The organism is Mycobacterium sp. (assembly GCF_035623875.1).
Taxonomy (GTDB): Bacteria; Actinomycetota; Actinomycetes; order Mycobacteriales; family Mycobacteriaceae; genus Mycobacterium.
In genome coordinates, this window is sequence record NZ_DASPSP010000193.1 from 1 (window position 1) to 84604 (window position 84604).

The 84604-nt window shown below is 65.8% G+C and carries 79 protein-coding genes, 3 pseudogenes and 2 riboswitches; of the genes and pseudogenes, 46 read left to right on the plus strand and 36 right to left on the minus strand.

Annotation, left to right across the window (positions count from 1 at the left end):
• From VEI45_RS15885 to VEI45_RS15910, 6 genes are all read left to right on the plus strand, one after another.
• Positions 1 to 228: WXG100 family type VII secretion target (locus VEI45_RS15885; protein WP_324854840.1), on the plus strand; the 228-nt coding region annotated here is incomplete at its 5' end.
• 33 nt (positions 229 to 261) lie between these two features.
• On the plus strand, positions 262 to 546 hold the full coding sequence (locus tag VEI45_RS15890) for a WXG100 family type VII secretion target (protein ID WP_324854842.1): 285 nt from the start codon (positions 262 to 264) through the stop codon (positions 544 to 546).
• A gap of 81 nt (positions 547 to 627) precedes the next feature.
• The gene (locus tag VEI45_RS15895; protein WP_324854844.1) at positions 628 to 1356 is read left to right on the plus strand and encodes an MgtC/SapB family protein; all 729 of its coding nucleotides are present in this window, start codon (positions 628 to 630) and stop codon (positions 1354 to 1356) included.
• Between the two features lie 91 nt (positions 1357 to 1447).
• Entirely contained in the window at positions 1448 to 2377 is a 930-nt protein-coding gene (locus VEI45_RS15900; RefSeq protein ID WP_414687502.1) for a sterol desaturase family protein, read from the plus strand.
• Positions 2378 to 2519: 142 nt separating this feature from the next.
• Entirely contained in the window at positions 2520 to 3101 is a 582-nt protein-coding gene (locus tag VEI45_RS15905; protein WP_324854848.1) for a LysM peptidoglycan-binding domain-containing protein, read from the plus strand.
• Between the two features lie 226 nt (positions 3102 to 3327).
• A complete protein-coding gene (locus VEI45_RS15910) occupies positions 3328 to 3939 on the plus strand; it encodes a hypothetical protein (protein WP_414687503.1) in 612 nt (203 codons plus the stop codon).
• Positions 3940 to 3943: 4 nt separating this feature from the next.
• Here the strand turns inward: VEI45_RS15910 and VEI45_RS15915 are convergent, their stop codons facing one another.
• Positions 3944 to 4390 (minus strand): nitroreductase/quinone reductase family protein, encoded by a 447-nt coding sequence (locus tag VEI45_RS15915; protein ID WP_324854853.1) that lies wholly within the window; start codon positions 4388 to 4390, stop codon positions 3944 to 3946.
• A gap of 114 nt (positions 4391 to 4504) precedes the next feature.
• On the opposite strand from VEI45_RS15915, the gene VEI45_RS15920 reads away from it, so the two are divergent.
• The 3 genes from VEI45_RS15920 (at position 4505) to VEI45_RS15930 (ending at position 7395) form a co-directional block, all read left to right on the plus strand.
• Complete coding sequence (locus VEI45_RS15920; protein ID WP_324854855.1) at positions 4505 to 5227, plus strand: TetR/AcrR family transcriptional regulator; 723 nt, start codon at positions 4505 to 4507, stop codon at positions 5225 to 5227.
• A gap of 91 nt (positions 5228 to 5318) precedes the next feature.
• Complete coding sequence (locus VEI45_RS15925; RefSeq protein WP_324854857.1) at positions 5319 to 5819, plus strand: VOC family protein; 501 nt, start codon at positions 5319 to 5321, stop codon at positions 5817 to 5819.
• Positions 5820 to 5901: 82 nt separating this feature from the next.
• Positions 5902 to 7395 (plus strand): FAD-binding protein, encoded by a 1494-nt coding sequence (locus tag VEI45_RS15930; RefSeq protein ID WP_324854859.1) that lies wholly within the window; start codon positions 5902 to 5904, stop codon positions 7393 to 7395.
• A gap of 37 nt (positions 7396 to 7432) precedes the next feature.
• On the opposite strand, the gene VEI45_RS15935 is transcribed toward VEI45_RS15930, so the two are convergent.
• Complete coding sequence (locus VEI45_RS15935; RefSeq protein ID WP_324854861.1) at positions 7433 to 9343, minus strand: ABC transporter ATP-binding protein/permease; 1911 nt, start codon at positions 9341 to 9343, stop codon at positions 7433 to 7435.
• A gap of 154 nt (positions 9344 to 9497) precedes the next feature.
• On the opposite strand from VEI45_RS15935, the gene VEI45_RS15940 reads away from it, so the two are divergent.
• From VEI45_RS15940 to gcvP, 12 genes are all read left to right on the plus strand, one after another.
• Positions 9498 to 11144 (plus strand): acetolactate synthase, encoded by a 1647-nt coding sequence (locus VEI45_RS15940; protein WP_324854863.1) that lies wholly within the window; start codon positions 9498 to 9500, stop codon positions 11142 to 11144.
• A 76-nt stretch (positions 11145 to 11220) separates the two neighbouring features.
• A complete protein-coding gene (gene secA2 / locus VEI45_RS15945) occupies positions 11221 to 13545 on the plus strand; it encodes an accessory Sec system translocase SecA2 (protein ID WP_324854865.1) in 2325 nt (774 codons plus the stop codon).
• An 80-nt stretch (positions 13546 to 13625) separates the two neighbouring features.
• Positions 13626 to 14255, plus strand: coding sequence for a CDP-alcohol phosphatidyltransferase family protein (locus VEI45_RS15950; RefSeq protein ID WP_324854867.1), 630 nt, complete (start codon positions 13626 to 13628; stop codon positions 14253 to 14255).
• Positions 14248 to 15165, plus strand: a complete 918-nt coding sequence (locus tag VEI45_RS15955) for a DUF881 domain-containing protein (RefSeq protein WP_324854869.1) — start codon at positions 14248 to 14250, stop codon at positions 15163 to 15165. Before VEI45_RS15950 ends, VEI45_RS15955 begins: the two co-directional genes overlap by 8 nt.
• A 63-nt stretch (positions 15166 to 15228) precedes the next feature.
• The gene (locus tag VEI45_RS15960; RefSeq protein ID WP_085195546.1) at positions 15229 to 15561 is read left to right on the plus strand and encodes a small basic family protein; all 333 of its coding nucleotides are present in this window, start codon (positions 15229 to 15231) and stop codon (positions 15559 to 15561) included.
• A 16-nt stretch (positions 15562 to 15577) separates the two neighbouring features.
• A complete protein-coding gene (locus VEI45_RS15965) occupies positions 15578 to 16459 on the plus strand; it encodes a DUF881 domain-containing protein (RefSeq protein WP_324854872.1) in 882 nt (293 codons plus the stop codon).
• A 25-nt stretch (positions 16460 to 16484) separates the two neighbouring features.
• Positions 16485 to 16883: a glycine cleavage system protein GcvH gene (gene gcvH, locus VEI45_RS15970; RefSeq protein ID WP_324854874.1), complete on the plus strand. Its 399-nt coding sequence runs from the start codon at positions 16485 to 16487 to the stop codon at positions 16881 to 16883.
• A gap of 189 nt (positions 16884 to 17072) precedes the next feature.
• Entirely contained in the window at positions 17073 to 17546 is a 474-nt protein-coding gene (gene garA, locus VEI45_RS15975) for a glycogen accumulation regulator GarA (protein WP_324854987.1), read from the plus strand.
• Positions 17546 to 18289: a MerR family transcriptional regulator gene (locus VEI45_RS15980; RefSeq protein WP_324854876.1), complete on the plus strand. Its 744-nt coding sequence runs from the start codon at positions 17546 to 17548 to the stop codon at positions 18287 to 18289. Before garA ends, VEI45_RS15980 begins: the two co-directional genes overlap by 1 nt.
• 107 nt (positions 18290 to 18396) lie before the next feature.
• Complete coding sequence (locus VEI45_RS15985; RefSeq protein ID WP_324854878.1) at positions 18397 to 18891, plus strand: bifunctional nuclease family protein; 495 nt, start codon at positions 18397 to 18399, stop codon at positions 18889 to 18891.
• A gap of 306 nt (positions 18892 to 19197) precedes the next feature.
• Positions 19198 to 19842 (plus strand): MerR family transcriptional regulator, encoded by a 645-nt coding sequence (locus tag VEI45_RS15990; protein WP_414687498.1) that lies wholly within the window; start codon positions 19198 to 19200, stop codon positions 19840 to 19842.
• 48 nt (positions 19843 to 19890) lie between these two features.
• Positions 19891 to 19988: riboswitch (glycine riboswitch) on the plus strand.
• Positions 19989 to 20110: riboswitch (glycine riboswitch) on the plus strand.
• Between the two features lie 37 nt (positions 20111 to 20147).
• Positions 20148 to 22994, plus strand: a complete 2847-nt coding sequence (gene gcvP / locus VEI45_RS15995) for an aminomethyl-transferring glycine dehydrogenase (protein WP_324854879.1) — start codon at positions 20148 to 20150, stop codon at positions 22992 to 22994.
• A gap of 139 nt (positions 22995 to 23133) precedes the next feature.
• On the opposite strand, the gene VEI45_RS16000 is transcribed toward gcvP, so the two are convergent.
• The 9 genes from VEI45_RS16000 to VEI45_RS16040 form a co-directional block, all read right to left on the minus strand.
• Complete coding sequence (locus VEI45_RS16000; RefSeq protein ID WP_324854881.1) at positions 23134 to 25236, minus strand: substrate-binding domain-containing protein; 2103 nt, start codon at positions 25234 to 25236, stop codon at positions 23134 to 23136.
• Between the two features lie 120 nt (positions 25237 to 25356).
• Positions 25357 to 27561 carry a malate synthase G gene (locus VEI45_RS16005; RefSeq protein ID WP_324854883.1) on the minus strand — a complete coding sequence of 735 codons (2205 nt, stop codon included), beginning with the start codon at positions 27559 to 27561 and terminating at the stop codon, positions 25357 to 25359.
• Positions 27562 to 27602: 41 nt separating this feature from the next.
• Entirely contained in the window at positions 27603 to 28526 is a 924-nt protein-coding gene (locus VEI45_RS16010) for a 3-methyladenine DNA glycosylase (RefSeq protein ID WP_414687499.1), read from the minus strand.
• Positions 28507 to 29574 (minus strand): hemolysin family protein, encoded by a 1068-nt coding sequence (locus VEI45_RS16015; protein ID WP_324854887.1) that lies wholly within the window; start codon positions 29572 to 29574, stop codon positions 28507 to 28509. Before VEI45_RS16015 ends, VEI45_RS16010 begins: the two co-directional genes overlap by 20 nt.
• Positions 29574 to 30941, minus strand: coding sequence for a hemolysin family protein (locus VEI45_RS16020; protein WP_324854889.1), 1368 nt, complete (start codon positions 30939 to 30941; stop codon positions 29574 to 29576). Before VEI45_RS16020 ends, VEI45_RS16015 begins: the two co-directional genes overlap by 1 nt.
• A 213-nt stretch (positions 30942 to 31154) precedes the next feature.
• Entirely contained in the window at positions 31155 to 32591 is a 1437-nt protein-coding gene (locus tag VEI45_RS16025; RefSeq protein WP_324854892.1) for a GuaB1 family IMP dehydrogenase-related protein, read from the minus strand.
• A gap of 30 nt (positions 32592 to 32621) precedes the next feature.
• Entirely contained in the window at positions 32622 to 34079 is a 1458-nt protein-coding gene (gene gndA, locus VEI45_RS16030; RefSeq protein ID WP_324854894.1) for an NADP-dependent phosphogluconate dehydrogenase, read from the minus strand.
• Positions 34080 to 34198: 119 nt separating this feature from the next.
• The gene (locus tag VEI45_RS16035; protein WP_324854896.1) at positions 34199 to 35152 is read right to left on the minus strand and encodes a M56 family metallopeptidase; all 954 of its coding nucleotides are present in this window, start codon (positions 35150 to 35152) and stop codon (positions 34199 to 34201) included.
• A gap of 14 nt (positions 35153 to 35166) precedes the next feature.
• On the minus strand, positions 35167 to 35583 hold the full coding sequence (locus VEI45_RS16040; protein WP_324854898.1) for a BlaI/MecI/CopY family transcriptional regulator: 417 nt from the start codon (positions 35581 to 35583) through the stop codon (positions 35167 to 35169).
• A gap of 195 nt (positions 35584 to 35778) precedes the next feature.
• On the opposite strand from VEI45_RS16040, the gene VEI45_RS16045 reads away from it, so the two are divergent.
• The gene (locus VEI45_RS16045; RefSeq protein WP_324854900.1) at positions 35779 to 36588 is read left to right on the plus strand and encodes an iron reductase; all 810 of its coding nucleotides are present in this window, start codon (positions 35779 to 35781) and stop codon (positions 36586 to 36588) included.
• 132 nt (positions 36589 to 36720) lie between these two features.
• Positions 36721 to 37143 carry a PaaI family thioesterase gene (locus VEI45_RS16050; RefSeq protein ID WP_324854902.1) on the plus strand — a complete coding sequence of 141 codons (423 nt, stop codon included), beginning with the start codon at positions 36721 to 36723 and terminating at the stop codon, positions 37141 to 37143.
• Here the strand turns inward: VEI45_RS16050 and VEI45_RS16055 are convergent.
• The 3 genes from VEI45_RS16055 to VEI45_RS16065 form a co-directional block, all read right to left on the minus strand.
• Positions 37140 to 38525 carry an NAD(P)/FAD-dependent oxidoreductase gene (locus tag VEI45_RS16055; protein ID WP_324854904.1) on the minus strand — a complete coding sequence of 462 codons (1386 nt, stop codon included), beginning with the start codon at positions 38523 to 38525 and terminating at the stop codon, positions 37140 to 37142. The genes VEI45_RS16050 and VEI45_RS16055 overlap by 4 nt on opposite strands.
• A gap of 141 nt (positions 38526 to 38666) precedes the next feature.
• A complete protein-coding gene (locus tag VEI45_RS16060; RefSeq protein ID WP_324854906.1) occupies positions 38667 to 39584 on the minus strand; it encodes an LLM class F420-dependent oxidoreductase in 918 nt (305 codons plus the stop codon).
• Positions 39585 to 39700: 116 nt separating this feature from the next.
• Positions 39701 to 40378 carry an SDR family oxidoreductase gene (locus tag VEI45_RS16065; RefSeq protein WP_324854908.1) on the minus strand — a complete coding sequence of 226 codons (678 nt, stop codon included), beginning with the start codon at positions 40376 to 40378 and terminating at the stop codon, positions 39701 to 39703.
• 259 nt (positions 40379 to 40637) lie between these two features.
• On the opposite strand from VEI45_RS16065, the gene modA reads away from it, so the two are divergent.
• The 4 genes from modA (at position 40638) to VEI45_RS16085 (ending at position 44209) form a co-directional block, all read left to right on the plus strand.
• Positions 40638 to 41462 carry a molybdate ABC transporter substrate-binding protein gene (modA, locus tag VEI45_RS16070; RefSeq protein WP_414687500.1) on the plus strand — a complete coding sequence of 275 codons (825 nt, stop codon included), beginning with the start codon at positions 40638 to 40640 and terminating at the stop codon, positions 41460 to 41462.
• A gap of 179 nt (positions 41463 to 41641) precedes the next feature.
• The gene (locus tag VEI45_RS16075; RefSeq protein ID WP_324854910.1) at positions 41642 to 42697 is read left to right on the plus strand and encodes an APA family fibronectin-binding glycoprotein; all 1056 of its coding nucleotides are present in this window, start codon (positions 41642 to 41644) and stop codon (positions 42695 to 42697) included.
• Positions 42698 to 42833: 136 nt separating this feature from the next.
• Positions 42834 to 43142: a GlsB/YeaQ/YmgE family stress response membrane protein gene (locus tag VEI45_RS16080; protein WP_324854912.1), complete on the plus strand. Its 309-nt coding sequence runs from the start codon at positions 42834 to 42836 to the stop codon at positions 43140 to 43142.
• Positions 43143 to 43177: 35 nt separating this feature from the next.
• On the plus strand, positions 43178 to 44209 hold the full coding sequence (locus tag VEI45_RS16085) for a zinc-binding alcohol dehydrogenase family protein (protein WP_414687501.1): 1032 nt from the start codon (positions 43178 to 43180) through the stop codon (positions 44207 to 44209).
• Positions 44210 to 44214: 5 nt separating this feature from the next.
• Here the strand turns inward: VEI45_RS16085 and VEI45_RS16090 are convergent, their stop codons facing one another.
• The 3 genes from VEI45_RS16090 to VEI45_RS16100 form a co-directional block, all read right to left on the minus strand.
• Complete coding sequence (locus tag VEI45_RS16090) at positions 44215 to 44940, minus strand: CPBP family intramembrane glutamic endopeptidase (RefSeq protein ID WP_324854993.1); 726 nt, start codon at positions 44938 to 44940, stop codon at positions 44215 to 44217.
• A 71-nt stretch (positions 44941 to 45011) separates the two neighbouring features.
• Positions 45012 to 45698 carry an MOSC domain-containing protein gene (locus VEI45_RS16095; RefSeq protein WP_324854916.1) on the minus strand — a complete coding sequence of 229 codons (687 nt, stop codon included), beginning with the start codon at positions 45696 to 45698 and terminating at the stop codon, positions 45012 to 45014.
• 33 nt (positions 45699 to 45731) lie between these two features.
• Positions 45732 to 48119 (minus strand): phosphoketolase family protein, encoded by a 2388-nt coding sequence (locus tag VEI45_RS16100; RefSeq protein ID WP_324854918.1) that lies wholly within the window; start codon positions 48117 to 48119, stop codon positions 45732 to 45734.
• A gap of 92 nt (positions 48120 to 48211) precedes the next feature.
• On the opposite strand from VEI45_RS16100, the gene VEI45_RS16105 reads away from it, so the two are divergent.
• The 3 genes from VEI45_RS16105 (at position 48212) to VEI45_RS16115 (ending at position 54337) form a co-directional block, all read left to right on the plus strand.
• Positions 48212 to 50629, plus strand: coding sequence for a CaiB/BaiF CoA transferase family protein (locus tag VEI45_RS16105; RefSeq protein ID WP_414687504.1), 2418 nt, complete (start codon positions 48212 to 48214; stop codon positions 50627 to 50629).
• 37 nt (positions 50630 to 50666) lie between these two features.
• On the plus strand, positions 50667 to 52154 hold the full coding sequence (locus VEI45_RS16110; protein WP_324854921.1) for an acetyl-CoA acetyltransferase: 1488 nt from the start codon (positions 50667 to 50669) through the stop codon (positions 52152 to 52154).
• An 89-nt stretch (positions 52155 to 52243) separates the two neighbouring features.
• Entirely contained in the window at positions 52244 to 54337 is a 2094-nt protein-coding gene (locus tag VEI45_RS16115; protein ID WP_324854923.1) for an NAD-dependent epimerase/dehydratase family protein, read from the plus strand.
• Here VEI45_RS16115 and VEI45_RS16120 read toward each other — a convergent pair.
• From VEI45_RS16120 to VEI45_RS16140, 5 genes are all read right to left on the minus strand, one after another.
• On the minus strand, positions 54311 to 54976 hold the full coding sequence (locus tag VEI45_RS16120; RefSeq protein ID WP_324854925.1) for an endonuclease: 666 nt from the start codon (positions 54974 to 54976) through the stop codon (positions 54311 to 54313). The two genes, VEI45_RS16115 and VEI45_RS16120, sit on opposite strands and share 27 nt — an antisense overlap.
• Positions 54977 to 55017: 41 nt before the next feature.
• Positions 55018 to 55350, minus strand: coding sequence for a TfoX/Sxy family protein (locus VEI45_RS16125; RefSeq protein WP_324854927.1), 333 nt, complete (start codon positions 55348 to 55350; stop codon positions 55018 to 55020).
• A gap of 34 nt (positions 55351 to 55384) precedes the next feature.
• Positions 55385 to 55774 (minus strand): nitroreductase/quinone reductase family protein, encoded by a 390-nt coding sequence (locus VEI45_RS16130; RefSeq protein ID WP_324854928.1) that lies wholly within the window; start codon positions 55772 to 55774, stop codon positions 55385 to 55387.
• Positions 55775 to 56063: 289 nt separating this feature from the next.
• Complete coding sequence (gene lon / locus VEI45_RS16135) at positions 56064 to 58385, minus strand: endopeptidase La (RefSeq protein WP_324854930.1); 2322 nt, start codon at positions 58383 to 58385, stop codon at positions 56064 to 56066.
• A 72-nt stretch (positions 58386 to 58457) separates the two neighbouring features.
• A complete protein-coding gene (locus VEI45_RS16140; RefSeq protein WP_324854932.1) occupies positions 58458 to 59006 on the minus strand; it encodes a CGNR zinc finger domain-containing protein in 549 nt (182 codons plus the stop codon).
• A 238-nt stretch (positions 59007 to 59244) separates the two neighbouring features.
• Here VEI45_RS16140 and VEI45_RS16145 point away from each other — a divergent pair, with 238 nt between their 5' ends.
• The 3 genes from VEI45_RS16145 to VEI45_RS16155 all read left to right on the plus strand — a co-directional run bounded on the left by VEI45_RS16145 (position 59245) and on the right by VEI45_RS16155 (position 61856).
• The gene (locus VEI45_RS16145) at positions 59245 to 59895 is read left to right on the plus strand and encodes a hypothetical protein (protein ID WP_324854934.1); all 651 of its coding nucleotides are present in this window, start codon (positions 59245 to 59247) and stop codon (positions 59893 to 59895) included.
• A 179-nt stretch (positions 59896 to 60074) separates the two neighbouring features.
• Positions 60075 to 61352, plus strand: coding sequence for an ATP-binding protein (locus VEI45_RS16150; RefSeq protein WP_324854937.1), 1278 nt, complete (start codon positions 60075 to 60077; stop codon positions 61350 to 61352).
• A 54-nt stretch (positions 61353 to 61406) separates the two neighbouring features.
• Complete coding sequence (locus VEI45_RS16155) at positions 61407 to 61856, plus strand: hypothetical protein (RefSeq protein WP_324854939.1); 450 nt, start codon at positions 61407 to 61409, stop codon at positions 61854 to 61856.
• Here the strand turns inward: VEI45_RS16155 and VEI45_RS16160 are convergent.
• The gene (locus tag VEI45_RS16160; RefSeq protein ID WP_324854941.1) at positions 61828 to 63090 is read right to left on the minus strand and encodes an alpha-hydroxy acid oxidase; all 1263 of its coding nucleotides are present in this window, start codon (positions 63088 to 63090) and stop codon (positions 61828 to 61830) included. The genes VEI45_RS16155 and VEI45_RS16160 overlap by 29 nt on opposite strands.
• Between VEI45_RS16160 and VEI45_RS16165 the strand changes: the two genes are divergently transcribed.
• Positions 63091 to 63522 (plus strand): DUF1810 domain-containing protein, encoded by a 432-nt coding sequence (locus tag VEI45_RS16165; protein ID WP_324854943.1) that lies wholly within the window; start codon positions 63091 to 63093, stop codon positions 63520 to 63522. It begins immediately after the preceding gene.
• Between the two features lie 13 nt (positions 63523 to 63535).
• On the opposite strand, the gene VEI45_RS16170 is transcribed toward VEI45_RS16165, so the two are convergent.
• The 4 genes from VEI45_RS16170 to VEI45_RS16185 are packed head-to-tail and all read right to left on the minus strand — an operon-like array spanning position 63536 to position 66468.
• On the minus strand, positions 63536 to 64843 hold the full coding sequence (locus tag VEI45_RS16170; protein ID WP_324854945.1) for an alpha-amylase family glycosyl hydrolase: 1308 nt from the start codon (positions 64841 to 64843) through the stop codon (positions 63536 to 63538).
• Positions 64840 to 65319 carry a nucleoside deaminase gene (locus VEI45_RS16175; RefSeq protein ID WP_324854947.1) on the minus strand — a complete coding sequence of 160 codons (480 nt, stop codon included), beginning with the start codon at positions 65317 to 65319 and terminating at the stop codon, positions 64840 to 64842. The genes VEI45_RS16170 and VEI45_RS16175 overlap by 4 nt, the downstream gene beginning before the upstream one ends.
• Before the next feature lie 25 nt (positions 65320 to 65344).
• Positions 65345 to 65881: an alkyl hydroperoxide reductase gene (locus tag VEI45_RS16180; protein ID WP_324854949.1), complete on the minus strand. Its 537-nt coding sequence runs from the start codon at positions 65879 to 65881 to the stop codon at positions 65345 to 65347.
• On the minus strand, positions 65881 to 66468 hold the full coding sequence (locus VEI45_RS16185; protein ID WP_324854951.1) for a peroxiredoxin: 588 nt from the start codon (positions 66466 to 66468) through the stop codon (positions 65881 to 65883). Before VEI45_RS16185 ends, VEI45_RS16180 begins: the two co-directional genes overlap by 1 nt.
• 104 nt (positions 66469 to 66572) lie before the next feature.
• Between VEI45_RS16185 and VEI45_RS16190 the strand changes: the two genes are divergently transcribed.
• The 4 genes and pseudogenes from VEI45_RS16190 (at position 66573) to VEI45_RS16205 (ending at position 69398) form a co-directional block, all read left to right on the plus strand.
• Positions 66573 to 67508 (plus strand): hydrogen peroxide-inducible genes activator, encoded by a 936-nt coding sequence (locus VEI45_RS16190; protein ID WP_324854953.1) that lies wholly within the window; start codon positions 66573 to 66575, stop codon positions 67506 to 67508.
• Between the two features lie 34 nt (positions 67509 to 67542).
• Positions 67543 to 67921: pseudogene (locus tag VEI45_RS16195) on the plus strand (hypothetical protein).
• A gap of 9 nt (positions 67922 to 67930) precedes the next feature.
• Entirely contained in the window at positions 67931 to 68629 is a 699-nt protein-coding gene (locus VEI45_RS16200; protein ID WP_324854956.1) for a hypothetical protein, read from the plus strand.
• Positions 68630 to 68639: 10 nt separating this feature from the next.
• The gene (locus VEI45_RS16205; RefSeq protein ID WP_324854958.1) at positions 68640 to 69398 is read left to right on the plus strand and encodes an enoyl-CoA hydratase/isomerase family protein; all 759 of its coding nucleotides are present in this window, start codon (positions 68640 to 68642) and stop codon (positions 69396 to 69398) included.
• Positions 69399 to 69413: 15 nt separating this feature from the next.
• Here the strand turns inward: VEI45_RS16205 and VEI45_RS16210 are convergent, their stop codons facing one another.
• Positions 69414 to 69599 carry a (2Fe-2S)-binding protein gene (locus VEI45_RS16210; protein WP_324854960.1) on the minus strand — a complete coding sequence of 62 codons (186 nt, stop codon included), beginning with the start codon at positions 69597 to 69599 and terminating at the stop codon, positions 69414 to 69416.
• A 240-nt stretch (positions 69600 to 69839) separates the two neighbouring features.
• On the opposite strand from VEI45_RS16210, the gene bfr reads away from it, so the two are divergent.
• The 4 genes from bfr (at position 69840) to VEI45_RS16230 (ending at position 73463) form a co-directional block, all read left to right on the plus strand.
• The gene (gene bfr, locus VEI45_RS16215; protein ID WP_324854962.1) at positions 69840 to 70337 is read left to right on the plus strand and encodes a bacterioferritin; all 498 of its coding nucleotides are present in this window, start codon (positions 69840 to 69842) and stop codon (positions 70335 to 70337) included.
• Positions 70338 to 70458: 121 nt separating this feature from the next.
• A complete protein-coding gene (locus tag VEI45_RS16220; protein WP_324854964.1) occupies positions 70459 to 70953 on the plus strand; it encodes a carboxymuconolactone decarboxylase family protein in 495 nt (164 codons plus the stop codon).
• Between the two features lie 21 nt (positions 70954 to 70974).
• Positions 70975 to 72327 carry a glutamine synthetase family protein gene (locus tag VEI45_RS16225; protein ID WP_324854966.1) on the plus strand — a complete coding sequence of 451 codons (1353 nt, stop codon included), beginning with the start codon at positions 70975 to 70977 and terminating at the stop codon, positions 72325 to 72327.
• The gene (locus tag VEI45_RS16230) at positions 72324 to 73463 is read left to right on the plus strand and encodes an amidohydrolase family protein (protein WP_324854968.1); all 1140 of its coding nucleotides are present in this window, start codon (positions 72324 to 72326) and stop codon (positions 73461 to 73463) included. Before VEI45_RS16225 ends, VEI45_RS16230 begins: the two co-directional genes overlap by 4 nt.
• Here the strand turns inward: VEI45_RS16230 and VEI45_RS16235 are convergent.
• Positions 73446 to 73574: pseudogene (locus tag VEI45_RS16235) on the minus strand (IS481 family transposase); the annotation flags it as partial. The gene VEI45_RS16230 and the pseudogene VEI45_RS16235 overlap by 18 nt on opposite strands.
• Before the next feature lie 565 nt (positions 73575 to 74139).
• Here VEI45_RS16235 and VEI45_RS16240 point away from each other — a divergent pair.
• A complete protein-coding gene (locus tag VEI45_RS16240; protein WP_324854970.1) occupies positions 74140 to 76011 on the plus strand; it encodes a propionyl-CoA synthetase in 1872 nt (623 codons plus the stop codon).
• Here the strand turns inward: VEI45_RS16240 and VEI45_RS16245 are convergent.
• Together VEI45_RS16245 and VEI45_RS16250 are read right to left on the minus strand one after the other, a co-directional pair.
• Positions 75985 to 76131: pseudogene (locus tag VEI45_RS16245) on the minus strand (hypothetical protein); the annotation flags it as partial. The gene VEI45_RS16240 and the pseudogene VEI45_RS16245 overlap by 27 nt on opposite strands.
• A 64-nt stretch (positions 76132 to 76195) precedes the next feature.
• Positions 76196 to 76348: a hypothetical protein gene (locus tag VEI45_RS16250; protein ID WP_324854972.1), complete on the minus strand. Its 153-nt coding sequence runs from the start codon at positions 76346 to 76348 to the stop codon at positions 76196 to 76198.
• Between the two features lie 389 nt (positions 76349 to 76737).
• Here VEI45_RS16250 and VEI45_RS16255 point away from each other — a divergent pair, with 389 nt between their 5' ends.
• A complete protein-coding gene (locus tag VEI45_RS16255; RefSeq protein WP_324854975.1) occupies positions 76738 to 77790 on the plus strand; it encodes a class I SAM-dependent methyltransferase in 1053 nt (350 codons plus the stop codon).
• 265 nt (positions 77791 to 78055) lie between these two features.
• On the opposite strand, the gene VEI45_RS16260 is transcribed toward VEI45_RS16255, so the two are convergent.
• Complete coding sequence (locus VEI45_RS16260) at positions 78056 to 78499, minus strand: nuclear transport factor 2 family protein (RefSeq protein WP_324854977.1); 444 nt, start codon at positions 78497 to 78499, stop codon at positions 78056 to 78058.
• Between the two features lie 164 nt (positions 78500 to 78663).
• On the opposite strand from VEI45_RS16260, the gene VEI45_RS16265 reads away from it, so the two are divergent.
• Positions 78664 to 80457 carry a CocE/NonD family hydrolase gene (locus VEI45_RS16265; RefSeq protein ID WP_324854995.1) on the plus strand — a complete coding sequence of 598 codons (1794 nt, stop codon included), beginning with the start codon at positions 78664 to 78666 and terminating at the stop codon, positions 80455 to 80457.
• A gap of 56 nt (positions 80458 to 80513) precedes the next feature.
• Entirely contained in the window at positions 80514 to 81410 is an 897-nt protein-coding gene (locus tag VEI45_RS16270; protein WP_324854979.1) for a dienelactone hydrolase family protein, read from the plus strand.
• A gap of 94 nt (positions 81411 to 81504) precedes the next feature.
• On the opposite strand, the gene VEI45_RS16275 is transcribed toward VEI45_RS16270, so the two are convergent.
• From VEI45_RS16275 to VEI45_RS16290, 4 genes are all read right to left on the minus strand, one after another.
• The gene (locus tag VEI45_RS16275) at positions 81505 to 82821 is read right to left on the minus strand and encodes a cytochrome P450 (RefSeq protein WP_324854997.1); all 1317 of its coding nucleotides are present in this window, start codon (positions 82819 to 82821) and stop codon (positions 81505 to 81507) included.
• 77 nt (positions 82822 to 82898) lie between these two features.
• The gene (locus VEI45_RS16280; RefSeq protein ID WP_324854981.1) at positions 82899 to 83402 is read right to left on the minus strand and encodes a nuclear transport factor 2 family protein; all 504 of its coding nucleotides are present in this window, start codon (positions 83400 to 83402) and stop codon (positions 82899 to 82901) included.
• A 33-nt stretch (positions 83403 to 83435) separates the two neighbouring features.
• Complete coding sequence (locus tag VEI45_RS16285) at positions 83436 to 83891, minus strand: SRPBCC family protein (protein ID WP_324854983.1); 456 nt, start codon at positions 83889 to 83891, stop codon at positions 83436 to 83438.
• A gap of 84 nt (positions 83892 to 83975) precedes the next feature.
• Positions 83976 to 84392 (minus strand): DUF6188 family protein, encoded by a 417-nt coding sequence (locus VEI45_RS16290; RefSeq protein ID WP_324854985.1) that lies wholly within the window; start codon positions 84390 to 84392, stop codon positions 83976 to 83978.
• Positions 84393 to 84604: the final 212 nt, after the last annotated feature.

Below are 84604 nucleotides of genomic sequence, written 5' to 3' on the forward strand. Positions count from 1 at the left end.
CAGACGGTGGAGGACGAGGCCCGCAAGATGTGGGCATCGAGCCAAAACATCGCCGGTGCCGGCTGGAGTGGTACGGCGCAGATGACGTCTTATGACACCATGGGCCAGATGAATCAGGCGTTTCGCAACATCGTCAACATGCTGCACGGGGTGCGCGACGGTTTGATCCGCGACGCCAACAACTACGAGCAGCAAGAGCAGGCCTCCCAGCAGATCCTGTCCAGCTAGCCCAAACCGCGACACGAGTTTTAGGAGAACGCTATGTCGATCAGTTACCAGTTCGGCGACGTGGACGCTCACGGCGCGTTGATTCGCTCCCAGGCCGCCTCGTTGGAAGCCGAGCACCAGTCCATCGTGCGCGATGTGCTGGCCGCCGGTGACTTCTGGGGCGGCTCGGGTTCGGTGGCCTGCCAGGAGTTCATCACCCAGTTGGGCCGCAACTTCCAGGTCATCTACCAACAAGCCAACGCTCATGGCTCCAAGGTGCAAACCGCCGGCAACAACATGAACACCACCGACAGCGCCGTCGGCTCCAGCTGGGCGTAAAAGTCACCCAGTGCAGCCCAAACTCACGGGACTCGTCCAAACTGGTACTCAGGTCTGCACAGAGAAAAGGAGAGCCGCGTCATGCAGACGCTGAGTATCGCCGAGTTCTTGCTGCGTCTGGGCGTCGGGGTCGGCTGCGGTGCCCTCATCGGGATTGAGCGGCAGTGGCAGGCGCGGCGGGCTGGACTACGCACCAATGCCCTGGTGGCCACGGGTGCGACGTTGTTCGTGCTCTATGCGGTCGTCACCTACGACACCAGCGCTACCCGGATGGCGTCGTACGTGGTGTCCGGGGTCGGCTTCCTCGGCGGTGGGGTGATCCTGCGCGAGGGGTTCAACGTGCACGGACTCAACACCGCCGCAACCCTGTGGTGCTCGGCCGCGGTCGGTGTGCTCGCGGCCGGTGGGCATCTGCTGTACGCCCTGATTGCCACCGGCACCATCGTCGGGATTCACCTGCTGGGACGGCCGCTGGGCCGCCTGATCGACCGCGGCAACGTGGTGCAAGAGGACGAGGATGACCAGCCGTACCAACTACAAGTGATGTGTCGACCCAAGCAAGAAAAACACGTACGCGCCCAGATTGTTCAGCACACCAGCGGCGGCGACTTCGTGCTGCGCGGGGTTCATACCGGGCATGCGGGCGACGATAGTATCGCCTTGACCGCCTACCTGCTCAGCGGCAGGCACGCGCCGGCCCGCTTGGAGCAGCTCGTCGCAGACCTGTCCCTGCAGCCAGGCGTTCAGGCGGTGCACTGGTATGCCGGCGACCAGGACGACCCGATGCCCCGCGCGCCGCGGGCGAACTAGTCCAGGTCAGCCTTTAAGCCCAGGTCGCCGACGTCGTAGGGTATGAGATGTGAACGCGATCGGGGATTTCTTATCCGTGCTGCCCGACCAGATGCGGGACCCGGTGCTATTCGCGATTCCGTTTTTCCTCCTGCTGTTGATTTTGGAGTGGACGGCCGCCCGCAAACTGCAACATCTTGAGCGGGAATCCAACGCGAAAGCCGCCACCGACGCTCAGCGTTCCGCCCGTCCGGGGTCGGGCGCCTACCTGACCGCCGATTCCTGGGCAAGCATCACGATGGGGCTGGTTTCAGTGGCCACCACGGCGGGCTGGAAATTCATCGCCCTGCTTGGCTACGCCGCGATCTACGCCTACCTGGCTCCATGGCACTTGTCCGCGACGCGCTGGTACACCTGGGTGATCGCGATCCTCGGCGTGGATCTGCTGTATTACTGCTATCACCGCATCGCGCATCGGGTTCGGCTGATCTGGGCGACCCACCAGGCCCACCACTCCAGCCAGTACTTCAATTTCGCCACCGCGCTGCGCCAGAAATGGAACAACAGTGGCGAGATTCTGATGTGGATTCCGTTGCCGCTGTTGGGAATTCCGCCCTGGATGGTTTTCGTCAGCTTCTCGATCAACCTGATCTACCAGTTCTGGGTGCACACGGAGCGGATCGGCAGAATGTGGGCGCCGTTCGAGTTCGTCTTCAATACGCCGTCACATCACCGGGTGCACCACGGCATGGATCCCGAGTATCTCGACAAGAATTACGGCGGGATTTTCATCGTCTGGGACCGACTGTTCGGCACGTTCCGCCAAGAGACCTTCCGTCCGCACTACGGGTTGACCAAACAAGTCGACACCTTCAACGTCTGGAAGCTGCAGACGCACGAATATCTGGCTATCGCCCGTGATTTCCGGTCGGCCACACGGCTGAGCGACCGGTTGGGTTACGTCTTCGGTCCTCCGGGCTGGCAGCCCCGCACGCCTGTCGGGCCCGAGGTAGCCGTCAGCGGTCGCCGGGTCGGCGGTTAGCAGTCGTTCATCAATCGTTTTTATTACTGCGAGCCGAAAGCGCCCATCGCAGAGCCGAGATCAGTAAGCTCCGCCTCGTCGTACAGTGGTAACGACGCCCGGCCGGTACCCGTCCGGGGCGCGATGATGAGGAGGGAATGCTGTGGCAGACACGCTCACCGGCGGACAAAAACTTGTCAAGGGTGAATCGCTTACCTCAAGCAACGGGGCCTACACCCTGACGTTGCAAGACGACGGCAACCTGGTGTTGGCATCGCGCGGCCACGCGATCTGGGCCTCGGGGACCAACGGCCAAGACGTGGTCCGCGCCGAGGTCCAGAACGACGGCAACTTCGTCCTTTACACCGCCGACAAGCCGGTGTGGCACACCGACACCAAGGGCAAGAAGAATGTCAGGCTCGTCCTGCAGGACGACCGCAACCTGGTGCTCTACGCCGCCGACGGCGCGGCGTGGTCAACGAAGACCGAGACCGATGCTCCGCCACCGCCGGAGCCGGCAGCCGAAGCGGCCCCGGCGGCCGAGGGGGCGCACGCAGAGGAGGTCGCCGCGACGCCCGAGCCTGAGCCCGCCGCCCGGACCTACACTGTCGAATCCGGCGACACCTTGTGGGCCATCTCCGAGCGGTTCTACGGCGACGGCAGCAAGTACCAGATCATCGCCGACGCCAGCGGCATCGCCAACCCCGATCTGATCCAGCCGGGACAGGTGCTGACGATTCCCTGATCGGGATGGGGAGCGCGACGGCCCATAGCCGGCACCGGACCGGGCCGGCGCGCTCCCAACCGATCGGCTCTCCGGCATTACCGCAGGCAGTCTTCGGTCGGTAACCTGATAGCCGGCCGGTGCCGCGCCGGCTCCTGACGGATCGGAGTCGACGGTGGGCAGTCCGGTAGTCCGCGTATTCGCCGCGACGGTTTCCGGCGGGATACTGGCCGCCTGTTTTCCGATAATGGCCGCCGCTGACCCCGTGCTCGTCTTTCCCGGCATGGAAATCCACCAGGGCGGCCTTTCGTGCACCTTGGGTTACGTCGACCCGGCTCTGCACGTGGCGTTCGCCGCTGGGCATTGCCGCGGCGCTGGACCGGTGACCGACAAGGACAACCACGTCATCGGCAACCTGGCGACGTTCCGGGACAACATACCTAATGGCGCGATCGTGGGCACCGAGCAGCAGATCAGCGACTACGAGTCGATTATGCTGACCGATGCCGTCACGGCGAACAACATCCTGCCCGGCGGACGCGTGCTGCAATCGGACCCGGGCCTTGTCGTTACGCCCGGTGAACCCGTCTGTCATTTCGGTTTCGCCACCGGCGAGACCTGCGGAACGGTCCAGGATGTCAACAACGGCTGGTTCACCATGGGCAACGGCGTCATCAGCCAGAAAGGCGATTCCGGCGGACCGGTGTACATCATCAACCCGATCGGGCAGGCCATGATCGTCGGAATACTCAACAGCGTCTGGGGCAATTCCCCGGCGGCGGTGTCGTGGCAGGCCACCTCGCAGCAGATCCGCGATGATGTGAGCGTATCCAACGGCCCCGCCGCCCCGGCCGCTTAGCAAATCAGCCCGAACTTGCCAGCGCGAAAACGGGGATAGACGGCGCCGCAGCGCGCAACTCGTCATCGCCGGAGTCGGGAGTCAGCCCGGCGATATGGCCTTTGACCTCCCAATACCACCTGTCCAGGTATCGCCTCAGCAGCTCTGCCTTCGCCGAGTCGGACACCTCAGTGGTGTGGAGTCGGCGACGATGCCACCGCGGCCCCACGTCGACGACACCGGCGGCGCGGACATTGCGGACCCACTGCGTGGTGCCGCGTGGAGACACGAGATAGTCGACACCGTCCACGGTCAGCACGTTCACCACGACGCCGCGCGATTTGCCGGTTTTGCGGCCGCGCACGCGAAGCGCCCTGGTGCCGGCGATGCTGATGCCCAACTCGGCCAGCCAACCGATCAGCGCGTTGGCGGCCCGGGCCGCTCGATTGGGTTCGTCGTAGCGCACTGACATGACACATCTCCCTTGACTCAGCCGTTAGAGAGCGGTGCTCTCGGTGGATATGACAGTGCCACACCTGCGGCGGAAGTTCAAGAGCACCGATCTCTTTTGTGCCAGAATGGGTCGATGGGCAAGCGGCGCGACTCGCGTGAGCGCATCGAGGCGCAGATCATCGAGCTCGGCCGGCGCCACCTGGTAGAACACGGCGCGGCCGGGCTGTCGCTGCGTGCCATCGCCCGCGACCTCGGCATGGTGTCCTCCGCGGTGTATCGATATGTGTCCAGCCGTGACGAGCTGCTGACGTTGTTGCTCGTCGACGCCTATTCCGACCTTGCCGACGCAGTGGATCGCGCCCGCGACGCGGTACCCGACCTGTGGAGCGACGACGTCATCGCGATCGCGCACGCCGCCCGTAGCTGGGCCATCGCGCACCCGGCCAGCTGGGCGCTGCTGTACGGCAGCCCGGTGCCCGGCTACCACGCACCGGCCGAGCGGACGGTCGGGCCCGGAACGCGGGTGGTCAGCGCCTTGTTCGACGCCGTCGCCGCCGGCATTGCGACCGGCGACATCATGCTGACCAATTCCCCTGCGCCACAACCGATATCGTCAGACTTTGAACGGCTTCGCCAGGAATTCGGTTTCCCCGGCGACGACCCCGTCATTGCCAAATGTTTCGCGGTCTGGGCCGGCGTGGTGGGTGCAATCAGCCTGGAGGTGTTCGGGCAATACGGTACCGACACGCTCAGCGACCCCGAGGCGGTGTTCGACACCCAGGTTCGGCTGCTGGTCGGTGTGCTGACCCAGCCTGACGTCGGCGCGATGCCGTACCGGGCATCGTCGCCGGATTAGAACGTGTTCAACTCCTGCCTGCGGTGACTGAAAGAGCTGGTGGTGGCAACGTCTTTCTGCCGGGGAGAACGCTGGGATATCCTGCGAGGCGATGAGCCTTTCCGTCGGGTCGCCGGTCCAGATCGCCTGGGTGACTCACGACCTCGACGCCACTGAAACGGCCCTCACCGGCCTGTTAGGCGTCAAAAAATGGGTGAGGTTGCCCGATGTGCACTTCGCGCCGGACACCTGCAGCTACCTCGGCAGACCAGCCGACTTCGTCGCCAGCATTTCACTGAGCTATCTCGGCGACATGCAGTTGGAGCTGATCGCACCGGTCCGCGGCCCTAATATCTATAGCGACTTTCTGCGAGACAGCGGGCCGGGTTTGCACCACATCTGCGTCGAGGCCGACAGCCCCGAGCAGTTCGCAGAAACCTTGGCCGCCGCAAGCGAGCACGGTGCGTCGGTGGTTCAGCAGGGCGTGATGCCCGGCGGTCTGCGGTTCGCTTATTTGTCTGCCCCGCAGGCCGGGGTGCCGTTCGTGGAGGTCGCGCATTTCTCTGCCGAGATGCGGCAGTTCTTCGATTACATCAAGCAGGAGCAGCGGTGAGCTGCGCCGGCGATGATGCAGTGGGGGCACCCCCAGCCGCGCAGCGGCGAGGGGGATGTAGCGATGACGTGGAGCGGCGCCAGTGAGCACTGAAATACCAGCAACTTTCAGCGCTGACGACGTGTCGTCGTGGTCGGACGACGTCGACGTGGTGGTGATCGGTTTCGGTATCGGGGGTGGCTGCGCAGCGGTGAGCGCGGCCGCCGCCGGCGCGCGGGTTCTGGTGCTGGAACGCGCCGCCGCGGCCGGCGGCACCACCGCGCTCGCCGGAGGGCACTTCTACCTCGGCGGCGGCACCGCGGTCCAGCAGGCGACCGGGCATCCCGACTCGCCCGAGGAGATGTACAAGTATCTCGTCGCGGTATCGCGCCAACCCGACCACGAGAAGATCCGCGCCTATTGCGACGGCAGCGTCGAGCACTTCAACTGGTTGGAGGACTTGGGCTTTCAGTTCGAGCGCAGCTACTTCCCGGGAAAAGTGGTCGTCCCGCCGGGTACCGAAGGCTTGAGCTATACCGGCAACGAAAAGGTGTGGCCCTTCTGCGAGCAGGCCAAACCCTCGCCGCGCGGGCACTCCGTGCCGGTGCCCGGCGAACTTGGCGGCGCGGCCATGGTGATCGACCTGTTGGTCAAACGCGCCGACGACTTGGGGGTGCAGATCCGATACGAAACCGGGGCAACGAATCTGATCCTGGACGCCGACGGCGCCGTGGTCGGCGTCGCCTGGAAACACTTCACCGAGACCGGCGCGGTCATGGCCAAAGCGGTCGTCATCGCCGCCGGCGGTTTCGCGATGAACCCGGAGATGGTCGCGGAATACACTCCCGCGCTGGGCCAGCCGCGGCGCACCAAACACCACGGGCTCGTGGCACCCTACATCCTGGGCAACCCCAACGACGACGGACTGGGCGTGCGGATGGGCGTCTCGGCCGGGGGCGCCGTCGAGAACATGAGCGAAATGTTCATCACCGCGGCTGCCTATCCGCCGGAAGTTCTGCTAACGGGTCTGATTGTGAATAAGGAGGGCAAGCGCTTCGTCGCCGAGGACTCCTACCACTCGCGCACATCGGCTTTCGTGCTGGAGCAGCCAGACCAGACCGCGTACCTGATTGTCGACGAGGCCCATAGCGAGATGCCCGCGATGCCGTTGATTCGGTTCCTCGACGGCTACGAAACGGTCGCCGAATTGGAGACGGCGCTCGGCATACCTGCAGGCAACTTCGCGGCGACGCTGAACCGCTACAACGAGTTTGCCGCTGAGGGTGAGGATCCAGATTTCCACAAGCAACCGGAATATGTTGCGCCGCAAGATAATGGGCCCTGGGCGGTGTTCGATCTGTCACTCGGGCGGGCGATGTACTCCGGATTCACAATGGGCGGCCTGAACGTCACAGTCGACGGCGAGGTGCAACGCCCCGATGACAGCGTAATCCCGGGCCTTTATGCGGTCGGCGCGTGCGCATCCAATATCGCCCAGGACGGCAAGGGGTACGCCAGCGGCACGCAGCTCGGCGAGGGATCGTTCTTCGGCCGCCGCGCCGGAACGCACGCGGCCCGCGGGGCCGGGCGCGCCTAGGCGCGCTAAAACTCAGCGCCGGAACGCACGCGGCGGGCTAGACCCGGGCGGGCTCGCCTTCCAGCGGGCCCAGCCGCCATTGGCCTGCGCCGAGCAGCTCGAGCCGCTGATTGTGGTGGTGTTCGACCGTGCTGCGGTGACTGACGCTGACCAGGATGGTGTCCGGCAACTCGCTGCGTAGGAGCCGGTACATCGCCAACTCCAGCCCCTCATCCATCGCTGACGTGGCTTCGTCGAGAAATACTGCCTTGGGTTTGGTCAACAGGACCCGAGCGAACGCGACCCGCTGCTGCTCTCCGGGTGACAAAACCTTCACCCAGTCCTGAATCTCGTCGAGCTGGTCGACCAGATGCCCCAACACAACCTTGTTCAGCACGTCGCGAAGTTGGTCGTCAGACACGTCGCCCTCGGCCGCCGGATAAGACACCACTGCCCGCAGATCACCCAGCGGCACGTAGGGAAGCTGCGAGAGGAACATGGTGGCGGGGCCGTCGGGTCGGCGCAGTGTTCCGGTCGCGTACGGCCACAGCTGAGCGAGGCTGCGCAGCAGCGTCGTCTTGCCGCTGCCGGACGGGCCGGTGATTACCAGTGCGTCGCCGGTGGTCAAGTGCACGTCCAGTGGGTCGATGAGCTGGTCGCCGTCCGGGGTGCGGACCTCTACGCTCTCGATGTCGACTTCGCCGTCGAGGCTTGATTTGACCAGCAGCTCGGGCAGCTCGCGGGCCTTCTCGTCGGCCTCCACCAGGCCGTTGAGCCGGATGATCGCCGCGCGATAGCTCGCGAACTGGTCGTAGGCGTTACGGAAGAAGGACAGCCCGTCGCTGATGCTGCCGAACGCGACCGCGGTCTGCGTGACGTCGCCGAACCGGATCTGGCCGGCGAACAGCCGCGGCGCCTGGATCACCCAGGGCAGCGGGACGATCGCCTGGCTCACCGACAGGTTGAAGCCGAACCAGCCGACGGTCCGGTTCACAAACCGCAGATAGTTGTCGATGATCGGGCGGAACCGGCCGTTCAGCTGCGCGCGTTCGGCCCGCTCGCCCCGGTAGAAGCCCACTGCCTCAGCGGCGTCGCGCACGCGCACCAGCGCATAACGGAAGGCGGCGTTGGTCAGCTCGTTGCGGAAGCTGAGCCAGATCAGCGGCCGTCCGATCCGGAAGCCGACGATCGTGGCGAACAACACGTAGACGATGACGATCCAGAACATCGCTTTGGGCAGGCTGACACCGAACAAGTTGAGTGGTCCGGACAGATTCCACAGAATCGCCGTGAACGAGACCACCGACAACATCGCATTGACCGCACCGAACAACAGCACGCTGCTGGTGCCGTTGGACGGCACGTTGGGGGTGGCTCCCACGTTGGCGGTCAAAACGTCGATGTCTTGCTGAATACGCTGGTCGGGGTTGTCGATGGTGCTGTCGATGAACCTGCCGCGGTAATACGCCCGCCCCTCCAGCCAGTCGCCGGTGAGCCGCTCGGTGAGCCAAACCCGCCACGCCACGACGAAGCGCTGCATGAGATAGATGTCGAGCATGAAGCGAGCGATATGCAGTACCGCCATGATGCTGAAGATCAAAATCGACATCCAAAAGCCATGTACACCCGACTGTTTCACGGCCTTGTCGTGAATGGCCATGCCCTGCACGGCGGTCTGGACGGACGAGCTCAGATCGTTGGCCTGATAGCTGAACAGCACATTGAGGCGCACAGCAACGACGACCGACAACAGCAGCGTCCCGAGCATCAGCCACACCCGGAAGCTGTGCCGACCGATGAAGTAATCGCCGGTGATCCGCCAGAATTGGTGACCCCACGGCGTGAGCGCTCGCAGTAGCGCCAGCACGGCGACCACGCACACCGCGCTGATCAGCCATGCCAGCGCCACCCAGGACAATGAATCGGCCAGCGCGTGACCCCAGTTGATGGATGGCTTGAACAGCTCCACGGTGCGCCTGCTCCTCTGGTTTTGGGCTAGCGGTACTAGGTGTGCGTCGAACGCTCGCCAGACGGACTTGCTCGCGAAGCTACCGCAGGGGGGTGGTCAACGCGTTGGCGAGGCGGGCAGCTTCGCCGCCGAAGCCCGGTCGTACGCTCGGCGGATGGACACCGACGCGGAGAACACCTTCCACGCGGGCCGGCTGGTCGCGCGCCGGCTGAAGGCCAGCGGGATCGACACGGTTTTCACCTTGTCGGGTGGCCATCTGTTTTCGATATATGACGGCTGCAAGCATGAGGGTATCCGGCTGATCGACACCCGGCACGAGCAGACCGCCGCCTTCGCGGCCGAAGGCTGGTCGAAGGTGACGCGCCAGCCGGGTGTCGCCGCGCTGACCGCCGGTCCGGGCGTGACCAACGGGATGAGCGCGATGGCCGCCGCGCAGCAGAACTCCTCGCCGCTATTGGTTCTCGGAGGTCGGGCGCCGGCGCAGCGCTGGGGGATGGGATCGCTGCAGGAGATCGACCACGTTCCGTTCGTGGCACCGCTGACCCGCTTCGCTGCCACCGCGCCGTCGGCCGAGGCCGTCAGCGGGCTTGTCGACGAGGCGCTGCGGGCCACCGTCGGCGCGCCGTCGGGTGTCGCGTTCGTCGACTTCCCGATGGACCATGTCTTTTCCGTGGCCGCCGACGACGGGCACCCCGGTGCGCTGACCGACACGCCGGCACCACCTCTGGCCGACGGCGACACACTCGACCGCGCGGCTGGTTTGCTGGCCGCCGCGCGGCGTCCGGTGATCATGGCGGGCACCAACGTGTGGTGGGGGCACGCGGAAGCGGCGCTGCTACGCCTGGCCGAGCAGCGACGGATACCGGTGCTGATGAACGGCATGGCCCGCGGCACCGTGCCCGCAGACCATCCGCTGGCCTTTTCACGGGCACGGTCAAAAGCGTTGGCGGAGGCTGACGTTGCGGTCGTCGTGGGGGTGCCAATGGATTTCCGGCTGGGCTTCGGCGGGGTGTTCGGAGCAGAAACCCAACTGATCGTGGCTGATCGCGCCCGACCCGACCGTGACCATCCACGGCCGATCGCCGCCGGTCTCTACGGTGACCTGTCGGCCACCTTGACCGCGCTGGGTGAAACGATCGCCGCCGGCGCGGCCGGTCACGGTGACTGGCTCGCCGGGTTGCGGGCGGCCGAGACGACGGCTCGAGACCGCGAACGGGCCGATCTGGCTGACGACCGCAGCCCGCTGCATCCGATGCGGGTCTACGCCGAACTGGCGCCACTGCTGGACCGCAACGCGATCATCGTCGTCGACGCCGGTGATTTCGGGTCCTACGCGGGCCGGGTCATCGACAGCTATGTGCCGGGCGCGTGGCTCGACAGCGGCCCGTTCGGCTGCCTCGGTTCGGGCCCGGGCTACGCGCTGGCCGCCAAACTGGCCCGGCCTGATCGACAGGTGGTCTTGCTGCAAGGCGACGGCGCTTTCGGATTCAGCGGCATGGAATGGGACACGCTGGCCCGGCACAACGTGCCGGTGGTGTCGCTGATCGGCAACAACGGGATCTGGGCCCTCGAAAAGCACCCGATGGAAGCGTTGTACGGCTATTCGGTGGTGGCCGAACTGCGCCCCGAGACCCGCTATGACGAGGTGGTGCGTGCGCTGGGTGGACACGGCGAGCTGGTGTCGACGCCCGCCGAGCTTCGACCCGCGCTGTTACGCGCCTTCGGCAGCGGCCTACCCGCCGTCGTCAACGTGCTGACCGACCCCGCAGTCGCTTATCCACGCCGATCCAATCTGGCGTGATGCGGCTTCGGCCCAATGGCCGACTCCTTCTCAGGGCGTCCCGCCCTGCATCGTCGCCGGCCGGTACCGTTGATCTGTGCCAAAGACCACCAGCGCGCTGTCGGGCCGCATGAGTAGCCGATTCTGGCGGCTGCTGGGCGCCAGCGCGGAGAAGAATCAAAGCCATTCGCTTGCCCAGGCCAGCGCCTCCTCGGAGTATGACGAGAAGGCCGCCGGCCTCGACGACGAGCAATTACGTAAAGCCGCCGGCCTGCTCGACCTTGACGACCTCGCCGAATCCGACGACATTCCACAGTTCCTCGCCATCGCGCGGGAAGCGGCCGAACGCTCCACCGGGCTACGGCCGTTCGATGTGCAACTCCTCGGCGCGCTGCGCATGCTGGCCGGCGACGTGATCGAAATGGCAACCGGCGAGGGCAAAACCCTGGCCGGAGCGATCGCCGCCGCCGGGTATGCGTTGGGCGGCCGGCACGTTCACGTCGTCACCATCAACGACTATCTGGCCCACCGTGACGCCGAGTGGATGGGTCCGCTGCTGGAGGCGCTGGGTCTGACGGTCGGCTGGGTCACCGCGGAGTCGACGGCGAAGGAGCGTCGCGCGGCCTACCAGTGCAACGTCACCTATGCCTCGGTCAATGAGATCGGGTTCGATGTACTGCGCGATCAGCTGGTCACCGACGTCGCCGACCTGGTGTCGCCGAACCCGGACGTCGCGCTGATCGACGAGGCCGACTCGGTGCTGGTCGACGAGGCGCTTGTCCCGTTGGTGCTGGCCGGAACCACCCACCGCGAGACGCCGCGGCTGGAGATCATTCGGCTGGTCGGTGAATTGCAGGCCGGTGAGGATTACGACACCGACTCCGACAGCCGCAACGTCCACCTGACCGAGGCCGGGGCTCACAAAGTCGAAAAGGAACTCGGCGGAATCGATTTGTACTCCGAAGAGCATGTCGGCACCACACTCACCGAGGTCAACGTTGCGCTGCACGCGCATGTCCTGCTGCACCGCGACGTGCACTACATCGTGCGGGACGAGGCGGTGCACCTGATCAACGCCTCCCGCGGCCGTATCGCCCAGCTGCAACGCTGGCCCGACGGTCTGCAGGCAGCAGTCGAGGCCAAGGAAGGCATCGAGACCACCGAGACCGGTGAGGTGCTGGACACCATCACGGTGCAGGCACTGATCAACCGGTATCCGACGGTCTGCGGCATGACCGGCACCGCACTGGCCGCCGGTGAGCAGCTGCGGCAGTTCTACAAACTCGGTGTTTCCCCGATACCGCCGAACACGCCGAACATCCGCGAGGACGAGACCGACCGGGTGTTTATCACGGCTGCGGCGAAAAACGACGCGATCGTCGCCCACATCATCGAGGTGCACGAAACCGGACAGCCGGTGCTGGTCGGCACCCACGACGTGGCCGAATCCGAAGAGCTGCACGAGCGGCTGCAACGTCGCGGTGTGCCGGCGGTGGTGCTCAACGCCAAGAACGACGCCGAAGAGGCCCGGGTGATCGCCGAGGCTGGCAAGCTGGGCGCGGTCACCGTGTCGACCCAGATGGCTGGCCGCGGCACCGACATCCGGCTCGGCGGCTCCGACGAGGCCGATCACGACAAGGTGGTCGAGCTGGGTGGGCTGCACGTGGTCGGGACCGGTCGGCACAACACCGAGCGGTTGGACAACCAGCTCCGCGGACGCGCCGGCCGCCAGGGCGATCCGGGTTCATCGGTGTTCTTCTCCAGCTGGGAGGACGATGTTGCCGCGGCCAACCTCGAACCCAACAAGCTGCCGACGAGGACCGACGAGGACGGCCGCATCGTCAGCAACAAAGTGGCCGGACTGCTGGAGCATGCCCAGCGGGTCGCCGAGGGCCGGCTGCTCGACGTGCACGCGAACACCTGGCGCTACAACCAGTTGATCGCTCAGCAGCGCGCCATCATCGTCGAGCGGCGCAACACCCTGCTGAGCACCGCCGCCGCCCGCAAGGAGCTGGCCGAGCTGGCGCCCGAGCGGTATGAGGAGCTCTCCGAGAGCATGTCGGAAGACCGCCTGGAAACGATCTGCCGGCTGATCATGCTGTATCACCTCGACCGCGGCTGGGCCGACCACCTGGCCTACCTGGCCGACATCCGGGAAAGCATCCATTTGCGCGCCCTTGGTCGGCAGAACCCGCTGGACGAGTTTCACCGGATGGCCGTGGACGCTTTCGCGTCCCTGGCGGCCGACGCGATCGAAGCCGCCCAGCAGACGTTCGAAACCTCTCCAACGATCGAGGAGGAGCCGGGTGTGGACCTGTCCAAGCTGGCCCGCCCGACGTCGACGTGGACGTACATGGTGCACGACAACCCGTTGGCCGACGATTCGCTTTCCGCGCTGAGCCTGCCCGGTATCTTCCGCTGAGGCTGAAGCGAGCTAAGGTCACGCGTCATGGAGCGCGCCGACGACGATGCAGAGTGCTGCGATAGGCAGGAGCGGCGCTGATGAACCAGGGGCCCGCACACGACCGGCTCCTGACGGTGCCCAATGTGCTCAGCGCGATCCGGTTGATGTTGATCCCGGTCTTCGTCTACTTGCTGCTGGTTGACCATGCGAATGCCTGGGCGGTGGCCATCTTGATGTTCAGCGGCGCATCCGACTGGGCGGACGGGAAGATCGCCCGACTGCTGAACCAGTCGTCGAAATTGGGGGAGTTGCTGGATCCGGCGGTCGACCGGCTTTACATGGTGACCGTTCCGGTCGCGTTGGGGCTGCGCGGCGTCGTGCCGTGGTGGATCATCGCTGTCCTGCTGGCCCGCGATGTGCTGCTGGCCGCGGAACTGCCGCTGCTGCGCACCCGCGGGTTCACCGCGCTACCCGTGATCTATATCGGCAAGGCCGCGACTTTCGCTCTGATGTCGGCCTTTCCGCTTATTTTGCTTGGCCATTACGACACCACGTGGAGTCGTGTCATCTTGGCCTGCGGCTGGGCCTTTTTGATCTGGGGCACGTACTTCTACCTGTGGTCGTTCGTGTTGTACACGGTGCAGGTGGTGTTGGTGATGCGGCGGCTGCCCCCGGTGCGGGCCGGCCGCGCAAAGCCGCTGCCGAGCAGGGCAGACGCAGATGGCTGACCAGGCGCTCGGCGGCTACGACCCCGACGCGGGCCTCAGCGCGCACGAAGCGGGACGACCGCAGTTGATACCGGTGCCGTCGTTGCTGCGTGCCTTGCTTTCCGAGCATCTGGATCCCGGTTACGCGGCGGCGGCGGCCAAGCGGGGCCGCTCCGGCGAGCCACGGACCGGTCGGGCCCGCGTTCAGAACTGGGTCTGGCAAGGGTTGGCAGCGTTGCTGGTAGCGACGGTGTTCGCCGCCGCCGTTGCTCAGGCTCGGCTGGTCGCGCCGGGGGTGAGCGCGGCCCAACGGGTGCTGGCGGGCAGCGTTCGCTCGGAGGAGGCGGCGACAAGCGACTTAGCGGGACGCCGGAATGCGCTTACGGCGCAACGTGATGACGTTCAGCGGCGGGCGTTGGCCGACGACGCGCAGGGCCAGCGGCTGCTCGCCAATCTCGACAGGCTCAGCCTGGCCGCGGCGAGCACGCCTGTCACCGGTCCGGGTCTGAGTGTGACGGTGACCGACCCCGGCCTCGGCCCGAATCTTTCCGACGTGTCCAAGCAGCGGGTGGCCGGCAGTCGGCAGATCATCCTTGACCGGGATCTGCAACTGGTGGTCAATTCATTGTGGGCCAGCGGCGCTGAAGCGATCTCTGTCGGCGGCGTCCGCATCGGGCCGAACGTGACCATCCGGCAGGCAGGCGGCGCGATTCTGGTTGACAATAATCCGATCAGCAGCCCCTATACGGTCCTTGCGGTCGGACCCCCGCACTCGATGCAGGATGTCTTCAACGGCAGCCCCGGCCTGCGGCGACTACGGCTCTTGGAGGCGTCTTACGGCGTCGGTGTCAACGTCAGCGCCCGCGACGACCTCACGCTGCCCGCGGGGGCGGTCCGAGATGTCAAGTTCGCCAAAAAGATTGGGCCTTAATGTTGAAATTCCTAGTGGCAGGACGAGCAGCGTCGAAACGGCCGGTGAGGGGGTAGGGCGCCGATGATCGGTATTGCGGCGTTGGTCGTCGGGATCGTGCTGGGCTTGGTATTTCATCCCAGCGTGCCGGAAGTCGTCCAGCCGTACTTGCCGATCGCGGTAGTTGCCGCGCTCGATGCGGTGTTCGGCGGGCTACGGGCTTATCTGGAGCGGATTTTCGACCCGAAAGTTTTCGTGGTGTCGTTCGTCTTCAACGTTCTGGTCGCCGCGCTGATCGTCTACGTCGGCGACCAGTTGGGCGTCGGCACACAATTGTCGACAGCGATCATCGTCGTGCTCGGCATCCGGATCTTCGGTAACGCCGCGGCACTGCGGCGCCGGCTATTCGGGGCGTAACAGGCATGAGGCCGACATGAGCGACCCCAATTCCGAAGGCGCACCGCAGGGCAACGAGTCCGGGGCTAAAGCCGAGGAGACTACGGCGCAGCAGCACCAACATGCCGCCGACGACGCCGCGCAGCACGGCCGCCATGAACTGCAGCCGCACCAGCCGCGGCCCGAGATCGGGGAGCTGCAGCCACGTGGATTTCTCGGCATGCTGGGACAGGGCCGCAGGGTCTTCGGCACGCTGGCGGTGATGCTGTGCCTGCTGCTTGGTCTCGCCATCGCGACCCAGGTCCGGCAGAACAATTCCGGTGACTCGTTGGACACCGCCCGTCCGGCGGATCTGCTGGTGCTACTGGACTCCCTACATCAGCGGGAGGCGACGCTGAGCACCGAAGTCGCTGAGCTGCAGCGCACGTTATCCGCGCTGCAGGCGTCGGGCAGCAGCGACCAGGCCGCCATCCAAAATGCGCAGGATCGACTGGCCGCGCTGTCGATCCTGATCGGAACCGTCGGGGCCACCGGTCCGGGCGTCACCGTGCGGATCGAAGACCCCGGACCAGGTCTGGCACCCGAGGCGATGCTCGACGTGATCAACGAGCTACGGGCGGCCGGTGCGGAGGCGATCCAGATCGGCGACGGCCACCAGGTGGTGCGAGCAGGTGTCGACACCTGGATCGCCGGGGCGCCCGGCGCGCTGACCGTCGACGGCAAAACGCTCATGCCACCGTATTCGGTTCTGGCCATTGGTGATCCACCGACACTCGCTGCGGCGATGAACATTCCCGGCGGCGCGGCGGACAGCGTCAAACGCGTCGGTGGCACCATGTCGGTCCAACAGAGCGACAAAGTGGACATCACCGCCTTGCGACAACCAAAACCGCGCCAATACGCTCAGCCAGTCAAGTGAGCAACCAAGGAGGAACAGGAACACCGTGAGCGAAATTCCGCCTGATTTGCACTACACCGCCGAACACGAGTGGATTCGTCGTACCGGGGACAACACCGTTCGGGTAGGGATCACGGACTTCGCGCAGTCGGCGCTCGGCGACGTCGTGTTTGTCCAGCTGCCCGATGTGGGTACCGAGTTGACAGCGGGCGAGTCCTTCGGCGAGGTCGAGTCGACCAAGTCGGTGTCGGATTTGTTCGCCCCCGTTTCGGCGAAAGTCGTTGCGGTGAACAGCGATCTGGATGGCAACTCGCAGCTGGTGAATTCCGATCCCTACGGTGCCGGTTGGCTGATCGACCTCGAAGTCGACGACGGAGAGTCATTCGAGCAGGACTTCACGGCGCTGCTGGACGCCGATGCCTACCGCGCCACACTGGCCGAATGACCCTTGTTATCGCTCCCCGCGCCGGCGACGATGCGCTGCGGTGGGGAGACGCGTTGGCCGATCCGGCGGGGGAGGGCACATTGGGGTCCCATGCGCGGTACGGTCGACACATCGACGGTCAAGGCGGGTGGGAAGCCGGTCGAGCGGGCCCAACCAGACAACGCAGCAGCGGCCAGTGAGGAGTACCGGGTGACGGAGAAGGACAACGACCAGACCTCTGACGAAGTCACCGTGGAGACGACATCCGTCTTCCGCGCCGACTTCCTCAATGAACTGGACGCTCCCGCGCAAGCGGGGACTGAGAGCGCGGTCTCCGGCGTCGAGGGACTGCCGGTCGGTTCGGCGTTGCTGGTTGTCAAACGGGGACCCAACGCCGGGTCCCGCTTCCTACTCGACCAGCCGACGACCTCGGCGGGTCGCCATCCCGACAGCGACATCTTCCTCGATGACGTCACCGTCAGCCGCCGGCACGCGGAATTCCGGTTGGAATCCGATGAGTTTCAGGTCGTGGACGTCGGCAGCCTCAACGGCACCTACGTCAACCGGGAGCCGGTTGATTCGGCCGTCCTGGCAAACGGCGACGAGGTTCAGATCGGAAAGTTCCGCCTGGTGTTCCTGACGGGACCCAAGGTCGGCGACGACAACGGAGGGCCCGGAAGCTAGTGACCGCGCCCGAGACCCCCGGGCTGGCCGGGATGTCGATCGGAGCGGTCCTCGACCTGCTACGGCCAGACTTTCCGGACGTCACGATCTCCAAGATCCGCTTCTTGGAGGCCGAGGGTCTCGTCGCGCCACAGCGCGCGGCATCGGGTTATCGCCGGTTCACCGCTTATGACTGCGCACGACTGCGCTTCATCCTGACTGCCCAGCGGGATCAGTACCTGCCGCTCAAGGTGATCAAAGCGCAGCTAGACGCCCAGCCGGATGGCGAGTTGCCGCTCGCCGGATCGCCTTATGGTGTACCGCGATTGGTGTCGGTCGGCAACGGGGAGTCGGGTCAATCGGGCTCGGACCCCGCAGCGGTGGCGCCCACCCGCATCCGGCTGAGCCGCGAGGATTTGCTTGAGGGCTCGGGGGTGGACGCCGAGCTGTTGACCGCGCTACTCAAGGCGGGGGTGATCACCACCGGGCCGGGGGGTTTCTTCGACGAGCATGCGGTGGTGATCTTGCAGTGCGCCCGCGCGCTTGCCGAGTACGGCGTCGAACCCCGTCACCTGAGGGCATTCCGTTCGGCGGCTGATCGGCAATCCGATCTGATCGCCCAAATTGCCGGGCCTCTTGTCAAGGCCGGCAAGACCGGGGCTCGTGACCGCGCCGATGACCTGGCACGGGAAGTCGCCGCGCTGGCAATCACGTTACACACGTCGTTGATCAAGTCGGCAGTGCGCGACGTTCTGCACCGTTGAAGGACTAGACTTCGGACGACAGCTTGTGTTCGGCGGCTTGGTCTTCCACCGCGGCGTCGAGGCAGGTCTGGTACGGACACGGCAGCACGTGCGGAGGGCAGACACAGATGGGTGAAGTTCGCGTCGTCGGCATTCGCGTCGAGCAGCCGCAGAACCAGCCGGTCCTGTTGCTGCGCGAGGCCAACGGTGACCGGTACCTGCCGATCTGGATCGGCCAATCCGAGGCTGCGGCGATCGCCCTTGAACAGCAGGGAGTCGAGCCGCCACGCCCGTTGACACATGACCTGATCCGGGATCTCATTGCCGCGCTTGGTCATTCGCTCAAAGAGGTGCGGATCGTCGACTTGCAAGAGGGCACGTTCTATGCCGACCTGGTCTTCGACCGCAATATCACCGTCTCGGCGCGGCCATCGGACTCGGTTGCCATTGCCTTGCGGGTCGGCGTGCCGATTTACGTCGAGGAGGCGGTTCTGGCCGAGGCGGGGCTACTGATTCCCGACGAGAGCGACGACGAGCCTTCCAGCGCCGTCCGAGAGGACGAGGTGGAGAAGTTCAAGGAGTTTTTGGACAGCGTGTCGCCCGACGATTTCAAAGCCACCTGACCCGACGACGGCGGGCTGATCGCGCCGACGATGCACGTCAGCACCGTTGTCGGCGTGCTCGGGTTCCGTTCTGCCGACGGCGGCAACATCACGGATCCGTCTCATCTGCGAGTTCGGCCCCGACACGCCCTTTCGATAGCGTGGAGTCATCGCTGAGAGCGCCATACTCTGATCGCGACCTGATTAGTACGCGATTAGTTCTAGAAACACCACAGCGTGTCGAAAAGCGTATGCTCACAAGCACTCGGCTGAGCAAACGCGGCTACCGGCAGCCCGTAACGAGCGTGATCGGCGAGAGGAAGCACCGTGGGAGACCAACCACGTCACGACCAATTGGACCTCGAGTCCGTCACCGCGATCGACGACAACGCAGCAACGCACCCCGACCAGGCCGTCCGCACCCCTAGCGAACCTGTGCAAGCCGGCTTGTTCCCCGACGACTCGGTGCCCGACGAGCTGGTCGGCTACCGGGGTCCGAGTGCGTGCCAAATCGCCGGCATCACCTACCGCCAACTGGACTACTGGGCACGCACGTCGCTTGTGGTGCCGTCGATTCGCAGCGCGGCGGGATCGGGCAGCCAGCGGCTGTATTCGTTCAAGGACATCCTGGTCCTCAAGATCGTCAAGCGACTGCTGGACACCGGTATCTCGCTGCACAACATCCGCGTCGCCGTCGACCATCTGCGCCAGCGCGGTGTGCAGGACCTGGCCAACATCACGCTGTTCTCCGACGGCACCACGGTCTACGAGTGCACCTCGGCCGAAGAGGTCGTTGACCTGCTGCAGGGCGGGCAGGGCGTCTTCGGAATCGCCGTCTCCGGAGCGATGCGGGAGCTGACCGGCGCTATCGCCGACTTCCCCGGCGAACGCGCAGACGGCGGCGAGTCGATTGCCGCCCCGGAAGACGAGCTGGCCTCTCGGCGGAAGCATCGCGACCTCAAAATCGGCTGACCCGCGCAGTGTCGTGAGGGCGGCAAGTCGGTAAAATCGGTACCGCATCGCCCTTGCGCGGGAGAGTTCCGTGACTGCCAGCCACGGACGCCGAAGGAGCAACACCTCTCCGTCAACCTCTCAGGCACCCGGACCGCGCCAGACCCCGATGCCTCTGGAAAGCGGTGGCCCTGCATTCGGGTCACCCGCCCATGGGGAAAGACGTCGCGCCGCCGCGGACGTCGAATCTCTCAGGCGCCCGGTGCGGGTAGACGACAGAGGGAGAGGAACACGTAGCGGTTCCGCCTCACGTCAGGAGTCCCAGAGTGTCCGACCACACCAACCCGCTTTTCGCCGACCGGCACATTGGACCGGACAGCGACGCCATCGCGGCCATGCTTGAGGTCGTCGGCGTTGACTCCCTGGAAGAGTTGGCGCGTCGTGCGGTGCCCGCCGGCATTCTCGACAAGCTCACCGAAAACGGTGCGGCGCTGGGCCGTGCGGCGCCGGGCCTGGAAAAGCTGCCCCCGCCGGCCAGTGAAGACCAGGCACTGGCCGAGCTGCGGGCACTGGCCGACGCCAATACGGTCGCGGTGTCGATGATCGGGCACGGTTACTACGACACGCTCACGCCGCCGGTGCTGCTACGCAACATCATGGAGAACCCGGCCTGGTACACCGCCTACACCCCCTATCAGCCGGAGATCAGCCAGGGCCGGCTAGAGGCGCTGCTGAACTTCCAGACCATGGTGGCCGATCTGACCGGTCTCGAAGTGGCCAACTCGTCGATGCTCGACGAAGGCACCGCCGCTGCCGAGGCGATGACGCTGATGCACCGCGCAGTCAAGGGCAGCGCCAACCGGCTGGCAGTCGACGTCGACGTGTTCGCTCAGACCGCTGCGGTGCTGGCCACCCGCGCCGAGCCGCTGGGCATCGAGATCGTCACCGCTGACTTGCGTGACGGCCTGCCGGACGGCGAGTTCTTCGGTGTCATCGCGCAGCTGCCCGGCGCCAGCGGCCGGATCACCGACTGGTCTGCGCTGGTATCGGAGGCGCACGACCGCGGTGCATTGGTGGCCATCGGCGCGGACCTGTTAGCGCTGACGTTGATCACCCCGCCGGGGGAGATCGGCGCCGACGTAGTGTTCGGCAACACCCAACGCTTCGGCGTGCCAATGGGATTCGGCGGTCCACATGCCGGTTACCTGGTGGTGCACACCAAGCATGCCCGTCAGCTGCCTGGCCGGCTGGTCGGTGTATCCCGTGATGCGGATGGGTCGCCGGCCTTCCGCCTGGCGCTGCAGACCCGCGAACAGCACATCCGTCGGGACAAGGCGACCAGCAACATTTGCACCGCCCAGGTGCTGTTGGCGGTGATGGCCGCGATGTATGCCAGCTACCACGGCGCCGACGGGCTGGCCGGGATCGCCCAGCGGGTGCACGCCCACGCCGAGACGATCGCCGCCGCACTCGGTGACGCGGTGGTGCACGACACGTACTTCGATACCGTGCTGGCTCGGGTACCCGGGCGCGCCGACAACGTGATCGCCGCCGCTAAGGCCAACGGCATCAACGTCTGGCGCGTCGACGACGACCACGTCTCAGTGGCTTGCGACGAAGCCACCACCGACGAGCACGTCGCGGCGGTAGTCAAGGCCTTCGGGGTGTCGCCCGCCGAATCGGCCGGCGCCAACATCGCGACCCGCACGTCGGAGTTCCTGACCCATCCGGCGTTCACGGGCTACCGGACGGAGACGTCGATGATGCGGTACCTGCGTGCGCTTGCCGACAAGGATCTTGCCTTGGACCGCAGCATGATTCCGCTCGGCTCCTGCACGATGAAACTCAACGCGGCCGCCGAGATGGAGTCGATCACCTGGCCGGAGTTCGCCCGTCTGCATCCGTTCGCGCCGACCTCTGACACGGCGGGGGTGCGTCGGCTCATCGACCAACTGGGCACCTGGCTGGTGCAGATGACCGGCTACGACGCAGTCTCGCTGCAACCCAACGCGGGATCGCAGGGCGAGTACGGGGGCCTGCTGGCGATTCACGCCTACCATGCCAGCCGCGGCGAACCGCAGCGCGACGTCTGCCTGATCCCGTCCAGCGCGCACGGCACCAACGCCGCGTCCGCGGCATTGGCGGGCATGCGGGTAGTCGTGGTGGCCTGCCGCGACAACGGCGACGTCGACCTCGACGACCTACGCGCCAAAATCAGCGAGCACACCGACCGGCTGTCGACGCTGATGATCACCTACCCGTCGACGCACGGCGTGTACGAGCACGACATCGCCGAGATCTGCGCAGCGGTGCACGACGCCGGCGGTCAGGTGTATGTCGACGGCGCCAACCTCAACGCGTTGGTGGGCCTGGCTCGGCCAGGGCAGTTCGGCGGCGACGTCAGTCACTTGAATCTGCACAAGACGTTCTGCATCCCACATGGTGGCGGCGGCCCGGGCGTCGGGCCGGTGGTGGCGCGCTCGCATCTGGCGCCGTTCCTGCCCGGGCATCCGCTGGCTGCCGACCTGCCGCAGGGTCCGCCGGTGTCGTCGGCGCCGTACGGGTCGGCGTCGATCCTGCCGATCACCTGGGCCTACATCCGGATGATGGGCGCGGACGGCTTGCGGAGAGCGTCGTTGACGGCGATCACGTCGGCCAACTACATCGCCCGCCGGCTCGACGAGTACTACCCGGTGCTCTACACCGGCGAGAACGGCATGGTCGCCCACGAGTGCATCCTGGATCTGCGGCCGATCACCAAGTCGACCGGCGTGAGCGTCGACGATGTCGCAAAGCGCTTGGCGGACTACGGTTTCCATGCCCCGACCATGAGCTTCCCGGTGGCCGGCACGCTGATGGTGGAGCCCACCGAGAGCGAGAGTCTGGCCGAGATCGACGCGTTCTGCGACGCGATGATCGCCATCCGCGCCGAGATCGACAAAGTGGCGGCCGGGCTGTGGTCTGTTGAAGACAACCCATTGCGCGGCGCGCCGCATACCGCCGAGTGCCTGGTGGTGGACAAGTGGGAGCACCCCTACACCCGCGAAGTGGCCGCCTACCCGCTCGGAAAAGCGTTCCGGCCCAAGGTGTGGCCGCCGGTGCGCCGCATCGACGGCGCCTACGGCGACCGCAACCTGGTGTGCTCGTGCCCGCCGGTCGAGGCCTACGCCTGAGCGACGTGGCCGCCTAGGGACCCGTGCTGGGGCGAACGCGGCGCCAGTGCTAGGCCCGGCAAGCCGCCATTGCATCGGGTTATCGCGACAAGTTGAGAGGAACGACATCAGCGACACATGAGGTTGGCGTCAACACCGGTCAGCTCAAGAAGTTGGACACCGCGGTGGCCAGTTCTGGCGAAGCCGACGTCGCCAGGTTGTGGTAATTGCCACCGGACAGCTTCGCGACCGCCTCCCAGGTCTCCCGGTCAGGGTCGGAACCGAAGTCGATGACATTAACGGCCACCGGCTTGGCCGGGTCGGCGCTCTCTTTGATGAAGTCCTGCAAGCCTCGGGCACCGAGGGTCTGGTCGGTGTGCGGTCCCGCCGTGATCACCAACACCGAATTGTTTTGCCCGGCATGGTAATTGGCAACCGCATCTTTATAGATCAGGCGCAGCGTGGTGAATGACACAGCGCCACCGGACGACGCGTGCTGCCTATCCAGTGCGGCCGTCAGCGCGGCCGACCGGGGCTGGCCGTCGACATTGTCGGCCAGCGGACCCGCAGGCACCTCCGACCGACCTTCTTTGCCGTCGAACGTCCAGAGTCCGATCACGGAGTTGGGCGGCAGCGCCTTGATCCGATCGTCAAGCGCGGCAACCACATTGCCCAGCCGAGTCTTGCCGCCTTCATCGGTGGTCATTGACTGCTCGAGCATGATGATCGCCGCCGGTCCGCTCGACGGTGTGGTTACGGTGTTCGCCAGCGTGGCGCGCATCGCGTCGTCACCGACCGACAGCGTCGACGGTAGGGCCGCGAAATTGGTGACGTCGCTGCTGGGCGGCTTGACCCCTTCGACGCGGAAGCCGGCTTTGGCCAGCTCGGCGAGTTGGTGGGACTTGTTCATGAACCGGGCGAACCCGCTGGCCGCCGTCACTTGGTCCTGCGACAGCCACGATCCGCTGAGCTGCACAGTGGGATAGTCGGCGACCGCGGCCGGCCCCGGCGGCAGCCAGGAACTCAGCGTGCTGCCGGCATCGGGCAGCGATTCGCCACGCTGGAACAGTTGCTGTTCGGTCGTGACCACCGCGTGCACCGGCGCAGTCGCGGGATCACCGGGCCGCAGCAGCGCATTCATCGCCTCGGCCAAGGAGTTGTCGGCGAGCTTGGGCTGACCGGCGATCAGCGTGCGCACCGCGCCGCTGCCATCGGTCGGCGGTGCGCCGGGCGGCGCGGAGTCGGCCGCCACCGCCTCGCCGGCCAGATATGCGGCGTCGCTGTTGCCGCCGAGCGGCAGCGCCAATCGCAGCGACCCCCACGTCGGCAGCTTCAATCCGGCCAACGCATCGGGTTTGGTCTGCAGGCCGGGCAGCGTCGCCCATTTCTGGGCGCCTAGCTCACGTTGAAGCTCGGGCCGTACCGCGAGCACCACCGGCGAGGTGACCAGCGAACGGCTTTCAGTGACGGTTCCCTTACCCGCGGCGGCGATCAGCCGCGCGGCCGACACGGAACTGGCCGGAATCCACAGCGCAGGTCGTTGGCCCAGGTCGGCCGGCCAGTTTCCGATGAAACCGCCGACGACGGCATCCGAGCCCGCAGACTTGACGCTGACCTCGACACAGTGGTCGCCGATCGGTCCGGCCGACCCGTTGTAGCGTTCCGCGAACTGCTGCACGTGATCGGAGATGGACAGATCGGCAATGACGGCGACCGTCTCCTTGCTGCCGCTGCACGCGGCGGCGTTGTGCGAGCGATTGGACAACGCATCACCAAAGAATCGCCACAGGATCACCCCGGCGACCACGACGACAACCGTGACCAACGCCGCGATCACACCGATGCTGACGCCGCGTCGCCCGCCGTCGCTGCGGTGACCGCCCCGCCAGTCGCTGAGGCCCCGATGGCCGCCGGTCGCCGGCGGCGGCGGCACAGGAGGCGCGGGCCCGCGCCGCGCGAAGTCGGGGAAGTCATCTGGCGTGTCAACGTCGGCGGGGTGCTGCTCCTCGCCGTGCTCGCCGTGATCGGAGTAGTCACCGTAGTCGAAATACCCCGAGTCGTCGGGTAACTCGTCCGGATAGTCGCCGGCTGGGTGATCGCCGTAGCGCGGACCGATGATGCCACCGGTCTCCGGAGGTGCGGCGGCCGAGAAATCGTCCGATTCCCGATGGCCGCGGACCTCGCCGAAATCGTGCGGTACGGAATAGTCGTCCGACTGTTCGCCGGTGGGCTCGTCCGGATCCGGAGCTCTGTGCCTACCCATGCTGATGCTCTCCCGCGCGCCAGAAGTACTCCCCCGCAAGCGGGTGGGGATACCTCCCTTTGGGGGCGTGCCCCCAGCAGTGTCTAATCATTGGGATAGTCAGTGCGACCCGCGCCGAAATCACTCACTCTGGCGGGCCTTGAACTCACGACGGCGCCGATGCAGGATCGGCTCGGTGTAGCCGTTGGGTTGTTGGGTTCCGGTCAGAATCAAGTCCTGGGCGGCCAGGAAGGCGATGCTGTCGTCGAAGTTGGGCGCCATCGGCCGATACGCGGAGTCGCCGGCGTTCTGCCGGTCGACCATCGGAGCCATCCGCTCCAGGCTGGCCCGCACATCCTCTTCGGTGATCACACCGTGGCGCAGCCAGTTGGCCAGCAGCTGGCTCGAGATCCGCAGTGTGGCACGGTCTTCCATCAATGCAACGTTATGGATGTCGGGCACCTTCGAGCAGCCGACACCTTGGTCGATCCACCGAACGACATAGCCGAGGATGGACTGACAGTTGTTGTCGACTTCCTCGCGGATCTCCTCAGGAGCCCAGGCCAGTTCCTTGGCCAGCGGAATGGTCAACAACTCGTCGATGGTGGTCCGCTTCTTGCCCTCGAGCTCGGCCTGTACTGCGCCCACGTCCACGTAGTGGTAGTGCATCGCGTGCAGGGTGGCCGCGGTCGGCGAGGGCACCCACGCAGTGGTGGCGCCCGCCTTGGGCTGGCCGATCTTCTGCTCGACCATGTCGGCCATCAGCTCGGTCATCGCCCACATGCCCTTGCCGATCTGTGCCTTGCCCTTGAAGCCGGCCGCCAGGCCGGTGTCGACGTTGGCGTCCTCGTAAGCCTTGATCCACGTGGTGTTCTTCATCGCACCCTTGCGGATCATCGGGCCGGCCTCCATCGAGGTGTGGATCTCGTCGCCGGTGCGGTCCAGGAAGCCGGTGTTGATGAACACCACCCGGTCGGCGGCGGCTTTGATGCAGGCCTTGAGGTTGACGGTGGTGCGGCGTTCCTCGTCCATGATGCCGACCTTCAAGGTTCCTTGGGGCAGGCCGAGGACGTCTTCGACGCGGCTGAACAGCTCACAGGTGAACGCCACCTCGTCGGGTCCGTGCATCTTGGGCTTGACGATGTAGATGGAACCCGTGCGGCTGTTTGACAGTGGCCCACTGGCGTCGCCGGTTTTCAGGCCGTGAATCGCGGTCACACCGGTGAACAGGGCATCCATGATGCCTTCGAACACCTCTTTTTCCTCGCCGTCGCCTCCGTCCACGAGGATTGCGTCGTTGGTCATCAAGTGGCCGACGTTGCGGACGAACAACAGGCTGCGACCGGGCAGGGTCAGCTCGCCGCTGTCGGGTGTTTTGTAGGTGCGGTCCTGGTTGAGCACCCGGGTGAACACCCTGCCGTCTTTGCTGACCTCTTCGGCCAGATCACCCTTGTTCAGCCCGAGCCAGTTGCGGTAGCCGAGCACCTTGTCGTCGGCGTCGACGGCGGCCACCGAGTCCTCGAAGTCCATGATCGTGGTGATCGCCGATTCCAGGATCACGTCCTTGATCCCGGCGGCGTCGGTCTTGCCGATCGGCGACTCCGGGTCGATCAGGATCTCGATGTGCAGGCCGTGGTTGACCAACAGCACCGACCAGTCGGGGGAGCCGAGCTCGCCGGTGTAGCCGACGAACTGGCCGGGGTTGGCCAGCCCACGGGACAACTCGTCACCTTCCAAGCTGACCAGCAGTCGGCCGTCGTTGACGGTGAAACCGGTGGCGTCGGCCCACGAGCCGGACGACAGCGGTACCGCGTCATCGAGAAACTTGCGCGCATAGGCGATTACCTTGTCGCCGCGGACTTTGTTGTAGCTGGTGCCCTTCTCGGCCCCGTCGCTTTCCGGTATAACGTCCGTGCCGTACAGCGCGTCGTACAGGGAGCCCCAGCGGGCGTTCGCGGCGTTGAGGGCGAACCGCGCATTGAGCACCGGCACCACCAACTGCGGGCCGGCCGTCTTGGTGATCTCGTCGTCGACACCCGCCGTGGTGATGGTGAAATCGGCGGGTTCCGGTAACAGATAGCCGATTTCGGTGAGGAATTGGCGGTACGTCTCGGGATCTATCGGCTCGATGACGTGGTGCCGGTGCCACTTGTCGACCTGCGCCTGCAATTGGTCACGACGCGCCAGCAGATCCTGGTTCTGTGGCTGCAGGTCGGTGACGACCTTGTCGACGCCCGCCCAGAAGCTGTCGGAGTCGATGTCGGTGCCAGGCAACGCCTCGGTGTTGATGAAGTCATAGAGCACCCGGGCGACGCGCAGGTTCCCAACCGGCACGCGGTCTGTCATCGTTCTCCTCCGCTTTGGCCCCTATAAATGCTGCGTCCAGCCTACCGGCCAGTAGCCCGACCACCCGCCCCGGCGCGCTGCAGTAGCAGGTCACACCGGGCCAGCAGCGCTGCCCGCAGCGGCGCAGCACGTGACGCGATGGCCTGCTGACAACGCACGTACTCGGCGCGGCCGGCAGCCTGCTCAACGGCGATCGGTGTGTACCCGTAGCCCCGCAGGTCGTACGGGCTGGCCCGCATGTCGATTTCCCGCGCCGACCCGGCCAGCTCCAGGCAGTCCAGCAGCAGCTCGGATTCGATCAGCGGACTCAACTTGTACGACCATTTGTACAGGTCCATGTTGGCGTGCAAGCAACCGGGCTGCTCCCAATCCTGTTGAGTGGCGCGGCTGGGCGAGCCTGCGTTTCGGGGCGCTGCGTCCGCGCTGAAGAAGCGGAACGCATCGAAGTGGCTGCACCGCAACGGCCCGGCGACCTCAGCCTCGACCACGGTGTCGGTGCCCGCGGCGCCCAACCGCAGCGGGACACGCTCGTGGCGCACGGCGCCCTCGTGGTAGACCATCGCCCATTCGTGCAATCCGAAGCAGTTCAGCCGCGCCGGGCGCTGCGTCGTTGCCTTCAGCAGGCGGGCCACGAACGCAATGGTGTCCAGCCGGCTGCGCAGGTAGGCATCGCTGACCGTGACACCGGCGTCATGAGCAATGTAGCCACGGCGGCCGCCGTAGCGACGGATCGCTTCGCCGCCCGTCAGTAGCACCCCGTAACCGGGGTGCCAGCAGCGCAGCTGCCCCGGCCGCAGGCTGTAGTAGCTGAAGAGGAAGTCCCACACCGGATGCGGCTCGCCGGCCCGGGCCCGCTCGAGGTGTGGGGCGACGAACGTCTGTGCGCGTTCGGCGTACGCGTCGGCGCGGGCCGTCCAATGCTCAGGGCCCAGCCGGATGGGGGCCTCAGACACGCTGCATCCCATCGCTTACGAAGCCGACCAGATCCCGCACCAGATCTTCCAGTGCCACCATTGCGACCACGGTCCCGTCCTGCCCGGTAACCAGGGCCAGATGGCTCTTGCTGCGACGCATCCGCGACAACGCTTCGGGCACCGACAACGATTCGGGAATCTGCGGTAGCGGCCGAACCCTCCCCAGGTCGACGACGGCTTGGGGGTTATCGCCCAGCGACAGCACATCTTTGATGTGCAGGTAGCCGATGAATCGGCGGTCGACGTCGACCACCGGGAACCGGGAGTAGCCGGTTGTGGCCAGCGCCTTTTCGATGGCCTCGACCGTGGGCCCGGAGCCGGGGGCGGCCACCGGCACCGCACGGATCTGGCTGACCGGCACAGCCACGTCGGCGACCATCCGGTTACGGATCTGCAGTGCCCGGGTGAGTCTGGTGTGCTCCTCGGGATCAATCAGACCCTCCGACACCGATTCGGCGATCATCTCGCTGAGTTCGACGGTGGAGACCGTGACGTCGAGCTCGTCTCGCGGCCGCACCCGCAGTGCCCGCAGGGTGGCGTTGGTGCAGCGGTTGTAGAACGCGATGATCGGCCGAACCGTCCGCACATACACCAGATAGGCCGGGATCAGCAGCATCGCCGCCTTCTCCGGGCCGGCGATGGCGATGTTCTTCGGGACCATCTCGCCGAGCAGCACATGCAACGTCACCACAATCCCCAGCGCAACCGCGAACGAAACGGTGTGCAGCAGCGCGGGGGAGACGCCGCCGACGACATCGAACGGCCGTCGCAGCAAGTCGGCGACCGCGGGCTCACCGAGCCGGCCGAGCAGGATCGACGACACGGTGATACCCAGTTGGGCCCCCGCGAACATCAGCGGCAGCTGTTCTCCGGCCCGAATCGCGGTGAGCGCGCTTGATCTGCCCTGCTCGGCCAATGCTTCCAGCCGGTCTCGACGCGCCGAGATCAGCGAGAATTCCGCACCCACGAAAAACGCGTTGGTCGCGATCAGCAGAATGGTCGCCAACAATCCCAGCAGGTCGCGCAGCCCACCCGCCATCAACGGCCCCTACCTTCGCCGGAATCATTGCGACCATGAACTTGGGTCAGGTCGAGCAGGTCGATACGGCGGCCATCCATCCGGATCACCCGGGCCTGCCAGCGGGCCGGGCCTTCCGGTATGCCGTCGGTTTCATATCCGCTTAGCTGCACCGTGTCCCCGCTGACCGGAATGCGGCCAAGCTCCTGGAGCACCAGCCCGCCGATCGTCTCGTATTCACCCTCGGGTGCGTGATAGCCGGTGGCGGCCGCCACCTCGTCGATGCGCAGCAGACCTGATACCCGCCAACCGTTGCCGGACGCCATCACATCGGGTGTGGTGTCGTCATGCTCGTCGCGGACATCGCCGACGATTTCTTCGATCAGATCCTCAACGGTCACCATGCCCGCGACGCCGCCGTACTCGTCGACGACCATGGCGGTCTGCAGGCCGTTGGCGCGGATCTCGCCCATCAGCGCGTCGCCGTCCAGTGTGGACGGCACCACCGCGACCGGCTGCGCGACGGCGGTCAGCAGGGTGTGCCCCCGCTCGGCGGGCGGAACTTGGAAGACCTGTTTGACGTGCACGATGCCCACCGTCTCGTCGAGGTCGCCTTCGACGATCGGGAACCGGGAGAACCCGCTCTCGGTGGCTGTCGCGACCAAGTCCGCGACAGTGTTATCCGTTTGCAGCGCAACAATTTTCGATCGCGGCGTCATCAGCTCCTCGGCGGTCAGCGTGCCGAACTGCAGTGAGCGGTGCAGCAGCGCAGCGGTGGCGGGGTCCAGCGAGCCGCCGCGAGCAGATGTGCGTACCAGCGAAACCAGTTCCCGTGGCGAGCGGGCTGACCGCAGCTCCTGAGCGGGCTCGATGCCCAGCTTGCGCAGGATCCGGTTCGCCGCACCGTTTGTCAGCCGGATCGCGAAGGTCATCAGGAACGAGAACAGCAGCTGCGGGCCGGCGACGGCGCGGGCGGTCGGCAGCGGCCGGGCAACGGCCAGATTCTTCGGCACCAGTTCACCGAAGACCATCGACACCGATGTCACGATTACCAACGTCAGGAATGCGATGACTGTCTCGGCGACCCGGTCGGGCACCCCGAGCGCGTCCATGGCCGGGTGTGGCAGCTTCGCCACCAACGGCTCGGTGAGGTATCCGGTGACCAGCGTGGTGATCGAGATGCCCAGCTGCGCACCGGACAGCTGGAACGAAAGCGTGTGATGGGCGCGGCGCACGTAGCGGTCGCGACGGCCACCGTGGCGCGCGTTGGCCTCGACGGTGCTGCGCTCGAGAGTGGTCAGTGAGAACTCGGCGGCGGTGAACAGCGCGTTGCCCGCGATGAGCAGCACGATCGCCAACAGGCTGAGCAGGGTGACGACGAGATTCATCGGTGCCGCCGCTGTTGCGGGCCATCACGCCATGCACGCCGCGGCGACCGTTCGGCCCTGAGGCCAACGGCCGCGCCGGGTGCCTGCGGCACGGCGTCTCTTTCCCTCGATGTGTCCATGGCTACGTGAGATTCCTATGGTAACGAAGGCGTAACCCGCCCCAGTCTTGGTTGCGGCGACGACACGCCTCCAACCGGTCTGGATCTACCAGATCTACCAGCCGAACGGCAGCGGATGACCTTCGGCGAAGCCCGCTGCGGATTGGATCCCGATCACCGCGCGCTGATGCAACTCGGCCAGCGTCGAGGCGCCGACATAGGTGCACGTGCTGCGCACACCGGAGGTGATGTGGTCGAGCAGATCTTCGACACCGCCGCGGTTGGGATCCAGCCCCATCCGCGAGGTCGAGATACCTTCCTCGAACAACGCTTTGCGGGCGCGCTCGAAGGCGCTGTCGGCCGTGCTGCGGGCTACCACCGCCCGTTTGGACGCCATCCCGTAGCTCTCTTTGTACGGCTGGTCGTCGCGGTCACGCATCAGGTCGCCGGGGGATTCGTAGGTGCCGGCGAACCACGATCCGATCATCACGTTGGACGCGCCGGCCGCCAACGCCAAGGCCACGTCGCGCGGGTGGCGCACCCCGCCGTCTGCCCACACGTGTGCGCCGAGTTGCTCTGCCGCCGAGGCGCATTCGAGCACAGCAGAGAACTGGGGCCGGCCGACCCCGGTCATCATCCGGGTGGTGCACATCGCGCCCGGGCCGACACCGACCTTGACGATCGATGCCCCGGCGCCGATCAGGTCGCGGGTGCCGTCCGCCGACACCACGTTGCCTGCGACCAGTGGCACGCCCAGGTCCAGCGACGAAATCGACGTGATGGCGTCCAGGGCCTTCACCTGATGGCCGTGCGCAGTGTCAATCACAACCAGGTCGACGCCGGCCTCGGCCAACGCCTGGGCTTTGGCGGCCACGTCACCGTTGATGCCGACTGCCGCGCCGATGCGCAGCCGGCCCGCGGAATCGGTGGCCGGGGTGTAGATGCCCGCGCGGATTGCCCCGGTGCGGGTCAGTACGCCGGCCAGCGTGCCGTCCGGGCCGTTCAGCACCGCAACATCGACAGGAGCCTGCTCGAGAAGATCGAACACCTTTCGCGGGTCGGTACCCGCCGGCGCGTTGACGAAGTCGGTGATCGCGATATCGCGCACGCGCGCGAAACGATCCACGCCCTCGCAGCATGATTCGGTGACCAGCCCGATTGGGCGGCCCTCGAAAGCCACCACCGCGGCGCCGTGTGCCCGCTTGTGAATCAGTGCCATCGCATCCGACACCGAATCGTCGGGTGCCAGTATCACCGGGGTGTCTACAACGAGGTCGCGGCTTTTGACGAAGTCCACCGTGCGCTGCACCACGGTGATCGGGAGGTCTTGCGGCAGCACCACGATCCCCCCGCGGCGGGCTATCGTCTCGGCCATCCGCCGTCCCGCGACCGCGGTCATGTTTGCCACCACCACCGGGATGGTGGTGCCGGAGCCGTCCTGGGTGGCCAAGTCGACGTCGAAGCGTGACGCCACCTCCGAACGGTTCGGCAGGATGAAGACATCGTCGTAGGTCAGGTCGTAAGCGGGACGGTGTCCGTCCAGAAACTTCATCGGTATCGGTGTACCCCTTATTTGGCCCTGCTAGGCCGGCACTTCGGTGTGGTCTCCACTCCACAGTGTGTGGAACTTCTTGGTCGGATCCTCGTCAATTCGCCCATAAGTGTGCGCGCCGAAGAAGTCCCGCAGCCCCTGGGTCAGCGCCGCGGGCAGCCGTTCGGTGCGCAGCGCGTCGTAGTAGGACAGCGCCGAGGAGAAGCCCGGGATCGGGATGCCCAGCTGCGTCGCGGTCACCACGACGCGACGCCAGCCGTCGATCGCGGCCTCGATGGCGCTGCGGAAATACGGCGCCACGATCAACGTCGCCAGCCCGGGGTCGGAGTCGTAGGCCTCTTTGATGCGGTTGAGGAACTTCGCCCGGATGATGCAGCCACCGCGCCAGATGGTGGCCAGGTCGCCGGGCTTGATGCCCCAGTTGTATTCGGCGCTGCCGGCCTGGATCTGGTTGAAGCCCTGGGCGTAGGCGATGATCTTCGACGCGTACAACGCTTGCCGGACGTCCTCGACGAACTGCGCTGCATCGCTTGGCTTTTCGCCCAGATGGCCGGACGCCAGGCCGGTCGTGGCCTTGCGCTGGGTGACCGAGCCCGACAACGCGCGAGCAAATACCGCCTCGGCGATACCGGTGACCGGCACCCCAAGGTCCAGGGCCGACTTCACCGTCCAGCGGCCGGTGCCCTTCTGCTCGGCTTCGTCGAGGATGACGTCCACCAGTGGCTTACCGGTCTTGGCGTCCTTTTGGCGCAGCACCTCGGCGGTGATCTCGACCAGGAAGCTGTTCAGGTCGCCCTTGTTCCACTCGTCGAACACGTCGGCGATCTCGTCGGCGGTCTTGCCTAGTCCGTCGCGCAGCAGCTGGTAGGCCTCGTCGATCAACTGCATGTCGGAGTACTCGATGCCGTTGTGCACCATCTTGACGAAGTGCCCGGCCCCGTCGGGGCCGATGTGGGTGCAGCACGGCACGCCATCGACGTGCGCGGAGATCTCCTCCAGCAGCGGGCCCAGCGACTTGTACGACTCGGCTGGGCCGCCCGGCATGATCGACGGCCCGTTCAGGGCGCCCTCCTCGCCGCCGGAGATGCCGGCGCCGACGAAATGCAGCCCTCGTTCCCGCATCGCCTTCTCACGGCGAATGGTGTCGGTGTAGAGCGCGTTGCCGCCGTCGATGATGATGTCGCCTTCTTCCATAGCGTCGGCGAGCTGGTTGATCACGGCATCGGTGGGGTCGCCCGCCTTGACCATGATCAGCACCCTGCGCGGCTTCTCCAGCGCGGCGAGGAATTCTTCGATGGTTTCGCTGCGCACGAATTTGCCTTCGCTGCCGTGTTCTTTCAGCAACGCATCGGTCTTAGCGACAGAGCGGTTATGCAGCGCCACCGTGTAGCCGTGGTGAGCGAAGTTCCTGGCGATGTTCGACCCCATCACCGCCAGCCCGGTGACTCCGATCTGCGCGGTACCCGTTTTCGATTCCGACGAGCTCATCTCTTCGCCTCTCAGGGTTATGACTTTTTCTCCAAGCCTTGCACCGAACATGGCTGCCACAGCGTGCTTCGGCCATCTGCAAAGTATCGCCAAAGCGTCGTGGTTGCCCCAGCCGTAGGTTAGGCGGCGATGAACAAGCGTTGCAGTTCAGTAAGCCACGGAATGGCCAGCGCGACGGTCGGCACCACCAGAATCGCCGCCGCGGCGAGGTAAGCGGCCATCGACCACACCAGGCTGTTGCCGCACCCGGAAAGCCGGCGCACCCGCAGCAGCGTGTGGGCACCGCCGGCCGCCAACGCGCCCATCGGCGTCCGACCCGACGCACAGGTCACTAGGGCGCGGGCCAGGGGAGCGCGACCGGCCGCCCGGACCGCGGCGTCGTCGGCGAGCAGTTCGACCAGCAGCCGCACCGCGTCCAAAGCGTTTGCGCTGCGCACAAATCGGGGAAATGCGGCGTGTGCAGCGGTGAACGCCTCGAGGACCAGATCGTGACGGGCGCGCAAGTGGGCACGTTCGTGGCTGAGGATCGCGGCAACCTCGGTCTCGCTGAGAGAGTCCAGCGCGCCCTCACTGACCACCACTCGGCTGCGGACGCCGGGCAGACAGTAGGCCAGTGGCTGTGCGACTTCGAGGACGCGCAGGTCACGCTCCTGAGCACAGGCCCGTGCGGAGACCGCGTCCGGTGCTACACCCAGCAAGTCGACGAGCATGCGGTGGTGGGCCCGGCGCCGGCGGGTGGTGATGGCCACCCGCACCACGGCCATGGCCAGCCGGGCACCGATCAGCAGCGTAAGCGCTAAAACCGCGACATCGAGGGTCCACAGCGGCCAGCCGAGTCGGCCGATGTCAGCGATCGGAGTGGCGGTAGGGCGCCCGTCTGGACCGGGAAGAAACAGCCGGCTGGCATTCGCGATCCCGGCGCTGAACGCGGAGAGCACCGCGGCCACGGCGATCGCCTGCCATAGCACCATTGCTGCGCGAGGGGCACGTAACGGCCACTTCGCTCGCGACAGCAGGGCCGGTACCGGGCCGACCAGCATCACCGCGAGGACGGTGAAGGCCAGCCCGGACATCGTGCAAGTCTGCCTCAGCTCCCGGGCAGAGCGCCACCCGGAGACGCGACGCGGTGACCGGACTCCAATTCATCGAGTGCGCGCCGAAGCGCCTCAGCTTCGTCGGCGCCGACTCGTTCGACGAAATGCACCAGGGCCGCTTGCCGGCTTCCGGAGTCTGCGGCCTGATCCAGCGCGTCGACCATCAGGCCGGCGACCAGCTCGTCGCGGCCGTGCACAGGTAGGTACCGGTGCGCGCGGTCGTCGCGGATTTGGGAGACCAGATTCTTCTTGGCCAATCGTTGCAGCACGGTCATCACCGTCGTGTAGGCGAGATCGCGTCGCATGCACAGCGCTTCGTGCACCTGCCGCACGGTTTGAGGTTCAGGTGCGGACCATAGATGGTCCATAACCGCACGTTCTAGATCTCCCAGACGCGTCAGCTTAGCCATGTTCGCTCATCTCCTGTGCAATGAGGCCAGAGTACTCCGGCTTACTACCGACGGTCGTACCGATCTACCCGCCTACGACTTGGTAACGGTCGTGCGCGCTGGCAAATCCCGTGGCGCGGGCCCGCCGGTGTGATGGTCCTCACAGTGTGCCTTTTTATTCTATGGTTAGGCTTACCTCATAACGGGAGGTTACCTGTGACGGTTCTGATCGACGACCCGCTCATTGCGGCCATGGCCATCGAGCGCATGCTGCCGCTCCATGAGTCCAGCCGGCGGCTTCGCGAGCTGTATCCGCAATGCCCGCGGGTCTACGGCGTCGCGGTGCTGGCCGACGTGTCCGTTCGCCGGTGGTGGCCCTTGGAGTCAGCGCTGCGCACCGATCGTCTGCAGGCCATGTTCGATGCGGCCGCTTCGGACATGGACCGTTGCGGCGCCGCTGGGCAGTTGGCGGCGACATTGGTCCACACCGTGATCGGGCGGGTCGTCGCGCTGCTGGTGCTGGAGGCGAGGGCATGGGACACCGGCCTGGAGAACCTGTGGGTGCACGTCGACTCCGATGGCGTCATCGACTGGGCCGGGGTGGTCAACCCGACGGTGCGCGTGCTGCCCGACGACCCCTACCTCGCGGATGACGGCGGCGATTGCCTTCGCGACGGGGTGGTGCGGCTGCCGAGTGAGGCAGCGTTGACCACCTGGGTCGCACACCGCTGCCATCGCACCCTGGAGCCGTTGTTCGCCAAAACGCATGCGGTCAGCGGCGGCGCGGTTTCGGTCGCGACGATGTGGCACATCGTCGGATCGATGGTGGTGGCGGCGGCGACCCAGGTGCCGCAGCTCGCCGGCGCCGACGAGCTGAGCGCGATGCGTCGCGGCCAGGCGGTGCTCGACGCGCTGGTGGGCTTCGGCCTGCCGGTACGTGGCCCGTCCGCTCCACGCCCGCGGGCACAGACCCCTTGCGACATTAGGACAGCCTTGCCTATGCTGCTTGCATCGAGCGATAGATGACCGCGGCGGCGTCCTGAGGGCTGCGGTGACCCCCGGTCTACTCGATCGGCGAGCCCCGTGCCCGGTGCACGGGGCTCGCCCGCGTTTGGGGATGCGCTGGGTCGGTTGGCCCGATGGTGTAAACACGAGGTCGTGCAGCCATTGCCAGACTCAGCCGTCCCATCGGGTTTCGAGGCGCCGTTCGACAACGAGATCGGGCTGGTGTTCACCGAACTCAGCCCGGACGGCGCGCGGGCCCAACTCGAGGTGCAGCCCAAGCTGCTGCAGTCGATGGGCATCGTGCACGGCGGTGTTTATTGCGCGATGATCGAGAGCATGGCCAGCGTCGCCGCTTGGACCTGGATCAACGCGAACGGCGGCGGCTTGGTAGTCGGCGTCAACAACAACACCGACTTCCTGCGGGCGATCGGCAGTGGCATGGTCTACGGCACCGCCACGCCGGTGCATCGTGGGCGCCGTCAGCAATTATGGCTCGTCACCGTCACCGACGCTGACGATCGAGTGGTAGCCCGCGGTCAGGTGCGGCTGCAGAACCTGGGCGAAGCCGCCAGCTAGCTGGCCGCTGCCGTCGCCTCGTCCTTGTGGGCCTCGGCAGCCAGTACCGCAAGCTGCTCGAGGCGGGTGCGCGCGAAGGCCTGCTGCTCGGTGATGGTCAGCTGGCCGCGGCGAGTGCTCAGGAACGTGACTGTCCACGACAGCAGCGTGCTGACCTTGGTCTTGAACCCGACCAGATAGACCAGGTGCAGAACCAGCCATGCCAGCCAGGCGATGAAACCGCTGAATTCCAGCGGGCCGATCTTGGCAACCGCGGAAAACCGCGACACCGCGGCCATCGAGCCCTTGTCGAAGTACTGGAACGGCTCCCGCTCTGCCCGATCAGCCCCGGCGAGCTCGGCTTTGATCGTGGTGGCGACGTACTTGGCGCCCTGAATCGCGCCTTGCGCCACCCCGGGCACCCCCTCGACGGCGGCCATATCACCGATGACGAAGACATTGGGGTGGCCGGGCAGCGACAGATCGGGCAACACCACGACCCGGTCTGCTCGGTCGAGCTTCACGGCCGATTGACGGGCCAGATCCCGCCCCAACGCGCTGGCCGAGACTCCGGCCGACCATACCTTGCACGCAGATTCGATGCGCCGGACGCTGCCGTCGGGATCCTTGACCGTGATGCCGTCGCGGTCGATGTCGATGACCATCGCATCGAGCTGGATATCCACACCCATCTTTTCCAGCCGCGCGGCCGCTCGCTTACCGAGCTTGTCACCAAACGGCGGCAGGACGGCGGGTGCGGCATCGAGCAGGACTACCCGGGCCTTGGTCGAGTCAATGTTCCGGAAGGCACCTTTCAAGGTGTAGTCGGCCAGTTCAGCGATCTGGCCGGCCATCTCCACGCCAGTGGGACCGGCTCCGACGACGGTGAACGTCAGCAGCTTCTTGCGCCGCTCTGGATCGTTGGACCGCTCCGCGGCCTCGAACGCGCTCAGGATGCGTCCCCGGAGTTCCAATGCGTCGTCGATGGATTTCATGCCGGGGGCAAATTCGGCAAATTCGTCGTTGCCGAAGTAGGACTGCCCGGCGCCGGCGGCCACGATCAGGCTGTCGTAGGGGGTGTCGTAAGTGTGACCCAGCAGGTCCGACACAACGACCTTGCGGGCCAGGTCAATATGCGTGACGTCACCGAGCAACACCTGGACGTTGCGCTGCCTGCGCAGGATGACGCGGGTGGCTGGGGCGATCTCACCCTCCGAGATGATGCCGGTCGCAACCTGATACAGCAGCGGCTGGAACAGGTGATGGGTGGTGCGGGCGATCAATTTGATGTCGACATCGGCCCTCTTGAGCTTTTTGACCGCGTTCAGCCCGCCGAAGCCGGATCCGATCACCACAACCCGGTGCCGACGATCGGGCGCGGTGGTTTCGGGTTGGGCGCTCATAGTGTGGATCACTCCTCGACTGGCGGCGGTTTTGCTAAGGCTTCACCAATACGGTAGCCGCCCGGACCTGCCATTATCGAGTCACACCCTTGTGATCAGTCCCACCCGCGTCGTCGAACGTGACGCGGCTCGCCGGCTCGGTCAGAGACCGACGAGCGGGCGCAGCGCGTCGGCAGCCGCGGTGACCACGCCGGGCGTGTAAAGGGGCATGTTGATGATCACGCCGTCGATTCCGGCGTCCAGCACCTTGGTCTGGACCTGTTCGGCGATGCAGTCAGGACCGCCCACTAGCATGCGCTGGCTCATCTCCGCCGGGATTTGGTCCGGCTTGGCGTTTTCGTCTAGCAACACGGTCAGCAGGACGCTGGTCTCCAGTGTCGAGCGGTCGCGTCCGGCCTCGTCGCAGCGTTTGGCCAGCGCGTCGAGCTTGCCCGGCACCGTGTCGAGTCCGGTGATGAGGTTGAGATGATCGGCGTAGCGCGCGGCGATGGCGAACGTCTTCTTTTCGCCGCTGCCGCCGATGAGGATCGGGATGCGTTCGCGATAGCGCGGGTTGGCGAACGCCGATTCGGTGGTGTACCAGTCACCGGAGAACGTTGATCGCTCGCCCTTGATCATCGGGTCGAGGATTTGCAGCGCTTCCTCGAGCCGGTGGAACCGGTCGGTGAAGGTGCCGAACTCGAAACCGAGTTGTTGATGCTCGAGTTCGAACCAGCCGGCTCCGATGCCGAGGATCGCGCGGCCGGCACTGGCCACATCCAGTGTGGTGATGGCCTTCGCCAGCAGGGTCGGGTTGCGATAGGTATTGCCAGTGACCAGCGTGCCCAACTGGACCCGCTCGGTGGCCGTCGCCAGCGCGCCGAGGGCCGTGTAGGCCTCGAGCATCGGCTGGTCGGGTGAGCCCAGCGCCGGCAGTTGGTAGAAGTGGTCCATCACGAAAACCGAGTCGAATCCGGCTGATTCGGCCTCGCGAGCCTGCGCGAGCACGGTTGGGAAGAGCTGTTCGACGCCGGTGCCGTAAGAAAAGTTAGGAATTTGCAAGCCAAGTCGGATACTCACGCGATCTACCCTAATGACCCTCCAGCGGCGGCGGAGGCCCCCAAGTGAATTGTTCGCGCTGGGCGAATTGCCCGGTTCCTTCACCGCGCCACTACGCGGCGCGCATCGTCGCGCGGCTAGGCGAATTGTGTCAGCGCACCATGGCTGACGTGCAGCAGCTGTCCCGTGATGTGGCGGGCAGCGGAACTCGTCAGGAACAGCGCCAACCGCGTGACCTCGGCGGCAACCGGCGGCGGTGTGGTGGACAGCCCTTCGTAGCCCGGCTGCGCACCGCGCCCGGCAGCGACGGCGTTGACCGTGATACCGCGGGTGCCGAAAACCGTAGCTTGGCCCGCGACCCAGTTCGACAGCGCGGCCTTGACCGCGGCCTCAGCGCTACCTGCGCGCGGGTTATCCGGCACGACGCTGATGACCGACCCACCGGAACGCAGGTGATCGCCGACGGTCTGGACCGTCAGCACCGCGGAGAGCACGGTCGCGTCCAGCGAGTTACGCCATGCGGCGGCCAGATCCGACAGCGAGTACGCGCGTGGGTCACCGGGGTTCCAGCGCGGCGCCGGGATGTTGATGATGGTGTCCAGGTGATGCGGGAACAGCCCGCGTACCTCGGCGAGGCTGGCAGGGTCGGTCGTGTCGCAGACGATCGCGTCCGCCTCGAGCTCCTTGGCGGCCACCTCGAGATCGTCTCGACGCGCCCCGGCCAGCGTGATCGTGTGGCCGGCGTCGCGGAATACTTCAGCAACGGCGCGACCCAGTTCGGTATCACCTCCGGTGACTAGCACCTCCACCGCCATGACCTCCTCGTATTCAACACTGAACCTAGGTGACGGCCACTTACAGGCACCTGCGGCTTCCGCCTGGAGCAACGGTCATCCGATGCTTCGATGGTGGCACACCGCAATGCCGGTCCCTGGGATTTCAGGGCGTGTATGGCGTCAATCTGCGTACATGTTACTGGACGGTAGCTAGAGATCAAACTCTGAATCCGGCACGACGCGGTCACCGTTTGGACAACGCTTGGCACCATCACATTCCGGCTGAGAAACTGAGCGTGTGCTCCCATGCTGGCAGGGCCTGCTCAAGCACCCGGCCCGGGTCTGCGTCGTGTCCGGCATTGTGTCTCTCGGGCTGGCGACGAATTTGTCAGCGTGTTCCCCGAAGTCAGCACCGGCCGCGCACTCCTCGGCCCAGGGTCACTCGTCGGCTCAGTCGATCATGGTGTTCGCCGCCGCCGCGCTGAAGCCGACGTTCACCCTCCTGGCCGGGAAGTTCCAAGCCGACCATCCCGGCGCCACAGTGGATTTCGACTTCGCGGGCTCTTCGGAACTGGCGACTCAGTTGACCTCGGGCGCCATTGCCGACATCTTCGCCTCGACCGACAGCGCGCAAATGGACACGGTGGCCAAGGCGGGGTTGACGGAGACCGAGCCGGTCAATTTCGCGTCCAACACCTTGGTGATCGTGACAGCGCCAGGCGACCCCAAGCAGATCCACTCATTCACCGACCTCGCCAAACCCGGGCTCAATGTCGTGGTGTGTCGACAGCCGACGCCTTGCGCAGCGGCGACCCAGCGCATCGAGGACAACACCGGCGTCCACCTCAACGCGGTCAGCGAAGAGCCGACTGTGTCCGATGTCCTGACCCAGGTCACCAGCGGCGAGGCTGACGCCGGGCTGGTCTACGTCACCGACGCACGCAACGCCGGCAACAAAGTGAGCACGGTCAAGTTCGCCGAGTCGGCCGACGCCGCCATCGTGTATCCGATCGCGGTCCTCAAACATGCGTCGCAGCCGGCGTTGGCGCAGAAGTTCATCGACCTGGTGACCGGGGCAACGGGCCAAAAGGTTCTCAACCAGGCCGGCTTCGCCGGGCCCTGAAGACGCGCCCGGCGGCGATCGGGATGCCGCTGGTTCGCCGTAGCCGCGAGCGTTCGCCGAGTTGGCCAGCCTGATCTGCGTTGACGCGTCAGATTGCGGGGTCGCAATCGGCGGCAAATCAGTATCGTAGTCAGCATTAGGAACTTGCCTCACGGCTGTAACACGGTAGGTTTTTGCTCATGGACGAGGTGGACGCACACTCGACACGGCCCACAATCCGCTGGACGAAGCTGGCGGTCGCGGCGATAAGCGGCGCCGGAGCCATCGCGCTCGCGTTGCCTGCGACGACAGCGAGCGCCGACCCGGTTGCCCCGCCTGGAACCACCACGCCGGCGCCCCCGCCGCCCAATGGTCCGGCAGATGCGGCACCCGGCCCGGCCGGGCCTCCCGCAGCACCTCCGCCCGCCGACCCGCTCGCGGCGCCGCCCGGAGCCGGCCCCAACGCACCCGCGCCGCCGGCGACCGACCCGAACGCACCCCAGCCTGGGCGCATCGACAACCCGGTCGGCGGATTCAGCTATGCCATTCCGGCCGGTTGGGTGGAGTCGGACGCCACCCACCTCGACTATGGCTCGGCATTGCTCAGCAAGGAGACCGGGCCGCCGGCTCCGGGCCAGCCACCACCGGTTGCCAACGACACTCGCATCGTGCTCGGCAAGTTGGACCAGAAGCTCTACGCCAGCGCTGAAGCCGACAACACGAAGGCCGCCACCCGGCTCGCGTCCGACATGGGCGAGTTCTTCATGCCGTACCCCGGCACCCGGATTAACCAGGCGACTGAGCCGCTGAGCGCCCCCGGCATGGCGGGAGGCGCATCGCATTACGAGGTCAAATTCAGCGACGCCACCAAGCCGAACGGCCAGATCTGGGCGGGAGTGATCGGTCCGTCGGGGCCGAATGCACCGCAGGGCTCGGCGAACCAGCGCTGGTTCGTGGTGTGGCTGGGCACCGCTAACGATCCGGTGGACGTCAACGGGGCGAAGGCGCTGGCCGAGTCAGTCCGCCCGCTGGCTCCAGCAGCTCCTGCTCCGGCAGCTCCTGCTCCGGGCGCTCCGGCTCCGGGCGCTCCGGCTCCGGCAGCTCCTGCTCCGGGCGCTCCGGCTCCAGCGCCGGCCCCGAACGCTCCAGCTCCAGCGCCACCGGCACCTGCGCCACCGGCAGCACCGGCACCGCCACCTGGACAGCCCACCGGCGGTAACGGCGGAGCGCCGGCTCCGGGCGCGGTATCGACCTGACCGCGCGGTAGTTCAGCGCACGCCTGGCCCAGTTAAGCCGAACGTGCCCGATTGACTACCCGACTCGTTACGCTGGCGTGGTACACCCAATGACAGTCCAGCAACGGGCTTGGCCAGCGACAGCAAGGAGTTCCGGATGGATGTCATGGCAGCTACGCAGTCCCTCGCATTGTCCACGCCGACCGCCGTCAGCTGGCTCGCCTACATCATCATCGGCGGTATCGCCGGCTGGGTAGCGAGCAAAATCGTTCGAGGCGGCGGCTCGGGCATTCTGCTGGACATCGTCGTCGGCGTAGTCGGCGGTTATGTCGGTGGAACGCTTCTGAGCTGGCTTGGCGTCGACGTCGAACATGGGCGTCGGTGGTTCACATTCTTCACCGCACTGCTCGGGGCCATTATTCTGCTCTTCATTCTGCGGCTAGTGCGAAGCGCAGCCAGACGCTAACCCGTTGGGGCCGTCGCGATTAACGGCATGCTGTAGTGATGACCCCAGCGACGACCACCACCACGATGAGTGCGTGGCGGGTGCGACGGCCCGGTCCGATGAACACTGATCCGCTGGAACGGGTCAGCACGCAGGTGCCCCGCCCCGAGCCGTCCGAGCTGCTGGTCGCCGTGCGGGCCTGCGGGGTGTGCCGCACCGACCTACACGTCACCGAGGGGGACCTCCCGGTGCACCGGGAAAATGTGACGCCCGGACACGAGGTGGTCGGGGAAGTTGTCGAGGTCGGCACCGCCGCCGGCGACGGGTTCAGCCTAGGTGACCGCGTCGGGATCGCCTGGCTGCGCCATACTTGCGGAGTCTGCAAGTACTGTCGGCGCGGCGACGAGAACCTGTGTCCGGAGTCCCGCTACACGGGTTGGGACGCCAACGGCGGGTACGCCGAATTCGCCACGGTTCCTGCGGCTTTCGCGCATCATCTGCCGAGCGGCTACAGCGACAGCGAGCTTGCGCCGCTGCTGTGCGCCGGAATCATCGGCTACCGGTCGCTGCTGCGCGCGGAGCTACCGCCGGGCGGCCGGCTGGGGCTGTACGGATTTGGTGGCAGCGCCCACATCACCGCGCAGGTCGCGCTAGCGCAGGGCGCCGAAGTGCACGTGATGACCCGCGGCGCCGCCGCTCGAGAGCTGGCGCTGGAACTGGGCGCCGCGTCGGCCCAAGGCGCCGCCGACCCGCCACCGGTGCGGCTCGACGCCGCGATCCTGTTCGCCCCCGTCGGTGATCTGGTGCTGCCCGCGCTGGAGGCGCTCGATCGCGGCGGCACCTTGGCGATCGCCGGAATCCACCTGACCGACATTCCGGTCCTCAACTACCAGCGCCACCTGTTCCAAGAACGCCAGCTGCGCTCGGTGACGTCGAACACCCGCGCCGACGCGCGGGCTTTCCTCGACTTTGCGGCCGAGCACCACATCGAGGTGACCACGCCGGAATACCCACTGAGTCAAGCTGATCGGGCGTTGTCGGATCTCAGCGCCGGTCGCATCGCCGGTGCCGCCGTGCTGCTGGTGTAAAACCCTCAGCTCGATAGGTGCCAGACCAGGGCGGCGGCCAGAGCCCCCAACCCGTTCAGTGACCAATGCAGGACGATCGGGGCGATCAGGCTGCCACTGCGTCGGCGCAGCCAGCTGAACACAAACCCAGCCACCGCAGTTGCGATTACCGCCGACGCCACGCCGGCCAGCATGCCCACGACCCCGCCGCCGAACAGCCGAGTGAACCCGACATTGCAGCTCGTCAGTCCGAACGACGTCGCGATATGCCAGAGACCGAACAGCAGCGAACCCGCCACCGCCACACCGCGGAATCCCCAGGCCCGGTTCAATGCAGCGTGCAGCACGCCACGGAAAGCCAGCTCCTCGGGGATCACGGTTTGCAACGGAATGATGATCATCGAGGCAACCAGTGCGCCCGAGAGCGTCGCGTAGTGGTTGTTCATGAACATCGGCCGGGTCAGCGGAAGCAGCACGCCGACCGCGATCACCGTCACCACCAACCCGATCGCGGCCAGTGCATACCCGGCACCGGATTTCCAGTGCTCTCGGCCCAGGCCGAGTTCGGCCCAGCCCAAACCGTTGAATCGCAGCAAGGCGACCAGCCCGACCGCGGCCGCCGGCACCGTCGCGACGCTCGCCCACGGGGTGGTGAAGTGCGCGATCAGGTTGGTCAGCACCAGCACCACGACGACGACGGCGACATCGACCTGGATCCGGAAGTGATGCAGCGCCGACAGCTGCGACACCATCGGATGGGTGTCGGCGGCAGCGGTCGCGTCAAGCATTCGGCCAGTCTACGTGCGGACCGCTGACGTCCCGCTTACCGCGACGCTGAACCGTTGTTCGATGCAACGCGGCGGCGCACGTAGTCCTTGAGCTCTGCCGAGAGTCCTTCTGCCACCAACAGCCGGGGAAGCAGCTCCGGTTCCGACATTCGGGCACGAAAGACCAGCCCGATGGTCACGTCGTGATCCGGCCGGTAGTCGATGGTGATCGTGTCGCCGGCGCGCACGGTTCCAGGCGACATCACCCGTAAGTAGGCGCCGGGTTTCCCCGCCTGGACGAAGGTTTTGATCCAGTGATTCAAATTCAGGAACGCCTGGAACGTCCGGCACGGCGTCCGGGGAGCAGAGACTTCCAGTACCAAGCCGTCGGTGCCGACGTGCCAGCGTTCGCCGATCCGCGCCGTAGTGACATCGACGCCCGACGTGGTCAGGTTCTCGCCAAAGTTTCCATTGGTCAGTTTGCGCTGGAGCTGGAACTCCCAGGCGTCGAGGTCTTCTCGCGCGTACACATAGACGGCCTGGTCGTCACCGCCGTGGACTTTCTGGTTGCCGATGGTGTCGCCGACCAGTCCACTGCCGACACCACCGTGCATTGGCCCGGGTGCGCGCACCATGACCGGCTCGGTGACCGCCACTTTGTCGATGCCGGTCACATTCGACACCGCGTGCGGATCGGGATTCGTTCGCACGTGAGCCACATTGACCGACAAAACAGTCGCCACCCGCACAGCGTAGCGCTGGGTTCCCGTCACTCACTACGTTCGTTCCGCTCGCTCGACTCCCCAGGTCCACCCGCTGATCTGCGGGTCGTCCTCGCCGTGTTCGCGGGTGTAACGGCGCGCGGCCAGCCGCGCATCGGCCATCTCCTGGCGGAGCACCGCGGCTCGGTCGGCCAGCCCGTCCACCCGGTCGATGACGTCCATGACCAGGTGGAAGCGGTCCAGGTCGTTGAGCATCACCATGTCGAACGGCGTCGTCGTGGTCCCGCGCTCCTTGAACCCGCGCACATGCATGTGATGGTGATTGGTGCGCCTGTAGGTCAGCCGGTGGATCAGCCAGGGGTAACCGTGGTAAGCGAAAATCACCGGCCTGTCGCTGGTGAACAACGCATCGAATTCCCTGTCGGGCAACCCATGTGGGTGCTCGGAGTCCGGCAGCAGGCGCATCAGGTCGACCACGTTGACCACCCGCACAGCCAGGTCGGGCAGTTCGCGGCGCAGGATGTCGGCGGCGGCCAACGTCTCCAGCGTCGGAATGTCGCCGGCGCAGGCCAACACCACGTCAGGTTCTGCCGTTGCGCTGCTCGCCCACGGCCAGATGCCCAGCCCGCGGGTGCAGTGCGCGATCGCGGACTCGATGTCGAGGTAGGCCAGCGCGGGCTGCTTCCCGGCGACGATCACATTGACGTAGTCGCGGCTGCGCAAGCAGTGGTCGGCCACCGACAGCAGGGTGTTGCCGTCCGGCGGCAGGTAGACCCGGACGATCTCGGCGCGCTTGTTGGCGACCAGGTCGATGAACCCCGGATCCTGATGCGATGCACCATTGTGGTCCTGGCGCCACACATGCGAGCTCAGCAGATAGTTCAACGAGGCGATCGGCTGCCGCCACGGCAGTTCACGGCTGGTGGACAACCATTTCGCGTGCTGGTTGAACATCGAGTCGACGATGTGCACGAACGCCTCGTAGCAGTTGAACAGCCCATGCCGTCCGGTCAGCAGATACCCTTCCAGCCAGCCTTGGCAGAGGTGCTCGGAGAGCACCTCCATCACCCGGCCGGTCGGTGACAGGTGGTCGTCATCGGGCATGGTCTCCGAAAGCCACACCTTGCCGGTCGACTCGTAGACCGCGTCCAAGCGGTTGGAGGCGGTCTCGTCGGGGCCCATCAGCCGGAACCGGTCGCGGTTGCGGGCGATCACATCGCGCAGGAGCGTACCCAGCACCCGGGTGGCCTCGTGGGTCGTCGTCGCCGGCTGCGACACCGCCACCGCGTAGTCACGAAAGTCGGGCAAGTCCAGGTCATGCAGCAGCAGGCCGCCGTTGGCGTGCGGGTTGGCGCTCATCCGGCGATCGCCGCCCGGCGCCAGCGCGCGTAGCTCGGCGCGCAGCCTGCCGTTGTCGTCGAACAACTCCGCGGGCTGGTAACTAAGCAACCACTTCTGGAGCTGTGCGCGGTGGGCCGGGTTATCCCGGGTCTCGGGGAGGGGGACCTGATGGGCTCGCCAGGTGCCCTCCACCTGCTTGCCGTCCACTACTTGGGGTCCGGTCCAACCCTTGGGGGTGCGCAGCACGATCATCGGCCACACCGGCCGTTCGGTGCTCGCACCGCTGCGGGCATCCAGCTGAATGGCGGCTATGTCATCGAAGGCCTCGTCGAGCGCGGCGGCGAGTTGCTGGTGCACGTCGGTGGGATCGTCTCCGGCAACGGTGATGGGTCGGTAGCCGTAGCCACGCAGCAGCGACTCCAGCTCGTCGTGTGGGATGCGGGCCAGCACGGTCGGGTTGGCGATCTTGTAGCCGTTGAGATGAAGGATCGGCAGCACCGCGCCGTCGCAAACCGGGTTGAGGAACTTATTGGAGTGCCAGCTGGCGGCCAGCGGCCCGGTTTCGGCCTCGCCGTCGCCGACGACACATGCGACCACCAGGTCCGGATTGTCGAACGCCGCGCCGTAGGCGTGCACCAGGGCGTATCCGAGCTCGCCACCCTCGTGGATGGAACCCGGCGTCTGGGCCGCCACGTGGCTGGGGATTCCGCCAGGAAACGAGAACTGCCGGAACAGCTTTCGCAATCCGTCGGTGTCTTCTTCGATGCCGGTGTACACCTCGCTGTAGGTGCCCTCCAGGTAGGCGTTGGCGACCAGCCCTGGACCGCCGTGACCAGGTCCGGTGATAAAGATGACGTTGGCATCGCGGTTGCGGATGATCCGGTTCAGGTGTGCATAGATCAGATTCAGCCCCGGGGTGGTGCCCCAGTGCCCCAGCAACCGCGGCTTGACGTGCTCGGGCGCCAGCGGCTTGCGCAGCAGTGGATTGTCCAGCAGATAGATCTGGCCGACGGACAGGTAGTTGGCCGCGCGCCAGTAGGCGTGGATACCGGCAAGTTCGTCGTCGGACAGCTTCGCACGCGTGACGGTTTGTGAGCTCATCCGCCCGATTCTCCGCAAGTTTGGTGAACAACGCACGACGGCGCGGTAGGCGGGCGGGGGATAAAGCGCCCACTACGCTGGCCGACGTGGACGTGCTCGACGGCGGAGGGCTCCTGGCGTCGCTGCGGGTGCTCGATCTGTCCAGCGACGACGGCGACGCGGTCGGCCGACTGCTCGCGGACCTGGGCGCCGATGTGCTCAAGGTGGAGCCGCCTGGCGGCAGCCCGTCGCGCACCCGGCCGCCGACGCTGCACGGCACCAGCCTGCGGTTCGCGCTGCATAACGCCAACAAACGCAGCACGGTGCTGGACCCGTCCGACCCGGATGCCCGAACCCGATTGGTCGAGCTGGCCGGTAGCGCCGACATCATCGTCGACAGTGGGAATCCCGGTCAGGTCGCCGCCTACGGAACCTCGTGCGCCGACTTGGCCGATCGGTACCCGCAGCTGGTCGCATTGTCGATCACCGACTTCGGCGAAGGCGGACCTCGGTCGTCGTGGCAGGCGACCGATCCGGTGCTCTATGCGCTCTCGGGTTCGCTGGCCCGGTCGGGTCCCACCACCGGGACACCCGTGCTACCACCGGACGGTATCGCGTCGGCCACCGCGACCGTCCAGGCCGCGTGGGCCGCGCTTGTCGCGTACTATAATCGATTGCGTTGCGGCACAGGGGATTACATGGACTTTGCCCGGTTCGACGCTGTCGTGATGGCGCTCGACCCGGCGTTCGGGGCACACGGGCAGGCCGCCGCCGGCATACGCCGACCCAATCGGTGGCGCGGACGCCCGAAAAACCAGGACGCCTACCCGATCTACCCGTGTAAAGACGGCTACGTACGACTCTGTGTGATGTCCCCGCGACAGTGGCGCGGGTTACGGCGCTGGCTAGGGGAGCCCGAGGAGTTCCAAGATCCCGGATACGACGTGCTTGCTGGGCGTTTCGCCGCCTGGCCGCAGATCGGCGTGCTGGTCAAGCAGTTGTTCGCCGATCAGACCATGCAGGCACTGGTATCCGCCGGGCAGGCGCACGGCGTTCCGATTGCGGCCGTGCTGTCGCCGGCGCAGATCTTGGCGTCGGATCATTTTCAGTCGGTGGGCGCCATTGTCGATGCCGAACTCGTGCCCGGCGTGCGCGCATGCGTTCCCGTCGGATATTTCGCTGTCGACGGGCAGCACACCGGTTTTCGCGCACCCACGCCGCCCGCCGGCCACGACGAAGCCCGGTGGCTCACCGGCCCGGCAGCCACTCCGGCACGGGGGAAGAATGGCCTTCCGTTCGACGGACTGCGGATTATCGACCTCGGCATCATCGTCGCCGGTGGCGAACTCAGCCGCCTATACGGTGATCTGGGCGCCGAGGTCATCAAGGTCGAAAGTGCAGCCTATCCCGACGGATTGCGACAGGCTCGGGTCGGCGAGGCCATGAGTGAGTCATTCGCCTGGACGCATCGCAACAACCTGGCGTTTGGCGTGGATCTGCGCAGCGCCGAGGGCAAACAGATCTTCAGCCGTCTGGTCACCGACGCCGACGCGGTGTTCGCCAACTTCAAGCCGGGAACCCTTGCTGTCCTGGACTTTCCATACGAGACCCTGCGTGCCCTCAACCGCCGGGTGGTGCTCGCGGAAAGCAGTGCCTTCGGCGACAACGGGCCCTGGAGCGACCGGATGGGCTACGGACCGCTGGTGCGCGCCACCGCGGGCGTCAGCCAGCTCTGGACCGACCACGAAGTTCAAGGCGCTCAACGGGATCGGCTGACCGATGGCTCCCGGCACCGGTTCTACGACGCGACCACCGTCTTCCCCGATCATGTGGTCGGGCGGATCACCGCGATCGGTGCGCTGGCCGCGCTGATCCACCGCGATCGAACCGGCGAGGGAAGCCGAGTTCATGTCTCCCAAACCGAGGCCGTCGTCAACCAACTCGACGCTCGGTATGTCACCGACGCCCTAAGGGCGGCAGGTCACACCGATTTGCGCGACGACACCAGCGTGCACGATGTATATCCGTGCGCAGGCGACGACGAGTGGTGTGCCATCTCGATCCGCACTGATACTGACTGGCGCTCGGCGACAGCGGTTTTCGGTTTTCCCAAGCTGGCCGTTGATGAGCGATTCGCGACCGGCGAGGCGCGGGTTGCGCACCGACAGGAGTTGCTCACGCAGGTTTCGGCCTGGACTCGTACCCGAACACCGTTGCAGGTCACCGAAGCTTTGCAATCGGCAGGCGTTCCCGCGGGCCAGATGAACCGTCCGCCCGATATCCTCGACGACCCGCAATTACACGCGCGAAAACTGTTCAGCGACATGATGCATCCGCTGTTCGATCATCCGCTGCCGGCCGAGACCGGCCCGGCGCCGTTTCACCACATTCCGACGGCGCCACAACGTCCGGCGCCGTTGGCCGGCCAGGACACCCGCGAAATCTGTCACAAGGTTCTCGGCATGAGCAGCGAGGAAACCGAGCGGTTGATCAACGACGGCGTGCTGTTTGCCTCCACCGACACCGCCTAGCATTCCTCTCGGCACACATCGCGGAAGGTCTCCACCAATGCCCCTCACCCCCAGGACACCGGTGCTGGTCGGCTATGGCCAGCTCAACCATCATGAGGACCCGGGCGCGGAAGCCAACGCGAAAGAACCCGTGGACCTGATGGCCGAGGCCGCGCGCCAAGCCGCCGACGGTCGGGTGCTCGAGGCCGTCGACTCCATCCTCGTGGTCAACCTGTTGTCGGCACGCTATCGCGACCCCGGGCTGCTGCTCGGCCAGCGCATCGGAGCCGACCGTCCGACCACCCGCTACAGCGGCGTCGGCGGCAACGTGCCGCAGTCGCTGGTCAACCGGGCCTGCCTGGACATCCAGCACGGACGCGCGGACGTGGTGTTAGTGGCCGGTGCGGAAATGTGGCGCACCCGGATGCAGTTGCGCTCCAAGGGCAAACGACTTACCTGGACCGATCAGGACGAATCGGTCCCTCTTGCCCAGGGCAGTGACGAAAACGTACCGATGGCGGGGCCGGCCGAGGACCGCATTGGGCTGGACCGCCCCGCTTACATCTACCCGATGTTCGAGCAGGCGCTGCGCATCAGCGCGGGGGAGTCGATCGAGGATCACCGCAAGCGTGTCGGCGAGCTATGGGCGCGCTTCAATGCCGTGGCGGTGCACAACACAAACGCCTGGATCCGCAAACCCGTTACAGCAGAGGAGATTTGCCAGGATGGTCCGACGAACCGGATGATCAGCTGGCCGTACACGAAGTTGATGAACTCCAACAACATGGTCGACCAGGCTGCGGCGCTGATCCTGACGTCGGTCGAGACCGCGACTCGACTGTGTATCCCCACCGAACGCTGGGTCTATCCGTATGCAGGCACCAATGCCCACGACACCTACGCCATCAGTGAGCGGGCCGAACTTCACCGCTCGCCTGCCATCCGGATCGCCGGTGCGCGCGCGCTGACACTGGCCGGTCTGGGCATCGACGACGTGGACTACGTCGACCTGTACTCCTGTTTCCCGTCCGCTGTGCAGGTCGCGGCGGCCGAACTCGGGCTGCCGGTTGACAATCCGGCCCGGCCGCTGACCGTGACCGGAGGGCTGACGTTCGCCGGCGGTCCGTGGAGCAATTACGTGTCGCACTCGATCGCGACGATGGCCGAACTGCTGACGGCTAACCCGGGGCGGCGTGGCTTGATCACCGCCAATGGCGGCTACCTGACCAAGCACAGCTTTGGTGTCTACGGCACCGAACCGCCGTCGGCTGAGTTTCGTTGGGAGGACACGCAAGCCGCAGTGGACCAAGAGCCCATTCGAGACGCGGCGGTGGAATGGGAGGGTGTCGGGACGGTCGAATCCTGGACGACGCCGTTTGACCGGGGTGGTCAGCCGGAGAAGACGTTCCTCGCGGTTCGGACCCCCGACGACCGCCGCACCCTGGCTTTGATACCCGATCCCGCGGCAGCCGCGGCGACGGTGCATGACGACATCGCTGGCGCCGAAGTTGCGATCCGCGCAGACGGCACCGCCGCCCTCACGTAACCATCGCGGGTTAGCTGAAAGTTGCCTGTGAGCCGGTCGGCGCGCTTATTGTCGTTTTGTCAGCTGAACACCGTTGGAGGTGGTCGGGCGTGCGGATCCTGCTCACCGGGGTCACCGGAGTGCTGGGGCGTGCCGTCGCCCGTCAGCTACTCGTCGCCGGATATGCGGTCAGCGGCATCGCAGCTCACTCGCACGAAAACCTGGATCCCGACGTCGACTTTGTTTGCGGGCCGCTCGGCGACCCGTTTCTGCAGCAGCTGGCCGACGACTCCGATGTGGTCCTCCACCTCGCTCCGATCGAGCCCACCGCGCCCGGCAGCGCCGGAATAAACGGACTCGTGCAGGTCGCCCACGCGGCGGCCCGTGGGGGTGCCCGGCTGATCTACGTGTCTCAGTCGGCCGGCCAGCCCAAGCTGTACCGGCAGGCAGAGACGCTGGTGTCGACGGGCTGGGCGCCGAGCCTGATCGTCCGCGTGGCGCCGCCGGTGGGCCGCCAGCTTGATTGGATGATCTGCCGCACTGTGGGGAGCTTGCGGCACAGCAAGGATTCGACCAACCCGTTGCGGGTACTGCATTTCGATGACCTGGTCCGATTCCTGGTGCTCGCAGTGGCGACCAACCGCACCGGGCTGGTCGACCTCGCGACCCCGGACAGCATCGAGGTGGCCACGGCGCGCCGGCTGCTGGGCTCCGGCGAGCAGCGCCCGCGCTTCTCCCGCCTGCCAACCTGGCCCCAACTGATTTCCGATCTGGGTGTCTCTGCGGAGCAGGAGGCTTGGCAATTCGAGTTCGGTTGGTGCGCAACCGACGCCGTCGCCGACACCGCGCGCGGATTGGCCGGCCGCAGACTTGACGGCAGGGGCGCCGTCGACCTGCCCGGCCATCTGCCGATACCGCTGGAGGTCGCGCCGCGAACCGAGCCGTCAGACGGCACCCGGTTACTGTCTGTGGCGCCGGAGGGGCTGGAGGGCGAGTTCGACGACCGCATCGACCCCCGCTTCCCGGTATTCAGCGCCGTGCCCCTGGCCGCGACGCTGCCCGGCCCGTTGACGCCGATGACGCTCGACGTCCAACTCGCCGGTTTGCGCGCCGCCAACCGGGTGATCAGCCAGGTGCTGGCTCTAGGCAACGTGGTTGCGGGCGAATGGGGGAGCCGGGCTATCGCGGTTTTCGGTCACCGTCCCTACGTTGGCGTTTCGGCCAGCGTGATCGCCGCAGGCCAATTGCCCGGCTGGGACGGGCGCAACGTCGTGCAACAGTTGCTGGGCGGCGTACCCGTTGGCGGGCTTTTGCCGCAGGGGCGCCCACCGCAGACCGGCGGGCTGCTCGGATCGGCCGCCAAGGCCGTTGTCGTCAAGCGGGCGTTGGCGTTGTTGCGGCATCTGAGGGTCGACACCCAGGCCTACGTCATGGCGGCGATGGCCGAGCACCTCGATGCGGCGCAACTGAATTCATTGTCGGACGCGGACCTTCAAGTGCGGACTCGATTGCTGCGGGACCGGATCCACCAGGGCTGGGGTCTCACAGGGCTGTGGCTGATCGACATGGGCGTCACCGCAGCGACGGTGGAGCGTGCCGGCCTACACACCACCGTCTCAGGCGTGGCCATGTTGGTGGAAAGCGACGTTGTCGACGCCGAGACTTCCTCGCTGGCGGCGCTGATCCGAAGCGATCCGCATTTGTGCGCGCTGGCTCTCGACGCAGACCTGGACGGCATCAGCGTTCTGTCGCGCACTACCGCCGCCGCCTTCACCGCTGCCGCCACCCGGATCGCGCATCGCGGTCCGGGGGAAATCGAACTAGCCAACTTGGTGTTCGGTGATGATCCGGCCATCCTGCTGGTTGCTGCCGGGCGGGCCGCGACCGCAGTGCCCCGGCCGATGCCGTCCGACGGGTCGGCGGCGAAACTTGCCGAGCGGATGGCGGCCGGCGCTCGAGCTTCTCGGGAACTGGCCTACGACACGACGATGCGGTTCACCCATGAACTGCGAACGACTTTGCGAGAGCTGGGATCCCGGTTAGCCGCGGCGGAGGTCATCGACGTTGCAGGCGAGGTCTTCTACCTCACCTGCGACGAAGTAGTCAGCATGCCCGCCGATGCCCGGCTGCGAATCAAACGCCGGCGCGCCGAGCGGGAACGGCTGCAGGGCCTGCACCTACCCGACGTCATCACAGCTGGCTGACGAGCCGCGCTCAATCTGCTGGCGCACGTCGTCATCGAGTGACGCTCGTACCAACGCGGCGGCTAGACGGGCGTTGGCACCCGGGGCGAGGGCACCAAGCTTCGTCGGGTCGGTAGGCAACCCCAGTGCTTCGGCGGCACGGGTGGCACGTTTGTCGAAGTACGGTCGCACCCAAGTCCAGACATCTTGGACTTCGCGCAAGTAAATGTCGGCACCGGTGTCACCGATTCCCTTGAATTGCTTGAGCATTCGCTTGACGGCGTCGATATCGCCGTCACTGCGCCGGGCTATTTCGCGTAGATCACCGGAGTACTCGTCCACAACCCGCTGAGCGATCTCGGTGAGCCGGGTAGCCGAACTCTCGTCGTAACGCACATAGTGGGCTCGGCCGAAAGCGTCGATCATGGTGCGCCGACCGGAATCCAGGACGGTCTTCGGCGTCCGCAGGCCATCGCTGAACAGTTCATGCCCGGCACGCATGGCGATCGCCGCGTCGATCGGCTTGCTGGCCAGCATGCACAACACCAGCAGCTGAAACAGCGGCATTGGCTTGTCGCTGATCCGGACGCCCGCCTCAGCCGCATAGGTGGTACCCGCGACTTTCAGCAGTCGTCGCACCACTTGCTTAGGCTCGTCCATAACGCTTCGCGTACCCGTCGTGGCAGGTCACCAACCGCGCTCTACTTTGGCGACAGGCTGCGCACATGCTTCACCCCGCGGTTCACCCAGCCGTGAAGCTGGCGTTTGGTTTTCAATCCGTCCGACTCGACCCGCAACCAGCCCCTGGCCTCGCGGCCGGCCATCACCATCGGGCTGACGTGCGCACGGTCGAGCAGCTTGTCGGTTTCGTCCGGCGGGACTCGCACCAACAAGCCGCCCTGGCCGCTGGCGGCGACGGCCATATGCCCGTTGATCAGGAAGGCGAGGCCGCCGAACATCCGTTTCTCGTCGACGCCACGCTCGGGCGCCAGCAGTTCGCGGATTCGCTCAACCAACTCCGTGTCGTAGGCCACGGCACAACGGTAGCCCTAGGACCGACTTGCGGCCTCAGTCCAGATCCACCCGGATAGTCAGCAAGTCACTGCCGACGAGGCGCACCACGGTGCTGTTGAATCCGGGCAGACTGCGCAGTCTCTCCGTCGCGTCGTCGTCGGGCAGCAGGTGAGCGGTTCCGCTGCGCCACCGGCCGTGGATGCGCAACCGCACCGCGGGATTGGCCTTGATGTTGCGCACGTAGTGGGAATGCTCGCCGTGCTCGGAGACCATCCAGAACTGCTTGCCGATCACTCGGCCGCCGATGGCGGTGCGCCGCGGCTGCCCCGACTTTCGGCCGACGGTTTCCAGCATGGTCAGCGGTAACCGTCGGCCCACCGGATTGACCACCAGTCGTTGGGCGGTGTGGACGATGCGCCGTTTGAGCGGTTGCGAATCGGTCATTCAACGATTGTCCACCATGCGGCCCAACCTTCGGACGGCGACATCCATTCGCCGTGGCGACGAAAGGCCCTTCGGTCTCGAGACTTCGGTTTCTAGCTTGCGGGGCGTGGTGGAAGGCGCGACGCCTGGCCGGGCCGAAAAAAGCGCCGACGCCTCCACCGACCTCGCAGCCGACATCGCGGAAGCTAACCATCTCATCAACGAAGCCGGCCGTCTCATTGGTGCATTGCGGAATCGATTCCCGCATCGCACCGTGATGAGTCGGCTTCGCTGATGCCGCCGACAAGGGTCAGGCCGCCACCGCGGCGTTGTGCGCCGCGGGTTCCAGTGCCTGGGCAACGATTTCGGCGACGTCGGTCATCGGTTTGACGTCCAACGCCTCGAGCACCTCGGCGGGCACATCGTCCAGGTCCGGCTCGTTGCGCTGTGGGATGAACACCGTCGACAGCCCGGCCCGTTGCGCGGCCAGCAGCTTCTGCTTGACGCCGCCGATCGGTAGCACCCGGCCGTTCAACGTGACCTCGCCGGTCATCCCGACATCGGCGCGAACCTGCCGTCCGGTGGCCATCGACACCAGCGCGGTCACCATCGTGACACCCGCGGACGGACCGTCCTTCGGGACGGCGCCGGCGGGCACGTGCACATGGATCCGCCGATCAAGCGTCGACGGATCGACACCCAATTCCGCTGCGTGCGAACGCACGTAGGACAGCGCGATCTGCGCGGACTCCTTCATCACGTCACCGAGTTGACCGGTCAGCTGCAGGCCCGGCTCACCCTCGTTGGCGCCGGCCTCGATGTAGAGCACATCACCGCCCAGCCCGGTGACGGCCAAGCCGGTGGCCACGCCGGGCACGGCGGTACGCTCGGCCGACTCGGGCGTAAACCGCGGCCGGCCAAGGTAACCCACCAGATCGGCCTCGTCGATGGTCATCGACCCGCTATCCTCGGCCAGCTTGGTCGTCACCTTGCGCAGTGCCTTGGCCAGCAGCCGCTCGAACTGCCGCACGCCCGGTTCACGGGTGTAGTCGGCGGCGATCTTGCGCAGGGCGGCGTCGGTCACGATGACCTCGTCGTCGCCCAGTGCGGCCCGTTCCCGCTGCCGGGGCAGTAGGTAGTCGCGGGCAATGGCGACCTTGTCGTCTTCCGTGTAACCATCGATCTGCACCAGTTCCATGCGGTCCAACAGCGCCGACGGGATGTTCTCGATCACGTTGGCCGTAGCCAGGAACACCACATCGGAGAGGTCCAGGTCCAGATCCAGGTAGTGGTCGCGGAAGGTGTGGTTCTGCGCGGGGTCGAGCACCTCGAGCAGCGCCGCGCTCGGGTCGCCGCGGTAGTCGGAACCGACCTTGTCGATTTCGTCCAGCAGCACAACGGGATTCATTGATCCGGCCTCGCCGATCGCTCGCACGACCCGGCCGGGCAGCGCGCCCACGTAGGTGCGCCGGTGTCCGCGGATCTCGGCCTCGTCGCGCACACCGCCCAGGGCGACGCGCACGAACTTGCGGCCCAATGCCCTGGCCACGCTTTCACCCAGCGATGTCTTGCCAACGCCGGGCGGGCCGGCCAGCACCATCACCGCGCCAGAGCCGCGGCCGCCGACGACCTGCAACCCACGCTGCGCGCGGCGAGTCCGCACGGCCAGGTACTCGACGATGCGGTCCTTGACGTCGTCCAGCCCGTGGTGGTCGGCGTCCAAAATTTCGCGCGCCGCCACCAGGTCCGTCGAATCCTCAGTTTTGACGTTCCAGGGCAGGTCGAGCACGGTGTCCAGCCAGGTGCGGATCCAGCCGCCTTCGGGACTTTGCTCGCTGGAGCGTTCCAGCTTGCCAACTTCACGCAGCGCAGCCTCGCGAACCTTCTCCGGCAGCTCAGCCGCTTCGATTCGCGAGCGGTAGTCATCGGATCCATCCGGTCCGCCCTCGCCGAGTTCCTTACGGATCGCGGCCAACTGCTGGCGCAGCAGGAACTCCTTTTGCTGCTTCTCCATGCCTTCGCGGACGTCCTCGGCGATCTTGTCGTTGACCTCGACCTCGGCCAAGTGGTCGCCGGTCCAATCGATCAACACCCGCAGTCGCTCGGCGACATCTTCGGTCTCCAGCAGCTGGCGCTTCTGCACGTCGCTCAGATACGACGCATAACCCGCCATATCGGCCAGGGCCGACGGGTCGGTCAGCCGGTTGACGACGTCGACCAGCTCCCACGCCTCGCGGCGTTGCAGCATCGCCAGCAGCAGCTTCTTGTATTCGGCAGCCAGCGCACGAGTCGCGTCGTTGGGTTCGGGCTCGGTGACCTCGGTCACCTCAACCCACAAAGCTGCGCCCGGCCCGCTCGCTCCGACACCGATCTGGGCCCGTCGCTCGCCGCGCACAACGGCGGCGGTGCCACCACCCGCGATTCGGCCGACCTGCAAAATTGTCGCCAGCACGCCGTAGGACGGGTAACGATCGTCAAGCCGGGGCGCGATCAGAAGCTTGCCCGATTCACTGGCGCGGGCAGCGTCGACCGCCGTGCGCGCAGCGTCGTCCAGCGCGATCGGCACGACCATTCCGGGCAACACAATCGGATCGCTGATAAACAACACCGGCACTGATTTGGCTTCAGCCATCAATCCTCCAAAGTTAAGCCTGTCGCGCTCAACCTTGTCGGTGCCGAGTTTGTTCCCGACGGGGTCCAGGCGCTAACCCGACGAGGCGCGCTGGCGGGCACGGAACGCTTGGACTTTCGCCCGATTGCCGCAAGCGCCCATCCCGCACCACTGCCGGTTCTTGGCTCGCGACGCATCCAGATACAGGCAGGTGCAGTCCGGGTGCGCACAATGCTTGACGTTCTCGATATCGGTTCCGGCCAGCAGATCGAGCAGATCCGCGGCCAGGCTCGCAAGCAGTTGCGATGTGGTGCCTTCGCGACGGGTAGCGCCGGTTCGCAGCAGTCGTGGCGTGAGCTGAGGTTGGGAGGCTAGCTCGTTAAGCAGGTCGACGTCGGCGTGCTGAGGCCGGCGGCCCTCGAGTCGGGCGGTAACGGTCCGGTAGATCGCTTCCCGCAGCTCGATCGCGGTCGCCACATCATCGTCGGTGACACCGACGGCGGCATCCAACAGCCCGGCCTGAACCGCCCAGTCCGACAGCAGTTCCGGCTCGGTCAGCAGCTCCTCGCGTGAGCTGTGCCGGTGCTTCACGGTGCCGACGAAGTCGAGGCATCGCCGGCCACTCCAATAGACGAACGTCACAAGTAACCACCTTGACAGGTTTCATCCGCGCGTGCAAGTTGTAACTATATAGACCGGTTACGCGGAGACGGGCCGGAATGAACGAGAAGAGCCGCTGAGCCGTCTAAGCGAGTAACCAGCCGGTCTATCTGGCAGTGAAAGGCGAAAGGACCCAACCGAAATTGACCTCTACCGCATGACCCACCCGCTGAGGTTGGCCAAAGGATCGCACCGGCCGGGTTCCGGCAAAGGATGCGCGATGAATGTGATTTCCTACATCAACGGCGACGCCCGGGTCACCGACTTTCCTACCGGCTCGGCCCGCCCGCTGAGCCTGCTCGTCCAGTCCAGCAACGATTTGCTGGCCGGCCCCGATGGCTACCTGTCACCCGAACACAGTGTGGTCGTCCTGGACCTTGCCTGGCAGACCGTGGGAACCGCCGACGTTCCCGACACCGTCGTGCACGCCTGGGTCGCCGAACTGCTGACCAATCCCGTCTGGGGGGTACTTCGGTACGCCAAGATCACCGCGCACAAAGCGATTCTCGACATTGCCGAGCTGCACCGCGCCGCCGCGTCGGGTGACATGCCAGCCGTCGCCGACTGGGATGCCGCTGGCCGGGCCGCCCGCGCGGTGGCCGCCACTCTCAGCGGCGCCGGAATGCGCGCCGCCCAGGCCGCATCCGAGTCGACCACGTTCGTCGACAACGACCTGCTGATGGCGCTGGACAATGTGGTCGTTCACGCGCAGAACGCGTACGCGCTGGCGTCCGGGGACGCTTCGACGGCAAGCCGGATCGCCGAGCTCACCGGCCACGCGATCGACTCGTGGCGGCGGCTGGCCGGACTGGAGGAGGCGCGCGAGGTCACCCCGGCACCGCCGGCCCGAGAGCTGCAGCTCGCGGGTTGACTCGTGACGACGTCATCGCCGCGACCAACGCGACCCTGCGGCCCAATCACCACCCAGGCGGTCGAATCACCCGCCGTTACACCCGAATGGGTGGTTTCCGCCGTCGGCGATTCCTGCACCGTGTGTGCCCTGCTGTAAAAGGCTTGCCCGCTATCGCCACACCCACAAGGAGGTAAACAATGCCCCCGTGGCGGCTCCGTGACTTCCACGATGACGACCTCGACCAGGCGATCTCCCTTTGGGATCAAAGCCGCCAGCCCGCCGAGCCGCCGCCGGCCTTTGCGATCTCCGAGGTGGTGTCGGCCGCCAGGTCAGGGCAGCCCGCAGTAGTCGCAGTGGTCGGGGACGAGTTGGTCGGCGTCGCCGTGGCTCATTTCCAGGGCGAACGAGCTTGGATCTCGATCATCGCCCTCAATAGCCGATGGCGGAACCGGGGTATCGGCAGCGCCCTGCTCACCGAGCTGGAAGCCCGGCTGCACGCGTTAGGAGTGCGACGGATCGGCGCGCTGCTCTCGGCCGACGCCACGGGTACGACGGCACTGCGCAACTCCGGCTACCACGAGCACAACGGGCTGTCGTTTTTCGAAAAGGTCGACCATGTCGGCGCATCGGACGCGGGCCTGTTGGCTGAGCTGGGCGCGCAATCCATGCCCCGCGGCCTGTGGCAGGCGATGGCCGGGATGGAGTCGGAGAAGCAGATTGTCGAGCGCAGGATGGTGCTGCCGCTGACCGAACCGCACGCCGCCGAGCAATACGGCGTCTCGCCCCCGAAGGCGGTGATCTTGTTCGGTCCGCCGGGCACCGGCAAAACCAGCTTCGCCAAGGCTGTCGCCGGTCGGCTCGGCTGGCCGTTCGTCGAACTTTTCCCGTCCCGGTTAGCCGCCCCCGACGTGGCCATGGCGAGTGCCTTGCGGGAAGCGTTCGCCACACTCATGGAGCTGGAATCGGTAGTGGTCTTCATTGACGAGGTTGAAGAGATAGCCGGCTCGCGCTCCGGGATACCGTCCGACCCGGCGCATGGCGCCACCAACGAACTACTCAAGTTGATCCCGGTGTTTCGCCAGCGCGACGAGCGGCTATTGATCTGCGCGACGAACTCGGTGCGGTCGCTGGATTCGGCGTTCTTGCGGCCCGGTCGATTCGACTACATCATTCCGATCGGACCGCCGGATGCCACTGCGCGGGCAGCTATTTGGACCCGCTACCTGGAGTCGGCCGCCGATTCCGTTGACGTCGATGCGCTAGTCGCCGCCACCGAGATGTTCACCCCGGCCGACATCGAGTTCGCGGCCCGCAAGGGCGCTCAGTTGGGGTTTGAGCGCGAGATCGAGTTCCGCCGTGGCGAGCCGGCCTGCACCAAGGATTACCTGACCGCGGTCCACGAGACGCGGCCTTCGTTGACCGAGGCGATGCTCGACGAGTTTTCCGACGACATTGCGCAGCGGACCCGATTGTGACCGTCGGGCAGCTGCCGTTCCGTCAGAGCGCACGATCGGCGTAGTCTCCGCCTCATGGCGACCGATCGCGAGGCGCTGCGGGGGCAAGTCATCGCGTACACCTGCAGTCAAAACTGCATGGGCGTCCGCGGAAACTCCGGCGGGTGCTGCACGCTCGACGATCGCGACTTCATCCCGGGGCCCGTCCACGATGCAGATGTCTTCCTGGAAAACCTCGGGCGTCGACTCGGCCGCGAGGTGTCCCGTGACGAGGCATTCATCGACTTCGAGGAGGGACGGGCCCTCTTCCCGGAGCGCCCGACGTGGCAGGAACCCGCTAACTACCCAGCGTTGCGCGTCCGGCCGGACGTGCAGTGGATTCCGTGCCGGTTCTTCGAGCCGACGACGGGTGCGTGCACCGTGTACGACATTCGTCCCGCGATGTGCAGGAATTACCTCTGCGACCACCTCAAGGACGTCATTTCCCTGCTCAACCTCAACGAGGAGACGGCTCCACCGGAATGAGCCGGCGTAATTGCGTCACATGCTTGGGGGAGAGCTCCTCGAGGCAGTTGACACCGAGCAGCCGCATGGTGCGGGTCAACTGTCCGGACAGGATCTCGATGACGCGATCGACCCCCGCTTGGCCGCCGGCCATCAACCCATACAGGTAGGCCCGGCCGATCAGCGTACAGCGCGCTCCCAGGGCGATCGCGGCGACGATGTCGGCGCCGGACATGATGCCGGTATCCAGCAAGATCTCGGTGTCCTTGCCGAGTTCGCGCGCCACCCCGGGCAGCAGCTGAAACGGCACGGGAGCCCGATCGAGTTGGCGACCACCATGATTGGACAACACGATGCCGTCGACGCCGCGGTCGACCACAGCCCGCGCGTCGTCGAGAGTCTGGATGCCCTTGACCACGAGCTTGCCCGGCCACTGCGCTTTGATCCACGTCAAGTCATCGAAGGTGAGGCTGGGGTCGAACATGGTGTCGAGGTATTGGCCGACGGTGCCCGACCACCGATCCAGTGACGCGAAGGCCAGCGGCTCAGTGGTCAACAGGTCGAACCACCAGCGCGGGCGCGGCACGGCGTTGAGCACGGTGCGCAGCGTCAAGGCCGGCGGAATCGACATCCCGTTGCGTACGTCGCGCAGCCGCGCACCGGCAACCGGGACGTCGACGGTGGCCAGCAGGGTGTCGAACCCGGCGTCGGCGGCCCGTCGCACCAACGCCATAGAACGGTCCCGATCACGCCACATGTACAGCTGAAACCACTTGCGGCCCTCCGCCGCAGCCGCCGCCACCTCTTCCATCGAGGCGGTGCCCAGAGTAGACAGCGAGAACGGGATCCCGGCCGCCGCTGCCGCCCGGGCGCCGGCGATCTCGCCCTCGGTGTGCATCAACCGGGTAAAGCCCGTCGGCGCGATCGCGAACGGTTGCGCCACCAGTTGGCCCAGAACCTCCCAACCGGTCCGGACATCGCTGACGTCGCGCAGGATCGTGGGGTGAAACTCGATGTCGCGAAAGGCTTGTCGCGCGCGTTCCAGGGAGATCTCTTCCTCGGCCGCGCCGTCGGTGTAATCGAATGCCGCCCTCGGCGTCCGCCGCTTGGCGATGCGCCGCAGATCATGGATGGTCTGCGCGTCGTCGAGCCGGCGTTGGACGCGGTCGAACCGGGGCTTGCGAAACCGGATCAGCGGCGCGAGGTCACGCACCTTCGGCATCCGCCGTTTGACCACTGTGCAACCGTAGGTCATATGGAATCCGCAAGCGACCCCTTCGATCTGCAGCGTTTCGTTGACGCGCAGGCGCGGGTTTACGACGACGTCCTCGACGAGTTGCGCGTCGGCCGCAAACGCAGCCATTGGATCTGGTTTATCTTCCCGCAGGTAGCTGGGCTGGGCAGCAGCCCGACGGCGGCCAGGTACGCGATCTCCTCGCTCGACGAAGCCCGGGCCTATCTTCGGCACGAACTGCTAGGACCGCGGTTGCGCGAATGCACGCAGTTGGTCAACGCCGTGCAAGGCCGCTCGGTCGGCGAGATCTTCGGCTATCCGGACGACCTGAAAGTTCGCTCGTCGATGACGTTGTTTGCCCACGCGACAGCGGACAACCACGGTTTCGTGCACCTGCTCGAGCGGTACTACGACGGCGAGGAGGACCCGCTGACCCTGGAGCGGCTGCGCTGACCGGGCGGCATGCTCACAGTGGCCGCAGGATTCGCCAGCCGTGTGGCTCGATCGACACCGTGTCGACAACATCGTCCGGCGGCATGCCACTCCCGGCGATGGCATGTGCCCGCCCCACGCCCAGCTCGCCCAACACGACCTGGAGTGGGGCGTCGTCGACGTTGAGCGCCACGATCAGCGCCTGGTCGCCGTTTCGGGACTGGTACACGTATTGCCGGTTATCCAATCGCAACGCGGTCGCCGAGGCGGCATACAACCAGGAGTGGCGTCGGCGCAGCCCCACGAGGTATTGGTGCAAGCGCCATACTTCGGCCTGACGCACATCTAGTTGCGCTGGGGGAGAGCCGAATTCGGGACGCACCGCGTCGTCGCCGCCGAATCGCTCTTCCTTAATTCCGTGGTAGCCGAACTCGTCGCCGGCGTAGATGCTGGGAATGCCACCCACCGTCATCAGGATCACCAGTGCGTGAGCGAGGTGTTCAGGACGCTGAAGTTGGCTGGCGATGCGGGTGACGTCGTGATTGCCGATGAAGGTCAGTGGAGGAAAGCTTTCGACGAAAACGTTGTGGCGCCGCATTGCCCAGTCCAGCTCATAGAAGTTCCCGTCGTTGAGGCTGCTCCAAATCGCCTTCCACAGTTCATACTGAGTGACGGAGTCGAAACCGGCTTCGCGAACCACCGCAGCGTAGTCACCGTGGATCAGCTCTCCGACGAACCACGCTTCCGGTTGGAGCCGACGAACTTTCGGCAAAACCTCAGCCCAAAATTGTTGTGGCACAGCGTAAGCAGCGTCCAGCCGCCAGCCGTCAGCACCTCGTCGCAACCAGTGCGCCATGACGTCGGCGGTGTAGTCGGCGACCTCGGCGTTGTCGTGGTTCAGCGTGAGCAGACCACCATGTCCTTCGAAGGTGTGAAAGTTCCCCGGGTGCCCGCGAAACCAGCGTGCTGCTGCATCGTCGTGCGCCGCTTCGCGATAACGGAGGAAGTCGACACCGACGTGGTTGAACACGCCGTCGAGAAGCACCCGCAAGCCCCGCTGATGCGCCTCGGTGACAAGATAGTCGAAATCGTCGTCGTCGCCGAGCCGAGGATCGATGCGGTAATGGTCGGTGGTGTCGTAACCGTGTGTGCGCGAGGCGAAGATCGGCCCCAGCGCGATCCCAGACGCACCGAGCTGGATGGCGTGATCGAACCAGGCGGCGATGCGTCGCAGCCGGTGTTCACCTGGATCGGGAGGTACAGCCGCCGGGAAAGCACCGACGAACCCCATGGGGTAGACCTGCCACCAGATCACGTGCCGTACCCAGGGCGGCACCGTCACCGCCGATACCTGGCTTCGTAGAGGGATTTCATCTCCGCCTCGAGTTCGGGCGCTGGGCCATCGGCCACCGCTCGGGGGGCGACCGCGGTGACCGGCAGCATGGCCACCGGCGGTGTGGGCGCATGCCACTCGGTCAGCCATTGCGTCAACTGAGCGCACGATGTGGCGTAGACGATGCGCCCGAGACCCGCCCACGCGTGCGCGGCCGCACACATCGGACACTGCTCACATGACGTGTAGACGGTGGCCCGAATGCGATGGACCGGAGCCAAATTCGCTACCGCCCACCGGACGATCCCCATCTCCGCGTGTAATGTCTGGTCGTCCTCGGTGATTCGATTGTGATCCTCATAGACGGTCCGGCCTTTGGCGTTGACCAGGATCGCGCCGAATGGTCCGTGCCCGTTGTCAAGAGCGGTTCGGGCGAGTTCGACACAGCGACGCAAACGCTCCAGATCGACTTGGCTCACGCCCACAGACCCGAAGTCTACGGGTCGCCCGCTAGCCGGCAGCAGCCAATGTTTGGGCCGTGCTGATTGCCTGCGCGACGCCGGACACGATGGCGGCCACCTTCAACGCCTCGAGGATGGCTTCCCGGTCGACGCCGGCATCGCGCAGAGTGTGCTCGTGAGCAACCACGCAGTGCGAACACCCGTTGATCGACGACACCGCAAACGACCACAGCTCGAAATTCGCCTTGTCCACGCCCGGGTTGCCAATGATGTTCATCCGTAGCCCAGGGCGCAGGTCGTCGTACTTGCCGTCAAGGAAGCCGCGGCCGCGGTAGAACACGTTGTTCATGCCCATGATCGACGCGGCGCCCAACGCCGCCTGATAGGCCTCGGCCGACAGGTAATCAGCCGCCTCGGCGCCAATCTCGGCCAGCACCTGGGTATTCCGCGTCGCCGCTGCACTGGCCAGTAGGGTGCCCCACAGCTGCTCGGAGTTGAGCACAGTGCTGCGGCTGATCGAGCCAAGGGTGAGCTTGAGGTCCTTGGCGTATTCGGGCAGTGCGTCTTTCAGATTCTCGACACTCATCAGGCTGACTTCCTCAACTCTTCCCCGGCGTCGATGGTGGGGTCGCCCTTGCGCCAGTTGCAGGCGCACAGCTCATCGGACTGCAAGGCATCGAGCACTCGCAACACCTCGTCGACGTTACGGCCCACCGAACCGGCAGTCACCGAAACGAATTGGATCTCGTTGTTGGGGTCGACGATGAACGTGACCCGGTCGGCCACACCCTCGTAGTTGAGCGCCCCGGTGGCTTCGACCAGTTCGCGCTTGATGTCCGAAAGCATCGGGAACGGCAGCTTCTTCAGGTCCTCGTGCTGGGCGCGCCACTGGAAGTGGACGAATTCGCTGTCCACCGAAACGCCGAGAACCTGGGTTTCGCGATCCTCGAACTCGTCGTTGAGCTTGCCGAACGCGGCGATCTCGGTCGGGCACACGAAGGTGAAGTCCTTCGGCCAGAAGAACACCACGCGCCACTTGCCCTCGTAGTCGTCGCTGGAGATGGTCGTGAAGTAGTCGCCGGGCTGCTGGGCGTCGACCTTAGACAGGTCGCCCCCGATCAACGCGGTCAGCCGGTAGGCGGGGAACTGGTCACCAATGGTCAGCAGTGCCATGTCACTCCTTTTCGAGAAGATTGGATCTAGTCAAGTTTTCTGAGTTCATACTGCCGGAACTCAACTTAGAATTAAAGGTGATATGTCCCACTACACTGATAGGTATGACCGATAAGAGTTATCAGCCGACCATCGCCGGGCTTCGGGCATTTGTCGCTGTCGCGGAAAAACAGCATTTCGGCAGCGCTGCGACAACTCTCGGCGTCAGCCAGTCGACGTTGTCACAGGCCCTGTCGGCACTGGAATCCGGACTCGGAGTCCAGCTGGTGGCACGCTCGACTCGTCGGGTTTTCCTCACCGCCGAAGGCAGGCAGCTGCTGCCGCACGCGCAAGCGGTGATCGAGGCGGCGACCGGATTCGCGGCCGCAGCCGCGGGGACGTCGGATCCGCTGCAGGGCAGCATCCGGCTGGGACTGATCCCGACGGTGGCACCGTACGTGCTGCCGAGCCTGCTGGCCGGGCTGGCCGAGCGGCTGCCCGCGCTGACCTTGCGGGTGATCGAAGACCAGACCGAGCGGCTGCTCACCGGACTGCGCGAGGGATCCCTGGATGCGGCGTTGATCGCCTTGCCCGCCGAGGCCGGCGGCATCACCGAAATCCCGATTTACGACGAAGATTTCGTGCTCGCGCTGCCGCCCGGGCACCCGCTGGCGGGCAAGCGACGACTCCCGCCGACCGCGCTGGCGCAGCTGCCGTTGCTGTTGCTCGACGAGGGACACTGCCTGCGCGATCAGGCCCTCGACGTCTGCCACAAGGCGGGCGTACGCGCCGAGCTGGCCGACACCCGGGCGGCGTCGCTGGCGACGGCAGTGCAATGTGTCACCGGCGGGCTGGGTGCGACGTTGATCCCGCAGAGCGCGGTGCCCGTCGAGACCGCGCGCAGCCAGCTCGAACTGGCATACTTCGCCGCACCCCGCCCCGGCCGACGGATCGGGTTGGTATTCCGCTCATCCAGCGGCCGCGACGGGCCCTACCGGCAGCTTGCCGAGCTGATCGGCGAGCTGGTCGGCGCCGACCAGCAGCTACGCCCGGCCCGGTAGTGCCAGCAAAATGAACGTGTTCTAGTTTCGCTTCATGCTGGACTTCACGCTGGAAAACATCAGCGCCGAGGACGTCGAACGGCAGCGCGCGTTGTACGAGTCGGTTCGCGAGTTGATCGACGCGACTGTCAGGACCCAGGCCGATGCCGCAGCGGTCGCGGCGGCCAAGGCCGAGATCGACTCGGCCACTGCACGTTTGCGTCGACGGGATCAACCCGCGGCTGACCGGAACGATCAGCCTCCGCTATCTGCAGGCCACCCGGCTGGGGCAGCTGCACGCCGAAGCGACAACCACCCGCGTCGACGGGGTGAAGACCTTCGCGGTAGGCCATCTCGCCGATGAGGACGGCGTCACGGTTGAAGCCGACGGGATGTTCATCCTGCCCCGATGGGCCCGGGACCACTCCGACTAGGTTTCGCTTATGGAAAAGATAGTTGCGGTGCTGATGGCAGCCGACCGCGACGAGGACTGGTGCCAACGGCAGCGCGGACCGGTCGCCGACGCCATTCTCCAGCTCGGTGTCCCCGGCCTGGCCGTCAATGTTCGCGACGATGCGGTGCGTCATTCACTGATGACGCTGACGACGCTCGACCCGCCGGTGGCCGCGGTGGTGAGCATGTGGACCCAACAGTGCTACGGCGATCAGATCGCGGCGGTGCTGCGCCTGCTCGAAGCGGAGTGCCATTCGGTCGCGGCTTATCTGGTCACCGAGTCGGTTCCGTTGCCGGCGCCACTCCAACTAGGTAGCCGCACAACAGGTTTGGCTAACATTGCGCTGCTGCGCCGGCCGGCAGAGCTAGACCAGGCGAACTGGCTGCGCCGCTGGCAGCACGACCACACGCCGGTGGCGATCGAGACCCAGTCCACCTTCGGCTACACCCAGAACGCCGTCGTGCGCCCGCTCACGCCGGACGCGCCGCAACTGGCGGGCATCGTCGAAGAGCTGTTCCCGGCCGAGGCGATCACCGATCTGAAGGCCTTTTTCGGCGCCGCCGACGATGCCGATCTGCAGCAGCGGCTGAGCCGGATGGTCGCCAGCACATCGGCATTCGGCGCCAACGAGAACATCGACACCGTGCCGACCAGCCGCTACGTGCTGAAGACACCGTTCGAGACCTGAGGAGACACCGGTGATACTGCAGATCGAAGACCAGAACCGGGTGCGCACCCTCACCCTGAACCGGCCCGAGGCGCTCAACGCGTTCAACGAGGCGCTCTACCAGGCCACCGCCGAAGCACTGACGTCAGCAGGCGACGATCCTGAAATCGCCGTCGTGCTCTTGACCGGGGCGGGACGCGCCTTCAGCGCCGGCAACGACCTCAACGAGATGCAAGCACGCATCACCGACCCGCAAATGGCCCGTCAGGGATCGCACTTCACCTCGATGATCGACGCGCTGACCCGGTTTCCCAAACCGCTGATCTGCGCGGTCAACGGCGTCGGCGTCGGCATCGGCACCACCATCCTCGGCTACGCCGACCTGGCGTTCATGTCATCGGCGGCTCGCCTGAAGTGCCCGTTCACCAGCCTCGGCGTCGCGCCGGAAGCGGCGTCGTCATACCTGCTGCCGCAGCTGATCGGTCGGCAGAACGCCGCCTGGCTCTTGATGTCCTCGGAGTGGGTGAGCGCCGAAGAGGCGCTGCGGATGGGCCTGGTCTGGAAAGTGTGCGAGCCCTCCGAGCTGATCGCGGACGCCCGTCGGCACGCTGAAATCCTTGCCTCACGGCCGATTTCGAGCCTGATCGCGGTCAAGCAGACCATCGTCGAACCGACTCGTCCGGAAATCGCGGCGGCGACCGGTCGGGAGAACGCCCATTTCGCTCAGCTGATGGGCGGGCAGGCAAACGCGCGGGCCCTCGCCGATTTCACCGCTCGGCGGGGCAACTGATCGCCAGGACGGCGGCTACCGCGACCCGCTGGTTTCCAACCGCGCGGCCGCCGCGATGAGCGCCCGCAACGTGCGCCGGCAACGTCCGCAGTCAGTGCCGGCTCCGCAGGCCGCCGCAACCTCTTTGGAGGTCGACGCCCCGCGGGCGACGGCGTCAGACACCGTCTGACTTGTCGCACCGACACACAGGCATACGTACATTGTTAGTGGAGTCTAACCTAACTTGATTCGCAAAGGCTAACCTAACCTAAAGCCTGTTCTGACCAGGATTTCTGCATCGAGGCGCCGGCCGACGAAGACGCGCCGACACCACGCGAATCAACCCGTCGTTCCGTCCTGCACTGGACTAGGTTTGATGTGGGCATGCGGTGGCGTTCCAGCCCAACCCACCGTCAATCGCCTCAAGTCCGAAACCGCGCCAGCGGAGAATAAGGAGCGATCATGCAAGGTGATCCCGATGTTTTGCGCCTTCTCAACGAGCAGTTGACCAGCGAACTCACCGCGATCAACCAGTATTTTCTGCATTCCAAGATGCAGGAGAACTGGGGGTTCACCGAGGTGGCGGGCCACACCCGCGCCGAGTCTTTCGACGAAATGCGGCACGCCGAGGCGATCACCGATCGCATCTTGTTGCTGGAAGGCCTGCCCAACTACCAACGCCTCTTCTCATTACGCATTGGTCAGACGCTGCGCGAGCAGTTCGAGGCCGATCTGGCGATCGAATACGACGTGTTAAACCGGCTCAAGCCGGGCATCATCATGTGTCGCGAGAAGCAGGACACCACCAGCGCCAACTTGCTCGAAGGCATCGTGGCCGACGAGGAGAACCACGTCGATTATCTCGAGACGCAGCTGCAGTTGATGGACAAGCTCGGCGAGGAGCTCTACTCGGCCCAGTGTGTCTCGCGACCGCCGACGACCGGGCAAGCCGGGCACTGAGCGCTGATTCTCAGCGCGCCTTCGGCCTACATCGTCGCCGGGCAGCGGGGGACAGACGGCGGCTTGGCGGCCGTCGCCAGGGAACGGCTTCCCGTCCCGACTTCGGGCGTACCATCTCGCCATGAGCCGAATCGGAACATTCGCTGACGACGACCTCGCCGGCTGGGTCCTGAAGTCTCCCGACTTGGGCGGCGCGATCGGAGCGTTCGCCAACTCGGTGTACAACCACAACCGGTTGCCGATGCGTACTCGCGAACTCGCGCGGATGGTCATCGCCCACGACAACGAATGCGAAGTGTGCGTCAACACCCGCGACGCCGACGGACCGGCCGCCGGTGTCGACGAAGAGCTGTACCACCATTCGCGCGAGTGGCGCACCTGGCCCGGATACAGCGATCAGGAGCGACTGGCCGCTGAGTTCGCCCACCGGTTCGCCACCGAGCACACGGTGCTACGCGATGACGAAGACTTCTGGAACCGCTGCCGCGAACACTTTTCCGAAGAGTTGCTCGCCGACCTGGCGTTGTCGTGTGCGCTGTGGCTGGGAATGGGGCGGGTGCTGCGGACGCTGGATATCGGCCAGACCTGCAAGCTGACGCTGCCGAGTCGCGTCTGACGCGCCGGGCCCGCCCGGCAGATGACCACCACACCGCTCGCCGCCGCCGCGATCGCCCAACTCGAGGCCGAAGGGGTAGACGCCGTCATCGGCACGGTGGTGAATCCGGCGGGGCTCACGCTGGCCAAGACCGTACCGATACGCCGGACCACCGCATTCGCCGATCCCGGCTTGGGCGCCAGCCGGGTTTGGCACGGCTTTGCCATCGACCAGATTGGCATCGCGTTCACCGAACACATCGGTGTGGTCGGTGATCAGCGCGTCCGGATTGACCTATCCGCGTTGCGCATCGTCGGCGATGGATTGGCTTGGGCACCTGGCTCATTCTTCGAACAGGACGGCACACCTGTGCTCGGTTGCAGCCGCGGAACGCTTGGCCGCATCGAGGCGGCCCTCGCCGACGCCGGTATCGAGGCGATAGTCGGTCACGAAATCGAATTTCTGCTTGTCAATCCGGACGGCCATCGGCTGCCCTCGACGCTGTGGGCGCAGTACGGTCTGGCCGGTGTACTCGAACACGAGGCTTTCGTTCGCGATGTCACCGCAGCAGCGGCCGTGTCCGGTGTCGTCATCGAGCAGTTTCACCCCGAGTACGGAGCCAACCAGTTCGAGATTTCACTGGCACCGCAATCACCGGTCGCCGCCGCGGACCAATTGGTGCTGACCCGGCTCATCATCGGCCGCGTTGCCCGCCGTTATGGCTTGCGTATCAGCCTGTCACCGGCGCCGTTCGTCGGCGACGTCGGATGCGGTGCCCACCAGCATTTCTCGTTTACCAGCTCAACCGGGCCGCTGTTCTCCGACGGCGCGGGCACCCGCGGTATGACAAGCAAGGGGGAGAACGCGGTGGCGGGGTTGTTGCGCGGCCTGCCCGAGGCCCAGGGCATGTTGTGCGGTTCGATCGTGTCCGGGTTGCGACTGCGTCCCCGCAACTGGGCCGGGGCGTATGCCTGCTGGGGAACCGAGAATCGAGAAGCAGCGCTGCGGTTCGTCGTTGGTGGCCCCAGTAACCCGTACGGGGGCAACGTCGAAGTCAAGGTCGTCGATCCTTCGGCCAACCCGTATTTCGCTACGGCGGCAATCCTCGGATTGGCGCTGGACGGAATCAACGACAAAGCTGTGCTGCCGCCGGAGACCAAGGTGGACCCGGCAGTGCTGTCCGACTCGGATCGCAGCCACGCCGGCATCGTGCAGCTCTCCAGCTCCCAAGCTCGAACCATTGCTGCACTGGATAATTCGAAGCGGTTGCGCACAATTCTCGGCGATCCCGCCGTCGACGTGGTGGTCGCGGTCCGCCGCTTGGAGCACGAGCAGTACGCCCACCTCAATCGTGAGCAACTGGCCGACAAATTCCGCATGGCCTGGAGTGTGTGACGGTGGAAGCTCTGGCGGACCACATCGCCGCCGTGCCGCTGATCGACCAGCATGTGCACGGTTGTTGGCTGACCGTGGGCGACCGGCAGCGGTTTGAGAACGGCCTCAATGAGGCCAACACCGAACCGCTCGCCGACTTCGACTCCGCATTCGACTCACAACTGGGCTTCGCGGTACGAGCCCACTGTGCACCGCTGCTCGGACTGCCTAAACACGCTGACCCACAAGAATATTGGCAACGCCGCAGCCAGCTCACTGAAATCGAGCTGGCCCGAATCTTCCTGCGTGCCGCCGGTGTCAGTGACTGGCTGGTAGACACCGGGTACGCCGAAGGCGTCGCGGACGTCGCGCAACTCGCCGAGTGGTCCGGTGGCCGCGGCCACGAAGTGGTTCGCCTCGAGCAGGTGGCCGAGCAGGCCGCACACGCCCCGGGGGACTACGCGTCGGCGTTCGAGGAGATCTTGCACCGACGCGCGGCGACAGCGGTCGGCACTAAATCCATCCTGGCCTACCGCGGCGGGTTCGACGGCGATCTGACCGAGCCGTCCGGGGCCGAGGTCGCCGAGGCCGCCGCCCGATGGCGCGACAGCGGCGGCGTCCGGCTCGACGATCGGGTTCTGCTGCGGTTCGGGCTGTATCAGGCCCTGCGGATCGCCAAACCGCTGCAATTCCATGTGGGTTTCGGCGATCGGGACTGCGATCTGCACAAAGCTAATCCTCTGCATCTGCTGGACTTTCTGCGCCGCTCCGGTGAAACGCCGATCGTGCTGCTGCACTGCTACCCCTACGAGCGGGAGGCCGGCTATCTGGCCCAGGCGTTCAACAACGTCTACCTGGACGGCGGCCTTGGTATCAACCACCTGGGTGCCCGGTCGCCCGCATTCATCGCCCGGCTGCTGGAACTGGCGCCGTTCCGCAAAATCGTGTACTCGTCGGACGGGTTCGGCCCAGTTGAGCTGCACTACCTCGGTACCAGGCTGTGGCGCAACGGTATTCATCGGGTGCTGAGCCGATTCGTCGACGACGCTGACTGGAGTGCAGCCGATGCGATGCGGGTGGTCGACCTCATTGCTCGTGACAACTCGGCGCGCATCTACCGGCTGGGAGCAGCGTCTGACCTAGCTGTACCGACCTGAGAGGTTAGGTACGCGGCCGGCGGATGGTTGGCCGCCGAGTGCGGTGTGCCCGCAATGGTGATTTTAGGTGTGCAGCCATGCGGTGAAGGCCTGGCAGCGTTCAGTGTCACTTCGCTCGATAAACTACGGCGGTGAGAACCGACATCCTGCTCATCATCGCCGTGGTCGCCTCGGTGGCGTTAACCCTCTGGCTCGTCCAGCGGGGCGGTCGCAATCGCTGAGGGTTGCTTCACCGGTTGCCCCAGGGGTAATGGTTTTGCTCAAGGGCGTGCCCGGCGAGTGGCGTCTCTTCGCCGTCGCTTCTGCCTAACACCGTTGACAGGCCGTCAGAATGGGTACGGCGCTCGGACAGACTTTTGCGCCCTACCCCCTCGCCGAGCGCCTCCGCTCCTGAGGGGGCATTCAGCTGGGGCATTCGAGTTCTGTTCGGGCTTGGTCGATTTGGTCGTAGGCGTAGGTCGCCATGGCGGCGGTGGTCATCGTCGCACCCTTGCGGGCGACCAATTCTTAGGTTTCGTCGCCAAGGACCTCGCGGAGGTGGGTGATCGCGATGTCGAGTTCGCAGAACCCCGCCTGGTTTTGGGGCCGCTGCGAGCCAGCTAAACGTGCGGCGCAAAGCATGGCTCGCAAACTGTGGCGGGGGTACCGTGCATCACAAGAAAGGAAGTGAGCGGGTATGGGCGGCTACCGAGAACTGTTCGCCGCCAGCATCAAAGACCCCGAAACCTTCTGGGCGCAGGCCGCGCAAGCCGTGTCGTGGCTGCGGCCCCCGCACCAGATCTTCGACGATAGCCATTCGCCGTTCTACCGGTGGTTTCCCGACGCCACACTCAACACCTGCGCCAATGCGCTGGACCGCCACGTCGCCGACGGCCGCGCTAAACAGGCCGCGCTGATCTACGACTCGCCGATAACCGGCGCCAAGCGCACCTACACCTACAGTGAGCTGCTGGATCAGACTGCCCGGTTCGCGGGCACGTTACGTGCGCTCGGCGTCGCCAAGGGCGACCGGGTCGTGCTCTATATGCCGATGATCCCAGAGGCGGTCATCGCGATGCTGGCATGTGCACGGCTCGGCGCGGTGCACTCGGTGGTGTTCGGCGGCTTCGCCGCACACGAGCTCGCCACACGAATAGATGATGCACGCCCGACCGTCGTCGTTTCCGCCTCCTGCGGAATCGAGCCGTCGGGATTGGTGGAATACAAGCCGATGCTTGATGCGGCACTCCAGTCGGCTCAGCACAAACCGCGCAGCTGCATCGTTGTGCAGCGACATCAGCACCGCTGCCCGCTCACCGCAGGGCGCGATATGGATTGGCACGCGCTGATGGCCAACTGCGAGCCCGCCGATGCGGTGCCCGTGGCGGCCACCGACCCGCTGTATGTGCTCTACACTTCGGGCACGACCGGCAAGCCAAAGGGCATCGTGCGCGACAACGGCGGACACGCCGTGGCGTTGCTGTGGAGCATGCGACACATCTACGACACTCATCCCGGCGAAGTATTTTGGGCGGCATCGGATGTGGGCTGGGTCGTCGGGCATTCCTACATCGTCTACGGGCCGCTGCTGCTCGGTGCCACGACGCTGCTCTACGAGGGCAAGCCGGTCGGCACACCGGATCCCGGCGCGTTCTGGCGGGTGGCATCCGAACACCGGGTCAAGGCGCTGTTCACCGCGCCCACGGCGATCCGCGCAATCCGCAAAGAAGACCCGGACGGCACACATCTGAACAAATACGACCTCTCTGCGCTGCGGTACCTATTCCAAGCCGGAGAACGCCTTGACCCCGACACCTACACGTGGGCTTCCGACAAGCTCGGCATCCCGGTCATCGACCACTGGTGGCAGACCGAAACCGGCTGGGCCATCGCCGCCAACCCGATGGGCGTCGAGCGGCTTCCGATCAAGCCGGGCTCACCAACGCTGCCGATGCCCGGCTACGACGTATGCGTCCTCCGCGCCGATGGGTCTCGGTGCGAAGCCGGTGAAGAGGGCGCGATCTGCATCAGATTGCCGCTGCCACCGGGCACACTGCCCACGCTATGGGGCGACGACGCACGCTTCGAGGCCTCCTATCTCTGCGAGCACCCTGGCTACTACCTCACCGGCGACGGCGGATATCTCGACGAGGACGGGTATCTGTACGTGATGGGCCGTATCGACGACGTGATCAACGTCGCCGGGCATCGCCTGTCGACCGGCCCCATCGAGGCGGTGCTGGCCGCGCATCCGGCAGTCGCCGAGTGCGCCGTCATCGGAGTAGCCGACGACATCAAGGGCCAGGTTCCGCGCGCACTTGTGGTGCTCAAGCAAGGTGCGTCGGCTGACGGTCTTGCCAAGGAGCTCATCACGGCTGTGCGCAACGAGATCGGAGCAGTGGCCTGCTTCAAACAGGTAGATGTGGTCCCTGCGCTACCCAAGACCCGCTCAGGAAAGATCCTACGAAAAACCATGCGCGGCATCACCCACGGCAAAGATGAACCAACGCCGTCGACCATCGAAGATCCGAAAGTGCTGCATTTAATTCGCTCCATTCTGCGGCCATAAGAACTGCCCGTGCCCAACGGTTTCGCCGTAAATGCCGCTGACCCAGATGTGCGCCAGCGTGTCGAGCACGTGCGCCTTCGGGACGCACGGCTGTTCGACGGCAAACGACGCGAACAGCGATAACCTGGTGGCGGCGCTTTACATCCTGCGTGCAGCCGCTGGGTTGGAGCCGTGGCCGGAGCATTCACCTATGGTGTTCGAGTTCTGTTCGGGCCTGGTCGATTTGGTCGTACGCGTACGCCACTGTCTCGGCGGTGGTCATCGTTTCGCCCTTGCGGGCGAGCGTTTCGTAGGTCGCCTCGCCGAGCACATCGCGTTGGTGATTTCGGGGGTCCACGCAGCCGCCGGATCGGCGGACACCCCCGCAGAATCTCACAACACACACGCTCCCACATCACACACCGGCGGAATCCGACCGAGACACCCGCGCCCCGAGGCGTGGCGTAGCGCGCTACCCGTTGGCCGGATCGCGGCGGCGATACGGGCAGCGTCAACTCGGCGCACCCCCTCGAAGGTGAGATCACCGGTATTGCGGCCGCGCCGGCTCGGGTCGACGGCGGCGGTCTGCTCAACCAGCACCCGGGTGACGCGCCCGCCGATCCGAAGCTCGGGGCGAAAGCTCGCCGCCCGCGCGGTGGTCAGGGCGGCGACCGGGAGATGTGAAATCAGCGCCGGTTGACGCCGGACCGGTTTAGCGTTGAGTCACGGTGAACAGAGGAGCTGGCGATGACCTCTACCCAAGACAAACTCAATGCATTTCTTGGTAAGGCGATCGGGGATCTCGGCGCGTCGGTGAGCGCGGTGCTGATGTTGATCGGCGACGAGCTTGGCTTATACACCGCGCTCGCTGGGCACCGTTTGTCAGCAGAGGAACTGGCCCAAAAGACCGGGACGAACGCACGCTACATCCGCGAGTGGCTGGCGAATCAGGCCGCCGGCGGCTATGTCGAATACGACGAAGCCGACGACACGTATTACTTGACCGCGGAGCAGGAGCTCTGCCTCGCCGATCCCAACGGTCCGGTTGATCTGGTGGGCGCGTACCAGATCGTCCAAGACCTGTTTTATGTACGTGACCGTGCGATCGAGAATTTCCGTAACGGCAACGGCATGGAATGGGGCGAGCATCATCGGTGCCTGTTCTACGGCACTGAGCGATTCTTTAGGGGCGGCTACAACGCGAATTTGGTTGCGTCGTGGTTGCCCGCGCTTGACGGCGTCATCGAGAAGCTCGCTGCCGGCGGCAAGGCCGCCGACGTGGGCTGTGGGCATGGCGCTAGCACAATCCTTATGGCGCAGGCATTTCCGAGTTCGCAGTTCGTCGGCATCGACTATCACGGCGAGTCGATCGAAACCGCGCGCGAGCGCGCGCTGACGGCGGGAGTGGACAACGCGAGCTTCGAGCTTGCCGACGCCACGTCCTACCGGGGCGATGACTATGACCTCATCGCGTTCTTCGACTGCTTGCACGATATGGCGGACCCGTCCGGCGCGGCTCGGCACGCCAGACAGGCACTCAAACCCGACGGGCACTGCCTGCTCGTCGAACCGTTCGCCGGCGACAGCGTCGCGGAGAACCTGAATCCGGTCGGCCGACTGTACTACGGGGCATCGTCGCTGATTTGTGTTCCGGTGTCGCTGGCGCGGCATGGACCGGCGCTCGGTGCGCAGGCCGGGGAGCTGCGGTTGAGGAAAGTGATGGTCGATGACGGCGGGTTCACGCGGTTCCGGAGGGCGACACAGACACCGTTCAACCTCATCTTCGAGGCCCGGCCCTGACGGCGACGGCCGTGCATGCCGTGACGAGAGCGCACCTGACTCTCGACTTGATAATCGGCCCCGCAGGGCATCCACCGGCCTATCGTTAGGGAACCCTGGGAATCTCTGGGGCCGGGCGTGGCGGAGGGTATCAGCCGAGCTGGTAGGACTCGCGCGAGACCCGGAAGAAGTGACCGGTGCCGGAGTCGGTGCATGTCATGCCGGTGGGCTCGCTATCGCAGGCGATTACGCCTATACGCGGACCTGAGCACAGATGGGCGAGCCTTTAGATAAGCCCCGTAGCATCGAAAATCCACGATGTATCAGCGGATTCCAGACTTGTGAGCCAATCCGGCGGCGCCTGAGCGGTCATGCTGCCTATGTCCCAATAGTCTTTCCACAACGTCACTTTGCCGCCTTCGACGCGGTGCACCGACACGAATCGCAGTAGCGCCGTCTCGCCGCTCGACCACCGCCAGGTCTCGGAGTGCTCGTACATGACGTCGGCGCCGGTAGACACCAGCACCCCGTCGTGGTTCTCATAGCCGGCCAGCGGCTCGAGCCCGACCTTGAGTCGCCTGACGATGTCGTCGGGACCACGCGCCGCGAGCGTCGGTCCGACCGGCATGTCCACATAGACGCAGTCCGTCGACAAGAACGTCTTGACCGCATCCCAGTCCCGTCGCGACAAGGCCTGCCACAGTCCGAGTACCGTGTCGTCAACCGGCATGGGATGTCATAAAACCGGGCAGCTGAACACGTTGTCAATGATGCGCGCAGGAGGTGGGGATGGCGACGGTGCGACCAGGACGCAAAGCCGGCAACAGAAGGCCTCGCAGGACAAGTCCGTCGCCGTTCATGCCGTCCTGGACACCCAGGTCGGCGCAGTTCGGGGTGGGTGTGCACCACAACGTCGGGATACCGATGAGCGACGGCGTTGTGCTGCGCGCCGACATCCATTACCCGACCGTGCCAAAGACCGAGCAGCCAGCCGCGGGGCCGTTCCCGGTGCTCTTGTGCCTCACGCCCTACGGCAAGAAGGCCCCGCCGCCGTCCGCCCAGATCGGCGGTGGCGCCACCCCGTACCTGGTCAAACGCGGCTATATCGAGGTGATAGTCGACGTCCGCGGCAGCGGCGTGTCCGGCGGTTCGTTCCAGATGTTCGGCGAGCGGCAAACCCAGGACGGGACAGAGCTGGTCGATTGGGCGTCGAAGCTGCCGAACGCTAACGGGCGTGTCGGCATGTTCGGCACTTCCTACCTGGCGATCAACCAGCTGTTCACCGCCGCCGCCGTCGGGCCGGATTCGCCGCTGAAGGCGATCTTCCCGGTGATGGCCGCATGCGATTTCTATCGCGACGCGGCGACGATGGGTGGAGCGTCGCACCTGCGCACGGTACGGGCATACGGGGCGATCTACCGCTTGCTCAACATCGTCAATCCGGCGCTGGAGGTGATTCACCCCGGCAAGCATCCGCGCCCACGGGCCGGCGGGGCCGCCGGGGTGCGGCAGCGCGGGCGTCATCAGCGCGGCTACTTCCGGCCGTTGATCGCCGACGTCGTCACCGGCGGTGAGACGGCCTACGACGGGCCGTTCTGGGACGCGCTGCGGCCGGCCATGGTGCTGCCGGGCATCGTCGCCAACGATGTGGCGGTCTTTCTGGTCGGCGGCTGGCATGACGCCTTCCAGCGCGGCGCGCCGCTGAACTACGCGGCGCTGCAGAACGCCTTTGCCGGGCGGCCCGACGAGTCGCCGATGCAACCCGGCCAGCCGGTGTCTGAACGGCTGCGGCTGTTGATGGGACCCTGGTATCACGTCTCGCACTTCGGCGGACTGCACATCAACGCGCTCCAGCTGCGCTGGTTCGACCATTGGCTGAACGACGAACCAGCCGCTGCGATCTCCGGATCGCCGTTCACCTTCCAGGCCATCGGAAGCCCGCGCTGGTTCCACGCCCGCGAATACCCGCTCGCTGAGGCCACGCCCACCCGCTTCTACCTGTCCGAGTCTGGCCACCTCACCACCGAGTGCGCGCCCGACACGTCCACGGCGACGATCAAATACGTGGGGCGGGGTCCGTTGGCGGGCCGAAGCGTCGAGCAGTGGACCCTGGGGATGACCAGCTTCATTCGCACCCAGCGCGGCGGGCAAACCCGCTACGACCAGGACAACCGGCGACTGCAGCGCGGCGCGCTCACCTACACCACCGAACCGTTTGCCACGCGGACATTGGTCGCCGGACCGATCACGCTCACCGTGCATGCCACAGCCACCACTAGCGAGACGCTGTGGGTCGCGCATCTCGACGACGTCACCTCCCACGGAATCAGCCGCCCATTGACTCAGGGCGCACTGCTCGGTTCGCACCGCGCGCTGGATCCGGATCGCACCTGGTACCTGCCTGACGGCACCGTCCTGCGGCCGCACCACTTCAGCACCCGGTCGGCGGTAAAGCCCGTGATCCCAGGCGAACTGACCCGCTACGACGTGGAGATCTTCCCGACCGCTGCATTGATCGAGCCGGGCCACCGGCTGCGGCTGACGGTGACCACCTACGACTTCCCGCATCTGGTCCCGGCCAAACCCGCGCGCCTCGCCCTGGCCGGCGGTAGCTACCAACTCCATCAGGGTGGCCCCACCCCGTCGCATCTGCTCATCCCGGTGGCCGACCCGGACAGCTTGAGCTGAGCCGCGCCGCAGCAACAGCCGCGCGGCAGCGCGGTTTTCAGCGCATACTGCCCAGGGTGACCCCGCTACAGCGATACATCGCCGAAGAGATTGCCACCGATCATATCGACGGTCTGCTGAGCAGGCGCGAAGCCTTGCGGCGGCTGGCGCTGCTCGGTCTCGGCAGCGGGGCCGCGGCCGCACTGATCGCCGCGTGCGGCGGCAGGCAAACGCAGCGCCCGAGCGGGTCGTCGGGCACGACGGCGACACAACCGCCGGGGATGGACCAGGCGCTACGGACCGAGCCGATTACCTGGGCCGGCCCAAATGGACAGCTGCAGGGCGCCTGGGCGCAAGCCCACAATGCCCGTCGCGGGGTGTTGGTCATCCACGAGAACAAGGGTCTGAACGATTGGGTGCGGTCGGTGGCCGGACGTTTCGCCGGGGCCGGCTACTCGGCGCTGGCCGTCGACCTGCTGTCCGAGGAAGGCGGCACCGGGCACTTCGCCGATCCGGCGCAGGCAACCGCGGCGCTGGGCGCCGCTGAGCCGGACCGGTTCATCGCAGACCTGAATTCCGGTGTCGCGGAACTGCAGTCGCGGGTTCCGGGCCGGAAAATTGCGGTCGTCGGTTTTTGCTTCGGTGGCGCATTGGTGTGGCAACTGCTGGCTTCCGGCGCGCCGGCATTGTCGGCCGCGGTCCCGTTCTACGGGCCGCTGCCGGACAACCCCGATTTCGCCGCATCAAAGGATGTCGCTGTGCTGGCGCTCTACGGGGCTCTCGACACCCGTGTCACAGGCTCCGAGCCGGCGGCGAAAGCCGCTCTCGATCGTGCCGGCCTGGTCAACGACATCGTCATCGAACCCAACGCCGACCATGCCTTCTTCAACGACACCGGACCGCGCTACAACGCTGCCGCCGCCCACGATGCCTGGGGACGGGTGCTGGAGTGGTTCGGCCGCTACCTGGCCTAGTTTCTTGGCCGCGAAACAGACGCGGGGGCTGTGATTTTTCCAAATCAACGACCCCCGCTGCTGTTTGGCGAACTTCAACCGCGAAAGCGCTAACTCAGCGGGCAGCCATCGACCGTGCCGGGCCCAGCGCTACCGGCAGCGTCGACCAACCATGCAGAATACGGGTGTCGCGGCGGCTGCCCGCGCCGGCAGTACGCACGTCGGGGAAGCGATTGAAGAATGCTCGCAGCCCCACCTCACCTTCCGCTCGGGCCAGGGCCGCGCCGAGGCAGAAATGCCGACCACCGGAGAACGCCAGATGCCTGCCGGCGTTCTCACGTTCGATGTCGAAACGGTTCGGGTCGGCGAACACGGCCGGGTCACGGTTGGCCGCGGCCACGTAGACGACGACCAGTTCGCCTTGTTTGACCGGGGTACCGGCCACCTCGATGTCTTTCAGCGCTAGCCGTGCGGTGAGCTGCACCGGTGATTCCAACCGCAAGATCTCCTCGACGGCGTTGGGCCACAGTTGCGGACGCTCACTGAGTGTGCGCAAATGCTCAGGGGCGTCCAGCAGCATGCGAATGCCGTTGCCTAACAGGTTCACCGTCGTCTCGAAACCAGCCGCCAACACCAAGCCGGCAACCGCATGCAGTTCGGATTCGTCCAGATATGTTTCCGCCGAACCACTTTCGGCTCTCCGGATCAGCTGGCTCATCAGGTCGTCGCCGGGGGTACGCCGCAACTGCCGCAGATGCTCGGTCAGCCAGAAGTTGAACCCCGCTATCCCACGCTGCACCCGCAGGTACTGCCGCCAGCTGAGCCCGAAATCCAAACTGGGCGCTGCGAGTTCGCCGAACTCGAGAACGTGCCGCCGATCAGCGTCGGGCACCCCCAGGATGTCGCTGATGATCGCTACCGGCAGTTGCGCGCAGTACCGGTCGACGATGTCGACGACACCCGGTTCGCGGGACAGTTGATCCAGCAATGTCGTCGCAGTCTGCTCCACCCCATCCCGCAGTGCGGCGACCGCCCTTGTGGTGAAGACCGACGAGACCGTCTTCCGGTAGCGGGTATGGTCCGGCGGCTCAACCGCGAGCAACGACGGCGGACGCAGCGGATGCAGCAGATCGTCGCGGGTGCGCTGCTCCAGCCACCGCAGCGGCGCCGGTAGATTCGACCCGATCGAGAGCACCCGAAAGTCGTCTGATCGCAGCAGTTCATGGCCGATCGCATGGTCCGCGGTGATGTAGCCGATGCGTGATTGGACCAGGGGACCGCGGGCCCGCACCTCCTCGTAGAACGGCACTGGATCGGCTTTGACGGTCGGGTCGGCGATCAACCGGGCCTGCAGATCACCCCGGCGGACACCGAGCGACGAGGCGCCACGGATGAAGCCGTGCAGCGCTAGCCAGTGCAACCTCTGCTTCAATGCGATGTCCACGTGTAGGCCCTCCACATCGACCGGCAGTGCTATCGAAAGCCTACGACCACGGCATGAGTCAGCCGTCAGGCCAGTTCCCAATTCATGTTTTTGGCGAAAGCGATCGCGTCGTCGGTGGCCGTGCCGAGCGCCTTACACCGCTGGATGTACTCGCGGACCACTGGCAGGAAGTTCATCGGGTTGTATGCGTCTTCCTCGTAACTCCACAAGTCGTCACCGGCGTACTTCATCACGGACAGGTTGGCCGCCTGATGGATGCTGCCGTCGCCGGGATCCCGCATCCGGTTGAGAAACTCGCAGAACACCCAGCCGCGGTCGGTGTCAATGGAGTACCACGAGGTCGGATAGAACGGCATCTCGCTGCCGGGAAACACATTCATCGTCGAGACAATCCAATCCCGGATCTGCTCGCGCCCGTGGAAGGTTCCGTAGGTGTGCTCGACGTAGGTTGCGTCCTCGGTGAACTGATCGGCGAACCGTGACCAGTCCCAACTTGAACCGATTTCTACGACGACTTGCTTGTGGCGTTCGAAGGCCGACTCGATCTCGGCGCGCGACCACTGTCCCATGGCAACCTCATTCAGCTCGTGAGGGCGAAGATTTCACGCCTCGGCAACATCCTTGATGCGGTGCAGCGTCCTGGTCATGTCACGAATGTTGCGTCGCTGACGCAGGTAGCCTCCAAACATCCAGTAATACAGCGTGGTCAGCGGAGAGGGGGTCATCCGAAATGATTCGGTGACGTCAGTGCCGTCGGCTTTTGGCGCCAGTCGGTAATGCCAGTTGTTCACCGCCCGCTCGCCGACGAGCACCTCGAAGCCGAATTCCCGGCCCGGTTCGCATGCAGTGACTCGACAGGTCGTCCAGTACACCGGCCCGATTTCGTTTCGCTTGACGTGGCCGCGGAATCGCGCCCCGACCGCGGGCCCGGTAGCTCCATCCAGCCATTCGGCCTCGAATGTTTCGGGGGAAAACCGCCCGATGTTGCGGACATCCGCGATCAGGTTCCAGATCTTGTCCGCGGGTGCCGCCATATGAACCGTCGCCGAGCCCTGCATGGGCCGATCCAAGCATGCCCGGGCGTGGCCGGTGACCGGAAATGCCGATGTTCACCGAAGCAACTCGTCGGTCACCGCGCAGCGCTAGTCGTCCGGAACGTCGTGCCGCACCACATGCACCCTGCCATGCGGCAGGCAGGCGGCATAGCCGTGGTACTTGCCGTACAGCTCCCAAGCTGTGACGTTATCGTCGGGCGGCACGTCGATCTGATGTCCGTCCGAGAATTCCAGGTGCAGGTCTCCGGCTTCGTCCCAGGTGACATCGGTGCACGTCGCTCCCGAGAAATCGAACAGCGGTCGCTCTTGGACGGCCAGATCGTTGGGGTCGATGGAAACGACCTCAGCAGGCGAGTTGGCGGTGGCCGGCAGCGTCATGGTAATCGGTGCCGAGACGACGAGTTCGTTGTAATCGTCGAGATTGAGCACGAGGCCGTCGCGGAACATGATCCGCTGTACCGCACAGCCTTGAATCCAGTGCTCAAGCAATTTCTGGTCGGTCATGCATTTACTCTTCTCGCGACGCGGCATTAGCACAAGCCCTGCAATGCCACCCGCGCGCATATGCGATATCACAGTTCTGTGGGCATCAAAGAATGGTTGTGAATATGTCTTCTGCCGTTGCCGGCGGCCTGGTGGCCGACACCGCTCGCGGGTTTTGGCGCAGCGGCGCGCCGCTAATGGCGCTGCCGTTGTTCGGTACCCGGGATACTCAG

What these genes read in the sequence shown, in the direction of transcription:
- VEI45_RS15890 (WP_324854842.1), top strand. Translation starts at nt 262, where the DNA reads ATGTCGATCAGTTACCAGTTCGGCGACGTGGACGCTCACGGCGCGTTG.
- VEI45_RS15895 (WP_324854844.1), top strand. Translation starts at nt 628, where the DNA reads ATGCAGACGCTGAGTATCGCCGAGTTCTTGCTGCGTCTGGGCGTCGGG.
- VEI45_RS15900 (WP_414687502.1), top strand. Translation starts at nt 1,448, where the DNA reads ATGCGGGACCCGGTGCTATTCGCGATTCCGTTTTTCCTCCTGCTGTTG.
- VEI45_RS15910 (WP_414687503.1), top strand. Translation starts at nt 3,328, where the DNA reads ATGGCCGCCGCTGACCCCGTGCTCGTCTTTCCCGGCATGGAAATCCAC.
- VEI45_RS15915 (WP_324854853.1), bottom strand. Translation starts at nt 4,390, where the DNA reads ATGTCAGTGCGCTACGACGAACCCAATCGAGCGGCCCGGGCCGCCAAC.
- VEI45_RS15920 (WP_324854855.1), top strand. Translation starts at nt 4,505, where the DNA reads ATGGGCAAGCGGCGCGACTCGCGTGAGCGCATCGAGGCGCAGATCATC.
- VEI45_RS15925 (WP_324854857.1), top strand. Translation starts at nt 5,319, where the DNA reads ATGAGCCTTTCCGTCGGGTCGCCGGTCCAGATCGCCTGGGTGACTCAC.
- VEI45_RS15940 (WP_324854863.1), top strand. Translation starts at nt 9,498, where the DNA reads ATGGACACCGACGCGGAGAACACCTTCCACGCGGGCCGGCTGGTCGCG.
- VEI45_RS15950 (WP_324854867.1), top strand. Translation starts at nt 13,626, where the DNA reads ATGAACCAGGGGCCCGCACACGACCGGCTCCTGACGGTGCCCAATGTG.
- VEI45_RS15955 (WP_324854869.1), top strand. Translation starts at nt 14,248, where the DNA reads ATGGCTGACCAGGCGCTCGGCGGCTACGACCCCGACGCGGGCCTCAGC.
- VEI45_RS15960 (WP_085195546.1), top strand. Translation starts at nt 15,229, where the DNA reads ATGATCGGTATTGCGGCGTTGGTCGTCGGGATCGTGCTGGGCTTGGTA.
- VEI45_RS15965 (WP_324854872.1), top strand. Translation starts at nt 15,578, where the DNA reads ATGAGCGACCCCAATTCCGAAGGCGCACCGCAGGGCAACGAGTCCGGG.
- VEI45_RS15985 (WP_324854878.1), top strand. Translation starts at nt 18,397, where the DNA reads ATGGGTGAAGTTCGCGTCGTCGGCATTCGCGTCGAGCAGCCGCAGAAC.
- VEI45_RS16000 (WP_324854881.1), bottom strand. Translation starts at nt 25,236, where the DNA reads ATGGGTAGGCACAGAGCTCCGGATCCGGACGAGCCCACCGGCGAACAG.
- VEI45_RS16005 (WP_324854883.1), bottom strand. Translation starts at nt 27,561, where the DNA reads ATGACAGACCGCGTGCCGGTTGGGAACCTGCGCGTCGCCCGGGTGCTC.
- VEI45_RS16010 (WP_414687499.1), bottom strand. Translation starts at nt 28,526, where the DNA reads ATGGGATGCAGCGTGTCTGAGGCCCCCATCCGGCTGGGCCCTGAGCAT.
- VEI45_RS16015 (WP_324854887.1), bottom strand. Translation starts at nt 29,574, where the DNA reads ATGGCGGGTGGGCTGCGCGACCTGCTGGGATTGTTGGCGACCATTCTG.
- VEI45_RS16020 (WP_324854889.1), bottom strand. Translation starts at nt 30,941, where the DNA reads ATGAATCTCGTCGTCACCCTGCTCAGCCTGTTGGCGATCGTGCTGCTC.
- VEI45_RS16025 (WP_324854892.1), bottom strand. Translation starts at nt 32,591, where the DNA reads ATGAAGTTTCTGGACGGACACCGTCCCGCTTACGACCTGACCTACGAC.
- gndA (WP_324854894.1), bottom strand. Translation starts at nt 34,079, where the DNA reads ATGAGCTCGTCGGAATCGAAAACGGGTACCGCGCAGATCGGAGTCACC.
- VEI45_RS16035 (WP_324854896.1), bottom strand. Translation starts at nt 35,152, where the DNA reads ATGTCCGGGCTGGCCTTCACCGTCCTCGCGGTGATGCTGGTCGGCCCG.
- VEI45_RS16040 (WP_324854898.1), bottom strand. Translation starts at nt 35,583, where the DNA reads ATGGCTAAGCTGACGCGTCTGGGAGATCTAGAACGTGCGGTTATGGAC.
- VEI45_RS16055 (WP_324854904.1), bottom strand. Translation starts at nt 38,525, where the DNA reads ATGAGCGCCCAACCCGAAACCACCGCGCCCGATCGTCGGCACCGGGTT.
- VEI45_RS16065 (WP_324854908.1), bottom strand. Translation starts at nt 40,378, where the DNA reads ATGGCGGTGGAGGTGCTAGTCACCGGAGGTGATACCGAACTGGGTCGC.
- VEI45_RS16075 (WP_324854910.1), top strand. Translation starts at nt 41,642, where the DNA reads ATGGACGAGGTGGACGCACACTCGACACGGCCCACAATCCGCTGGACG.
- VEI45_RS16080 (WP_324854912.1), top strand. Translation starts at nt 42,834, where the DNA reads ATGGATGTCATGGCAGCTACGCAGTCCCTCGCATTGTCCACGCCGACC.
- VEI45_RS16090 (WP_324854993.1), bottom strand. Translation starts at nt 44,940, where the DNA reads ATGGTGTCGCAGCTGTCGGCGCTGCATCACTTCCGGATCCAGGTCGAT.
- VEI45_RS16100 (WP_324854918.1), bottom strand. Translation starts at nt 48,119, where the DNA reads ATGAGCTCACAAACCGTCACGCGTGCGAAGCTGTCCGACGACGAACTT.
- VEI45_RS16110 (WP_324854921.1), top strand. Translation starts at nt 50,667, where the DNA reads ATGCCCCTCACCCCCAGGACACCGGTGCTGGTCGGCTATGGCCAGCTC.
- VEI45_RS16120 (WP_324854925.1), bottom strand. Translation starts at nt 54,976, where the DNA reads ATGGACGAGCCTAAGCAAGTGGTGCGACGACTGCTGAAAGTCGCGGGT.
- VEI45_RS16130 (WP_324854928.1), bottom strand. Translation starts at nt 55,774, where the DNA reads ATGACCGATTCGCAACCGCTCAAACGGCGCATCGTCCACACCGCCCAA.
- lon (WP_324854930.1), bottom strand. Translation starts at nt 58,385, where the DNA reads ATGGCTGAAGCCAAATCAGTGCCGGTGTTGTTTATCAGCGATCCGATT.
- VEI45_RS16145 (WP_324854934.1), top strand. Translation starts at nt 59,245, where the DNA reads ATGAATGTGATTTCCTACATCAACGGCGACGCCCGGGTCACCGACTTT.
- VEI45_RS16150 (WP_324854937.1), top strand. Translation starts at nt 60,075, where the DNA reads ATGCCCCCGTGGCGGCTCCGTGACTTCCACGATGACGACCTCGACCAG.
- VEI45_RS16155 (WP_324854939.1), top strand. Translation starts at nt 61,407, where the DNA reads ATGGCGACCGATCGCGAGGCGCTGCGGGGGCAAGTCATCGCGTACACC.
- VEI45_RS16160 (WP_324854941.1), bottom strand. Translation starts at nt 63,090, where the DNA reads ATGACCTACGGTTGCACAGTGGTCAAACGGCGGATGCCGAAGGTGCGT.
- VEI45_RS16165 (WP_324854943.1), top strand. Translation starts at nt 63,091, where the DNA reads ATGGAATCCGCAAGCGACCCCTTCGATCTGCAGCGTTTCGTTGACGCG.
- VEI45_RS16180 (WP_324854949.1), bottom strand. Translation starts at nt 65,881, where the DNA reads ATGAGTGTCGAGAATCTGAAAGACGCACTGCCCGAATACGCCAAGGAC.
- VEI45_RS16185 (WP_324854951.1), bottom strand. Translation starts at nt 66,468, where the DNA reads ATGGCACTGCTGACCATTGGTGACCAGTTCCCCGCCTACCGGCTGACC.
- VEI45_RS16190 (WP_324854953.1), top strand. Translation starts at nt 66,573, where the DNA reads ATGACCGATAAGAGTTATCAGCCGACCATCGCCGGGCTTCGGGCATTT.
- VEI45_RS16200 (WP_324854956.1), top strand. Translation starts at nt 67,931, where the DNA reads ATGGAAAAGATAGTTGCGGTGCTGATGGCAGCCGACCGCGACGAGGAC.
- VEI45_RS16210 (WP_324854960.1), bottom strand. Translation starts at nt 69,599, where the DNA reads ATGTACGTATGCCTGTGTGTCGGTGCGACAAGTCAGACGGTGTCTGAC.
- bfr (WP_324854962.1), top strand. Translation starts at nt 69,840, where the DNA reads ATGCAAGGTGATCCCGATGTTTTGCGCCTTCTCAACGAGCAGTTGACC.
- VEI45_RS16220 (WP_324854964.1), top strand. Translation starts at nt 70,459, where the DNA reads ATGAGCCGAATCGGAACATTCGCTGACGACGACCTCGCCGGCTGGGTC.
- VEI45_RS16225 (WP_324854966.1), top strand. Translation starts at nt 70,975, where the DNA reads ATGACCACCACACCGCTCGCCGCCGCCGCGATCGCCCAACTCGAGGCC.
- VEI45_RS16240 (WP_324854970.1), top strand. Translation starts at nt 74,140, where the DNA reads ATGGGCGGCTACCGAGAACTGTTCGCCGCCAGCATCAAAGACCCCGAA.
- VEI45_RS16255 (WP_324854975.1), top strand. Translation starts at nt 76,738, where the DNA reads ATGACCTCTACCCAAGACAAACTCAATGCATTTCTTGGTAAGGCGATC.
- VEI45_RS16260 (WP_324854977.1), bottom strand. Translation starts at nt 78,499, where the DNA reads ATGCCGGTTGACGACACGGTACTCGGACTGTGGCAGGCCTTGTCGCGA.
- VEI45_RS16280 (WP_324854981.1), bottom strand. Translation starts at nt 83,402, where the DNA reads ATGGGACAGTGGTCGCGCGCCGAGATCGAGTCGGCCTTCGAACGCCAC.
- VEI45_RS16285 (WP_324854983.1), bottom strand. Translation starts at nt 83,891, where the DNA reads ATGCAGGGCTCGGCGACGGTTCATATGGCGGCACCCGCGGACAAGATC.
- VEI45_RS16290 (WP_324854985.1), bottom strand. Translation starts at nt 84,392, where the DNA reads ATGACCGACCAGAAATTGCTTGAGCACTGGATTCAAGGCTGTGCGGTA.